Source organism: Roseococcus sp. GW821-FHT12F05 (assembly GCF_058806835.1).
This window is the reverse complement of the sequence record NZ_JBXAQB010000008.1, coordinates 1-111,447: the sequence shown is the minus strand read 5'-3', so window position 1 is coordinate 111,447 and position 111,447 is coordinate 1. Positions and strand designations below refer to the sequence as shown.

The window sequence follows — 111,447 nt, the reverse complement described above, 5'->3', positions numbered from 1 at the left end:
ACGCCGCCGGTGCCGCGCTCCTCCGCCTTGGTCTGCAGCTCCGCATGCACGGCGGAGAGGCGCAGCCGCACCTGCGCCAGCATCTCGGCCGCGGTCAGGCCGGGCGGGATGGCCGAGAGCGCCTCGGCGATGGCCGCGCTGGCCACGTCGCCCGAGCCGTGCCCGCCGGCGCCGTCGGCGACCGCCCAGAGCCCGAGGTCGGGCCGGTCCACGAGGTTGTCCTCGTTGCGGGTCCTGATGGCCCCGGGATGGGTGGCGGCGCTGGAGGCCAGGCTGGCGCTCATGTCTCGGGCTGCTCCACCGCGTGCTGCTCCAGCAGGAGCACGAAATCGACCGGCGCCGGCATGGCGCGCGACGGCTGGCCCGCCGACCAGAAGACGCTGCGGCCGTCGAGCGTCACGTCCGGATCCTCGTCGGGCGGCGGCTCGGGGAGGCTGGCGGCGAGGCCATCGGCGTCGATGCCGCCGGCGCGGGCGCTCAGCGCGGCCGCCTCCAGTGCGTCGTACCACGCCTCCGGCGGCGGCAGGCCTGCCATGGGCAGCACGGCGGCCAAGGTGAGGGGGAAGAGCCGGCCCACCGTGTCGGCCGAGGTGACGACGACGCCGAAGGCCGCATCCGGCCCGCAGGCGCCGGGCGAGAGGCGGAAGCGCCAGGCGGGGGCGGCCTCCCAGGCGGCTTCCCAGTCCTCGCCGAGCCGTTCGCGCGCGGCGGCGATGCCCTCGCTCAGCCAGGCGTCCCAGGGCGTCACGAAGCTGCGCGGCAGCACGCGGCGCACGAAGTCCCCATGGGCAGGGAGCTTGCCGAACAGGCCAGTGCGCGCCTCCTCCATGGCTAGGAGGCACGCCCGGACGGCTGCGTGGCCGCTCGCCGGGCCTCTTGCGCGCCGGCGTCGTCGACAGCCGGGCGCGATGGAGCGGAACCAGCGCGCCGCGGCAGTGCTGCGGCCCTGGCCGGCCTCGGAAGGAATCCCTCGGCGATCGATCCACGGTCCATCCGGGTGTGCCTCCTAGTTCTGCGTCTGCGGCGGCGTGAAGGTCGGGCAGCGGAAGTCCAGCATCTCGCGCAATCCGAAGGGGTTGATGCTGCTCGCCGCCTGGAGGGTGAACTCGGCGGTGCGGTCGCCCTGGATGACGCTCAGCCGGAAGCGGTCGGGCTGCGGCGTCGCCAGGACGCGGTGCAGGAAGATCAGCTTCAGTGTGGACCAGGCGCCGTCATAGGCGAGGTCGCCGCGGTTGGAGGCGGGGTCGAAGGTCAGGGTGATCGGGTGCAGCGACGGGAACTGCAGGTCGATCGGCCGGCCGCCGCCGCCCGCCGGCAGCGAGATGCGCGCGCCCGAGGCCTCCAGCGTCGCGCTCGACGTCCCGGCCGAGAGCCCGGCCGGGATGATCTGGAAGCGGAAGCCGTTGGCGACGCCCGCGGGGAAGAAGGCGTCGCGGATCGCCTGGGCCCGCTGGAACTGCATCAGGTCCGAAGCAGAGATGGGCGGCGGCAGCCCGTCCGTCGCCACCGGGCGCCAGGGGCGCTGCGTGACGTCGGCATAGGGGCGCAGGTACTGGGTGAAGAAGGTGTCGAAGGTGCCGCCCGGCGCGAAGAGGCGGATGAAGTCGTCCACCGGCATGTCCGGCGTGTTGGGCTGGCGCCGGAAGGGGAAGCGCGTCTCGATGCCGCGGCAGAGCCCGACGAGGCTGCCGCCTCCACCGCCTCCGCCGCCCCCACCACCGCCTCCTCCGCCACCGCCGGCCGCGGCCGCGATGGCCGCCTGGGCCCCGCCGGCACGGGCGCGGCCCGTCGCCTGGGCGAGCGCGGTCATCCAGGCGCGGAGCGGCTCGGGCTGGCGCTGCGCCTCGGAGAGCAGCCGCTGGCCGGGGTCGAGGCCCACGCTCGGCGGCATCACCGTGCCGGGCGGGGAATTGGCGAGGCGCGCGACCTGCACGTAGAGGTCGTTCAGGATCGCGAGCACGCCGTCGAGCGGCTGGCCCGACGCCTCGCGCAGCGCCTGGAAGCGGCGCTCCACCACCTCGGCGACCGGCGCGGCGCCGCTGCCGACCTGGACGCCGACGGCCGCGGCGACGCGGCTCGCGGCCCCGGCGGCGGCTCCCGCGGCGGCCTGCGCGGCCTGGCCCACGACCCCGCCCGCGGCGGCGCCCGGCACTTCGGGCGCCGTCCCCGGCGAGAGCTGCCGCGCGATGCTGCGCAGCAGGTCCTTCATGGGCGAGTTGGGCGCGCCCAGCAGGTTCAGCGCCTCGGCCGAGGCGTTCAGCCCGACCACCGGCGGCAGCACGAGGTCCTGCAGCATTCCTTCCCAGGCCCGCACGTAGTCGGCGGCGTAGAGGGCGAGCACGTCGGCCTCCAGCCGGCGCGGATCGCCGGCCGCCGTCGCGGCCTCGGGGCCGAGCACCCAGGATTCGCTGGCCGCCTCGAGCGCGGCCTGCGGCAGGCGCGGCAGCACGCCGCGATAGAGCCCGTCCACGGTGAAGAAGCCCGGCACGCCCTCGGTGAGGGGGCGGCCGCTGGGGCGGACGAAGTAGCGCTGGCCCGCGGCGCCGAGCGCCTGGGCCGGCGCCCAGCCCGGCGTGTTGTCGGCCAGCGTGCGCAGCCGCGCATAGACGCGCTGCGCCATGGGCAGCCGCGAGAAGACGCGCCGGGCCTGGTCCACCAGCGCGCCGTCCAGCGGATAGGTGGCGAGCTGACCGGCCAGCAGCGCGTCGAGGTGCCGGCCGAGGGCCTCGCGGCCCGGCTGGTTCACCGCGCCGGGGAAGGCGGCCTGCCAGTCGAGCGAGAACCACTCCTTCACCAGGCTGCGGTCCATCGGCCCCTGCTTGCCGAGCATGAGGTACACGCGCACGGCCTCGTAGAGGTAGTCGGGCCGCTGGATGCCCTCGCGGATCTGCTGCTCCAGCCGCGCCAGCAGGCGGGGCAGCAGCACGCGGTTGAGCGCGCGGCCATAGGCGCTCTCGGCGCCGGCCTGGAGCATCTCGCCCTGGCTCAGGCCGAAGGGCGGGCCTTCGCCGGCGGCGGCCGGCGGCAGGGCCTTCGTCGCCTCCAGATAGGCGAGGATGGGCGCGAGGTCGGGGCCGCGCACGCGGTCGAGCGGCGCGGCGGCGCCGCTCTGCTCGGCCGCGCCCACGGCGGCCGCCAGACGCTCGCTGCGGCCGCCCTCCGCGTTGAGCGCGGTCCAGCCCCAGACGCCGCCGCCGAGCACCAGCAGCAGCGCCGCCGCCCAGGAGCCGATCTGCACGATGCGCCGGCGCGATTCGAGGCCGCGGTCATTGGCGGCGAGCCGCGCCTCGTTGAACACCACGTCCTTGAGCAGCCGCGTCAGGAAGTAGGCGCGGCCCTTCTGGCCCATGATCGCGGCCGGCCGGCTCGGATCCAGCCCGAAGGAGCGCGAGAGCGCGCCGGCGAGGCGATCGAGCGGCGTGCCCTCCTGCGTGCCGGAGGTGAAGTAGACGCCGCGCAGCAGGGGCGCGGGGTCGAGCTTGGAACCGCCGAAGGCCGCCTGGGCGAAGTCCTTCAGCGCGGATTCCAGCGAGGCGAGCTGCGTCGGGAAGCCCGCGATCAGCGCGCGCTGCTGCGGTCCGCGCTCGGTCTGCAGCCGCTCGATCAGGCGGACCATCAGCCGGTCCGAGAGCGCCTTGAACTCCTGGCCGAACTGCGTGACCGCGCCCTCGGGCGCGTTGCCGACGGGGAAGGTGAAGCCCCAGACCTGCTCGCGCGCGGTCTTGTCGAGGTCGTCGAAGAACTCGAGGAAGCCGGGCAGCAGGTCCGCCTTGGTCACGACGAAATAGACCGGCAGCCGCTGGCCGAGCCGCTGCTCGAGCTCCTTGATGCGACGGCGCACCGTGCGCGCATGCGCCTCGCGCTGGGTCGCGTCGAGGCGCGAGAGCATGTCGACCCCGAAGGCGACCAGCACGCCGTTCAGCGGCTGGCGCGGGCGGTTCTTCTTCAGCAGGTCGAGGAAGCGCTCCCAGCCGGCCTTGTCGGCCGTCTCGTCGCTGTCCTGCGTGGTGTAGCGGCCGGCCGTGTCGATCATCACGGCGCGCTCGGTGAGCCACCAGTCGCAGAAGCGCGTGCCGCCGACGCCGGCCACGCGGCCCTCGGCCAGCGGGAACTCCAGGCCCGAATTGAGCAGCGCCGTGGTCTTGCCCGAGCCGGGCGGGCCGATGATCGCGTACCAGGGCAGGTCGTAGAGGTAGGTGCCCTTGCCGCCGGTGGCGGATTTCAGCTTGGCCAGGGCGTCGGTGAGCTTGGCGCGGAGCTCGGCCTCCTCCTCGGCGGCGGCCTCGTCCTTCTTGGCCTGCGGGTCGGGCGCGGCGGCGGCCTCGACCAGGCCCGCGTCGCGGCTCTCGCGCTTCCGGCCGATCAGGAAGAAGACCAGGAACCAGATGAGGACCGGGATCGCGACCAGGACGGCGCGCAGCCAGATCGCGTCGAACATCTCGCCGAGCAGCGGCGCGAAGAGCCAGATGACGACATCGAGCAGGATGACGCCGAGCAGCGCGCCGAGCGCCGGGATGGTGAACAGGCTGCGCATCTCAGCGGCCTCCCCGCAGCAGGATCACTTCGATGCGCCGGTTTTCCTCGCGGCCTTCGGGCGTGGTGTTGGGCGCGATCGGCTCGGCATCGGCCTTGCCCTCGATGGTGAAGCGGGCGGGCTCCCCGTTCGCGGCGATGATGAGGTTCGCCGCCTCCTGCGCGCGCGCCTGGGAGAGCGCGAAGTTCGAGGGGAAGCGGACGGAGCGGATGGGCTGGTTGTCCGAATGGCCCTGGATCAGCACGCGGCCGGGCTCGGTCTTCAGCGCCTCGCCGATGCGGCGCAGCAGATCGTGGAAGCCGCGGTCCACGGTCGAGGAGGCGGAGGGGAACATGCCGCGGCCGCGGATGCGGACCAGGACGCGCTGCGCGTCGCCTTCGACGGTGACGAGGCCCTGCGCGATCTCGGGCGCGAGGAACTGGCGCAGCGTGGGCAGCGCGTCGGGGCGCGGGGTCGCGGTCGGCGGCGGAGGTGGCGGCGGCGCGGGCGGCACCGGCGGCGCGGTGCGGTCGATGGAGGGCAGGGCGCCGGGCGGCAGCGCGGCCATGCGCTCGTAGAGATTGCCGGCCTGGGCGCCCAGCTTGTCGGAGACGTAGTACCAGCCGCCGCCGAGCAGGAAGATGGCCAGGGCGAAGGCCACCCAGGCGGGGACGCTGCGGCTCTGGCCGCGATGCGGCGCGTCCACGCCGCGCCAGTGCGGCGAGAGCTCGCGCTCGTAGTTGCCGCGCAGCTGCTGGAGGAGCTGGTAGAGCCCCTCGCGCACGCGGTCGAGCTCGGCCGCGCCGCGCGGCATCAGCCGGTACTTGCCCTGGAGGCCCAGCGAGAGCGCCAGGTAGGTGATCTCCAGCGCGCCCTTGTAGCGGCCGGGATCCTTCTGCATGCCGGTCAGCAGGTCGAAGACGCGCTCGCCGGAGCGGACCTCCTGGTGGAAGGTCGAGACCAGCGATTTTTGCGCCCAGGCGGATTGCGCGCCCCAGGGCGTGCTGAGCACCACGTCGTCCAGCGCGGCGGAGATCACGTAGTGGGCGGCGCGGATTTCCTCCGCCGTCGCGCCGGAATCGCGCGCATCGGCCTCGAAGGCGCGCAGCGCCCGAAGCGCACGCTCGCGCAGCTCCTCGACGGGCGGCTGGCCCGCGACGCCGGCATTGGCGAGGCGCGCGAGAATCTGGAGCAGCGGCGAGGCGGCAGCGGCGAGCGGCCCGGGGCCGACCTTGGGCAGCGCCTCGGCCTCGCCCGCCAGCCGCGGCGCGGCGGCGCCGGGCGCGGCCTGCGGCGGTGGAGGCGCCGCGCCCTGCGGCGCGCTCGCCACCGGCCGTTGCGCCCCGCGTCCTACGACGGTGCGGTCGTTGTCGTCGGGTTCACCGAACGGGTTGTCGCTCATGCCACCCTCGCGGAGGTCTCGTTATGGCTCATGCCCGGATCGCCCAGAGGCTGAGACGGAGGTTCGGGAAATCGCCGGAGACGTGGATCGCGAAGCCGCCGCTGGTCTGCATCTGCTGCCAGTGCGGCGAGCCGCGATCGAGCTCGAAATAGACGGCGCCCGCATGGAACGGGATCTGCCGCGGCGCGACCGGCAGCGGGCGCACGATGATGCCGGGCAGCGCCACGTTCACCAGCTCGCGGATGTGCTCGACGGCGCCGATCTTCACCTGGTTAGGGAATTGCCGGCGGATGGTCTCGCCGGGGATGTCGGACATGACCGTCATCACGAACTGGCCGGCGCGCAGCAGGTTCCGGTCGAGGATGGGGCCGACGCGCACGCCGTGGCTGCGCTCCTGCAGCGGGATCTCGACGGCGTTGGTCTCCAGCACCGCGGAGAGGCTGCGGCGGAGGTCGGCGATGACCGGCGCGAAGCTGCGCTGCAGGTCGTCGTGGCGATAGGCGGGGTAGGTGGTCGCCTTCTTGTCCGGCGCGGTGAAGGTCGCGAGCTCGCCCGCGATCTGGATCAGCGTTCCGTAGAGCGTCTCGGGATGCACGTTGCCGGCGTCGGCGTAATGCGCGAGCAGCGGCAGGCAGCGGTTCACCGTCTGGAGGAGAAGAAAGTCGGCGACCTCGGCCACGCCGCGCGCGCCGGGCTGCGAGAGCCGGGCGCCCAGCGCCTCGGCGCGCTGGCCGAGCATGCCCACCAGCTCGCCCAGCACGTTGGAGAGCGGCGGCACGGCGGAGACGCGCAGGCAGGGCGGGATGAAGCGGTCGTCCACCACCACGCGGCGGTCGGCCTGGACCTCGACGATGCGGGCCAGGCCGAGGCAGGTGAAGCCGGCGCGTTCCTCGCTTTCCAGCATGTAGCGCAGCCGCGGGCGGCCGACGGCGAGCTCGGCGGGCAGCGTGGCATCGGAATGCGTGTCGTAGGCCTCGAAGGCGCGCAGGCCGTAGCGCGCGGCCGCACCTTCGGGACCGTCCGTCGCGGTCACCTCGGGGCTGCCGGGCTGGCGCACGGGCAGGGCCAGATAGACGATCTGGTTGCGCGTCCCCTCCAGCAGGTCGAGCGGCGCGGGCTGGTCGGCCGTGCCGGGGATGGCGAAGGGCGTGCCGTCCTCCAGCACGCCGGCGATGTTGGACAGCGCGAACTTTCCCGCGCCCAGGAGGTCGCGGTCGAGCGCGATCTCGGTCACGCCCCAGGGATGCGGGCGCAGCGGCGCGCTGCGCGCCTGGAGCAGGTGCTCGAAGTACCGGTCCTGCTGCTGGTAGTGCTGGGCCCGGAGGAACATGCCCTCCTGCCAGACGACCTTGTCGTTCCAAGCCATGCCGCGAGACATTCCCCCGAAAGTGCCGGCCCCGGAGGGGCCAGATGTGGTCAGCGGCCGCCGCGCGCGGCCTCTTCATAGGCGCGGGCGAAAGCCTTGCCGAAAGCGCTGTCGAAATCGTCCTCGAACTGGTCGGTCACCTGCTGGTGCAGACGCTTGTAGGCCTCCCAGAGCTTCTTCTCGCGCGCGCCGGGCATCAGCCCGCCGCTGGTGATCTCGCCCTCCAGCGGCGCCGGCGCGAGGCGCGCGAGCAGCGCCTTGGCCGCCGCCTGCGTGGCCGCCAGCGTGGCGAGCTGGTGCGCCGTCAGGTCCTGCACCGTCTCGCGGATCGCGGCGGGGCCGCCGCGCGGCGCGGTGAGCAGGGCCTGGACGGCGGCATCGTCGTCGGCCGCGAACTTCACGGGGTTGTTGCCGGCGGCGCGGAGCATGGTCTGCTCGATGCGGAACTCGCGCTTCACGTCGGCGCGGGCGATGAGCAGGGCGCGCATCCCGGAGACGGCCGCGCGCAGCACCACGCCGGCGGAGTTCAGCGCGGCCGCGGGGTCGAGGCCCGGGGGAGGCGGCGGCAGGCCGGCCGCCTGGAAGACGATGGCCAGCGCGGCCTGCAGGTCGCCGCCGGCCGGGGCTGGGGACGGGGCGGCGGGCGTGACGTTGACTGCGACGGTCACCGCCGGCGCCGGTGGCGGAGGCGGCGGCACGTCGAGGAAGGGATCGGCGGATCGCACGGGAGCCGGCGCGGGAGGGGCCGGCGGCGGCTGGTGGGCGAAGGGATCCGGCGCCGAGGGGCGCGGCGCGTGCGTGGGCGGCGGCAGGTCCGCGAAGGGATCGCCCAGGGGAGGCGCAACGGGAGCCGCGGCCGGGGGCGGCGCGTCGGCGAAGGGATCGGGCAGCGGCGGTGGCGCGGCGGCCGGCGGTGCGGCCACGGGCGCGAGATCCGCGAAGGGATCCGACAGGGGGGCGGCTGGCCGCGCCGGAGGCGGGGAGGCCGGCGCTCCGAGATCGGCAAAGGGATCGCCCAGCGGCGCGGCGGGCCGCGCGGCCGGCGGATCGGCGAAGGGGTCGGCCAAGGGGGCGGGGATTGGCGCGGCCGGCCGGGGCGGCGGGGCGGCCGGCGCGGCGAAGGGATCGGCCTGCCGCGCGGCGGGCGCGCCGAAGCCGGGCGGGGCGTCGGCGAAGGGATCCGGCAGGTGGGCGAAAGGATCGCCCGCCGCCGCGGCGGGCTTCGGCGCCACCGGCGCGTCCCAGTTGGTCGGCAGCAGGTCGGGCATGGTGGCCCGCGGCGGGGTGAAGACGTCGTTCGTGCTGGGACGGTGGTCGGGCATGACCGGGCCGTGATCGTCCGGCGCGAAGGGATCGAAGTCCGACGGCAGCAGCGGCGCATGGCCCGAGGGCGCGCTGTCCCCCGGCGAAAGCCCCGGCAGCGGCGCGGAGAAGATGTCGGAGACCGGGGCGGCGGGCGGCGCCATGGGGTCGGGCACGGCGGCCGCGGACTGCCAGCGGCCCTCGCCGTAGCCGGCCTCCTCCTCGACGCGGCACTCGATCTCGTAGGAGCCGAGCCGCAGCCGGTCGCCGTCGCGCAGCACGCGCACCTGGTCGCGGCCCACCGGCTCGGCGCCGCTGTTCAGGAAGGTGCCGTTGGTCGAGAGGTCGCGCACCTGCCAGGCGCCCGAGAGGTACTCCACGGCGCAATGCCGCTTGGAGAGGACGCGGTCGGGGTCGCGCAGGGGCCAGTCGCATTCGGTGCCGCGGCCCATGACGTATTCGCCGCCGGGCACGCGCCGCTGCTCAGGGATGGCCTGCTCCGGACAGCGAAGGACGGACAGGACAAGCACCATGCGACGTTCTTTCTCACCCTTCGGCGGCGCCCTGACGGGCGCGTTTCAGGCACTTTTTACATCGGCTTGCGCCGTGACAGTAGGCGTTGCGCCGGACGATCGCGTCAAGCGCAGCCCCGTGACCGCTCGTCGCGACCGCCGAGGCCAGCACCCCTCGAACACGCGGCGCGGAGATGCCGCCCGGCGTTCGATGGGCAGGAAACCACTACCCGATCAGCACCGTCGGCGCGCCCAGGACGATCACGCCGCCATGCGCCGTCATGTCGCCCATGCGGGCGGCAGGCAGGCCCCCGATGAGGACGGTGAAGCTGCCCAGCACGATGACGTCGGGCGGGCCTACGCAGACGCACATGTCGGTGACCCGGGCCGCCGGCAACCCGCAGACCAGGACAGGGATGCCGCCCGGCGGCAGGATCGGTCCGCCGACATGCGGAACCGGGCCGGTGAACATCGGGCAGACATGCATGTCGCTCACGCGCGCGGCGGGCTGTCCCATCAGGGCTTCTCCGGTTCGAGGCGCCCGGCGCCGCCGCCGGCGATGTCGCGCGCGGATTGCAGGAAGCGCTGGAAGCGGTCCTCGGCCTTCTCCGGCGCGATGCGCGTCGCGGCGAGGATGATCGCCCCCGCCACCGCCACGCCCGTGAGGTGGTCGGCCGGCGGCACGACCGGCTGGCCCTCGGGCGCCATGCTGCCGCCCGACCAGAAGGCGGCGACGGCCGCCCAGGCCTCGGGGCTGCGGAAGCCGCCCTTCTGCGCGACCTCCATGGTGGCGCGGCGCGCGGCCTCGTCGGGCTTGCGCACCCAGGTCTCGGCGGCGGCCAGCGCCTCGGCGTCGCAGGCGGGCGATTCGGGCACCGGCACGGCGCGGGCGCACATGCAGGCCCACCACACCGCCTCGCGCTTGGGCAGGGCATGGGCGACGAGGCGCAGCGCGTCCGGCATGCGGCCGGCCTCGGCGAGGCGGGCGACGCCCGCGGCGGCGTCGGGCAGCCCCGCCACGAGGGAGGCGCCGGGCGCGTCGAGCTCCAGCCGCGGCAGCAGCGGCTCGAGGGCGGTGGTGAGCTTGTTGGGGGCGGAGGTGCTCATGTCAGTTGATCATCACCAGGCCGCCTTTGACGACCATCATCGCATCGGCCTTGTGATTGGCCATGAGCCCGTGCGTGTCGAGCTGCAGCGTGGCGTCCACCTTGATCATCATGCCGTTGATCGTGACGCCCATCTGGTCGATGACGATCTTGCTCTGCCCGACCTTGAGGGTGATGGACTGCATCGCCTCCATGGTGATGGCGCCGAGCGAGGCCTTGGTGTCGATGTTGCCCATCTTCACCAGCGTGCTCTGGTTGCCCATGTCCACCTTGGTGTCCATGTTGCCCATCTTCACCGTCAGCGCTTCGTTGCCCTGGGTGACGGTGGCCGTGCGGTCGAGCTTCACGGTCTCGGTGTGCTTGCCGTCCACCGTCTCGGTGCGGTTGTTCTTCACCGTCTCCGTGCGGTCGTTCTTGATGAGAAGGGTCATGTCCTTCTCGGCCTGGATGTTGATCTCCTCCGAGCCCTTCTTGTCCTCGAAGCGCAGCTCGTTGAAGTTCGACGCGCCGCCGCCCTTGCTCGACTTCGTCTTGATGCCCGACTGCGTCTTGTTGGCGGGCAGCGAATAGATCGGCTTCTGCTCGGCGTTGTAGACGCTGCCGATGGCGATCGGCCGGTCCGGGTCGCCCTCCTCGAAGGCGATCAGCACCTCGTCGCCGACGCGCGGCAGCGTCCAGGAGCCGCCCCATTTCCCGGAAAAGCTCTGCGCCACGCGCACCCAGCAGGAGGAGGTGTCGTCCTTCTTGCCGGCGCGGTCCCAGAGGAAATGCACCTTGATGCGGCCGTACTCGTCGCAATGGATCTCCTCGCCGGAGGGGCCGGTGACGATGGCGCTGTGCAGCCCGACCATGGGCGGGCGCGGGCGCGGATCGGCGGGGCGCCAGGGGCGGTCGGCCGGCATCAGCACGAGGCTGTTGCTGTAGCCGGAGGTGCCGCCGCCCGAGAGATGGGTCTCGTCGAAGGCCTCGTGCCGCGCCGAGGCGACGAGCCAGGTGACGGCCGCCGTCACGTCGATCCCGCCCTGCACCTTGAGCCGGCCGCCGGCGAAGACGGTGGGGTCGTTGCCGGTGGCCGTGATGCGGTCGGCGACGGTCTCGTAGGTCTCCATGCCGAGCTTGGAGAGGTCGCCCTCCGGCCGCACGGCCTGGCCGCCGGGCCAGCGGTAGATCTCGTACTTCGAGGCGTTGGGCGTGCCGAGGATGCTGCCCGTCTGCTTCTGCAGCAGCGTGTTGGGCTTCAGCCCGTCGAAATCCTCGGCGACCATCTTGCCCGGCTGCAGCGAGGAGACCGGCTTCCAGTCGGTCAGCGTGCCCACGCTGCCGGCATCGGAGCGGACCACCTGGGGAGAGCCCGGTATCATCGGGTAGTCGCTGTTGGCGCCGCAGATCACCAGCGTGTGCTCGCCGGCCTTGTGCTCGAAGAAGTAGCCGCAGCCGGCCTCGTCCAGCATGCGCTGGGCGAAGTCGAGGTCGGTCTCGTTGAACTGCACGCAGTAGGTGCGCGGGCTTGATGGCACCGACCCGCCCCAGCGCACCGGGGCGACGCCGCTGTCGCCGAGGACGGCGGTGACGATGTCCTTGGCCGACTTGTCCTGGAAGATCCGGCAATCCGCCGTGCGCGAGAGGTGCCAGAGGTTCGGCACCACCTCGAGCCGATAGGCCGCAAGCCCGCGGCCGAAGGCGCCGATGCGCGAGAAGGCGCGGACGATGCCGTGGAAGTGGCGCGGCTCCACATGGCCGACCTTGACCGAGCAGGTGACGGGCTTGCCGATGAGCGAGGAGGGCTGGAGGTCCATCTCCTGGCTGATCACCTCGGCGGTCAGCGTGAAGGGCCGGCCGATCGTCTCCTGCACCGACAGGCGCCGGAGAATCAGCTTGTCGGCTCCGAGCGGAGACGTGATCTCCAGCAGCCGATCGGCGTGCGACAGGTTCAACACGTCGCTCAAAGAAGGCGTTCCCCAGGAGTAGTGGCCGTGACCTTAGAGCGCCCGGCGCAGGACCCCGACAGAAAATTTGTCATGTCTATCGCGCCACGACGCCCATCGGGAACGAGCGCAGTTCGCGCTGCGCCGTGCGGAAGACCGCATCCTGCCGGTGCTGCTTCTCGGCCGCGAGCACGGGCACGCGCCGCGTGACCCATTCGCCGAGCGCCAGGGCGGAGACATGCCCCTCGCTGTCCGTCGCGGCACGGCCGCTCATCGCCTCGCGGATGGCGAAGGCGAAGACGCCGTTGCGGTCGTCGTAGCTGTCCAGCGCCTCCTGCACGGAGGTGCTGGCGGCGAGCAGGAAGCGGCCGGTCTCGTTGCCGAGCGCGGCGAGGCTGTCGATCGTCACCTGTCCCGCATGGCAGGTGTCGATGAAGAGGAAGCCGTCCCTGGCCCGGATTCGCGCGAGGGCGGAGACCAGCGTGCCCTCGTCCAGCGAGGTGCGGCGCAGCGCGTCCCAGTTGGCGGTGCTGGTGGTCTCGTGCGGCAGGAAGAGGAAGCGCCGGTCGGGCTCGGTCCGCACGCCGTGGCCGGCGAGGTAGAGCACGAAGGTGTCCTCCGGCCGCGCCACCTGGGCCGCCGACGCCAGCGCCGCGAGGATATTGGCGCGCGTCGCCTCGCGGTTGGTCAGCACCGTCGAGATGACCTCGCGGAAGACGCCCTGGGCGCGGCTGCGCAGGGTCTCGACCACGCTGCGGGCATCGGCGACGGCGAAGCGCAGGTTGAGCTCGGCCAGCTGGTACTGGTCCACGCCGACCGCGACCAGGATCAGGCGGCCCGCGCCCGGCGGGGGCGCGGCCTCGCCGGGGCGGCGGAGCTCCAGCGTGGGCCCCTCGGCGAAGAGGGTGCGGTCGTCGGCATAGAGGCGGGCCGCGACGCGGTTGGGCCCGGGGTCCAGCGGGACCTCGACGGAGTTCTGCCCGGGCACGGCCACGCTGCGCACGGCGATCCGGTCGTTCACCATGACGTCGAGCGGGCCGAGGCCGAGGCCGCGGTCGGCGGTGCTGAAGGTGAGGCGCAGCGCGCTGGCGCCGGCCGGCAGCTCGGCGCCGCCCCAGGCCACGGGGGCGCAGGCCTCGCCGATCACGGCGCAGGCCTGGCCGGCGGCCAGGGTCGGCAGGCGGCCGATGCGCGCGCGCACCTCGCCCAGCTCGTTCATGCGCGCCTGGGCCGGGCCGGTGTCGCCGAGCAGCCGGGCGCGCACGGCGGCCGGCGCGTAGAGCGCGCGGTAGGCCTGCTGGAAGCTCGCCCATTCCGGCGTCTGGCCGCGGCCGTTGTTGAGGTGGACGCCCACCAGCTCCTGCCCGCCCTGGGGCGCGTGGTCGAAGAGCCCCTCCGGCGTCCAGGCGACCCAGCGGCGGGCATCGGCATGGACGAAGAGGGCGCCGCGCTCGCGGATGTGATCGGTGACCTCGAACCACCGGATGGTGCCGTCGCCGAGCTCCGCCACGGCGAGGCCCTCCACCGCCACCACGCCCCAGACCGTGCCGGGCATGGGGAGCTGGTCGAGCAGCCGGCCCGAGCGGTCGAAGAGGCGCAGATGCGTGTCGGTGCCCAGGAGGAAGGAATCCTCCCTGGGCAGGATGGCGAGGCTGCGGCTGTACTCGCCCTCGGCGAGGCGCAGCGGCTGGCCGTTCAGGCGCGGCCGGTCGCGGTTCTGCCAGTCGGTGACGACGAGGCGCCCCCCTGGCGTCGAAGGCTGCTGGCGGGCCGGCAGCAGGTCGCGGCCCTCATCCGTCGAGAGCTGGCCCGACTGGCCGTCGAAGACCAGGGGAGGCGCGCCCGGCCGCAGCACGAAGCGCACGCGCTGCCCGTCGGGGCTGGCGGCGAGCCATTCGGAGGTGTTGCGGAAGTCGCCGCCGGGCGGGCTCGGCGCCTGCACCACCGAGCCGTCGGGCGCGATGCGCCCCCAGCCGGGATCGGCCGCGGCATAGGCGAGGCCGCCCTGCGGCAGCGGCAGGAGGTGCGAGATGGCGTCCCGGGCGGCGGGGATGTCGCGCGCCGGGCCCAGGCCGAAATCCGACCAGCGGCGGATGACGAAATTGGCCGCGCCCGGCGCGCCGCCCGACCGCCGCGCATAGCCGCCGGCATAGAGCTGCACGCCGCCGCGCGCGTCGGAGGCCCAGGTCACGGCCGGCAGGCCCTCGCCCTGGAGCCAGGTCGCGTCGGGCACCAGCACGGTGCGCAGGTCGGTGGCCTGGAGGACCTCGACGCGCAGCCGGTCCTCGAAGCCGATGGCCAGCAGCGCGCCGTCCGGCGACCAGGCGAGGCCGTAGGGCCGCCCGCCCTGCACCGGCGCCCGCTCGACCACCTTGCGGCCCGAGGCGTCGTAGACCCGCACCTTCCCGTCGGCCGAGGTGGCGGCGAGGCGGCCGGCGCTGTCGAAGGCGACCATGCGGGCGGGGCCCATCCAGCCCGCGCTGTCCTCGGCGAGCTGGCGGCCGTTGCGCGCGTCCCAGATGCGGATGCCGGAGCGTCCGCCCAGCGCGGCCGCGATCCGCGTGCCGTCCGGCGAGACGGCGAGGTGGAAGACCGGCGCCGGCTGGTTGGGCAGCCGCGCCAGCAGGCGGCCGCTCGAGGTCTCGAAGACGTAGATGGCGAAGGAGCCGTCCCAGGAACGGCCGGTGTAGCCGGCGGCGATGGCGCGGGTGCCGTCCGGCGTCAGCGCGACGGCGTAGAGCTCGCCCTCCTCGCGGTCGCCGATGGGCGGGCGCAGCACGCCGATCGGCGTGCCGTCGGGCAGCGCCCAGAGGCGCAGCGTCTTGTCGTCGGAGACGGAGGCGAGGATGCGCCCCGTCGCGTCGGTGGCGAGCCGGGCGACGGGCGCGATATGCGCCGCCGCTTCGACCCGCAGGATGGGCGCCTGCGGCGGCTCCTGGGCATGCGCCCCCGCTGCGAGGGCGAGTCCCGCCGCGACGACAGCCGCGAAGAGCCGGCGCAAGGCCGGTCTCAGCTCGTCAGTTCGAAGCCGCCGCCGGCCGCGGCCAGGCGCTCGGCATTCCCGACGCTCTCGGAGAAGTTGTCGCGGCGGGAGATGTTGGTCGCCGCCAGCGAGCGCACGTCGGTGCCGCCCTCGGGCGGCGTCGCCGAGGCCACGCGCTGACCGCGCGGCGCGGCGGGGAAGGCGTCGGCCGGGGCGTAGCCGCGCACGCCGGAGGCGGTCTCGACCTGAACGTAGCCGGCCGGGCCGGGGCGGGTCGCGACGACCTCGCGCGGGTTGATCTGCGCGATCTCGGCGCTGCCCGCATCGGGCCGGAACTTCACGGCGACGGCGCGGCGCGGCGCGATGCGGACCGGCTGCGGCCGGCTGTAGCTCGCCACCACCGCGGCCTTGCCGCCGGGCAGGGCGCTGTCGAAGGCGGCGTCGAACTGGGCGCCGCGGCCGGTGATGCTCTGGTTGATGCGCTGGGCCACCTGGATGTCGCCCTGGAAGCGGGCGCGGATCTCGGCGAGCTGCGCCTGGGCGACGTCGCGGCTGAGGCGGCCGGCCTTGTAGGCGTCGCGCACGGTCGCCGCCGTGCGGAGGCGGCAGTCGGACAGCTGGTCGAAGGCGATCTGGGTGCGGTCGAGCTGGGCGTTCTCGCGCGAGAGGTCGCTGCTCATCTGGGCGAAGATGCCGGCCTGGTCGCGCGCCTGGCGCTGCAGGGCCGAGTAGTAGCCGACGGCCGCGCCGGTCGCGCCGCCTACGGCCGCGCCGATCAGCGCGCCCTGCCAGTTGCCGGAGGCGAGGCCGCCGACCAGGGCACCGCCGAGGGCGCCGACGGCGGCACCCTGCAGGATGTCCTCGCCGTAGTAGTCGCCGGTGCTGTCGAGGGCGACGAGGTACTGGCGGCAGACGTCGCGCCCGTCATCCGCGCCGATGCGGCCGGCCTGCGTGGTCACGCAGCCCGCGAGCATGACGGTCGCAGTGAGGAGCGCGGTCGCGCGGAGGAGCGGACGGCTGGCCATGGCGGTTCATCCCTAACGCAAGAGAATTGCATGGTAATGCGGGCAATTGGAAGCGCCTAGCGGGGATTACGCGCCGTGCGACCAACGCGACAAAAGCCGATGCGACGAGGGTCAGTCCTCGGGGTCGGGGCGCGGCATGTCCCGGAAATAGGGAACGACCTTGCCCTGGACCTTCATGGTCAGCGGCAGGCCGTTGCGGCCGACCGCCTTGCCGACGACGAGGCGGACCCAGCCTTCGCTGACGCAGTATTCGTCGACATTGGTCTTCTCGACTCCCTTGAAGATGATGCCGACGCCGCGCTCCAGCGCGGCGGCATCATGGAAAGGGCTCTTCGGATCGCTGGCGAGGCGGTCGGGGGGCGTGGCGGGCCTGGTATCGTCGGACATGGTCGCCCTCCTAGCGCAGAAGGCGGGCGCTTGGGAATTCGCCCGGTTGGCGGCGGCCGCGGGGCTGTCATGATGGCCGGCACGTCATCGAAGAGATTCCCAGCATGTCGCAAAGCCACTCTCCAAGCCACTCTCCAAGCCACTCTCCCCTGGGCCGCTTCCGCAACGCCCCTGCCATCCGCGCGCCGCGCGGCCTCGAGATCACCTGCCGCCAGTGGACCACCGAGGCGGCGATGCGGATGCTGATGAACAACCTCGACGACGAGGTGGCGGAGAAGCCGGGCGAGCTGGTCGTCTATGGCGGCATCGGGCGCGCCGCGCGCGACTGGGACAGCTACGAGCGGATCGTCGGCGCACTGAAGAAGCTGGAGGGCGACCAGACGCTGCTGGTGCAGTCGGGCAAGCCGGTCGGCGTGTTCCGGACCCACAGCCATGCGCCGCGCGTGCTCATCGCCAATTCCAACCTCGTGCCGGCCTGGGCGAACTGGCAGCACTTCAACGAGCTCGATCGCAAGGGGCTCATGATGTACGGCCAGATGACGGCCGGCTCCTGGATCTACATCGGCAGCCAGGGGATTGTGCAGGGCACGTATGAAACCTTCGTGGAAGCGGGGCGCCAGCATTTCGGCGGATCGCTGGCGGGGCGCTGGATCCTCACCGGCGGGCTCGGCGGGATGGGCGGGGCGCAGCCGCTGGCGGGCGTCTTCGCCGGCGCCTGCGTGCTGGCGGTGGAGTGCCAGCCCTCGCGCATCGAGAAGCGGCTGGAGACGAGGTACCTCGATTATCGCGCCGACGATCTCGACCAGGCGCTGGAGATGATCCGCAAGGCGACCGCGGAGAAGAAGGCGATCAGCGTCGGCCTCCTCGGCAATGCGGCGGAGGTGTTTCCGGAGCTGGTGCGCCGCGGCGTGGTGCCGGACATCGTGACCGATCAGACCAGCGCGCACGATCCCGGCAACGGCTACCTCCCCGCGGGCTGGACGCTCGACGAATGGGCCACGAAACGCGAGAGCGACCCGGCGGCCGTCTCGGCGGCCGCCAAGCGCAGCATGGTCGCGCATGTGCAGGCCATGCTGGACTTCCAGAAGATGGGCTCGGCCGTGCTCGACTACGGCAACAACATCCGCCAGATGGCGAAGGACGAGGGTCTCAAGAACGCCTTCGACTTTCCGGGCTTCGTGCCCGCCTATATCCGCCCGCTCTTCTGCCGTGGCGTCGGACCCTTCCGCTGGGCCGCGCTCTCCGGCAACCCCAACGACATCGCGAAGACCGATGCGAAGGTGCGGGAGCTGATGCCGGAGGACACGCATCTCCACCGCTGGCTCGACATGGCGAAGGAGCGCATCGCCTTCCAGGGCCTGCCGGCGCGCATCTGCTGGGTGGGCCTGGGCGACCGCGACCGGATCGGGCTGGCCTTCAACGAGATGGTGGCGCGCGGCGAGATCGGGCCCATCGTCATCGGCCGCGACCACCTGGACAGCGGCAGCGTCGCCTCGCCGAACCGCGAGACGGAGGCGATGCGGGACGGCTCCGACGCCGTCTCCGACTGGCCGCTGCTGAACGCGCTGCTCAACACGGCGAGCGGCGCGACCTGGGTCTCGCTGCACCATGGCGGCGGCGTGGGCATGGGCTACAGCCAGCATGCGGGCATGGTGATCGTGGCCGACGGCACGCCGGAGGCGGCGGAGCGGCTGGCGCGCGTGCTGTGGAACGACCCGGCCACGGGCGTGATGCGTCACGCCGATGCGGGCTACGAGATCGCGCTGGACTGCGCGCGGGAGAAGGGGCTGGAGCTGCCCGGCATCCTGCGCTGACCTGCCGAAAGCTCTGCCCTTTCGGTCCTGGGAGCGGCTGCGGCTCTGGCGCGACCGTGAAACCGGGCCATCGCCGTGCCGTTTGTCGGACGGCGTGATCCCGGTCCAGGGTGGACCCTGGACATCGGCGCCAGCCGCGTCGAACGCGAAACGGATGACCAGGAGCCCCCGAGATGTCCGATTACGATCTCTACTATTGGTCCGTGCCGTTCCGCGGTCAGTTCGTGCGCGCTGTCCTGGCCTGTGCCGGCAAGAGCTGGACCGAAGGCGGGGACGCCGCGATCTCCGAATTGATGGGCGGGCCGGTGAAGGACATGCCGGTTCCGTTCACGGGGCCGCCCCTGCTGGTCGACAGGAAGGCGGATTTCGCCATCGCCGAGATGCCGGCCATCCTTCTCTATCTGGGCGAGACGCTGGACCTCATGCCCGCCACCCCCGCCCTGCGCGCCCTGACCATGAAGATCGTCAACGACGCGAACGACGTGATCGACGAGATCACCCTGGATGGCGGCCGGGAGATGTGGACGGAAAAGCGCTGGCACGACTTCGTCCCGCGCCTGAGGAAGTGGATGTCGCTCTGGGAAGAGACCGGGCGCCGCCATGGCCTCAAGAAGAGCTCCGGCTTCCTCCTGGGCGGCAAGGCGCCGGCTGTCGCCGACATCGTGACGGCCACCCTGTGGTCGACCATGGCCGACCGCTTCCGCAAGATCGCGGAGATCCTCGAGCAGACCGCGCCCATGACGGCGGCCCTGACGCGGCGGGTCGCCGCGCTGCCGCCGATGGCCGGGCTCGCTGCCCGGGCGCGGGAAGACTACGGCGACGCCTATTGCGGCGGCCGGATCGAGGCCTCGCTGCGCAAGGTTCTCGACGCCTGAGGCTATCGGGGAGCCAAGGCTCCCCCTTGGTCAGCGCGCCGGCGGCCGCGCCAGCCCCAGCGTCCGGGCCACCTCGCCGAGCGCCTCGTACTCGGCCCGCATCGCGCGGCCCATGTCGTCGCCGAAGAGCGGGGCCAGCGTGGCGCCCTGCGCGTCCATCGCCTCGCGGAAGCGCGGCGTGCGCATCGCGGCGCCGAAGGCCTCGTTGATCTTCGCCATGCGGTCGGCCGGGATACCGACGGGCGCGATCATGCCCCACCAGATGGTCACCGCCATGTCGCCCAGGCCGATGCTGTCGAGGCCGGCGCCGTCGGGGGCGGCCGGATGGCCCTCGCGCGTCGTCAGCAGCAGGCAGCGCGTGCTGGCGTTGCGGATGGCCGGCATCGCGCCGACGATCGAGCCGCCGTAGAAGGTGATGTGCCCGCCGAGGAAGGCCGGCAGCGTCTGGCCCGCGCCCTGGAAGGGCACCGTCGTCATCTCCAGGCCGAGGCGGCGCAGGATGCGCTCGACGCCCAGATGCATCACGCCGCCCAGCCCCTCATTGCCCCAGGTGTAGGTGTTGGGGTGCTCGCGGATCTGCGAGATCATCTCGGGCAGGCTGCGCGCGGGGAAGTCGGGCTTGGCGCAGAGCGCGAAGGGCGAGTAGCCCACGGTGAAGACCGGGGCCATCTGGTCGATCGTGTAGCGCGCCCCCAGCGTGTGCGGCGCGGCCGTGATCGGCGTGTTCCAGATGAAGCCGAGCGTGTGCCCGTCCGGCCGGGAGTCGATCACGTACTGCACGCCGATGGTGCCGCTGGCGCCGGGCCGGTTCTCGACGATGATCGGCTGGCCGAGCGAGCTGCCGACGATCTCCTGCAGCACGCGCGCGAAGATGTCGGTGCCGCCGCCGGGATTGATCGGCACGATGATGCGGATCGGACGGTCCGGGAAGGACTGCGCCGCGGCGGGGCGCGGCAGGAATGGCATCAGGGAGAGGGCGGCGAGTCCCAGAATGGCGAGCCTGCAACGCATGGACGTCTCCTTATAAGGACGGAATGACGCGCAGATTGCGCCCCGGCCACGGGTTTTGAAAGGGAAGCAGGGTTTCCGATGCTTGTCCGCGGCTCCATACTTGCTCAGCGAACATGCAGAGGCCGCCATGAAACTGATCGACCTGAGCCGCGAGATCCACCACAAGGCCCAGCGGCTGGTGAACCACCCGACCATCGAGGTCTATCCCTTCAGCACGCATGACGAGAAGCGCGTGGCCGACGGCTACGAGTTCTCCTCGGCGACCATGGTGCTGCACATGGGCGACCATGGCGGCACCCATGTCGACGCGCCCGTGCATTTCGACGAGAAGCCTGGCGCCATGACCATCGACCAGATGCCGCTCGAGACCTTCTTCACCGAGGCCGTCTGCCTCGACCTCACCCATGTGCCTGACAGGACCGACATCACGATCGCCCATCTGGAGGCGGCGGAGAAGGCGGCCGGCATCACCATCCAGCCGAAGGACACGGTGCTGCTCTACACGGGCTTCTACAAGCGCGCGACCGGGACGGAGGGCTACATCACCGACTTCCCCGGCCTCACCAAGGAGAGCGCGACCTGGCTGGGGAAGAAGGGCATCACGGCGTTCACGGTGGAATCCGTCAGCCCCGGCCGCCCGGGCCGGAACAATTTCGAGGTCCACCACGTCTGCCGCGACATGGGCTTCACGCATTACGAGGGCGTGATCAACCTCGACAAGGTCGCGGGCAAGGGCCGCTTCCGCTTCATCGCCTTCCCGCTGAAGATCCGGGGCGGCACGGGCAGCCCGGTGCGGCCCGTCGCCTGGCTGGACGAATAGGCGGGGCGCTCAGGCCGACGCCGACGTCAGGCCCCAGATCTCTTCCAGGAGCTCGAACCGGCCCAGCGCCGGCCCCTTCGGCGGCTTGCGCATGAAGAGGCCGGTGGCCTGCACCAGATCCTCGCCGAAATCCTGCATGACCTTGGCCGAGGGCGGGATGATCCGGCGCAGGCTGAGGCCGGAGCTGTCCAGGAGATCGAGGATGTCGCCGATCGGCTTCTGCTTCTTGTAGAGCGGATAGAAGTGGAAGAGGACCTCGACGCCGAGGACCTTGTCCAGCACGTCGCCGAAGCCACGGAGCGCGTTGTACTCGAAGCCGGGGGCCCGGATGCGGATCACATCCGGCGCCGTGGCCCCAGCGGTCCGGGCGAGGCTGTCGAACCGGCAGGTCTCGATCTTCTCTTCCGACAGGAGGGCGAAGCTGGCGGCCGCGGCATAGGGCTTGAGGCGCTGGAAATCGGGCTTGAAGATCGAGCTCTGGGCCTTGTCCTTCGTGACGTGGAAGGGGCTTGTCCCGTTCCGGTCGCTGAGGGCCTTGCCGATCACCTGATGGCCGTCCGCCGCCGGCAGCTTGGCCTGGAGGCCGGCCGCCGCGGCGGAATCGGGCACGAAAGCCGTGATCTGCAGGCCTTCGGCGAAATACTGCCAGGCGGGCTCGCCCAGGGTCGGCAGGCCCGTCTGCACGACGCGCAGCCGGTCGGCGGGAGAGGGCGTCCAGCGCGGCTGGACGACCTCGACCTGGAGGTCCTTCAGCTCGAACTGCGGGGCATTGGTCCCGGTGTAGTTGGCCGTCTTGTTGACGAGGCCGATGATGATCCTCGGCTCATGGTTGAAATACAGCACGTCCAGCTGCATCCACCCGGAGGCGTCCTTGTGGATGGAGCACTCCTTCAGGTCGGCGTCGTCGGACCGCTGGATCGCGCCGTCCTGCCCGACCTGGAGGGGGACAGTGCCCAGCCTGGTCTGCACGCAGAACGCGGCCGTTCCCTTCTCGACGGGGCGGAGGAGGACGCGGAGCCGGAGGGTGGAGCGGGCGACGTCACGATCAAGGAAGTCGATGACCTGCCAGCCGCGGGCAGAGGAATCCGAAAGAACATGGACGCCATCCGCGGCGGGCTTGAGGCGGGCACTGTTACGCTGGCGGGCAACACTGAGATCATAGGCTTGCATCAATGACAGCCTCCAGATGCATATCAACTCATGTGTACTATCCAGTATCAAGCCGGCGTCAATGCTTTAGGCGTGATATTTCAGTGATTTGGGGAGGTTATGCGGCGCTGCGGCACAGGCGTGCTCAAAGCGTGTTCAATCCTAGGTTGAATTGCCGTGGGGGCGGGCAGAACGTCCGGCCTCAGGTGCCGACGCTGCGCCTTGGCAGCCCGGACAGATCCTGCGCCGCCATCCAGCCGGGGCCACCCTGCGCCACCCACAGCGAGGCCGCAAGCGCCGCGAAGCCGCGATGCGCGATGAGGTCGGCCTCGCCGAAAGTGCTTCTCGCGGCGTTGGCGCAGATCAGCACGCCGAGGTAGTCGCCCTTCCACATCAGCGGCGCGAAGATCGAGGAGCCGGCCCGGAAGCTCTGCAGGATCTTCACGAAGCTGGCATGCAGCGCCGTGTCGCGCAGCAGCATGGGCTGGTGCGTGTGCGCGACCTCGCCCGGATGGCCCAGCTCGATGTCCACGAGCTCGTGATACTGCTCCGGCGCGAAGTTCACGGGTGCCACGATCATGTGGTGCCGCCCGTCGGCCGTGCGCATGAAGGCGGTGCAGGCGGCGCCGACCCTGGGCGGCGGATCCTCGCGGAAGGCGTTGGGACGCAGCGCGGCGGCGGGATCGCCGAGCAGCGCGGGCAGGGCGCGCGTGATGGCGTAGAGCGCCTCCTCCGGCCCCTTCGCCGCCGCGCCCTCGGCCGCGATCCGAGCAAAGCCCGCGAAGAGTTCCATGCCCATGCTCAACCCCCGAAACGCGCCAGACGTGCCGGGTCCGGCACCACGCCGATCCCCGGCCCCGCCGGAACCATGGCCCGGCCGTCCCGCAGCACGATGCCGGCCTCCGTGACATCCTCGGTCAGCATCCCATGCGTCACGCTGAGGCCCCATTCCACATCCGGCAGCAGCGCCGCGAGATGCACCGCGGCCGCCGCGCCCACCGAGCTTTCCGCGATCTTGCAGGCCAGCGTGCCGCGCATGCCGTTCTCGCGCAGCAGCGCGTCGGCGGCGAGGGTGGGCAGCAGCTCGCCGAGCTTGATGGCTTTCAGCCCGAAGCCGGCGGCCAGCCCGCGATGTCTGGGGATGTCGCGCAGGCCGTGCAGCCCCTCGTCGATGCAGATGGCGCAGCCCGGCTGCCGCGCCAGCACCGCGAGGCCGGCGAGGTCGTCGTCCGGCAGCGGCTGCTCCAGGTAGTCGAGCGTGCCCTCGGGCAGATCGGCGCGGAAGGCGCTCGCGGCCGCCACGATCCAGGCCATGTTGGCGTCGCCCGAGAGATGCGCCGCCGGTCCCAGCGCCGCGCGCAACGCGCGGACGAGCGCCGCATCCTCCAGCGGATCGGCGCGCAGGCCGAGCTTCACCTTGATGTGCCGGAACCCCTGCGCCTGGGCGGCGCGCGCGGCCTCCAGCACCGAGGCGTCGTCGGCGCCGCCGATCATCGCGATGGCCGGCACGGAATCCCGCAGCGGCGTGCCGAGGAAGCGCGACAGCGGCAGCCCTGCCCGGCGCGCGGCGAGGTCGAGCACCGCCATCTCGGCCGCGGCCTTGGCGCCGGTGTTGCCGCGGATGGCGCGGGCCAGGCGGGGGCCGATCGCGCCCGCATCCTGCAGCGCCTCGCGCAGCAGGGCTGGACCGAGGTAGCGCCTGGCAACCTCCGCCATGCCGGCGAGGACCTCGCCCGTCATGGTCGGCGCGACGCTGGCCTCGCCCCAGCCGGAGCGGCCCTCGGCGTCCCGCACCTCGATCAGCAGGGTCTCGGCGTCGGCGATCGTCTCGCTCGCCAGCAGCAGCGGCTTCCTCAGGGGGATGCGGAGCGGCCAGACCGCGAAGCCGGCGATGGCGAGAGGCCAGGCGAGGGCCGGTCCGGGGCGGTTCGACATTCGCGCGCAGCTTCGGGCGCGGGGCCATGAAGTCAAGCCGAGGGGGAGAGCGGAATTCCTGGACTGGCCTCATCAATGCCCTATCGTTCGTACACATGCGATGTAGTTCCCCCCGGCCGATCGCGGTCATCGGCGCCGGCTTCACCGGCGCTCTCGTCGCCATCCACCTCGCGCGGGCAGGCCGGGACGTCCTTCTGATCGAGCGCAGGGGCGAGCCGGGCCGCGGCGTCGCCTACGGCACCGGGGATCCGCTCCATCTGCTGAACGTCCCCGCGCGAGGGATGAGCGCCTTTGCCGACCAGCCCGGGCATTTCCTCGAATGGCTGGCGCGGCAGGAGCCCGCGGCGCTCGGCCCGCTCTGCCCGGCGGCGCTGCCGTCCGCCTTCGCGCCCCGCGGCCTCTACGGCCGCTACATCCAGGAGAATCTGGACGCCGCGCCGGCAAGGATCACGCGCGTCGCGGAGGATGCGCAGGAGGTGCTGCCCCTGGCCGATGGCGGCTACGAGATCCGCATGCGGGCCGGCGCGCCGCTGGAGGCCGCGGCGGTGGCGCTGTGCCTGGGCAATCCGCCGCCTTCGCAGCTCCACGCGCCGCCCTGCCTCTTCGGCGATCCCTGGGAATCCGGCGCGCTCGACGGGCTTTCCCCGGACGACGACCTGCTGATCGTCGGCACCGGCCTCACCATGGCCGACCTCACGACGACGCTGCTGAGGAGATGCGGCCATCGCGGCACGATCCACGCGATCTCGCGGCGGGGCTGGCTGCCCCTGCCGCACGCCACGCCGCTGCCCGCGCCGGAGCCGGCCCCGGCGCTGCCGGAAGGCGCCGGCCCGCGCCGGATCCTGCGCGCGATGCGCCGGGCCGCCGAGGAGGCCATGGCGCGCGGCCTCCCCTGGCAGGCGGCGCTCGACGGCTTTCGGCCGCAGCTCCAGGGCGCCTGGCGCGCCATGCCGGACCGCGAGCGCGCCCGGTTCCTCCGCCATGCGCGCACGCCGTGGAACCTGCACCGGCACCGCATCGCGCCCGAGGTCGCCCGGGTGCTCGCCGAGGCCGAGGCGGCGGGCCAGCTCCGGGTGAGGGCCGGCCGGCTCCAGGGCTGGCGGCCCGGGCGGCCCGGCGTCGAGGCGGTGATCCGCGAGCGGCGCGGCGGGGAGGCGCGGCTCGATGTGGCGCGGATCATCCTCTGCACGGGCGCCGACACCGGGCCGGACTGGCTTGCGACACGGCCGCTCTGCGGCCTCCGCGACCGCGGGCTGCTGCGGGGCGATGATTTCGGGCTCGGGCTGGATGTCGATCCCGACAGCCTGCAGGCGCTCGGCGCCGACGGCCGGCCGGTGGCGGGCCTCTACGTGGCGGGGCCGGCGACGCGTTCGGCGCTCTGGGAGGCCACGGCCGTGCCGGAGCTGCGCGTGCAGGCGCAGCGCGTCGCTGCGGAACTCTCGAAGGCCTGATCTCGATAGCGAAAAACCCGCCGCCAGAACTGGCGACGGGTTTCCAACTCTCCGGCCGCGAATGCGGCCGGCGCGCCCAGGACTACCGTTTGGCCCAGCACCACCGCGGCGGCGCGAAGCCAAGCGCGTTGTGCGAATGCACGCCTACGGCGTGACGCGCGCGCCCGGCGTCTGAGGGCGTATTAAACGCTATAATACATCTCGAACTCGACCGGGTGCGGGGTGTGCTCGAAGCGGTACACCTCGGACCACTTCAGCTCGATGTAGCTCTCGATCTGGTCCTTCGAGAACACGTCGCCGGCCAGCAGGTAGTCGTGGTCGGCCTCGAGCTCGCCCAGCGCCTGGCGGAGCGAGCCGCACACCGTCGGGATGTCCTTCAGCTCCTCGGGCGGCAGGTCGTAGAGATCCTTGTCCATAGGGTCGCCCGGATGGATCTTGTTCTTGATGCCGTCGAGGCCGGCCATCAGCATCGCCGCGAAGGCGAGGTAGGGGTTGGCGGTCGGGTCGGGGAAGCGGACCTCGACGCGCTTGGCCTTCGGGTTCGTCGCATAGGGAATGCGGCAGGAGGCCGAGCGGTTGCGGGCCGAATAGGCCAGCAGCACGGGCGCCTCGAAGCCCGGGATCAGGCGCTTGTAGGAGTTGGTCGAGGCGTTGGTGAAGGCGTTCAGCGACTTGGCGTGCTTGATGATGCCGCCGATGTAGTAGAGCGCCGTCTCCGACAGGTCCGCATAGCCGTTGCCGGCGAAGACGGGCTTGCCCTCGTTCCAGATCGACTGGTGCACGTGCATGCCCGAGCCGTTGTCGCCATAGATCGGCTTCGGCATGAAGGTCGCCGACTTGCCGTAGCTGTGGGCCACGTTGTGGATCACGTACTTGTAGATCTGCATGTGGTCGGCCTGGGTGACCAGCGTGCCGAACTTCGTGCCGAGCTCATGCTGCGACTGCGCCACCTCGTGGTGGTGCTTCTCGCCGATGACGCCCATCTCGATCATGGTGGACAGCATCTCGGCGCGCAGGTCGACCTCGCTGTCGACCGGGTTCACCGGGAAGTAGCCGCCCTTGACGCCCGGGCGATGGCCCATGTTGCCCTCGGGATAGTCCTTCATCGAGGCGCCGGGGCCCTCGATGCTCTCCAGCGAGTAGTGGGCGAAGTTGCCGCCCGTGCCGAACTTCACGTTGTCGAACACGAAGAACTCGGCCTCGGGGCCGAAGAAGGCCTTGTCGCCGAGGCCCGTGCTCTTCAGGTACTCTTCCGCCTTCTTGGCGGTGGAGCGCGGGTCGCGGTTGTAGCGCTGGCCGGTCGAGGGCTCGTAGATGTCGCAGAACAGGATGAGCTGCGGCTTGGCCGAGAACGGATCCATGCAGGCCGAAGTGGCGTCGGGCATGAGGATCATGTCGGACTCGTTGATCGCCTTCCAGCCGGCGATCGACGAGCCGTCGAACATGATGCCCTCCTCGAAGGTCTCTTCCTCGACCGTCGAGACGTGCTGGGCCGTGTGCTGCCACTTGCCGCGCGGATCCGTGAACCGGAAGTCCACGTACTCCACGCTGTTCTCCTTGATCATTTCCATGACCTTGGAGACGGCTTCGGGGGAATTCATCGCCATGTCTCTGTCCTGTTCACTGCGTCCCTAGGTGATGTCCCGCGCGGAAAAACCGCGCAGCCGCCGCACCGCCGGCCAGGGACGCCCCCAGGACCGGCGCTGGACGAAACCCTGTGGAGCCCCGGGAGGCTCCCCCAAACTCAGACCGCGTCCTCGCCGCGCTCGCCGGTGCGGATGCGGATCACCTCGGAGATGTCCGAGACGAAGATCTTGCCGTCGCCGATGCGGCCGGTGCGGGCGGCGGCCTGGATGGCCTCGACGGCGCGCTCCAGCATGTCGTCCGCGCAGATCACCTCGATCTTCACCTTCGGCAGGAAGTCCACGACGTATTCGGCGCCGCGATAGAGCTCGGTGTGGCCCTTCTGGCGGCCGAAGCCCTTGGCCTCGAGCACGGTGAGGCCCTGGAGGCCGATCTCGTGCAGCGCGTCCTTCACCTCGTCGAGCTTGAAGGGCTTGATGATGGCCTCGATCTTCTTCATCGCATCCGTCACGTATTGGCGCAGGCGGAAGGGCGGCCCGCGGCGTTTCCCCGATGGCTCCGGGCGCCGGTGCGCGCCGACGCCCGTCGAGCCGCATCTGTTTGGCACGCGCCGTGCCATGCGCGCAATCGGCCCGTGACTTCGATTGTCATGCTTTTCCCGGATGGTAGCGCCTGAAAGGCGGGCATGCTGCCCGCGTTCAAGGCATGTCTCGGGTCCGGTCCTTGCGCAGCGAGGGGAGGGCCCTCATGCTAGACCCTCGTTCCGCCAGCCATGCCCCAAAGCCATACTCAAGGTGCCCTGCCGATGAAGCCGATGAACGACCTCCTCTCCGCCACGGGGACGACGATCTTCACCGTCATGTCCGCGCTCGCGGTGCAGCATGGCGCCATCAACCTCGGCCAGGGCTTTCCCGATTATGACGGTCCGCCGGATGTCGTGAAGGCCGCGGCCGACGCGCTGATGGACGGCCGCAACCAGTACCCGCCGCTGACCGGCGTTCCGGAGCTGCGCCAGGCCGTGGCCGAGGTGAACAGGCGCTTCTACGGGCTGGAGGTGGACCCGAACGCCGAGGTCGTCGTCACCTCCGGCGCCACCGAGGCGATCACCGCCTGCCTGATGGCCGTGCTCAACCCCGGCGACGAGTGCGTGCTGATCGAGCCGCTCTACGACACCTACCTGCCCGTGGTGAAGCTGCTGGGCGCCATCCCCAAGCTGGTGCGCCTCAGCCCGCCCAGGTGGGAGCTGCCGCGCTCGGAGCTCGCCGCCGCCTTCTCCTCGAAAACCAAGGCGATCCTCTTTAACACGCCGATGAACCCGACCGGCAAGGTCTTCACCGCCGCCGAGCTCGCCTTCATCGCGGACCTGGTGCAGCGCCACGACTGCTACGCCGTCTGCGACGAGGTGTACGAGCACCTCACCTATGACGGCTGGCGCCACATCCCGCTGATGACGCTGCCGGGCATGCGCGAGCGCTGCCTGCGCATCGGCAGCGCGGGCAAGACCTTCAATCTGACGGGCTGGAAGGTCGGCTACGTCACCTGCGACCGCGCGCTGGCGCCGAACGTCGCCAAGGCGCACCAGAACCTCACCTTCACCACGCCCCCCAACCTGCAGCGGGCGGTGGCGGTGGGCCTGGCCAAGGACGAGGCCTATTTCGCCGAACTCTCCGGCCAGCTCGCCGCGAAGCGCGACTTCCTTGCGGAGGGGCTGTCGGCGCTGGGCTTCCAGGTGCTGCCGGCGATGGGCAGCTATTTCGTCACGGCCGACATCCGCTCGATCGGCTTCACCGGCGACGACGTGGCTTTCTGCCGCATGCTGACCGAGGAGGCGAAGGTGACGGCCATCCCGGTGACGGCCTTCTACGCCGGCGAGAATCCCCCGAACCACTACGCCCGCTTCGCCTTCTGCAAGAACGAGCCCGTGCTGCGCGAGGCGCTGGCCCGCATCGGCGCCTGGATGGAGCGCCGCGCCGGCGCCCGCCGCGAGGCGGGCTGAGCGCCGGCGGCATCCGCCGGCGCCCAGCACCCTGCCAGGAGAACCGGCCGCGAGACGGGCTGATCGCCGGCAGCATCGCTGGCATCCGGCACCCTCCCAAGAGAATATCCGGCCGCAAAGCGGCCGGCGCCGCCCACTCCACTTTTCGGCTCGGCGCTCCAGTGGCGCGGCGAAGGCAAGCCCGCGGAGCGGGCGCCCGCCGTTTGAGGGCACGAAAGGACTCCACTGTCACGGCCGCCGCAGGCGGCCGTGACAGTGGGTTGACGCATCCCGCGCGCCGGGCCTATCCAGCGCGCCGTGCGGCGGTCGTAGCTCAGATGGTAGAGCGCCAGGTTGTGGTCTTGGATGTCGCGGGTTCGAGTCCCGTCGATCGCCCCATCCATTCGCTATCCGCGGGACCTCATCCCGCTTAGCCTCCCGTTAACCAGAACGGGAGATAACGTCGGACATGCGCCGCTTCCTCATTCTCGGCCTGCTTGCGCTCCTCGGCGCGACGCCGGCCTATGCCTTTCCGGACCGCCCGATCCGCCTGATCGTGCCCTTCACGGCCGGCGGCGCCACCGATGTCGGCGCCCGGGTGCTGGCCGAGGCCATGGTCCCCCATCTGCCGCAGCCCATCGTGATCGAGAACCGGGTGGGCGGCGCCGGCATCGTCGCCTCCGAGCTGGTGGCCCGTGCGACGGCGGACGGGCATACGCTGCTCTTCAACAACACCTCCCACGTCGTGCTGCGCCTCGTGGTGCCCAACGCCCCCATCGACGTGACGACGGCGCTGACGCCGGTCTCGGTGCTCTCCGAGATGCCGATGATCATGCTGGTGGCGAATAATTTCCCGGCCCGCGACGCCCGCGAGTTCATCGCGCTCGCCCGGGCGAATCCCGGCCGCTACGACTACGGCAGCACGGGCGGCGGCGGCACGCTGCAGATGGCGGCCCTGCTCTTCCTGCACGCGGCGCAGCTCCAGCTGAACGAGATCCCCTATCGCGGCGGCGCGCCGGCCACGCTCGACCTCGCGGCCGGGCGGATCGCCCTGGTCTACGACGTGGCGCTGACGGGGGTGCAGACCGCGCGCAGCGGCCAGGCCCGCGCCTTCGCCGTCACCAGCGCCGGCCGCAGCCCCGCCCTGCCGGACGTGCCCAGCCTGCGCGAGCTCGGCCTCGATGCCGAGATGAACGTGTGGCAGGCCGTCTTCACCGCCAGCGCCACGCCCGGGCCGGCCAAGCTGATCCTCCAGCGCGCCATGGCCGCGGCCCTGGCGCAGGAGGGCGTGCGCCAGCGCATGCTCGGCCTCGGCGTGGACCGGATCGTCGCCAGCACGCCGGACGAGGCCGCCGGATACGTGTCCGGGGAGGTGTCCCGCTGGGAGGAGCTGCTGCGCGGCCGGATCAACCCGGGGGGGTAACATTCCCCTGCTTGGACGAACCCTGTCGCCTCTGTCATGCTTGCACCATTGAGGTGAGGCGGGCATTGGCGGTTACGGGACAGGGACGGAGGCGGCGCGCACGGAGCCTGCGCGGCCATCTGATGCTGCTCGGCGCGGTCCTGCTGCTGCCGGCCCTGCTGCTTGGCGGCGGGATGACCTACGACCTCGCGCTCCGGCTCCAGCACCAGGCCGAAGAGGATCTCATGACCAGCGCGCGCGCCGCCGCGCTCGCCGTGAACGAGGAGCTGGAGGGCTCGCTGCTCGTCCTCTCCACCCTCGCCACCTCGCCCTATCTCGATCCCGATGCCTGGCGGCTCGAGGCCTTCCACTGGCAGGCCCGCGAGGTCGCGGCCCAGCTCGAGACCTTCGTCATCCTGATCACGATGGCCAATCTCGGCCAGCAGGCGGTCAACACCGGCCAGCCCCTCGGTGGACCGCTGCCCAGCGTGCCCAACGGCGCGGCCTCGGTGATCGCCGCCCGCACCGGCCGCCCCACCTTCGTGCCGCCCGTCTACATGCCGGAGATCGACCGCGCGCTCGCCATCGTCGCCGTGCCGGTGATCCGCGGCGGCGAGGTCCGGGGCGCGCTGGCCATGCCGCTCGCGACGAGCCGGCTGGAGCAGCCGCTGCGCCCGCAGCCCGGCGGGCTCGGCTCCACCGTCTTCATCCTGGGGCCGAGGAATCGGCTGGTCGCGCGTCAGCCCGAGCCGGAGCGCACGATCACCGCCACCGTCCCCGCCTGGATCGCCGAGGCGGTCGGCGACCGGCAGCGGGGCGTGATCCGCGGCGAGGGGCTGGACGGCGTGCCGGCCGTCATGGCCTTCAACCGGCTGCCGATCAACGGCTGGGTCGTCCTGGCCAGCGCCACGCTGGCCGAGGAGCGGGCCACGTGGGAGCAGACCATCCTGTGGCGCGCCGCCACCGTGGCGGGGCTCCTGCTGCTGGGCCTGGCCGCCATGACCTGGCTGATCCGGCGGCTGATGCGGCCGCTCGAGAACCTGGTGGACGGCGCCGCCGCCCAGCCGCCGGGGGTCGTGCGCGTGGCCGAGTTCGAGGCGCTGGCCGCCGCCGTCATGGCCGCGCAGAACGCGCCCCGCCGCGAGGCCGAGGCCGCCCGCCGGGCGGCCGAGGAGAACCTGACGCTGGCGCGCGAGGCCGAGGACGAGCGCCGCCTGCTGAAATCCGTCGTGCAGTCCGTGCCCGAGGCCATCTTCGTGAAGGATACGGAACTGCGCTACGTGCTGGTCAACCGCGCCGCCGCCGGCGCCTTCGGCCGCAGCGAGGACGAGGTGATCGGCCGCACCGACGCGGAACTCACCCATCCGGACGTGGCCCGCGAGATGAGCCTCACCGACCGTGCCATGATGAACAGCGGCATCACCCAGGAGTACGAGAACCGGGTCGTCCTGCCCGGCCACGGGCATGAGCCGCGCACCTACCTCACCGTGAAGGGCCCCTGGCGGGATTCGACGGGCCGCATCGCGGGGCTGGTCAGCGTGGCGCGCGACGTCACGCTGCGCCGCGCCACCGAGGAGCGCCTGCGCGCGGCCGAGGAGGCGATGCGGCGCATCGCCCGCGCCGACAGCCTCACCGCCATGGGCGTGGGCGTCGCGCACGAGCTGAACCAGCCGCTGACCGCCGTCGCGAATTTTTTGCGCGCCGGCGCGCGCTGGCTGCAGGACGACACGCCCGATCCCGCGCGCATCGGCGCGGCGCGCGAGGCGATGCAGGAGGCGGCGGCCCAGGCGCAGCGCGCGGGCGAGATCGTCCGCCGCCTGCGCGACTTCATCGGCCGCGGCGAGACGGAGCAGAAGTTCGTCTCGCTCGGCCCGCTCATCGCCGACGGCGTGGCGCTCACCTGCGCGGCGCGGGGCGAGGAGAGCCTGCCCATCGCGCTCGACCTCGCGATCACCGGCTGCATCGTGATGGCCGACGAGGTGCAGCTCCAGCAGGTCTTCGTGAACCTGCTGCGCAACGCCATCGAGGCGACGGAGGGGCAGCGGGACCGCGGGCTGTCCGTCTCGCTCCGGCGCGAGGACGGGCGCGCCGTGCTGCGCTTCGCCGATGCCGGGCCCGGGCTGCCGCCGGAGGTGAAGGAGCGGCTCTTCGAGCCCTTCGTCTCGACCAAGGAGGGGGGGATGGGCATCGGTCTCGCCATCTGCCGCGCGATCGTGGAGGCGCATGCCGGCCGCATCGTGGCCCTGGCGCGCGAGGGGGGCGGCACCGTGATCCGCATCGACCTTCCGCTCGCCCGTGCGGAGGGCTCCGCATGATGAGCCGCGTCGTGCATGTGGTGGACGACGACACGGCGGTGCGCCGTTCGCTCGCGATGCTGCTGCGCTCGGTCGGCCATCAGGTCGAGACCTATGGCAGCGCGGAGGCGCTGCTCCAGGCGGCGGAGGCGGCCGGCGGGCTGGCCCAGGGCTGCATCGTGCTCGACGTCCGCATGCCCGGCATGGACGGGCTCTCGCTCATGGAGGTGCTGTCGCGGCGCGACATCCGCCTGCCCGTGGTGGTCGTGACGGGCCATGGCGACATCCCGCTGGCGGTGCGGGCCATGCGGGCGGGCGCGCTGGACTTCGTCGAGAAGCCCTATGCCGAGGAGCGCATCCTGGAGGCGGTCGGCAGCGCGCTGGCCTCCTCGCGCGAGGCCGACCGGCGGCGGCTGCTGGCGGTGCAGGCGCAGGCGAAGGTGGGCGCGCTCTCGCCGCGCGAGCGCGAGGTGCTGGCTGCCCTGGTGGAGGGCAAGGCCAACAAGGTGATCGGCTTCGAGCTCGGCATCAGCCCGCGCACGGTGGAGGTGCACCGCGCGAACCTGATGGAGAAGCTCGGCGTGCGCAGCCTGCCGGAGGCGGTGCGGATCGGCCTCGCGGGGGGCGTCGGCGGGCCGGGATAGCTTGCCGCTGCGTGTTCCGCGGGCCAGCATCCGCGCGTTCCTTCCGGAGAAGCCCCGCCGCATGTCCTCGACCCGCCTCGCCGCCGATCGCGGCTTCCGCTACGTGCCCGGCGTCTACCAGTATTCCGCGGGCGTGGCGGCCGAGCCCGGCTTCCGCATCGAGCGCGTGCGCTTCGCCGACCCCGTGCCGATGGCCGCCGGCTTCGCCGTCATCGCGGAGGTGCTGGCGGCGGCGGGACGGCCGAGGACGGCCTTCTGCGCCTGCGAGCTGCGTTCGCCCGCGCCCTTCACCGAGCAGGGGTTTTCGGACTTCAACAAGGTCTACGGCGCGGTGCTGACCGAATGGGGCATCTTCCTCGACGGCGACAATCCCGTGGCCCGCAGCAATGTCTGCCCGGAGATCGCGCCGCCGGCCGAGCCGTGCTTCCACGCCTTCAGCTTCACGGTGCCGGACGCGGAGGCCGCGCCGAGCTTCGTGGTCGCGGGCAGCGGCGAGTCCCAGGAGGGCAAGGGCAACTACCGCGACCACACCGTCGCGCTGGGCGATCTCTCGCCGGAGGGGTTGCTGAGCAAGGGAAAGTTCGTGCTCGGCGAGATGGAGCGGCGCATGGCGGCGCTGGGCTTCGGCTGGGCCGACACCACCGGCGTGCAGGTCTACACCGTGCATGACCTGTACCCTTTCCTCGCGAGCGAGATCGTCGGCCGCGGCGCCGCGCGGCACGGGCTCACCTGGCAGTTCTGCCGCCCGCCGGTGCAGGACCTGGAGTACGAGATGGACTGCCGCGGCGTGCTGGTGGAGCGCGTGCTCCCCGCGCCGTAGGGGCTGCGCGCTTCCTGGGCAAAGCTTGCGCGAAAAGCCAGTTTCGGATGGGTCAGGGGCCTTGACCAGTCGGCCCTCCCGGCAAGGATCGGATCTCCCGCCAGGAGGTCCGAGCCATGCCGTCCGTCCGCCTCACCCGCCGCGCCGCCGCGGCCGCGCTGCTCGCCACCCCCGCCTTCGCCCAGGCCCCCCCTGTTCAAGCCTCCTGGGCCCCGAGCCGGCCGGTCCGGATCATCATCCCCTTCCCGCCGGGCGGCACGATGGACCCGGTGGTGCGCCTCTCGCAGACCTTCCTGCAGCAGGAGCTCGGGCAGCCGGTCGTCATCGACTACCGCCCCGGCGCCGCCACCGTGGTCGGCACGCAGGAGGTCGCGCGCACGGCGCCGGACGGCCACACGATGATCATGGTGGCCAACAGCTTCGCCGCGAACATCACGCTGCGGCCGAGCATGCCCTACAACTCGCTGCGCGACTTCGCGCCGATCGTGATGTGCACGGTCGTGCCGCATGTGCTGGTGGTGCACCCCTCGGTGGCGAGCGATTTTGCCGGATTTCTGGAGGCGGGGCGCAAGCCTGGGGCAGGCCTCGCCTTTGGCTCCTACGGCATCGGCACCTCCAACCATCTGGGCGGCGAGCAGTTCCGCGAGCTCGCGGGGCTCAACGCCACGCATGTCCCCTATAGCGGCGGCTCGCAGGCCGGCACCGATCTCATCGGCGGGCGGCTGCAGTTCATGTTCACCAACCTCCCCGACGTGATCCAGCCGGCGCAGGCCGGCCAGATCCGCGCCATCGCCATCTCGGCCGAGGCGCGAACGCGCGAGCTGCCGGACGTGCCGACCATGGCGGAGCTGGGCTTCCCGCTGGTCCTCTCGGACAGCTGGTTCGGGCTGCTGATGCGCTCGGATGTGCCGGAGGCGGCGCGGGCGCGGCTGGAGGCGCTGTGGATCGCGGCGCTTGCCCGGCCCGAGGTGAAGGGGCGGCTGGAGGAGACGGGCTTCACCATCCTCGCCCGCCCGGCGGCGCAGTTCGGCACGGAGATCAGGCGCTACGCCGACACCTATGCGCAGGTGATCCGCGCGAACAACATCCGGGTGGAGTAGCGCGCCCGGCCATCAGGTCGATCGCCAGGGCCAGCGCGACCACGCTGCCGCCGGCCCAGCCCGCCGCCGAGGGCTGCTGCCCGAAGGCCAGCCACATCCACAGCGGCGCCAGCGGCAGCTCGATATTGCCCAGCAGCGCCGCCCGCGCGCCGGGCAGAAGACGGCTGCCCAGCGTGAGCAGCAGCAGGCCGAGCCCGAACTGCATCGCGCCGAAAAGGGCGAGCCAGAGGAGGTCGGCACTCGTGACCCCGAACGGCCGGGCGAAGGGCCAGGCCAGGATCACGCAGGCGAGGGCGGACAGGGAGCTCGCCGGCAGCATGGGGCGGTCCCGGTGCCGGCGGATGACCACCATCATGGTGGCGATGAGCGTGGTCATGGCCAGCGCCAGCAGGTTGCCGGCGAGGTGGGCGGCCGCGGGCGCGCCGCCGAACATGATCAGCACGCCGCCCAGCGCCAGCGCGCTCGCGGCGAGGGTGGCCGGGCTCTGGCGCTCGCGGAACCAGAGCCAGGACAGGGCCGCCGCAAGGAAGGGCGCGGTCGCGAAGATGACCGTCACCTCGGCGACCGAGGTGAGCCGAAGCGCGTGGATGAAGCAGAAGGTGCCGGCGGTGGAGCAGGCGCCCGCCACCAGCCCGGGCCGACCCATGGCGCGGATGGCGGACAGCGTCGCGCGCCCATATTGCCGCAGCACGAAGCCGCCGATGAACAGCCCGCCGAACAGCCCGCGCCAGACCAGGATGGTCCAGGCATCGGCGTGGATCAGCCCGGTGAAGAGCCCGGCCGTGCTGAAGGCCACGGCCGAGGCGATGACGAGCAGCGCGCCCGGCCAGATGGAATCCGTGTTCACGATGTCCCCGGAGGATGGTGAGGCCGCAGGCTAGCCGCCCCCTCCTGACAGGGTTATGTCAGGGGACACGCCTTCCCCCGGGAGACCCGGCGATGCGCCGTGCGGACCGCCTCTTCGACATCATCCAGGCCCTGCGCGCGGCCCCGGGCCCGATGACGGCGCAGGCGCTGGCGGAGCGGCTGGAGGTCAACATCCGCACGATCTACCGCGACATCGCCACGCTGCAGGCGCGGCGCGTGCCGATCGAGGGCGCGGCGGGGATCGGCTACGTGCTCCGGCGCGGCTTCGACCTGCCGCCGCTGATGTTCACCGCCGACGAGATCGACGCCATCACCGTCGGCGCGCGGATGGTGCGCCGGCTGCGCGACCCGGGGCTGCATCGCGCGGCGGAGAGCGTGCTGTCGAAGGTGGCCACCATCCTGCCGGAGGCGCTGCGCTCCGGCCTCGTGGCGCCGCCGCACCTGGTCTCGATCGGCAGCGCGAAGGAGGCGCAGGGCATCGACCTGGCGGAGCTGCGACGGGCGATCCGCGAGAACCGCAAGCTGCGAATCCGCTACGCCGATCAGGAGGGCCGGCGCACCCGGCGCATCATCTGGCCCATTGCCATGGCCTATTACGTGGATGCGGCGGTGCTGGGCGCCTGGTGCGAGAAGCGGGGCGACTACCGGCATTTCCGGGTGGAGCGCATCCTCGCCTCCACCGTCCTGGAGGAGACCTTTCCGACGGACAACGGCAGGCTCCTGGAGGGCTGGCTCGCCCTGCAGCGGGGCGAGGATTTCCCGACGCTCAATCCCCCGACGCTCAATCCACGGTGATCCGCGCCTCGCGCACGATGGCGACCCAGCGGTTGCGCTCGCGCTCGATGAAGGCCTGGAACTGCGCGGGCGAGCCGCCGCCGGGCGTCACGCTCATGCTGCGCAGGCGGGCCTCGACGTTGGGATCGCGCAGCGCCTCGTTGGCCGCCTCGTTCAGCGTCGCGACGATCTCGGACGGCGTGCCGCGCGGCGCCATCAGGCCGTACCAGGAGCTGATGTCGAAGTCCTGGTAGCCGAACTCGGCCATGGTGCGGATCTGCGGCAGCACCGCGAGCCGCGTCGCCGAGGTCACCGCCAGCGCGCGCAGCTGCCCGCCGTCGATCAGCGGCACCGAGGAGGGCGAGATGGCGAACATGAAGTCCACGCGCCCCGCGCCCACGTCGCGCTGCGCGTCGGTGATGGCGCGGTAGGGGACGTGCACCACGTCGATCCCCGCCGCGCGCTTGAAGACCTCGGCGATGAGCTGGGTGAGGTTGCCGTTGCCGGCGGAGCCGAAGGTCAGCACGCCCGGCCGCGCCCTGGCGGCCTCCACGATGTCCTGCGGCGTGCGGAAGGGGCTGTTGGGGCCGACCACCAGCACGCCCGGCGCGAGGCCCGCCAGCATGACCGGCACGAAGTCGTTCACGGGGTCGTAGGGCAGCCGGCTGTAGAGCGCGATGTTCGCGCCGAGCGCGCTGATCGTGCTCATGATGAGGTTGTAGCCGTCCGGCGCCGCGCGGGCCGCAGCCTCGTGGCCGACCAGCGAGCCCGCGCCGGGGCGGTTCTCCACCACGAAGGGCTGACCCAGCCGGTCCGACATGCGCTGGGTGAGCAGGCGTGTGACCATGTCGTTGTCGCCGCCGGCGGCGAGCGCGACGATCACGCGGACGGGCCGGTTCGGATAGCGGCCCTGCGCATGGCCGAGCGCCGGGAGCAGGAGCGGCGCGGCGAGCAGCGAGCGGCGCGGCGTCATGCCTTGGCGGCCTTCCGCGCGGCCAGCTCGGCCACGAACTTCTCCTGCGGCGGGGCCGAGGGCGGGTGCTCGGCGCGCATGCGGTAGAGGGGCAGGTAGTCGCTGTACTCCTCGTAGATGCGGCGCATCTCCTCGACCGCGTGCGGGTGGGAATCCACGCGCAGGTCGAGCTCCGGCTGCTCGTCGCGGTGCTGGATGAGCAGCGAGGATGAGCGCTCCGGCAGGTGCCCGTTGCCGCCGACCTGGCCGCCGGCATCGCGCCCGGCCTCGAGCACGCGCATCAGCCGCTCGGCCAGGGTCTCGCCCTTGGTCGCGAGGAAGGCGGCGGCCATGGCCTCCACCACCTTCTCGCCGGCCAGGACATTGCCGAAGACGGCATAGCCCGGGCCGGTCCGGTGGCCGTGCCAGGGCCGCGTGTGCGGACCGGTATGCGCGGCCGAGCCGCCGTTGCGGTCGACGATGCCGCATTGCCGGTAGTCCGCGAACTCGTCGGTCGCGAGCGTTGCCGCCAGCGCGGATTTCGCATCGTGGCCCTGCGCGAGAAAGCTCAGCGAAAGCCGCGCCAGCCGCGGGTTGGAGAAGGCCTGGCTGGCGACGGCGCCGAGGTTGGAGCGGGCCTGCGGGCACTTGGCGCCGACGCCGAGCGAATAGGTCGCGATGGCGACCCCCAGGCGGCCGGTCTCCTCGCAGAAGCCCAGAACCGTGAACGTCATCGCCGATGCTCCAATCCGTATAAGGAAAGCTAGCGCCTTCCTCCGGCGGAGCACAAATCGGTGCTGGAGCGCGATTCAGACCTGCGGCGCCTTCGCGCCTCCGGCCATCCGATCTATGCGTCCTCGGGCCGCAACCCGACCGCGCCTGCGACGGCGGCGAAGCGGGCGACGGTGTCGCGCAGCAGGACACCGAAGGCGTCCGGGCCGAGGCCTTCGACGTCGAAGCCCTGGCCGCTCAGCCGCTTGATGACGCCGGGATCGCGCAGGGCCGAGAGGCCGGCCGCCTGCAGCGCGGCCAGGGCCGGCGCGGGCGTGCCGGCCGGCGCCAGCAGGCCGATCCAGGTGCGGATCTCGAAGCCCGGAGCGACGGTCTCGGCGAAGGTCGGGACGTCGGGCGCGGCCGGGCTGCGCTCCCTGCCGGTGACGCCGAGAGCAACGAGGCGGCCCTCGCGGATGTGGTCGATGGCGGCGTTCAGCGTGACCACGCCGGCATCCAGCGTGCCGCCCAGCACGTCCACCAGCAGCGGTCCACCGCCGCGATAGGCGACGTGCTCGGGTCGGCCGCCGAGCGCCTGGCCCAGCAGCTCGCTGGCGAAATGGTGCGCGGTGCCGAGGCCGGGCACGCCGACGTTGACCGGCCGGCGCGACCGCAGGCGCTCGGCATAGGCCGCCGCATCCGGCAGGCCGGCGCGCGGATTGGCCACCACCGCGTGCGAGGCGGAGACGCCGAGCAGCACGGGCGCGAGCCCCGGCACGAAGGGGCCGCTGCCGGGGACGGGCAGGGCCTCGACGGCGGCGAGCGTGTCGTTGGTGATGAGGATGGTGTGCCCGTCGGCCGCGGCGCGCAGCACCGCCTGGTTGCCGACGCGCGAGGAGGCGCCGCCGATGTTCTCGATGACCACGTTCTGGCCGAGCGCGGCGGCGAAGGCCGGCACGAAGGCGCGGGCGAAGACGTCCACGCCGCCTGCGGGCGGAAAGGGGACGACGGCGCGGACGGGGCGGCTCGGGAAGCCCTGGGCATGGACCGCGGGGGCCGCGAGGAGGGAGGCCGCGAGCAGGGCGCGGCGGGGGATGCGGATCATGGGTTCAGCCTCGGGGTGAGCGCTCGGTGATGGCGCGGATGACGGGGGCGGCCTGCGCGCTCGAGGCCGCCGCGCGGGCGGAAAACTCGGCGGGCGGCAGGGCGGTGATGGTGAAGCCGAGGCCGCGCAGGCGGTCGGCGACGGCGGGATCGGCCAGGGTTGCGGCGAAGCCCTGGTGCAAGGCCGCGACGATGGCGGGCGGCGTGCGGGCGGGGGCGAGGATGCCCTGCCAGGAATCCACGTCGAAACCGGGCGCCACGGTCTCGGCGAAGGTCGGGACCTCCGGCAGGGCCGGGTCGCGCGCGCCGGTGCTGACGGCGAGCGGCACGATCACGCCTTGGCGGATGTGTTCGGTCACGGCCGGGAGGGTGATGACGAGGGCGTCGGTGTTGCGGGCGATCAGGTCGGTCGTGGCGGGGCCGCCGCCGCGGTAGGACACGAACTCCACGCGGAGGTCGCCGAGTTGGGCGCCCAGCAGCTCGTGCACCACCTGGGCGATGCCGGCCTGGGCCGGGATGCCGACATTGAGTCCGCCGGGCCGCGCGCGCACGGCCGCGACATAGCCCTGCACGTCGCCGATGCCAGTGCCGGGATGGGTGACCAGGATCTGCGCGGCGCGCACGGCCTGGATGATGGGGGAAAAGCTTTCGAAGGAGATGCCGGCGCGCGGCTCGGCCAGGGCGGCGAGGATGATGGCGTCGCCGGTGAGGAGCAGGGTGGTCCCGTCGGGCTCGGCGCGGGCGACCTGCTGGGCGGCGAGGAGGCCGTTGGCACCGCCCTGGTTCTCGACGACCACGGGCTGGCCGAAGCGGGCCGAGAGCGTGGGCGCGAGGATGCGGGCCAGGGCGTCGAGGCTGGCGCCGGGCGCGGAGGAGACGACGAGGCGCAACGGCCGTTGCGGGAAGGTCTGGGCCTGGGCAGGGCGCGCGGCGAGGAGCGCGCCGCCGGCCAGGACGTGGCGGCGGTGAAGCATGGCGAGGATGTCCGGATGCGAGGGAGGGAAGGGGGCGCGCGGCCGCGCCTCAGGCGGGCCGGGCGGCCTTCCGACATCGCGCCGGGCCGCGATGGCGGGCGGGGAAGGACGGTTCGGCGGACATGGCGGGGTGCGCTGGCTCCGGTCGCTCGGTGACGGACCGAGTATGGCACCGGATTTCGCGATGGAAACAGATTTCCACAATTTTTTCTGATAATTTTCTTCAGATCGACGTGATGCGTGTCGGGAATTTGGCCAATCTTATTAGTTTATTGTTTAAAAACAATAGTTTAAAATTCCAGTTCGATCCAGATAAATCACCTTATTGGATTGTATAAAGGCTTGACGGCCTGATTCGGTCCGCATAGCCTGCCGTCATGATCCTGCATCGGACGATCCTCGCTGGCTGGTGTTGTCGCGCCTGAACGCGCCCCGCCCTTCGCCTGACCCTGTCCCGGATCCGCCCCATGTCCCTCCTCGATCTCGCTGAAGCCGCCGGCTTCGCCACGCCCCTCCTGATCCTTCTCTGGACCGCCGCGCTGGGCGTGGTGCTGCACGCCGGCTATCCGCCGCCCTCCAGGGACATCGAGGACGCCGTCCTCGCCGCCTGTTTCGCGCCCTAGGCGCTCCCCTCTCCGCTTGTCGCCGGCGGAGCGGTCCCTCGGGGCCGTGTCAGGCGACGCCTTGCTAGCGTTTTCCTCCCATGACCTTGGCCGGGGCCTCCGGGCTCCGGCCACTTTTCCGGCAACGGTGAATTCACGGTGTCCCGCCTTGAATGGATGAGGACCCCGACAAGATGCCCCACCGGTTCAAGAACGAGGATGACGACGTGCCTCACATCGCCTCCGCAGCCCGCCGCGTTCCGCCCGATGGGATGTGTCGCCGTGGCTGATCCGCGGCCTCCTTCGCCCTCCGTTTCCCACATTCCGCGCGCCGTCCCGGCGCAGGAGATGCACATGCGCCTGTCCGTCCCTGTCACCGATCACGGTGCCCTCATCGCCGTCGCCGCGCAGGACGAGGAGGCCGGCTGGTTCCTCATCGCCATCGACTCCCGCCTGGAGGAGCTCGACCGCGCCAGCTTCGGCAGCGCCCGGGAGATCGAGGCCGCGGCGCGCGCCCATCTGCGCCGCAACCATCCCGGCCCGCCGCCCCGCTGGTCTTGACCCGATCCGGCCCGGGGCCGATGAGCCCCGGGACTTCTCCTGGAGTATCCCCATGCTGCGCCGTTCCATCCTGACCCTGCCCGCGCTCCTGCCCGGCCTCGCCGCCGCCCAGTCCGCGGAGCCCGGCACGCAGGCCCGCCCCGTGCGCGTCGGCGTGACGCAGGGCGTCCATGCCCAGACCTTCGAGAAGGTGCGCGACCTGCTGGCCGCCGACGGCTTCTTCACCCGCGCCGTCGAGTTCGGCGACTTCATCCAGCCCAACGCGGCGCTGGCGGCCGGCGACCTCGACGCCAACGCCTACCAGCACCTGCCCTTCCTGGAGGCGCAGCGGGCCCAGCGCGGCTACGACTTCGTCCCCGTCGGCAAGACGGTGCTGACCCTGATGGGCGTCTTCTCGAAGAAGCACCGCAGCATCGAGGCGCTGCCGAGCGGCGCGCGCGTCGCGATCCCGAACGATCCGACCAATGGCGGACGCGCGCTGCTGCTGCTCGCGCAGAACGGCGCCTTCACGCTGCGCCCCGGCGCGGACCACCGTGCGACCATCGCGGACATCGTGGCGAACCCGAAGCGCATCCGCATCGTGGAGTTGGAGGCCGCCACCATCGTGCGCGCGCTGGAGGATGTGGATGCCGGCGCCATCACCGGCAACTACGCCGTGCCGGCCGGCCTCAACCCGCTGCGCGACGCGCTGGCGCGCGAGACGGAGCAGAGCGTGTACACCTGCCTCGTCGTGGTGCGCCGCGCGAACGAGAACGCGCCCTGGGCGCGGCGGATCGCGCAGGCCTATGCGCGGCCGGAGGTGAAGGCCTTCGTCGAGACGACCTTCGGCGGCGCGGTGATCGTCGGCGCCTGACGGCTGCATGGCTGCGCCGTTGAGGGCGCCACCGAATTGATAGGGTCCAGGGACTTGTAGTCCTGGCGGGTGAGTGCGAGAGGGCGGAGCCCTTTCGCCTCGACAGTGCAGCCCGAGCCGCCCTTCCCAGCGGCTGCTACCGCGCGCCGGTGACCCGCCAGACGACGTTGCCCACGTCGTCCGCCACCAGCAGCCCGCCGCGCCCGTCCGGCGTCACGCCCACGGGCCGGCCCTGCGCGTTGCCCTGGGCGTCGAGGAAGCCGGTCAGCACGTCGATCGGCTCGCCCTGCGGGCGGCCGTTCGCGAAGGGCACGAAGATCACCTTGTAGCCGCTCGGCGGCCGCCGGTTCCACGAGCCGTGCTGCCCCACGAAGGCGCCGGCGATGAAGGGAGCCGACAACCCGCTCCGCGCCGTGATGGCGAGGCCGAGCGAGGCGGTGTGCGCCCCCAGCGCATAGTCCGGCACGAGGGCCCGGTCCACGAGGTCCGGCCGCGGCGGCTGCGCGCGCTCGTCCACATGCTGGCCGTAATAGCTGAAGGGCCAGCCGTAGAAGCCGCCGTCGCGCACCGAGGTCATGTAGTCGGGCACGAGGTCGCTGCCGATCTCGTCGCGCTCGTTCACGGCGGTCCAGAGCACGGGCGGGTTGCCGGGCGCCATCGCGAGGCCGTTCGGGTTGCGCAGCCCGGTCGCGAAGGCGCGGTGGTTGCCGGTGGCGATCTCCACCTCCCAGATCTGCGCGCGGTCCTGCTCCACTGCGAGCCCGTTCTCGCCGGCATTGCTGTTGGAGCCGATGCTCGCATAGAGGAAGCGCCCGTCCGGGCTGGCGACGATGTTCTTCGTCCAGTGGTGGTTGATCGGCCCGCCCGGCAGCGCGACGAGCCGGGTGCCTGGATCGGTGATGCGCAGCTGGCCTGGCTCGAAGGGGAAGCTGCGGATCTCGTCGGTGTTGGCGACGAAGAGCCGGCCGTTCACGAAGGCCATGCCGTAGGGCGAGTTCAGCCCCTCCAGCAGCGGCGCGCGCGTTTCCGCGACGCCGTCGCCGTCGGCGTCGCGCAGCAGGGTGATGCGGTTGGGCGTGGGCACGCCCGCCCCGGCGTGCGCCATGATGCGGCGCATGACGAAGCCGCGGATGCCGGTGCCGTCCTCCGGCTTGGGCGGCGCGTTGGTCTCGGCGACCAGCACATCGCCATTGGGCAGCACGAGCAGGTTGCGCGGGTGGTCGAGGTCCCGCGCGAAGGCCGCGACGGCGAGGCCCGGGGCCGGCACCGGCTTCGCCTCCCCCGCCCAGCCCACCGCGGGCGCGATGTTCACCGTCGGGATCAGCGTCGGGTTGGGCGGCGGGAGCTGCGGCCGGGGGCCGATCCCGGCGCTGACGGGCAGGGTGGCGCTCTCGCAGGCGAAGAGCGTGAGCGCTCCGCCGCCGAGCACCAGCACCGTGGCGGCGAGGGCCAGGAACTTCTTCATCGCGGCCATCCAGGACGTGCGGCTGGGGAACGCGGAAGGGGAGGGGCGGTTGCTCATTCGGCCGGCTCCCGCAGCCGCGCCGGCAGCGGCGTGGATTCCACCATGGCCTGGAAGCGGGCGAGCATGGCGTCGAGCGCAGCGCCCTCTTCCGTCAGCCGGTACTCGACCTTGCGCAGCGCGTCGTTGCCCTGGCTGCGCGCGACGAGGCCGAGCGCCTGCAGCTCCTTCAGCCGCGCCGCGAGCATACGGGCCGAGATGCGCTCCGGCAGGGCGCGGCGCAGCGCGCCGAAATGCAGCACGCCGGCTTGGCCGAGCGCGCGGACCACATGGGCGAGCCACTCGCGGCTCAGAAACTTCAGCACCCGGTCCATGGCGCAGCCGGCCGGGATGGGGCGCAGCCCGGTTCCCCCGGCGTCATGCGCGTCGTTCAGGTCACTCATGTGCAAGCTCCTCGCCGCAAAACGGATAGTGATTGCCGGGTAACTGGTTGTGGCGGGCCGCGGCGTGCCTCTAATGCGCTCGGCGGCCCCATCTCACGCCGCCGCGAGCCAAGGAGCAAGACCATGCCGACCGCATCTCCCACCCCCGGAAAGCTGCTGCTGACGCCCTCCGACCACACGCTCATCATGATCGATTTCCAGTCGCAGATGTCCTTCGCGACGAAGTCGATCGACGCCGTGATGCTGCGCAACAACGCCGCCCTCGTGGCCAACGCCGCCAAGGGCTTCGGCGTCTCGACCATCCTCACGACGGTCGCGGAGAAGAGCTTCTCCGGGCCCATGTTCGAGGAGATCGGCGCGGCCTTCCCGGGCCAGAAGATGCTCGACCGCACCAGCATGAACACCTGGGAGGATGCCGGCGTGATCGCCGAGGTGAACCGCATCGGCAAGGGACGCATCGTGCTGTCCGGCCTTTGGACCTCGGTCTGCATCGTGGGCCCCGCGCTGTCCGCGATCGACCAGGGCTTCGAGGTCTATGTCATCGCCGATGCCTGCGGCGACGTCTCCGACGAGGCGCATGAGCGCGCGATGGAGCGCATGGTGCAGGCCGGCGCGCGGCCGATGACCGCGCTGCAGTACATGCTGGAGCTGCAGCGCGACTGGGCGCGCGGCGAGACCTACGAGCTCACCACCGGCATCGCGAAGAAGTACGGCGGCGCCTACGGCCTCGGCATCATCTACGCCAAGACCATGTTCGGCGGCAGCGAAGGCCACTGAGGCCATGAACTACCTGCTCTCCCTCGGCGTCGGCCTGCTGGTCGGCATCCTCTACGGCTCGCTGGGGGTCCGCTCGCCGGCGCCGCCGGTGATCGCGCTGCTCGGCCTGCTCGGCATGCTGGCGGGAGAGCAGGTGGCCCCCATCGCGAAGCGGCTCTGGAGCGGAGAGCGGCTGACCCTCGGCGTGCTCCGGCAGGACTGCGCCGCACACATCTTCGGAACGCTGCCTGGCCGCGCCCAGGACAGTCAGGAAACGCCAGCATGCTCACCCGCCGACACACCGCGCAGCTAGGACTCTCCACCCTCATCGGAGGCCCCGCCATGGCCCAGACCGCCGCACCCGAGATCATCCTCACCAACGGCCGCTTCACCACGCTGGACCGGGGCAATCCGAATCCGGAGGCCGTGGCCATTGCGGGCGGGCGGTTCTCCGCCGTGGGCGACAACAGGGAGATCCTGCCGACGGCGGGGCCGGACACGAAGGTCATCGACCTGCGCGGCCGCCGCGCGATCCCGGGGCTGATCGACAGCCATCTGCACATCATCCGCGGCGGACTGAACTACAACATGGAGCTGCGCTGGGACGGCGTGCGCTCGCTCTCCGACGCGATGGCCATGCTGCGCCGCCAGGTGGAGGTCACGCCGCCGCCGCAATGGGTGCGCGTGGTGGGCGGCTTCACCGAGCATCAGTTCGCCGAGAAGCGGCTGCCGACGCTGGACGAGCTGAACGCCGCAGCGCCGGATACCCCCGTCTTCATCCTGCATCTCTACGACCGCGCGCTGCTGAACCGCGCCGCGCTGCGCGCCGTGGGCTATACCAAGGACACGCCGAACCCGCCGGGCGGCGAGATCCAGCGCGATCCCTCCGGCGAGCCCACCGGCCTGCTGCTGGCGCGGCCCAATGCCGGCATCCTCTACGCCACGCTGGCGCGCGGCCCGAAGCTGCCGCCGGAGCAGCAGCTCAACTCCACGCGCCACTTCATGCGCGAGCTGAACCGCCTCGGCGTCACCGGCGCCATCGATGCGGGCGGCGGTTTCCAGAACTATCCCGAGGACTACCAGATCATCGACAAGCTGCATGCGGACGGCGAGCTGACGCTGCGCATCGCCTACAACCTCTTCACCCAGAAGCCCGGCGCGGAGCTCTCGGACTTCACCAGCTGGGGCTCGATGGTGCGTCCCGGCCAGGGCGACGACAGCTACCGCCACAACGGCGCCGGCGAGATGCTCGTCTACACCGCCGCCGACTTCGAGGATTTCCGGGAGCCGCGCCCCGACATGCCGCCGGAGATGGAGCCGCAGCTCGAGGCCGTGGTGCGCAAGCTGGTCGAGAACCGCTGGCCCTGGCGGCTGCACGCCACCTACGACGAGACGATCGGCCGCGCGCTCGACGTCTACGAGAAGGTGGCCCGCGACATGCCCTTCGACGGGCTGCACTGGTTCTTCGACCACGCCGAGACCATCAGCGACCGCAACATCGACCGCATCGCGGCGCTGGGCGGCGGCATCGCCGTGCAGCACCGCATGACCTTTCAGGGCGAGTATTTCGTCGAGCGCTACGGCGCCCAGGCGGCCGAGCGCACGCCGCCCATCCAGCGCATGCTCGCGGCCGGCGTGAAGGTGGGCGGCGGCACGGACGCGACGCGCGTGGCCTCCTACAACCCCTGGGTCTCGCTGGCCTGGATGGTGTCGGGCATGACGCTGGGCGGGCTGCGGCTCTATCCGCCGCAGAACCGGCTGGACCGCGAGCAGGCGCTGCGGCTCTGGACGGAGAACAACACCTGGTTCTCCACCGAGGAGGGCAAGAAGGGGCAGATCGTCGTCGGCCAGCTCGCCGACCTCGCCGTGCTCTCCGAGGACTATTTCTCCGTGCCGGAGGACCGGATTCAGGACATCGAAGCCGTGCTGACCCTGCTGGGCGGCAAGCCGGTCTTCGGCGTCGGCGACTTTTCCGATCTCGCCCCTCCGGCGCTGCCCGTGCTGCCCGAGTGGTCGCCCGTGAAGAGCTTCGGCGGCTACCAGCGCCGCGCCGAGGCGGGCGGCTCGCGTTTCACGGCCGAGGCCGTCACTGCAGCGAGCCGCACGGCCTGCGGCTGCGCCGCCAATTGCGGCGTGCACGGGCACGACCACGCCAGCGCCTGGGGCGCCTCGCTGCCGGTCTCGGACATGGCGCGCTTCTGGGGCGGCCTCGGCTGCTCCTGCTGGGCGGTGTGACCATGGAAGCCTTCACCAAGGCCCGCTGGCCGCTCCTCCTCGGGCTGCTCGGGCTCTGCGCCGCCTATATCCAGGGCGGGCTGAACAAGCTGCTCGACTTCTCCGGCGCGGTCGCCGAGGCCGAGCATTTCGGCCTGCCGCTGCCCATCCTCGTCGCGACCAGCACGATCGCGCTGGAGCTCGGCGCCTCGCTGTTCATCCTGCTGGGGCGGCTGCGCTGGCTGGGCGCGCTGGCGCTCGGCGCCTTCACCCTGGCGGCGACCTTCATCGCCAACCGCTTCTGGGAGCTGCCGGCGGGCCATGAGCGCTTCATGATGGCCAACGGCTTCTTCGAGCATCTCGGGCTGGTGGGCGCTTTCCTGCTCGTGGCATGGTGGGACCTCCGCGGGAACACCCGACCTTGAGCTCCGCCGCCCCGACGCTGAACCCCTTCCACACGGCCCTGCTGGCCGGCATCGCGGGCTTCGTGGACACCGCCACCTTCGTATCGCTGCACGGCGTCTTCGCCGCCCATGTCACGGGGAATTTCGTGCTGATCGGCGCGGCGCTGGTGCTGGGCACGGGCGGCCTGCTGGCCAAGCTCGCGACCTTTCCCGTCTTCATGCTCTCGGTGATCCTGGCCCGCCAGATGGCGCGCCGATGGGAACGGCCCGAGCGGAAGCTGATCCTGGCCAAGACGCTGCTGCTGGCGGGTTTCTGGCTCGGGGCGGTGTATTTCGGCCCCTTCGAGCACGCCGACAGCCCCGAGCTGATCCTGGTCGCGAGCCTCGCCGTGGCGGCGATGGGCATCCAGAACGCCCTGATGCGCATCTCCTTTCCCACGGCGATGCCGACCACCATCATGACCGGCAACACCACGGCCGCGATGATGGACCTCTCCGACTGGATGACCGGGCGGCTGCCGCCGGACGGGCTGGGACGGCTGCGGCGGGTCGCGGTGGTGCTGCTGGGTTTTGCGGCAGGCTGCCTGCTGGGCGGCGTGGCGATGGTCTGGATCGGCCCGATGGGCCTGCTGCTGCCGGTCATAGCCAGCATCATCGTGCTGATCGGGATCGCATAAGCTTCTGACGGAATGGGATATGATGCGGAGACGCCGCGCGGCCCGGTCGCGCGGTGGGCTTCTTGCATGTTCCGCTTGCAAGCCGGCCCGATTTACTGGACTATAAGTCCAGTAAATCGGGCCGCACGAGGGAGCTGCCGAGACCGCCATGACGGACCACCAGATCTTCGAGGCCGGCGACGTCACGCTGCAATCCGGCGTGGTCTTTCCGTCGATGCGGCTGGCCTACCAGACCTACGGGACGCTGAACGCGGCGAAGGACAACGTCATCCTCTACCCGACCTCCTTCGGCGCGCAGCACCAGGAGATCGACTGGCTGAACCAGCCCGGCGGCGCGCTGGATCCGGAGCGCCACTTCATCGTCGTCGCCGACCTCTTCGGCAACGGGCTGTCCTCCTCGCCCTCCAACGCGCCGGGCTACGTGCCTGTCACCTATCACGACGCGGTCGCGGTCCAGCGCCGGCTGCTGGTCGAGCGCTTCGGCATCTCCCGCCTGGCGCTGGTCTATGGCTGGTCGATGGGCGGCATGCAGGCCTATCACTGGGCCGCCTGCCATGCCGACATGGTGGAGCGCGCGGCGATCGTCTGCGGCAGCGCGCGCTGCTCGCCCTACAACCACGTCTTCCTCGAGGGCGCGAAGGCCGCGCTGACCGCCGATCCCGCCTTCCAGAAGGGCCGCTTCGTCTCTCAGCCGATGGCGGGGCTGCGCGCCATGGGCCGCGTCTATGCCGGCTGGGCGCTGTCGCACGGCTTCTACCGCGACGAACTCTGGCGCGAGGGCGGCTTCGCCTCGCTGGAGGATTTCCTGGTCCGCGCCTGGGACACGAATTTCGCGCGGCGCGACGCCAACGACCTGCTGGCGCAGATCGCCATCTGGCAGGCCGGCGACATCAGCGCCTGCGCGGCATTCGGCGGCGACATGGACCAGGCCCTGGCCGCCGTGACGGCGCATGTCCTGCTCATGCCCGGCAGCACCGACCGCTACTTCGACTGGCGCGACAACGAGGCCGACCTGCCGAAGCTGGTGAACGCTGCCACCGTCACCTTCCGGCCCATCCCGTCCGACTACGGGCATCGCGCCGGCAATCCCGTCGCGATCCCCGCGGATCGTGCCTTCCTCAACGCCGAGGTCTCGGCCCTGCTCGCGAGATGAATGCTTTGCCGCGGGATGCAGACCTCCGGCGCCTTCGCGCCTTCGGTCACCCCGCTTGAGGAGACGGATCATGGAGAGCTTCACCGCCGCGAAACGCCCCGTCGACCACGCGACCCTGCGTGCGCTCTCGGCGAAGACGGACCTGCCCGGGCTGGTCCGGGCGGGCAGCCATTTCGGCATGATCCTGCTGCTGGGCTGGCTGATCTGGCTCGTCTCGTCCCGCTACGGCGTGCTCTGGGCGCTGCCGCTGATGGTCGCGCAGGGCTTCTTCGTGGCCTTCCTTTTCGTGATGATGCACGAGACGGCGCACAAGACGGCCTTCCGCAGCCCGTTCCTCAACACGTTCTTCGGCTACCTCTCGGCGGTGCTGATCGCCCAGCCCTACGAGTACTACATCCTCTTCCACTGGGAGCATCACCGCCACACCCAGGATCCGCAGCGCGACCCCGAGCTGATCGTGGCCGTGCCGACGCATTCCGACACCTGGCTCGCCATCGCCTATACCGGGCTGATGCAGGCCGCCGGGCGGCTGCGGCTGATGGCGCGGCACGCGCGAGGCGACGTGTTCTTCCCCTGGGTGCCGGCCGGCAGGAAGGCGCTGGTCGTCCGCGAGGCGCGCATCTACCTCGCGATCTACGCGGCGGCGCTGATCGGCTCGGTCTGGGCCGGCAGCGCGCTGCTGCTCTGGACCTGGCTGCTGCCCTGGCTCATGGGCCAGTTCATGCTCCGCCCCTACCTCTATGCCGAGCATGTCGGCTGCGACGAGACGCGCAGCGCCTTCGACAACACGCGCACCACCTTCACCAACGGCTTCCTGCGCTGGTTCGCCTGGAACATGCCCTACCATGCCGAGCACCACGCCTATCCCTCGGTGCCCTTCCACGCGCTGCCGGAGCTGCACCGCGCCGTGGCGCAGGAGATCACCTACAAGGGGCAGGGCTACCGGCGCGTGACGCGCGAGACCTGGTCCTGGTTCCGCGCGCGCTACCGCGGCGCGAGGACGAACTCCGCCAGCTCGCGCGCATAGGCGGGCGTCAGCGGCTCGATCCGGAAGACGTAGCGGTAGAAGAGGCTGCCGTAGATCGCGTCGAAGAGCATCCCCGGCGTGGCGGCGCCGGTGATGCTGCCGTCCTCCTGGCCCTCGGCGATGATCGCGGCGATCGCGCTGCGGCGGAAGCCGATGTAGCGCTCGTGGAACAGCTCGGCGGAGCCGGCGCTCGCGATGCATTCGGAGATCACCGCGAGCTGCACGCGGCCGAATTCCTCCTGCAGCGCCGCCGCGTAGCGCTCGGCATGGCCGATGACGCGCGGCAGGGCCGGGCCTTCGCCCGCCAGCGGCAGCATGGCGGAGGCGTGGTCGAGGAAGGCGTCGATGAGCAGTGCCTCGCGCGACGGCCACCATTTGTAGATGGTCATCTTCGAGACGCCGGAGTGCCGCGCGATGGCCTCGATGGTCGTGGCGGCCGCGCTCGCCGTCGCCATCAGGTGGTAGGCGCTCTCGAGGATGGCCCGCGTCGTGGCAACCGAGCGCGGGCGGCCGCGGCGCGCCGGCGCGTCCTCCTCCCGTGTCGTGGCCTGCTGCGTCATCCCGGTGTCATTCTGCCGGGTCCGCGGCTGGCATGCCAGTCCGGCGTTCAGGCCAGCGTGCGGTCCAGCCAGTCGCGGAACTTGTACCAGTTGCCCACCATCGGCAGGAACCAGGGGTTGCCGGTGTAGAAGGGCTTGGTGGGAAAATCCTGGCCGTCGAAGGAGATCACGCGGTTCGCCTGGCCCAGGATCTTCTTGCCGATCTCGGCGCCGAGATAGGACAGGATCGCGACGCCCGAGCCGTTGCAGCCCAGCGCGTAGTGCAGGCCCTTCTCGGTCTGGCCCATGTGGGGCAGGTAGTCGAAGGCGAAGGCCACGTTGCCCGTCCAGGCATGGGTGATGCGGACGCCCTTCAGCTGCGGCCAGCGCATCAGCATCATGTCGCGCAGGATCGGCGCCGAGACCTCGGGCGAGACCTGCGTGAACTTCGCGCGCCCGCCGAAGAGCACGCGCGTGCCGTCCGGCGACATCCGGTAGTAGCAGAGGATGCGCTTGCTGTCGGCCAGCGTGCGCTTCTTGGGGATGAGGCTCGCGGCCAGCTCCGGGTCCAGCACCTCGGTTGCGATGATGTGCGAGGCGATGGGCATCAGCCGCCGCTTCAGGTCGGGCGTGATGCCGCCGGTGTAGCCGTTGGTGGCGATCACCACCTCGCGCGCCTCGATCGGGCCGCGGTCGGTCTCCACGCGCCAGCCGTCGGCGAGCTTGGTCAGCTTGCCCGCGCGGGTGTGGCCGACCAGCGTGGCGCCGTAGCGCCGCGCCGCCTCCATCAGGCCCCAATGGTACAGCGCCGGATGGATCTTGCCGGTGCGGTTGATGACCATGCCGCCGTAATAGTAGTCCGACGCCATCTCCTCGCGCTGCCGCTCGCGCGGGACCATGTGGGCGTCGGCCATGGCGAGATCGTTGAGCTGGGCCATCTTGCCCTCCATGCCGGCGTAGTGCCTGGGCGTGAAGGCGCCGATGAAGCGGCCGGTGCGCTCGTAGAAGCAGTCGATCTTCTCTCTGTTCACGATGCTCTCGATGTGGTTCAGCCCTTCGACGGCATCGCCGATCATGGACTTCACCAGCTCGTCGGCGCTCTCGCCGGAGCGGCCCTTGGAGCCCGACAGCCCCTTGCCGATGGAGTTGCCGCCGGAGACCCCGCCGCCGTTGCGCGTGGAGGCGCCGTAGCCGAGCTTTTCCGCCTCCAGCACCACGGCCCTGGCGCCGCCGCGGCCCAGCTCGATCGCGCAATTGAGCCCGGTGAGGCCGCCGCCGATGATCACGACGTCGGCCCGCGCGGGCAGGTCCTCCTGGGGCGGCTCCTCAGGGGGCAGGTCGTCCCACCAATAGGGCGTCGATTTGAAGTCGGGATGGAAGATGGCGTCCATGGGGTTCTTTCAGCGCGACAGGGTGGTGGCCAGCGCGCCCTTGCCGAACAGGGTGGTGAGGCCGAGGCAGACCGCGACCAGCAGGATCTGCGTGACGGAGACGGCCGCGATGGTCGGGTCGATCTCCATCATGATATTGTCGAACATCTTCTTGGGCAGCGTCTTCTCGGCGCCCGACAGGAACATCGCCACCACGAGCTCGTCGAAGGAGGAGATGAAGGCGAGGAATCCCGCCGAGATCAGGCTCGGCCGGAGCTGCGGCAGGGTGATGCGCCAGATCGCCGTCGCCCAGGAGGCGCCGAGGCCGATGGCCGCCTGCTCCTGCGATTCGTCGAAGCCGCGCAGCCCCGCGCCGACCAGGATCACGATGAAGGGCAGGGCCAGCACGGTGTGCGCGACGGCGATGCCGTACCATTCGCCGATGAGCTGAAGGCGGGAGAAGATGCTGTAGATCGAGATGGAGAGGATGATGGTCGGCACGATGATGGGCGCGGCCGCCAGACGGTCCAGCAGCCAGATCCCGCGCCGGCGCGAGCGCACCAGCAGGAAGGAGAGCGGCACGCCGAGCGCCATGGAGAGCGCCGTGCAGAGCGTCGCGATCTGGAGGCTGCGGATCGTGGAATCGATCCAGTCCGGATCGCCGAAATAGCGCTCGTACCATTGCCAGGAGAAGCCGGGCGGCGGGAACTGCAGGTAGGAGGCCGAGGAGAAGGAGATCGGGAAGACCACCAGCAGCGGCAGCATCAGGAAGACGAAGACCAGCGTCGCGAAACCCGCGAGCAGCCAGTTTCCTACCCCGCCGTGGCGATCACGAGGCAAGGCGCGCCCCCTTCGTCAGCCGGTTGATGGCGGCGTAGACGGCCAGCGTCACCACCAGCAGCACCAGCGAGAGTGCGGCGGCGAAGGGCCAGTCCAGCAGCTCGCGCACCTGCTGCTCGATGAGCATCGCGATCATGATCACGCGCCCGCCGCCCAGCAGCGCCGGCGTGATGAAGAAGCCGAGCGAGAGCACGAAGACCAGCGCGCAGCCCGCGGCCACGCCGGGCAGCGAGAGCGGCAGGATCACGCGGCGGAAGATGGCCGAGCGCGGCGCGCCAAGGCCTTCGGCCGCGCGCGGCAGGTCGGGGTCGATGCGCAGCAGGGCCGCGTAGATCGGGAAGACCATGTAGGGCAGCAGCACATGGACCATGCCGATCAGCACGCCGCCGAGATTGTACATCAGCGGAATCGGATATTCGATCAGCCCCCAGTCGCGCAGCATGCGGTTGATCACGCCGCTCCGGCCAAGCAGCACCATCCAGGCATAGGTGCGCACCAGCACGCTCGTCCAGAAGGGCAGCAGCAGCGCGAACAGGCCGAGCGCGAGGCCGAGCCGGCTCGCGCGGGTGAGCCAGAAGGCGAGGGGATAGGCGACCACCAGGCAGATGATCGTGACGAGGCCCGCGATCTTCAGGCTGTCGAGCAGGACGGAGAGGTAGAGCTCGTCCAGCACCGCGCGCTGGAGATATTCGAGCGAGCCGCCCTCCACGGACATGGAGAGCAGCCGCAGCACCGGCCAGGCGAAGAGGACGCCGAGCAGCAGCAGGGCCGGCAGGCCCATCAGCAGCAGCGCGCGCTCGCGCCTAGTCCCGGGGGACGACATGCACGTCCTCCGGGCGGAAGCCGATGGCGATGGTGGTGCCCTCCGCGGCCGGCGGCGGGTCGGAGGGGCGCAGCGGCAGGCGGGCCAGCATCTCCGGCGCGCCCTCGGGCTTGAGGCGCAGCTTCACGGAGAGGCCGAGGAAGACCGTCTCGATGACCGTTGCCGTGGCGCGGCAGGGCGCCGCCTCGGCCTCGGCGCCGAGGCGCAGCGCTTCCGGGCGCAGCAGCAGCGTGACGGGGCCCGGAGGCGGTGCTTTCGGCAGGACCATCGCGCCGAAGCCGGGCACGCTCACCTCGCCGCCCTGTGCCGTCCCCTCGATCAGGTTCGACTCGCCGATGAAGTTGGCGACGAAGCGCGTCACCGGGAAATCGTAGATCTCGCCCGGCGTGCCGAGCTGCTGGATGCGGCCCTGGTCCATCACCGCGATGCGGTCGGACATGACCAGCGCCTCCTCCTGGTCATGCGTGATGAAGAGGGTGGTGAGCTTCAGCCGCCGCTGCAGCCGCCGCACCTCCAGCTGCAGCGATTCCCTGAGCTTGCGGTCCAGCGCGCCGAAGGGCTCGTCCAGCAGCAGCAGGGAAGGGTTGAAGATGATCGCGCGGGCCAGGGCCACGCGCTGCTGCTGCCCGCCCGAGAGCTGCCGCGGCAGCCGCTCCGCGTAGCCGCCGAGCTCCACCAGCGCCAGCACCTCTGCCACGCGCCTGATAATCTCCGCCTTGCCCACGCGGCGCATCTCCAGCGGGAAGGCCAGGTTCTCCGCCACCGTCATGTGCGGGAAGAGCGCGTAGTTCTGGAACACCATGCCGACATTGCGGTGGCGCGCCGGCGCCGTCGTGACGTCCTTGTCGCCGAGGCGGACCGTGCCCTCGTCCGGCACCTCGAAGCCCGCCACCGACTTCAGCAGCGTCGTCTTGCCCGAGCCGGAGGGGCCGAGGATGGTGAGGAACTCGCCCTCCTCGACGGCGAGGTCCACCCCGTTCAGCGCCGCGACGGCGCCGAACCGCTTGACGATGCCCTGGACTTCCAGCCTCACGCGATCAGCGCCGCAGCATCCAGCGGTTCCAGCGTTCCTGCGCCGCGGCGGCATTGGCGGTCCACCACTCGACGCTGAGCCAGAACTGCTTCCCGATGTTCTCCGGCGCCGTGCACATCAGCGGATGCAGCTCCCGCGGCACATGGTCCATCGTGTGGCGGTTGAGGCCGGGATAGCCCATCTCGGTCGTGTAGACCGCCTGCAGCTCCGGCCGGGTCATCACCGAGAAGAAGCGCTGGCCCCAATAGGCCTGCCGCGTGCCGCGGGGGATGCCGAAGGCGCCGCTCTTCAGGCTGCCCTGGGTGAAGTCGGTGGCGACCGGCGCGCCGCGCCGCGTGAGCTCGTAGAAGCGCCCGTTCCAGCCGGAGGCCAGCACCACCTCGCGGTCCACCAGCAGCTGCGCCGGCTGCGCGCCGGTGCTCCACCACACCGTGATGTGCGGACGGATCCTGTCGAGGCTGCGGAAGGCGCGGTCCATGTCGATCGGGTAGATCTGGTCCATCGGCACGCCGTCGGCGAGCAGCGCGAATTCGAGGTTGTCCGTGGGGTGGTTGCGCAGCGAGCGCGGGCCCGGGAAGCGCCGGACATCCCAGAACTCCGCCCAGCCCTTGGGCTGGCTGTCGTTCCGGAAGACGTCGGTGCGATAGCCGAGCGCGGTGGAATAGGCCGAGGCGGTGAGGATGTGCGAATCCCTGGCAACCTCGGGATAGTCGGAGCGGTCGACGACGCTGGGGTCGATCGGCTCCAGCAGGTTCATCTCCTTGGCGCGCACCGCGTCCTGGCCGCCGATCTCAGTGCAGGTCCATTCCGGATTGCCGCTCTCGACCATGGCGCGGAGCTTGCCGAAATCCACCGGGGAGGTGTCGACCACGCGGATGCCGTACTCGCGCTCGAAGGCCGCGAAGTAGCTGCGGCGGAAGATGGAGTTCATCGCCCCGCCCGAGGCGTTGACGACGATGCGGTCGGGCTTCGGCGGCGTGGTCTGCGCGCTGACGATGGCGGGCAGCGCGAGGCCGCCGCCGGCGAGCAGGAACGGGCGTCGCCCGATGAGAAGGCTCATGTGGAACTTCCTTCCTTTCGCATCCGCTGCGCGGCGGATGCATTCAATCTGCCGGACAGAACCGATTCCACCGAAATCATTCCTCCTGCGGCACCTGCAGGATGGTGGCCTGCCCGGCCCGCGCATGCGCGATGGCCTCCACCTGCGCCAGCGCCATCGGATGCGCCATCTGCCCGAGCACGGTCGTCCGCGGCGGGTAGGGCCATTCGACGCGCGGCCCATAAGCGCGATTGAAGCCAGGGAAGAGGTGCCAGTGCGCCAGCAGGTTGTTGGTGCGCAGGATATGCCCCCGTGCGATGCCGGCTTCCGCCATCGTCGCCTCGACCTTGTCCCAGGCGACTTCGGACTGGGCCTGCACGTCGCGGAAGCTTCCGTCCGGCGCGAGCCCGGTCCGCGCGCTGGTGTAGAGCGTCCCGCCCACCAGCACCGCGGGCGAGGCGGGGCCGAGCGCGGGGTCCTCGTCGCCGATCGCGCGAAAGCCGTCCATCGCCGCCACCGCCTCGACCTGCACGAGGAAGTCGGCATCCTCCAGCGCCGCGGCGACGACGGTGCGCGCCGGAAAGGGCGGCGTCGCCACCGCGCGGAACGCCGCGTCGAAGTCCGGGAGGAGGCGCGGATCGGCCAGCGTCACATGCAGGCGGCAGAGCGATTCCAGGCCGAGACCGTGGGAGCGCAGGGCCTGCGCCAGATTGGCCAGCACCTGCGCCGATTGCTGCGCGATGTCGCCCCTGATGATCGTGCCGTTCGCGGCCAGCGGCACCGCCGTGGCGAAGACCTGGCGCGCCGCCGCCATTCCGCCATTGGGCCCGCCCGAGGGCAGGGGCGCCAGGTCGGGCAGGGCCTCGACGCGCGAGGCGCCGCCGATCACGGCGATCGCGTCCAGCTCGACCGTCGCCTGCGGCAAAGGGAAGTGCCAGGAGCCGACGACGGCATGGCTCGGCGCCGCCGTGCCGAAGCGTTCCGCGAAGATGGCCCGATAAGTGCCGATGTCGCGCAGGTCGACCAGGTAGGTCTTGATCTGCACCACATCCGCCATGTCGGCGCCGAGCAGGCGCAGCGCGGTCTCGAGGTTGTCGAACATCTGCCGTGTCTGCGCCGCCGCATCCTGCCGGCCCGGGGCCTCGCCGGCCAGCTCGCGCGCGGCGTTGGTCCCGGCCGTGGCGCCGACATGGATCACGTCGTCGAGCCGCGCGGCATGCGAGAAATGGGCGATGGGCCGCATCAGTTCCGTCGTCTCGACGAGCTTCACCATTCGCGTCCCCCCGCGGCAGACCTTGGAGGCTCGGCCAAAAAAACTTGTCCGACAAGCCGTACAAAGCGGCTTGCCGGCCGGCTTCCCGCGGCCCTAGCCTTCTGCCGCCCACAGGGTCGGAACGGCTCGGGCCGGGGAAATGCGCGTCATCGATCGGGGCCGCGAGGCCTCGGCGGAGCGCGGCTGACCCTGGCTTCGGAGTGGCTGATGGCTCGCAGCAACAGCATCGGACGGCGCCGGCTCGGCCAGGCCGCCGCGGGAATTGCGGCGGCGGCGGCGCCGCGGGCGACCGGGGCCCAGCCGGCCGAGAAGGTCATCCGCGTCGCCATGACCGCCGGCGACATCCCGCGCACCCATGGCCAGCCCGACCAGGCCTTCGAGGGCGTGCGCGTCGCGGGCCTCACCATGTACGACGCGCTGACCGCCTGGGACTACCAGACCGGCACGCGCATCGAGCCCATGCTGGCCACGGAATGGGCGGTCGACGAGGCGGACAGGACGAAGTGGGTCTTCCGGCTGCGCGCCGGCGTGAAGTTCCACGACGGCACGCCCTTCAATGCCGATGCCGTGGTCTGGAACGTCCGCAAGCTGCTGGACCGGGGCGCGCCGCAATTCGATCCCGCGCAGGCCGGCTTCACCGTGGGCCGCATGCCCACGCTGCGCACGGCGGAGAAGATCGACGAACTCGCCGTGCGCCTCACGACCTCGGAGCCGGATTCCTTCCTGCCGCTGAACCTCGTGAACCTCTTCTTCGCCTCGCCGACGCATTGGGAGGCCAAGCTGGCCGCCGTGCCCGCGAGCGTGACCGATCCGGCGCAGCGCGCCGTGCAGGCCTGGGACGCCTTCGCGCGCGATCCCGCCGGCACGGGCATGTTCAAATTCGCCGCCTTCGTGCCGCGCGTGCGGCTCGAGATGGTGAGGAACCCCGACTACTGGTACGAGAGCCGCCGCGCGAAGTTCGACCGCCTCGTCGTCGTCCCCGCCGCCGATGTGAACACGCGCTCCGCCGCGCTGCTCTCGGGACAGGTGGACTGGATCGAGGCGCCGGCGCCCGACGTCATCCCCCAGATGCGCCAGCGCGGCTTCCAGATCGTCAGCAGCGAGATGGTGCATGTCTGGCCCTGGCAGCCTTCGCTGCTGGAGGGCTCGCCCTGGCGCGACAAGCGCGTGCGGATGGCGGCCAACCTGGGCGTGAACCGCGAGGACTTGGTCACCCTCAATGGCGGCCTCGCGGAGCTCGCCCATGGCCAGATGCGCCGCAACCATCCGTGGTTCGGCAACCCCTCCTTCCGGCTCCGCTTCGATCCGAACGAGGCGCGGCGCCTGATGGGCGAGGCCGGCTATTCCGCGAGCCGCCGCGCGGCGGTGAAGGTCCTCGTCACCACGGCGGGCTCCGGCCAGATGCAGTCGCTGCCGATGAACGAATACATCCAATCCGCGCTGCGCGAATGCTTCTTCGACGTGACGCTGGAGACGCTGGAATGGGGCACGCTCTTCGGCAACTGGCGCGAGGGCCCGCGGGCGCCGGTGGCGCGCGGCGCGAACGCCACCAATGTCAGCGTCGCCACCATCGATCCCTTCTTCGCGCTGGTGCGCTTCGCGGATTCCCGGATGGCGCCGCCGGTCTCCAACAACTGGGGCTTCATCAACGACCCCGAGCTCGACCGCCTGAGCCAGGCCGCCCGCGTCACCTTCGACGCGGCGGAGCGCGACAAGGCCCTGGCGCGCATCCACGAGCGCATGGTGGACGAGGCGCTGTTCATCTGGTTCGTGCATGATGTCGCGCCGCGCGCCATCAGCCCGCGCATCACCGGCTACTCCGCGCCCAACGGCTTCTACGTGAACTGGTCGTCGCTCGACATCGCGCCCGCCCGTTAGAAAGGCAGTATCACCATGTCCACCATGCTTCGCTTCTCCTTCGCGCGCGGCGGCTTCTTCACCGCGCGCATCCTGCTCGACAAGGCGCCGAAGACCTGGGAGGCGATCCGCCCCCACCTGCCGCTCACCATCAAGGCCTACAACGCCCGCTGGACTGGCCGCGAGACGCACACCAAGCTCGACCTGCCGGTGAAGCCGCCGCGCGAGAACCAGATCCTCAACGCCGCCACGGGCGACGTGATCTATGCATGCGAATGGTCCGACCGCGACGTCACGGGCTTCGAGGCGATCGGCTGGTTCTACGGCACCGAGACCGTGCGCGACTGGCGCGGCGAATCCCGCGTGAACCTCTTCGCCCGCGTCAGCGAGGATCAATGGCCTTTCATGGAAGAGGTCGGCCTGCGCACCTGGCGCGAGGGCGGCGAGGACTGCACCATCTCGCTGGAGACCTGACCTCCGTCCATCGAGTCGGGTCTCCTCGACCCGAGGCGTGAATCGGCCGGACTTTCGTGCTTCTTGCGGCGCCGGGAAGCGCTGCTACTCTCGCTCCCAACACCGCCTTCGCGTCGCGAAAGCGTATAAGGACAAGGGAACGGGACCATGGAAGCTTCGCGACGCCGCCTCCTCGGCGCAGGGATCGGGACCGCGCTCGCGGCGCCCGGAATCGCCTCCGCGCAACCGGCCTGGCCGACCGACCGCCCCATCCAGCTGATCGTGCCGTTCCCGCCGGGCGGCGGCACGGACATCAACGTCCGCGCCATGCCGCCGCACTTCCAGCGGCATCTTCCCGGCTCGCGCTTCGTCATCGTGAACCGCCCCGGCGCCGGGGCGGAGATCGGCTACACCGCGATGGCCCAGGCCGCGCCCGACGGCTACACCATCGGCACCGTCATCACGCCGAGCCTGCAGACCATCACCATCGAGCGCCAGCCGCAGTACAAGCTGGAGGACTTCGCCTTCATCGGCACGGTCGTCGAGGATCCCGGCGGCTTCTTCGTCGCGCCCAACAGCCCCTGGCGCAGCGTCGCCGACCTCGTCGCCTATGCGAAGGCCAATCCGGGCCGTGTCGCCGTCGGCACCGCCGGCATCGGCTCCGACGATCACCTGCTGATGATCGGGCTGGAGCGCGCGGCGGGCATCCAGCTCAACCACATCCCCTTCGCCGGCCAAGCGCCCGCCGTCACCGCCCTCATCGCCGGCCAGATCGAGATCTCCTCGATGAACATGGGCGAGAGCATCGCCCTGCTGCGCGAATCCCGCGTGCGGGCCCTCGCCACCGCCGGCCGCGAGCGCTTCCACATGGCGCCGGACGTGCCGACCTTCCGCGAATCCGGCTACCCGCTGGACACCGGCGTTGTCAGAAGCTTCGTCGTGCCGGCGGCCACGCCGCGCGCCATCCAGGACCGGCTGGCCGAGATGTTCGCCAACACCATGCGCGACCCGCTCTGGATCGCGGAAGCCGAACGGCTCTTCATCCCGCTGAAGTACCGCAACCCCGACGAGACCAGGGAGATCGTGTTCCGGGAGCAGGAGGCGCTGCGCCAACTCTGGCGGGAGCGGCCCTGGAAGGACGGTTGAAACGAAGGGCCTCCGTCCCGCTGTCTCCGCTTCGCGGCCAGCCCCCCGCCAGGGCTTTTTGCCCTGGACCCTCATCAGAAAGACCGCGATGCCACGCCTGATTGACCTCTCCACGCCCATCAAGACCAACCACTTCCGCTGGGAGGTCGATCGCCGCTTCGCCAAGACGCACGACACCGGCGGCGGCCAGGCCACCTGGGCGGGATGGAACGTCCACGCCTTCACCCATATGGACAGCCCGCGCCACGTCGACCCCGACGGCTTCACCACCGACGCCATCAGCCTCGACATGACCACCGGCCCCGGCGCCGTCGTGGACATTTCCGACGTGCCCGCCAACACTGCCATATCCGCCGAAGCCCTCTCGAAAGCCGGTGCCCATCTCCAGCCCGGCGACTTCGCCCTCATCCGCGCCCGCTGGGACGAGCGCGCCAGCATCGACACGCCGGACTTCTGGCTCAACGCCCCCTGGATGACCGCCGAGGCCTCCATCTGGCTGCGCGAGCAGGGCATCAAGGCCGTCGGCTTCGACTTCCCGCAGGACCACTGCATCCGCTTCTTCCTGACCGGCGAGAAGCGCCCGCCGCTGCCCGAGCACGTCACGCACTACCACCTGCTCGCGCGTGGCATCATCATGTTCGAATACCTCTGCAACATGGGCGCGCTGACCCAGCCGAGGAACACGGTGATCGGCCTCCCCCTGAAGCTGCCGGACAGCGACGGCGCGCCCGCCCGCGTCATCGTCATGGAGGACGCGCCATGAGGTTTGCCGGACAGGCGGCCCTCGTCACCGGCGGCGGCGCCGGCATCGGCGCGGGCATCGCGGCACGGCTCGCGGCCGAAGGCGCCGGCGTGCTGGTCGCCGACCTCAACCTCGACGCCGCGATGAAGACCGCTGACGACATCACGCAATCCGGGGGCAAGGCGCTCGCCTTCAAGATGGATGCGGCATCGCCCGAAGATGCCGCCGCCGCCGTCGCGGCCACGGAAGAAGAATTCGGCCGCTTGCGCATCGCCGTCTGCAATGCCGGCATCACCGACCGCATCCCCGTGCTGGAGATGTCGCTGGCCGCCTTCGAGCGCATCATCCGCACCAACCTCGTCGGCTGCTTCGTCTCGGCCCAGGCCGCGGCGCGCGCCATGTCGCGCGGCGGGGAAGGGGAGCAGGGCGGCCGCATCGTCACCATCTCCTCCGTCTCCGGCCAGTTCGGCGGCACCGGCCGGGCGGCCTATGGCGCCAGCAAGGGCGGCATCGAGACGCTGACCAAGGTGCTGGCCGTGGAACTCGCGCCCTTCGGCATCCGCGTGAACGGCGTGGCGCCGGGCCCGACGCAGATCGCCCGCACCGCGCACGGCCCGCGTCAGCGCGCGGCCTTCCTCGATCGCATGGCGGTGAAGCGCTACGGCTCGCCGGCCGACATCGCCGGCGCCGTCGCCTTCCTGTGCGGCGACGACTGCGACTTCATTGCCGGCCAGATCCTCAACGTGGATGGCGGCTTCGCCGCGGCCGGCGTGATGTACGATCCGGCGGAAGGGGCCTAGGAGGCCTTCCGCCGCACCCAGCGCAACGCCGAATCCCACTTCCGCCGGACCAGCCCGCGCCCGCCGGAGGTGAGGCGCAGCTTCACGCGATGCACCCATTCCTGCGTCGCATGCCAGGCGGGGATGCCGTCCAGCGTGCGATAGCCGAGGTCGAGCAGCCAGGCGACGCCGCCGTAGAACCGCGCGAACCACCGCACCTGCATCATCTTCGGCTTGGCGATGGCGAAGACCCGCGTGGAGAAGGCGGCGCCGACCACCTTGGTCCCGACGATGAGCACCACCGCCGAGACATAGTGCTTGTTGGCCAGCAGCCAGAGCTCGGTCAGCTTCAGGATCGGCACCAGCGGCACGAAGGGGATCACGAAGACCGCGATCACCCAGCCCGGGCTCAGCCGCTCCACCAGCCGCTCCAGCCAGGCGAAGAGCGGGATGCGCGCCAGCACCCGTCCCAGTGCCGAGAGCCAGCGCCAGACCGTGACGTCGAGCAGCGCCCAGAGCACGGCGAGCACGATCACGACAGGCGCGAAGATCCGCCGCGCGATGCGCCGCAGCTTCAGGGTGGTTTCCGGCGACATCACGTGGGTCTGGCTGCCTCTGTCCTGGGCGACGTGCACCGGCCCTTCGGCCGGTTTCATGGCATGTCCGGCCCGGAATGGGCCGATTTCATGGCCCATATATTGCCTGGCCGGAAGAATGCACGAGGTCTCGATTCACCCGGCCCTCCGAGCCGCGCAATTCGCGCCCTTTCGATTTTCCTCCTTGCCGTCAGGGCTCGCTCATCTTCGCCCAGCTGCTGGCCCATATGATTCAGCCGCGATTCGTCCACGCTCCACCCCTGGCGCCCGGGAGCGCCGGGGAGCGACAACTGCCTTAGCCTGCATCGCGCATCCGAGTGGGACGAGGGCAGGCGCAGCCGTCGGCCGCACCGGATCATCCTGCTGGATGAGGTGCGGCCGGTCGCTTGGAGCATGATCGCCGCAGGTGGATCCGCCGGAGGCGCGAATCATGCCCTCAAAACAGGAGGCTGGAGCTTTTGCCGTGAGCGGCTGCGAACGGAAGATGCTTTAGCGCGCGGGAGCCGAAAGGATCTCCATGCGTGTGGCGCGAACGCCTCCCTCGGCCAGCTCCGGCAATCTCCGGAACCAGGCCTGCACCTCGGGTGACGCGTTATGCGCCTCGAAATCGTCGAGGGAGGCGAAGACTTCGTAGAAGAGGAAGCGGCCTCGCGCCTCGCGGTCCTCCTGGAGGAAGTACACCAGGTTGCCGCGCTGCCGCCGGACGACATCAATCAGGGGCAGGGTGACGGCACGGAGCTCCGCTTCCCTTCCCGGTTTCGCGCGCACCTCCGCGAAGACGGAATAGGCACCTGCGGGGACGTGCGCATAGCCGGCGCCCGGGCCTTCCTGCGCGATCGCCGCGGGCGCGGCCATGCAAGCCAGGGCGGCACTCAGGACGAGGTGCCGGCATCTTCTCGGAATCATGGGACTCTTCCTTCGGACCTGCCTCAGCGGCCGGCGATCTGCCTGTGCTTCGCCTCGGATGCGGCCATGAACCTTTGCCGGACCGGCCCGAGGACCTTGACGAATTCGAGCTGCTCGCCCTCGGGGCCCTTGCAGTAGATCAGCTCCCAGCCGTCGGACGGCGCTTCGGTGACGCGGTTGGAACGGGACTCCAGCGGCGCCGCGAGACGCGCGGCCTCGCTGCGGACGGTCACGGTCCGGTTCGCCCTGACCTGGGTCATGCCGCGCCGGGCGCTTTCGGCTTCGAGATCGCGGATGAAGACGTTGAAGTCCACATCGTCGCGAATATAGAAGCAGATGTGCATGGAGCGCGGGTAGGCGGGGCTCATGTGGTCCCGCGGCTCGGCGAAGCTGTTCGGCCCGCCCATCGGCTGGTCGGCATTCCGGTATTGCAGAAGCTCGATCACGACATTGTCGAACTGGATGAAGCGCACATCGAGGCGCTGGGCGCCGCCGGCGAGGTCCGGCACGCCGATCGTCCTGGGATTCACGCGGAGCTCGGCGGCGGCGATCTCCTGGTCCGTCATCAGCACGTTGTGGACCGTCTGCCCCTGGAAATCGCCGTGGCGGAAGACCTCGGTTCCGCCCAGGACTTCCGTATAGAACTCGTAGGCCCGCTCCATGTTCTGCACGGTCAGGCCGAAATGCTGCACGCCCTGCAGCCGGCTGCCGAGCGGGGCGGCGTTGGGATCCGAGCCGCTGCCGCTGCGGCCCTGAGCGGCGGCCGGAGCGCCGACCGATGCCGCCGGCACCACGAGCCCCGCGAGGGTCGCGACGCCGGCGCCGCGGATGATGCCGCGGCGATCGGCGGACTGGGAGGGATCGTCGGAGTTTTCGAAGCTGGGCATCGACGGGCCTTTCACAGCTTGGGAGACGGCTGAGTGTCGGTTCGAGAGGATCTCGGGACTGACGCAGGCTATCGCCCCGGCCTCTGGATCGGAGGTAAATCTAGGTAAAATCAGGTAGAGCCGCTCGATCGCTCGGCGGGGAAGGGTGGCGCCCGGCGGCCCTGGGCGAAGGCGTCGAAGGTCAGTTGCCACCCACCCAGGAGGCGTTGTGCGGCAGGCGCCCGATCTGCGCGCGCTGCCGGGGCAGGGCCGCCGGGTATTCGGCGTGCAGCCAGGCGATCATCTTCTCGCGGACCTCGCAGCGCAGGTCGAAGGTGCGCGGGCCGCTGCTGGCCGACATCAGCATGCGCACCTCCATCACCTCCGCGCGGAAGTCGGTGACCTGCATGTTCACCACCTGCCGGTCCCAGAGCTTCGACGCCCGCACGACCTCCTCGAACTGCGCGCGCATCTCGGCGACCGGCGCGGAGTAGTCGACATAGAGCATCACCGTGCCGATCAGCGAGGCGTTCTCCCGCGTCCAGTTCTGGAAGGGCTTCTCGATGAAGTAGGTGAGCGGCAGCACCATCCGTCGCCAGTCCCACAGGCGCACCACGACATAGGTGGAGGTGATCTCCTCGACATTGCCCCACTCGCCCTCGACGATGACGGCGTCCTCCAGCCGGATGGGCTGGGTCACCGCGAGTTGCACGCCCGAGATCAGGTTCTTCAGCACCGGCTGCAGCGCGAGGCCCAGCACGATCCCCGCGGCGCCCGCCGAGGCCAGCAGCGACACGCCGTATTGCCGCACGCCGTCGAAGGTCATGAGCGTGGCGGAGGCGGTGACCAGCACGATCATGATGCCGGCCACGCGCTTCAGGATGCGCGACTGGGTCGTGTGCTTCCGGGCGAGGAGGTTGTCCTCGGAATCGAGCTTGAACTTGCGCAGATAGACCGTGGTCCAGATGTGCAGGGCCGTCAGCGCCACCCAGCCGCAGAGCCAGATGAAGCAGATGGCCAGGATGTGCCGCATCCAGCCGGCCTGCTCCATGGTGAAGGGCGCCAGGCTGGCGCCGACGCTGAGCGCCACCACGATCAGGGCCAGGCGCGTCGGCCCCTCGGTCCGCTGCACCAGGGAGCGCCAGAACAGGTCCCGGTGCTCGACCACCCGGCTGACGATCCGGAAGATGATGCGGTGCGCGACCAGCGCCGGCACCAGCGACACGCCGAGGACGATGAGGCTGATGACCCAGGTCGGCGCCCAGGTCGCCTTGGCGATGATGTCGCGCGCCGCGTCGTCGATATCCTCGAGCATCGGCCCTCCGGGTCGGGTTGTCGGATTCCGGCCAGGCAGGCGCCGGCCGAGGATGCTGCACTGCACGCGCCACCCTGGGGCGGTTAACCGGTGCCGCGCCGCGAGGTTTCAGGCGCGGCACGGATCCGCCTCGGGCGAAGGGAAGATTTGGAATTGAAATTCCATTTCCATTAATGCTAAGCCAATGCCGAACCCAAGGGACCGACGATGCCGGATGGCGGACAGGTGACGATGGCAATGGCGCGGGGCCTCGATGTCCTGCGCGCCTTCGCCGCGGACGACGAGTGGCTCGGCAACCAGGAGCTGGCGGCCCGGACCGGCCTCCCGCGTCCCACCGTGACGCGCGCCACGAACACGCTGGTCGAGGCGGGGTTCCTCCAGCCGGATCCGCTGTCCCAGAAGTTCCGCCTCGGGCCCGCCGTGCTGGTCCTGGCCGGGCGCGTGACGCGCTTCGCGGCGCTCCGCAGCCTGATACGTCCGATCATGGCGGAGCTGGCGCGGGAGACGGGCGCCAGCATGGGCGCCGCGCATGTCGAGGGCGGCGAGCTGGTCTATTTCGAATATTGCCGGTCGCAGGGCCTCGTGGCGCTTTCGCTCGCCGTGGGGTCGCGCGTCGCCGTGCTGCATTCCGCGGCGGGCTCGGCCCTGCTGGGCGCGGCGACGCCGGGCGAGCGGAAGCAGATCATCGAGGAGGCGGGCCAGGGCAGGGGCATCGGTGCGCAACTCCGCGAGCAGGCGCGCCGCGGCGCCGCCGAGCTCGACGAAGGCGGCTATTGCCGTTCCTTCGGCCTCTGGCATTCCGAGGTGAACAGCATCGCCGTTCCGTGGCGGCTGCCCGTCACCGGCATGCTCGTCGCCTTCACCGCGGCGGGGCCGGCCTATGTCATGTCGCCGGAACGATTGGAAACCGAGGTGGCGCCGCGCCTTCGCGCCGCCGTCGACACCATGCGCGGGAGCTTCGAGCCATGATCACCTCCCGCCGCGCGGCCCTTGCCGCAGGTCTCGCGCTGCCATGGGTCGCGCATGGGCAGACGGCGGCGCCCGGGCCCATCCGCTTCGTGGTGCCCTATGCCACCGGCGGCACGGCCGACCTCGTGGCGCGCATGGTCGGCGAACGGGTCGGCGCTTCGCTCGGGGTCACCATCGTGCCGGACTACAAGCCCGGCGCGAACCTGATCATCGGCGCGCAGGTCGCGGCCGAATCGGCGCCGGACGGGCGGACCGTCTTCATGGGCACCGGCACCAGCCAGAGCCTCAACCCCCTGCTGCGCAGCGACCTGCCCTATCGCCCCGAGCAGTTCGCGCCGGTCTCGCTGCTGACCGAGAACGCCTATCTCCTGGTCGTGCCGCCGGGCAGCCCGGCGCGGAACCTGGCCGAATTCGTGGCGCTCGCGAAGGCGCGGCCCGGCCATCTCAACTACGGCACCTTCGGCGCGGGGAACATCACCCATCTCGGCGTGGAGCTGCTGAGCCAGATGGCCGGGATCTCCATGCAGAACGTGCCCTATCGCGCGGGCACCCAGGCGGATCTGGACCTGCTGGCCGGCCGGCTCGACTTCCAGATGACGACGCTCGCCATGCTGCCGCATGTCCAGGCCGGCGCCGCGCGCGCCCTGGCGGTGACCACGCCGCGGCGCTTCTCGCTGCTGCCGGATGTGCCGACGGTGGCCGAGCAGGGGTTTCCTGAGTTCGACGTGCGCGGCTGGTTCGCCATGTTCGCGCCCGCGGGCACGCCGGCGCCGATCGTGCGGCGGCTCAACGGCGCGGTGAATGCGGCGCTGGCCGATCCGGCCGTGGTCGCGGCCTTCGCGCCGCAGGGCCTGACCGCGCTCGGCAGCACGCCCGAGGAGCTCGGGCAGCTGATCGCGGCGGAGAATGCGCGCTGGGCGCCGATCATCCAGCGCCTCGGCCTGCGCGACCGTCTTTGAATCCACCCCAGGAGAGCAGCATGAGCACCACCATGATCCCCGTCACCGAGATCCTCGCCGAGATCGGCAAGGCTTTTCGGGCCCATGATGCCGCCGGCATCGCCGCGATGTTCGCTGATGACGGCGTCTTCATCAACGCCGTCGGCGATCTGAAGGGCGACACCTACACCGGCCCCGACGAGGTGCGCGGCTACTTCGAGAAGGTCTTCGCGGAGACGCCGGATGCCGCCTGGAAGCCGCGCGCCCCGGCGCTCCTCATCGGCGACGACCAGGCGGTGACGCAGTGGCACCGCATGGCGACCGGCAAGGACGGCAAGGTCAACGAGTGGTACGGCGTCGACCTCTATGCCTTCCGCGATGGCAAGGTCACGAAGAAGGACACCTACATCAAGAACGTGACGGTCTGAGCCGCCCCGCTTGGCACGGCGCGCTGCCTTGGGGCAGTTTGCGCCTTTGCCAACGGAGTTTATGATGACTGTGCCTCGCCGGAGCCTTCTTGCGGCTCCCCTCGTTCTGCCGGCGGTGGCGCGGGCGCAGTCCTGGCCGACGCGGCCCATCCGTTTCGTCGTGCCCTATGCGGCCGGTGGGCCCTCCGACGTGCTGGCGCGGGCGGTGCAGAACGTCATCTCCGCCGAGCTCGGCCAGGCTGTCGTGGTGGAGAACCGCGCGGGCGGCGGCTCCATGGTCGGCGCGGAATACGTGGCGCGGGCGGATGACGGGCACACCTTCTTCGTCGCCGACAGCCCGCACACCATCATCCCCGCCGTGCAGCCGCGCGTGCCCTACGACGCCGTGAACGATTTCGTGCCGGTCGGCCTCATCGGCGCCGTGACCATGATCCTGATGGTGAACGGCCGGCATCCGGCGCGCGACCTCCAGGGATTCCTCGCGATGGCGCGGGCGCAGCCCGACGTGGTCACCTTCGGCAGCTCCGGCCCCGGCAGCCTCACGCATCTCCTGCCGGAATGGCTGGCGCAGCTCGGCGGCGTGAAGTTCACCATCGTGCCCTATCGCGGCTCCGGCCCGGCGCTGCTGGACGTGGCGGCGGGGCAGCTGGCCGCGATCTTCTCCAGCACGCTCGCGGCCGCGGGGCCGCTCAGCGACGGCTCGGTCCGGCCGATCGCCGTCGCGGCGACGGAGCGGCTGGCCGCGCTGCCGAACGTGCCGACCTTCCGCGAGCAGGGCGTCGACATGGTCTCGGCCAACTGGTGGGGCCTGCTGGGGCCGCGCAGCACGCCGCCCGCCGTGATCGCGCGGCTGAGCGCGGCGCTGGACCTGGCCCTGAGCGACGCCACCGTGACCGCGCGCTTCGCCACGCTCGGCGTCGAGCCGCGGCCGCGCGGGCCGGGGCCCTTCGGCGAGCTCCTCGCGGCGGAGTTCCGCAACTGGGCCCGGGTGGCCCAGGCCGCCGGGGCGACCGTCCGATGAGCCGCCAAGCCTTTCTCGCCGGCCTGAACGCGGATGCCGGGCTCTGGTCGGATTTCGACGCGATCTGCGGCTTCGGCGGCCGTCTCCAGGGCACGCCGAGCTGCGCCGCCGCCTTCGATTTCGTGGCGGAGCGGCTGGGCGCGCTCGGCCCCGTCCAGGAGGCGCCGACGCGCTATCACGGCTGGTCGCTCGACAGTCTTCGCGTCGCGACGCCGGATGGCGCCGAGATCCCGGCGCTTCCCCTCATCGGTTCCGTCTCAACCCCGAAGGATGGGATCGAGCTGGAGGTGCTGGACCTCGGCCGCGGCGCGCCGGCGGATGTGGCGGCCGCGGGCGGGGCCATCAGGGGCAAGGCGGTGCTGCTCGCCCATGAATACGCCTTCGCGAGCGGGACCATCCATCGCCGCGTGAAGCTGCACGCGGCCGTCGCCGCGGGCGCGGCCGCCGTGGTGATGGTGCATCCCGACAACCCCGTCTCCGGCGGCGCCAACCTCTGTCCCGTCCCCGGCTTCGGCGTGAGCGCCGAGGGCGCGCGCCGCATGCTCGCGGCCGGCCGCGCGCGCTTCTTCCTGCAGGGAAGCAGCGCAGTGGCGACCACGCGCAACCTGATCGTCACCCTGCCCGGGCGCGGGCCTGGGCATGTCGTGCTCTCGGCGCATCTCGACGGGCACCTGCCGGGCGAGAGCGCCATCGACAACGGCTCCGGCGTGGCCGGCGTGCTGGCCCTCGCGCGGGCCGCGAAGCCGCTGCTGGGCCGGGCGGAGCGCGGGCTGAAGGTCTGCGTCTTCGGCGCGGAGGAGTGGTCGCTCTCGGGCTCGCGCGCCTGGCTGGGCGCGCTGCCGCCGGCGGAGATCGCGGCCATGGCGGCCAATGTGAATCTGGACAGCATCGTCGGCAGCCCCAACCTGACGGCGCTGACCTCGGGCTATCCGGGCCTCGCCGCGGAGGTGGTGCGCTCCGGTGCCGAGGTCGCGGTGAGCGACCTCATGTCGGTCAGCTCGGACCACGCGAACTTCGCCGCCAGGGGCGTGCCGGCGCTGCGGACCATCGCCGGCTTCAACGAGCCGGATTGCCGGGTCTCGCAGATCCTCACCGGCGCCGACACGCGGGCGCTGACGGATGCGGCCGAGCTGCGCACCGCCACCGGCAAGGTCGGGGCCATCCTCTGGCACCTCCTCACGCTCGGCGCCGGGGCGACGGCCGCCATGCGCGAAAACGCGGCAGATGCGGGCCCGGCGGTGAGCGTCCTCTCGCCTTTGCCTGCTTGACAGACAAATGCCCCATGGCGAGGCTCCTCGCCATGGATCAGGCCGATCTGGCGAGCCCCGCCATCCTCCCCTCCGATGACGAGATTCCCGTCATCGATGTCTCCGGCGTGCTGGCCGGAACGCCCGGCGCGGTGGAGGCGGCGGCCGCGCAGCTGCGCCATGCCTATGAGGATGTGGGCTTCTGGTTCCTCGCCGGCCACGACGTCCCGCCATCGCTGATCGACGCCACCTTCGGCGAGGCCGAACGCTTTCATGCGCTGCCGCTCGACGTGAAGATGGCGCTGAAGGCCAACAAGCATAACGTCGGCTATCTGCCGATGCGCGGCTCCACCACGCGCCATTCCGACCTCAACGCGAACAACAAGCCCAACCTGCTCCAGGGCTTTCTCATGAAGCGGGACCTCCCGGCGGATCACCCGGACGTGATCGCGGGAAAGCTGTACCGCAGCCAGAATCAATGGCCCGAGAATCTGCCCGGATTCCGCGAGACCTGCGTCGGCTATTGTGACGCCGTCGAGGGCCTGGCGCTGCGCATGCTGCCCATCTATGCGACCGCGCTCGACCTGCCGCCCGACTGGTTCGCGCAGGCCTTCACCGAGCCGCAATACACGCTGCGCCTCGCCTACTACCCGCGCCAGGACGTGGTGGAGGAGAACGAGTTCGGCATCGCGCCGCATGTCGACAGCACCTTCATGACGGTGCTGGCGCAGAACAAGGTCTCGGGCCTCTCGATCCGCACCCGCTCCGGCCGCTGGATCGACGCGCCGACCATCCCCGGCACCTTCCTGATCAATTCCGGCGAGCTGCTGCGCCGCTGGACCAACGATCGCTTCATCGCCACGCCGCATCGCGTGATCAACCGCTCGGGCCGGGAGCGCTACTCGATCCCGTTCTTCTTCGACGCTGATATCGACTACAGGATGACCTGCCTGCCGACCTGCACGAGCGCGGACAACCCGCCGCGCTACGAGCCGATCAGCTACATGGACTATCAGATGTGGTTCCAGCGCCAGAACTACGACCACATCCGCGAGGCCGGCGGCGTGAAGGTGCAGTCGGACTGAACGCGACCGGCCCGCAAGCGGCCGGCGACAAGGGATACCGCCGGGCTGCACGGCTTCGTTCCACGACGAAGCAGGAATGCCTCCATGACGAATCTGCCCCGCCGTGCGCTGCTCGGCACCGGCCTCGCGACCCTTGCCGCGCCCGCGCTGCATGCGGCCGAGTATCCGACGCGCCCCGTCCGCGTCATCGTGCCCAACCCGCCCGGCGGCTCGGCCGACGTGCTGACGCGCATCATGGCCGCGGAGCTCTCCGCGAAGTTCGGTCAGCCCTTCGTCATCGAGAACCGCGCGGGCGCGGGCGGGAATATCGGCCTCGACGTTGCGGCCAAGAGCCCGGCCGACGGCTACACGCTGGCCGCGGCGACCGTCAGCCAATGGGTCATCAACCCCTTCCTCTACCCCTCCATGAGCTACAACCCGCGCGAGGATTTCTCCTACATCTCGCTGTGCTGGGAGATGGCGAACATCCTGCTCGTGCCGGCGAGCGTCGTGCCGGCGCGCAACGTCGAGGAGTTCATCGCCTGGGGCCGCGCGCAGCCCAACGGCCTCGTCTTCAGCAGCCCCGGCATCGGCACCAGCGCGCATCTGCTCGGCGAGCTCTTCGGCCTGCGCAACGGCATCAAGGTCACGCACCTGCCTTTCCGCGGCATGGGCGAGTCCGGCCCGGCCATGCTGCGCGGCGACGTGCATTTCGCCATCGACAACCTCGCGAGCTGGCTGCCCATGGTGCGCGGCGGGCAGATGCGCGCGCTGGCCATCGCGGCCGAGGACCGCTCGCCCCTGCTGCCGAACCTGCCGACCATGCCGGAGGTGGGCCAGCGGGAATTCGTGGTCACCGTCTGGGCCGGCTTCGTCGCGCCGAAGGGGACGCCGCAGCCGATCGCCGAGGCGATCTCGGCGACCCTCCAGGAAGCCGGCCGCAAGCCCGAGGTGGGCCGGCGCTTCACCGAGGCCGGCGCCACGCTGCGCGGCACGACGGGCCCCGAGATGCTGGCCCGCGCCGATCGCGAGCGGCCCTTCTGGCAGGAGCTCGTGCGCATCTCCGGCGCCCGCGCGGCCTGAAGGGCCTCAGTAGCTCGGCGGCGTGATCACCCAGACCACCTGGGTGCGCTCGCTCCCCGGATTCCGGCAGCGATGCACCTCGGTGCTGCGGAAGGAAAAGCTGTCGCCCGTCTCCAGCCGGAAGCACGCCCCGCCCACCCAGAGCTCCAGCTCGCCCTGGATCACGAGGCCGGCCTCCGCGCCCTCGTGGCTGTAGTCGCCGCTGTCGGCGCCGGGCTCCAGCGTGCTCAGCAGCAGCTCCAGCGGTCCCGCGAGGTTGGGCGAGAGCAGCTCCTCCTCGATGCCGAGATTGGTGAAGGAGAGCTTCCGCCGGCGGTTCTTCCGGACGACCACGCCCAGCTCCTCCGGCGGCGGCTCCGGCGCGGGGAGGAAGAACCAGTTCATGTGCACGCCGAGCTGGTCGGCCAGCAGCTTGAGATTGCCGATGGTCAGCGTCGAGCGGCCGCGCTCCAGCTGGCTCAGATAGCCGATGGACAGGCCCGAGCCATCGGACAGCGCCTGGAGGGTCATGCCCTTGGCTTTCCGCAGCTCGCGGATCTGGCCGCCGATCTGCATGCCGTCGGGCTGCGGATCCCCGGCCTTCCGGCGCTTCGGCAGTTCATGAAATTCGTCGTTCATTTTTTCACTTGCGTGAAGTGTTGACCCATCTCTAGGCTCCCTCGTTGCCGCATAAGCCCGCCCCGATGCAAGGGCCGGATGGGAGTCCCAGGAATGGATGTTTCGGTCGCGACCGAGCCCAAGGTCGCCCACACCGCCCATGTCTGGGTGCCGATGTCCGACGGCATCAGGCTCTCCGCCTCGCTCTGGCAGCCGGAAGGGGCGGCGAAGCCGGTCCCGGCGGTGCTGGAGATCATCCCCTACCGCAAGCGCGACCACACCGCGACGCGCGACTGGGGCATCCACGGCTTCCTCGCCCAGGCCGGCTTCGCGGGCGTGCGCGTGGACATGCGCGGCACGGGCGACTCCGAGGGCATCGACGATCCGCACCAGACCTACGCCGATACGGTCGAGGTCCTGGCCTGGATGAAGGCGCAGCCCTGGTGCGACGGGCATCTGGGGATGATCGGCCTCTCCTGGGGCGGCATCAACGCGCTGCTGGCCGCGGAGCAGCGGCCGCCGGGGCTGGAGGCCGTGGTCGCCACCGCCTTCAGCCATGACCGCTACAATGTCGGCATGGCGCGCAAGAACGGCGTCATCCTGAACGAGAACATGGCCTGGGCCGCCGCCTGCACCGGCTTCACCTCGCGCCCGCCCGATCCGGACGTCGTGGGCGAGACGTGGCGGGAGATGTGGCTGGAGCGGCTGGAGACCATGGCGCCGCACGCGCTCACCACCATCGGCCGCCAGCGCCGCGACGCGCACTGGGACAAGCACCAGCTCAAGGACCCGAAGGCGATCACGGCGGCCTTCTGCATGTTCTCCGGCCAGGCCGACAGCAACTACGCGCAGACCGTGCCCTATCTGATGGGCGCGCTGGACGCGCCGCGACGCGGCACGCTGGGCCCCTGGTGCCACAAGTATCCGCACCAGGCGCAGCCGGGCCCGGCGATCGATTTTCTGGGCGATGCGGTGGCCTGGTTCGGCGAGCACCTGCGCGGCGAAGCGCCGCAGGCGGACCGTCCGCCCTTCACGGCCTTCCTCATCGAGGACGTGCCGACGACGGAGTTCTATCCGCAGACGCCGGGCCGCTGGGTCGGTGTCTCGTCCTGGCCGCCGGCGGCGCCGAATTACGAAAACTTCTTCCTGGCACAGGGGCGTCTGACCGACACGGCGCCGGCCGAGGCCACGCTGACGCATCTCTCGCCGCAATCCCTGGGCCTCGCTTCCGGCGAGATCATGCCCTGGTTCGCCTATGCGCCCGGCGCCGAGCTTCCCGGCGATCAGCGCGAGGACGACGGCAAGTCGCTCTGCTTCGATTCCGCGCCGCTGGAATTCGACCTCGACTGCCTCGGTGCGCCGGAGCTCGAGATCGAGATGGCGGTGGACCGCCCCGCTGCGATGCTCGTCGCCCGCATCTGCGACGTGAAGCCGGACGGCAGCTCGGGCCGCGCCTGGCTCAGCCTGCACAACCTCACGCAGCTGGAGGACGAGCGGAACCCGAAGCCGCTGGAGCCGGGGAAGCGCTACAGGTTCAAGCTGAAGATGGACGTGCGCGGCTACCGCTTCCTCAAGGGGCACAGGATCCGGCTGGCGCTCTCCACCAGCTACTGGCCGATCGCCTGGCCCTCGCCGGAGCCCGTCACGCTCACCGTCTTCACGGGTGCCACGCAGCTGAGCCTGCCGAAGCTGGTGGATCAGGTGACGCCGGAAGGCTGGAATCCCTTCGGCCCGCCGCGCGCCTTCCCGCCGCCGGCGCGCAGCGAGGTCGCGCCGGTGAAGCGCGCACGGCGCATCGTGAAGGATGTCGCCACCAACGAGACGCGGCTGATCATCGAGGAGGAGAACGGCGCCTATCGCCTCGACGGCATCGACTGGACCGTCGCCTCCTCCGCGCGCGAGGAATACCGCATCACCGATGCCGACCCGACCACGGCCGGCGTCGAGATCGCGCTGCGCTGGAAGTTCAGCCGCGGCGCCTGGAACGTCGCGACGGACATCGACACCGAGCTGACTTCGGACGCGAAGAACTTCCACTGCCGCATGTCGCTGAAGGCGCGCGAGGGCGGGGCGGAAGTCTTCTCCCGCGACTGGAGCTGGACCATGCCGAGGGACCATCTGTAACCGATATGAGTGATCTTCCGGAACGTGCGCGCGTCGTCATCGTGGGCGGCGGCGTGGTGGGGTGCAGCCTCGCCTATCATCTCACGCGGCGCGGCTGGGGCGACGTGCTCCTGCTGGAGCAGAAGCAGCTCACCAGCGGCACCACCTGGCATGCGGCCGGGCTCGTGGGCCAGCTGCGCGCGACGCAGAACCTGACGCGGCTCGCGCAGTATACGAGCGGTCTCTACCAGGGGCTGGAGGCCGAGACCGGGCAGGCGACGGGCTATCGCCAGGCCGGCTCGCTGGCGCTGGCGACCAGCGAGGCGCGCTTCGAGGAGCTGAAGCGCGGCGCCTCCATGGCGAGCTGCTTCGGGCTGGAGGTGCGGGTGCTCGGCCCGTCCGAGGCCGCCGCGCTGTGGCCGCTGATGGATGCCAAGGATCTGGTCGGCGCCGTGCACCTGCCGGGCGACGGCTATGTGAATCCGATCGACACGACGCAGGCCCTCGCCCGCGGCGCGCGGCAGAAGGGCGCGCGGATCGAGGAGGGCGTCCACGTCACGGAGATCCTGCAGAAGAACGGGCGCGCCACGGGCGTGATGACCGATCGCGGGCCGGTCCAGGCCGAGATCGTCGTGAACTGCGCGGGCATGTGGGCGCATGGCCTCGCGGCGAAGGCGGGCGTCACGGTGCCGCTGCATGCGGCCGAGCACTTCTATGTCGTCACCGAGAACATGCCGGACCTGCCCAGCAACCTCCCGGTGCTGCGCGACCCCGACAACTTCACCTATGTGAAGCCCGAGACCGGCAAGCTGCTCGTCGGCTGGTTCGAGGAGGTCGCGAAGCCCTGGGGCATGGGCGGCATCCCCAGGGACTTCGCCTTCGGCCATCTCCCCGACGACATGGATCATGTGGAGCCGTTGCTGGAGCGTGCCGTGGCGCGCATCCCCAGGCTCGGCGAGGCCGGCATCCGCCTCTTCTTCAACGGCCCCGAGAGCTTCACGCCGGACGACCGCTATCTGCTGGGCGAGGCGCCGGAGCTGCCGGGCCTCTTCGTCGCGGCGGGCTTCAACTCCATCGGCATCCAGTCGGCCGGCGGGGCGGGGCGCGTGCTGGCGGACTGGATCGTGGATGGCCATCCGCCCATGGACCTCTGGGACGTGGACATCCGCCGCGCCATGCCTTTCCAGCGCAACGCCCGCTACCTGCGGGACCGCACGGTCGAATCGCTGGGCCTGCTCTACGCGATGCACTGGCCCTTCCGGCAGCCGGAGACGGCGCGCGGCGTGCGGCGCTCGCCGATCCATGACGCGCTGAAGGCCAGGGGCGCCGTCTTCGGCGAGGTCGCGGGCTGGGAGCGCGCGAACTGGTTCGCCCCTGATGGCATGAAGGCGGAGTACGAATACTCCTACGGCCGCCAGAACTGGTTCGAGGCCTCGGCGCAGGAGCATTGCGCGGTGCGCGAGGCGGTGGGCCTCTTCGACCAGACCTCCTTCGCGCAGTTCCTCGTGGAAGGGGAGGGCGCCGAGGCGGCGCTGAACCGCATCTGCGCCAATGATGTCGCCGTTGCGCCGGGCCGCGTGGTCTACACCCAATGGCTCAATGAGCGCGGCGGCATCGAGGCCGACCTGACCGTCACGCGCGAGAGCGCCACGCGCTACCGCATCGTCACCGCGGCCGCGACGCAGGTGCGCGATTTTTGCTGGCTGAAGAAGCACCTGCCCGACGGCGTGGCCGCCTGGGATGCCAGTTCGGCTTACGCGACGCTCTCGCTGATGGGACCGGACTCGCGAAAAGTTCTGGCCGCGCTGACCGATGCCGACCTCTCCAGCGCCGCCTTTCCCTTCGCGACGGCGCAGGAGATCGACCTCGCCTATGCCCGCGTCTGGGCCACGCGCATCACCTATGTCGGCGAGCTCGGCTGGGAGCTGCACATGCCCGTGGAGTTCGCCGCCGGGGTCTTCGAGGCGCTGATGGAACAGGGGCCGCGCCTCTGCGGCTACCACGCGCTGAACTCGCTGCGCATCGAGAAGGCCTATCGCCACTGGGGCCACGACATCACCGACGAGGACACCCCGCCGCAAGCCGGCCTCGGCTTCGCCGTGGCCTGGGACAAGCCCGGCGGCTTCCTCGGCCGCGACGCGCTGCTCGCCCTGCGCGGCCAGCCGCACGCGCGGCGCCTCGTGACCTTCCTGCTGGACGATCCGGAGCCGCTGCTGCTGCACAACGAGCCGATCTGGCGCGACGGCGTGCGCGTCGGCCACATCACCTCGGCGATGTATGGCCACACGCTCGGCTGCTCCATCGGCCTTGGCTACGTCTCGAACCCCGAGGGCGTGACGGAGCCCTGGATTCGCGAGGGGCGCTTCGAGCTGGAGATCGCCGGCGTCAGGCACGCCGCGCGCGCCACGCTCAAGCCGCCCTATGACCCCACCAGCGCGAGAGTGCGCCAATAATCAGGAGACCGCCCGCATGAACCGCCGTGACGTCCTGGCCGCCGGGGCCGCCCTCGCCACCGCGGTGCATGCGCCCGGGATCAACGCGCAATCCGCGCGGATCCTGAAGTTCCGGCCGAACAACGACCTGAGCGTGCTGGATCCCATATGGTCCTCGGTCTTCGTCACGCGGCACCATGGCAATGCCGTCTTCGACACGCTTTACGGCATGGACAACGCGTTGAATCCCCAGCCGCAGATGGTGGAGGGGCATGTCGTCGAGAATGACGGGCTGCAATGGCGCCTGACCCTGCGCGAGGGCCTGAAGTTCCACGACGGCGAGCCCGTCCGCGCGCGCGACTGCGTGCAGAGCATCCGGCGCTGGGCCGTGGTGGACGCCTTCGGCCAGACGCTCATGGCCGCGACGGACGAGCTGTCCGCGCCGTCGGACCGCGAGATCCGCTTCCGCCTCAAGCGGCCCTTCCCGCTGCTGCCCAATGCGCTCGGCAAGGCGAACACCTTCATGCCCTGCATCATGCCCGAGCGTCTCGCGCAGACGCCCGCCAACCGCCAGGTCACGGAATCCATCGGCAGCGGTCCCTTCCGCTTCGTCCATGCGGAGCGCGTGCAGGGCGCCCGCGCGGTCTACGAGCGCTTCGCCGACTACGTGCCGCGCCCTGGCCGGCCGGAATTCACCTCCGGCCCGAAGGTCGCGCATTTCGACCGGCTGGAGTGGATCATCCTGCCCGACCACGCCACCGCCGCGAATGCGCTGCGCGCCGGCGAGATCGACTGGTACGAGGACCCGCTGCTCGACCTGCTGCCCACCCTGCGGCGCGACCGCCGCGTGGTGGTGGACGACTTCAACCCCGCGGGCAACATGGGCATCGTCCGCTTCAACCACCTGCATCCGCCCTTCGACAGGCCGGCGGTCCGCCGGGCCGCCATGGCCGCGCTTGACCAGGCCGGCATGATGCAGGCCATCGCCGGATCGAACCGCGACCTCTGGAAGGACGGCGTCGGCGTCTTCGTCCCGGAATCGCCCATGGCCAGCGACGCCGGCATCCGACCGCCGCTGGCCTCGGACGCAGCGAAGCAAGCGCTGGAGGAAGCGGGCTATGCCGGGGAAAAAATCGTCTTCATCACGGCGGTCACCAGCTTCGGCATCAACACCCTGGCCGAGGTGGCCTCGGACCAGCTCCGCCGCGCCGGCATGAACGTGGAATTCGTCGCACTCGACTTCGGCAACTGGCTGCAGCGCCGCAACCGCAAGGAGCCGCCGGAGCAGGGCGGCTGGAACGTGCTCACCACCTTCCTGCCCGGGCTGGAGCTGTGGGATCCGGCCGGGCATCTCGCGCTGCGCGGCAATGGCGGCGCGGCCTGGTCCGGCTGGCCGGCGAGCCAGCGGCTGGAATCGCTGCGCGACACCTGGTTCGGGACGGCCGAGGCCTCGGCGCGTGCCGCGATGGGCCGCGACTTCCAGCTCGCCAATGCGGAGGACGTGGCTTTCGTCCCCGCCGGCCGGTGGAAGCAGCCGACGGCCTATCGCGCGGGCCTGAAGGACCTGCCGCGCCACATGCCGCTCTTCTACACGCTCAAGCGCGAGTGAGCGTCACCCCAAGGTGAACGCCTCGTGGATGGCCGACTGCACCATCCCGCCCAGCACCGCGCCGCCGCCGGCGACGTAGACCCAGTCGCCGATCGCCGTCGCCGCCACCGCATGGCGCGGCGTCAGCATGGGCGCGTGCTTCTGCCAGCTGTCGGTGGCGGGGTCGTAGCTCTCCATCTGGCCGAAGATCTTCGCATCGCGCGGCACGCCGCGCTCGAGGATGCCGCCCTCGCCGCCCATGCAGAAGAAGCGGTCGCGGTAGATCACCATCCCATGGCCCGAGCGCTCGGTCGGCATGGGCGCGCGAACCTCCCAGGTGTCGCGCTGCGGCAGGTACACGTGGTGCAGGGCCGTGTTGTACTGGAAGGTGTTGAAGCGCCCCCCGACGACGTGGATCACGCCGTTATGCGCCACGCAGCCGACATGGTCGCGCGCGGCGGGGAGGGGGCGGCGGCGCTCCCACCGGTCGGTCGCGGGATCATAGACCTCGTGCCAGCCGATGCTGGCGCGCTCGTCGGCCGGATCGGTCGCGCCGCCGATGAGATGGACCTTGCCGCCCAGCACCACCGCCGCAGAGGCGGCGCGCGGCCGCGGCAGGCGCGCGATCTCGCTCCAGCGGTCGCCGGCGACGTCGTAGACGAAGGCCAGGTCGTCGCAGAGCCGGTTCTGCTGGATGAAGCCGCCCAGCGCATAGACCTTCCCGGCATCGGCCACGACGGCCACGTGGTTCGCCCCGCGCGGCAGCGGCGCGGCGTCGTACCAGCGGTCGGCGCCGGGGTCGTAGACCGTGTGGTAGGCTTGGTTGAAGCGGCCCTCGCCATAGCCGCCGACGACATGCATGCGTCCGGCCCAGGCGGTGGCCCAGGCCATCTCGCTGCGCGGGATGGGCATGTCGGCTCGCGCGATCCAGCGGCCCTCTGGCCCGGCCGGCGCATTGCTCTCGGTGAAGCGCTGCGCCTCCTGCTGCGGCGTCATGTGATGCGGCGCGCCGCCTTCGAAGACGTTCGCATAGGGCTGCGGCGAGGAGGGCAGCGGCCGCAGGGCCGGGCCGTGATGCTGGTGCTGCGCAGAACCCTGCGTCTGGGCGATCGCCGGGGCGGCGAGCATGGCGGCGCTGGCGCCGAGGATGTGGCGTCGGTTCATGAGGTCGGGGTTCCCTGTCGCGTGGACCGAGCCTAACGCGAAGATGGCCATCTCTCCATGGCCTTCGCGGCGCCGGCCTGGAGCTCCCTGGCGAAGGCGTCGCTGAGCCGGTCGCGCATGCCGCCGGCGGGGCGCAGCATCAGGTATCGGAAGGGGACGATCGGCCGGAACGGCAGGACGGTGATGGCAAGCCCCCTGGAATCGTCGGCCGCGACCAGCGGGTTCACCAGCGCCACCCCCAGCCCCTCCGCGACGAGGCGGCAGAGGGTCGCGCTGTAGGGCGTCTCGATCCGCAGCCGCGGCGTGATGCCGGCGTTCCGGAAGATCTCCTCGGCCATGTGCCGCATGCCGTCCTCGAGCGCGAGGGCGAGGAAGGGGTCGTCGGCGATGTCGCGCGGCTCCACGGGCCGCCGCAGCCGGGACAGACGATGGCCGCGGGGCACGATCAGCACGCCCGGAACGGATAAAAATTCCTCCTGCTCGACGGCGGGATAGCCCGTGCGCGGCGCCACCAGGGCCAGGTCCGCCTGGCGCGTGGCCATCCATTCGTAGATCGTCATGGAGGGCCGGACCTGGAAGGAGACGGTGGCCTCCGGCCGGTCGCGGAGGAAGCGCGACAGCGCTCCCGCCATCAGGCCGCCGGAGAGGGATTGCAGGCAGGCCACGCGCAATCGCCCGGTGCCGAAGTTGCGGATGTCCTGCGCCGCCACGCGGAGCCGGTCGAGCCCGGTGAAGGCGCGATCCACCTCGCGGAGGAAGGCCTCGCCCTCGGGGGTGAGGCGCGCGGCGCCCTGGCCGCGCAGGAAGAGCGGGAAGCCGACCGTGTCCTCCAGCCGCGCGACGGAGCGGGTGAGGGAGGGCTGGCCCACATCCAGCGCGCGGGCGGCGCGGGAGAAGCCGCCATGCTGCGCCACCGCCCGGAATGCCTCGATCTGACGCAGATCCATGGTCGTTCCCTGCTTTTCCATGCCTCTGTCGCATGGAAACTGCGATACGGGGCATTTGACGGCATGGTGTCAATTGCGGGTCAATGCGGAACATCGCGAAGCGCTCGTTCTGGAGATAGCCGCATGGCCAGCCCGGCCTTTCACCCCGATTTCAAGGACGAGCCCTATTGGTGGGACGCGGCCCCGCCCGAGGAGGCGCGCGACCCGCTCCCTGAAAGCGCGGACCTCGTCATCATCGGCAGCGGCTATGCCGGGCTCTCGGCCGCGCTGGAGGCTGCGCGCGGCGGCGCCGATACGGTGGTGCTGGACGGCGGGCCGCTGGGCGGCGGCGCCTCCTCGCGCTCCGGCGGCATGATCAGCTCCGGCCAGAAGCTGGTGCTGTCGCAGGCGCTGTCGGGCCTGCCGGTGGCCAAGCAGGTCGCGGCACTGGAGGACAGCCAGGCCACCTTCGAGTTCCTGAAGGACCTGGTGACGCGGGAGAAGCTCGACGCCGACATGCAGCTCTGCGGCCGCTTCTTCGGCGCCTTCACGCCGGCGCACCTGGCCACGCTGCACAAGAACGCGAAGACGCTGCATGAGCGGACCGGCGTGAGGATCCGCATCCTCTCGCGCGAGGAGCAGCAGTCCGAGGTCGGCTCCAACTACTTCCATGGCGGCTTCGTCGTGGAGGATTACGGCGGCGTGCATCCGGCCAAGCTCGCCAAGGCCCTGCGCGGCGCGGCGCGCGGTGCCGGCGCGAAGCTATTCAGCCATGCGCGCGTGCTCGGCACGGAGAAGGACGGCGCCGGCCACGTCGTGAAGACCGAGCGCGGCCATATCCGCGCGAAGCACGTGCTCTACGCCACCAACGGCTACACCGACGGTGCCGACCCCTGGCTGCGCAAGCGTATCATCCCCGTCCGCAGCTACCAGATCGCGACCGAGCCGCTGCCGCCGGAGCTCATGAAGAAGCTCATTCCCAACGGCCGCATGGTGACGGACAGCCGCAAGGAGCTGACCTACCTGCGTCCCTCGCCGGACGGCACGCGCATCCTGCTGGGCTGCCGCTCGCGCGCCCTGCCGGCGGAGCCGATCGACCGCGCGCTGAGCATGCGCGACCGCATGCTGCGCATTTTTCCCGAACTTGCACCCTACCGGCTCACCCATGTCTGGGGCGGTTATGTCGGCATGACGGCGGATCGCATCGCCCATGTCGGCGAGCGCGACGGCGTGCATCACGCGATCGGCTGCAACGGCAACGGCGTGGCGCTGATGACCTTTCTCGGCTGGCATGCCGCGCAGCTCATCCTCGGCCGCACCAACCGCCGCGCCTTCTTCGCCGACATCCCCTTCCCGGCCGTGCCCGAGCCGGCGGGGCGGAGCTGGTTCGTGCCCCTGGCCAGCGCCGCCTATCACCTGCGAGACTTCGCCGCGAACCCTTCCGAAGTCGTCGCCGAGCGCATGGGCAAGCCCGGCATCCCCGTCACCACCAAGGAGACCTCACGATGAAGAAGCTTTTCGCGACTTTCACCGCCTGCGCCGGCCTTTGGATGGGTGCCGCCCAGGCGCAGCAGATGCCGCCGCTGCCGGCTGCCATACAGTCGCAGGGCACGCTGCGCGCGGGCGTGCGCTGCGACCAGCCGCCCTACGGCTTCCGCAGCCCCGATGGCGGCTATGCCGGCGTCGAGGTGGAGATGGCGCGGCAGATGGCCGTCTATGCCTTCGGCAGCCGCGACAAGGTCGAGCTGCAGTGCGTGACGGCGGAGAACCGCATCCCGCAGCTCAATGCCCGCCGCGTGGACTTCCTCATCGCCACCCTCGGCGTCACGCCCGAGCGCCAGCGCGTCATCGACTTCTCCGAGCCCTATCGCTGGGGCGGCTCCGACCTGCTGGTCCGCCGCGACAGCCCGATCCGCGTGCTGGACGACGCGCGCAGCCGCAACGTGATCATGCTGCGCGGCACGACCCAGGCGCTGTGGTTCGACGCGAATTGGCCGGGCATGAACACGCTGCGCCTCAACACCATCTCGGACGGGCTGCAGGCGCTGCTCCAGGGCCGCGGCGACGCCCTGGCCGGTGACGCCGCGACGCTGATCGTCATCGCCGCGCGCGACCAGAACCTGCGCATGGTGGGCGAGATCTACGCGCTCTCCGACGCCGCCATCGGCCTGCGCAAGAACGAGCCGGAGTGGATGGCCTGGGTCAACGCCGCCGTGGCCCGCATGAAGGCGGAAGACCTCTACCGCGGGTGGATCGAGGCCGTGGTGGCCCCGGATATCCGCCAGTACTACATCGACGCCCACTACGCGCCGCGGGCCCCCTCGCGCTGAGGACGGGGCGCTGATGGAGTTCGACCTCGACTATCTGCGGCAGCAGCTCCCGCTGCTGCGCGCCGGCCTCGTCGTGACGGTCCAGGTGAGCGCCATCGCGGTCGTGCTCTCCATCCTCATCGGCATGGTCGGCGCCGCCGTCCGGGTGCTGAACGTGCCGGTGCTGCGGCAGATCTTCGTGGGCTATGTCGAGGTCATCCGGAACACCCCGCTGCTGGTGCAGATCTTCTTCGTCTTCTTCGGCCTGCCGACGATCGGCCTGGTGCTGCCGATCTTCTGGTGCGGCGTGCTGTCGCTCACCCTCTGGGCCGGTGCATTCCAGACGGAGAACCTGCGCGGCGGGCTTTCCGCCGTGCATCGCGGGCTGGGCGAGGCGGCCCGGGCGCTGGGCCTCTCGCGCTTCCAGTATCTGCGGCTGGTCGGGCTGCCGCTGGCCGTGCGCATCAGCCTGCCCTCCATCCTCAACACCTGCGTCTCGCTGGTGAAGAACAGCGCCTATGTGTCGGCGATCGGGCTGCAGGACCTCTCCGCCGTCGCCTTCGAGCGCATCGCCAACGACTTCCGGGCCTTCGAGATGCTCTCCGTGCTGCTGGTCGGCTATCTCGCCCTCGTGCTCTCGCTCAGCGCCTCGGTGCGCGTGCTGGAGCACCGGCTGCAGGCGCCGTTCCGCCGATGATGGACACGCTCGACCTCCTCAAGGCCAACGCGCCCCTGCTGCTGATCGGGCTACGCTCGACGCTCTATCTGGCGGCGGTGACGCTGGTCGCCTCCACCGCGATCGGCGTGCTGCTCGGCACGCTGGCCACGCTGAAGCCCCGGTGGATTCGCACGCTCTCGGCCCTCTATGTCGAGGTCTTCCGCGACATCCCGCTGATCGTCACCATCTTCGCGATCTTCTTCGGCGCGCCCGCCCTCGGCATCCCCCTGGAGCCCTTCCCGGCCGTGGCGCTCGGCCTCTCGCTCTGGGGCGGGGCCAACGGCGCGGAGATCGTGCGCGGCGGCCTCCAGTCCATCCCGCACGGCCAGCGCGAGGCCGCCACCGCCCTCGGCCTGCGCCTGTGGAAAATCTACCTGCTGATCCTCTGGCCGCAGGCGCTGCGGGCCATGCTGCCGGCCTTCACCGGGCTGCTGGCGCTCATCATCCAGTCCACCTCGCTCGGCGCGCTGGTCGGCGTCACCGAGTTCCTGAAGGCCGGCGGCCTCATCATCGAGACCAGCACGGTGATGCGCGGCGTGAACCCCGCCTTCGGCGTCTACGCCTTCGTGCTGCTCGTCTACTTCGCCATCTGCTCCGTGCTCACCTGGCTCTCGCGCCGGCTGGAGCGGCGGCTGGGCGCGCATGCGGTGCGCGCGCCCGACGCCGCTGGCGTCTGAGGAAACCTGGCGCGGCGCAGGCCTGAACCAACAAACCACTCGAGGAACACCATGTCGGTCGCATCCAAGGTCAGCCGCCGGCTGTCCGAAACCATCGCCCCGGAGGTGCTGGAGCATATCTACCGTCCGCGCCTGGCGGGCGAGATGCTCATCACCTTTCCCTGGTTCGGCGCGCTGAACGCCGCGCATTTCGTCATGCTGGCCAAGCAGGGGATCCTCACGCCGGAACAGGCCAAGGCGATCGCCGGCGGGTTGCTGCGCATCGCCGAGGAGGGCGTCGAGGCCATCACGCCCGACCCTGCCCTGGAGGATTCTTACTTCAACATCGAGGCGCGGCTGGTCGAGCTGATCGGCGCCGATGCGGGCGGCCGCCTGCACATCGCCCGCAGCCGCAACGACCTCTCCGCCGCGCTGGACCGGCTGCGCGCGCGGGAGATCCTGCTGGACCTGCTGGACGCCTCGGCGAAGCTGCGCCGCACGCTCATCACGCGCGGCGAGGAGTTCTCCGAAGTCGTGATGCCCGGCTACACGCATCTCCAGCCCGCGCAGCCCATCACCTTCGGCTTCTACCTGACCGGCCTCGCCTCCGCGCTGGAGCGCGACGCGGAGCGCCTGCTGGACCTGTGGAGGCGCCTCAACCTCTCGCCCATGGGCGCGGCCGCGCTGGCCACCACGACCTTCCCGATCGACCGCGCGATGGTGGCGGAGCTGCTGGGCTTCGACGGCGTGCTGGAGCACGGGCTCGACGCCGTGGCGAGCCGCGACTTCTCCGTCGAGCTGATCGCCGGCGCCGCGCAGATGAGCCTCACCCTCAGCCGCTTCGCCGAGGACATGCATGTCTTCGTGACGCATGAATTCTCGTCGGTGGAATTCCCGGATTCCGTCTGCGGCACCTCCTCCATCATGCCGCAGAAGAAGAACCCGGTGGTGCTGGAGCACCTGAAGGCCAAGGCCGCGCATGTGGTGGCGGGCTTCTCCTCCGCCGGCGCCATCATCCGCGGCAGCCACTTCACCAACACGATCGACGGCAACCGCGAGGCCCAGGCGCTGATCTGGCCGGGGCTGGCCGAGGCGCAGCGTGCCCTTGCGCTCGCCGGCATCGCCGCCGCGACGGTGCAGCCGAAGCGCGAGCTGCTGCTGGAGCGCGCGCGCGCCAACTTCTCGACGGCGACCGACCTCGCCGACGCGCTGGTGCGCTTCGCGAACATGGACTTCCGCACGGCGCACCACGTCGCCGGCGCCGTCGTCCGCAAGCTGATGGATGCCGGGCTGCGGGCGCATGAGGCGGATCTCGCCTTCGTCGAATCGGCCTCGCTGCAGGTCGCGCGCCGGCCCTCGGGCCTGACCGCGGCGCAGGTCGCCGAGGCGCTCGATCCCGTGCGCTCCGTCGCCGCGCGCACCATCCCCGGCGGCACCGCGCCATCGGAGGTCCGGCGCATGGCCGCCCGGATGGCGCTGCGGCTCGAGGGCGACGAGGCGCTGGTCGCCTCCTGGCATCGGCAGATCGCCGAGGCGGAAGCGCGGCGGACGGAGGCGCTGCGCAGCTTCGCTTAAATGGCGTAAGCGTCCCAGATTACGAATTTGGGACTGGCGCTCCATATCGCCTCGCCTAAACTCGCGGCAAAAGCCGAGGGAGAAGACGGGGTGCAATTATCCGACCGGATAACCGGCGGCGCGCTGGTGGTGTTGGGCGCCGCGGCCGCATGGGGTGGATCCAGGCTGCCGGCCGTGCCGGGCCAGGATGTGGGCCCGGCCGCCTTTCCCATGCTCATCGGCTTCGGCCTCATCGCCTGCGGCGTGCTGATCGTGCTCGGCATCGGCCGCAGCTTCGAGGTCGAGGAGGCGCCGGAGGAGAACTCCGGCAGCATCATGGCCCGCTTCGGCCTGCGCGTGCTGACGCCGCCGGCGCTGCTGCTCTTCTACATGCTGGCCGTCGACCGGCTGGGCTTCCTGCTGACCGGCGCGGTCATGGTCTTCCTCGGCGCGCTGGCGCTGCGGGCGAGCCTGAAGCTGGCCATTCCACTGGCGATCATCGCGCCCCTCTTCGTGCACCTGGCCTTCTACAAGCTGCTGCGCGTGCCCCTGCCCGACGGCCTGCTGGGAGCGCCCTGGTAGATGATGGATTCAGTCCTCGAAGGCTTCCGGCTCGTCGCCGCGCCGGACGTGCTCATCGCGATCTTCGCTTCCGCCATCTATGGGCTGGTCGTGGGATCGCTGCCCGGGCTGTCCGCCACCATGGCGACGGCGCTGCTGGTGCCCGTCACCTTCTGGCTCTCGCCCATCGCGGCGATCGCCACGATCATCACCGCCTCGGCGATGGCGATTTTTTCGGGCGATATCCCGGGTGCCCTGCTGCGCATCCCCGGCACGCCGGCGAGCGCCGCCTATACCGACGAGGCCTATGCCTGCACGCGGAAGGGCCAGCCCGAGCTGGCGCTCGGCGCCGGGCTCTGGTTCTCCGCCATCGGCGGCATCGTGGGCACGCTCTCGCTCATGCTGCTGGCGCCCGCATTGGCGGAGGTCGCGCTTTCCTTCTCCACCTATGAGTATTTCTGGCTCGCTTTGCTGGGCCTGATGTGCGCGACGCTGGTCGCGCGCTCCTCGCCGATCAAGGCCATCGCCTCGATGCTGCTCGGCCTGCTCATCTCCTGCATCGGGATGGAGAATCCGGCGGGTACGCCGCGCTTCACCTTCGGCGTCGCGGACCTGCTCGGCGGCATCGAGCCCATCCCCGCGCTGGTCGGCGTCTTCGCCGTGAGCGAAGTGATGCGCGCCATGGGCACATCCGAGCCGCCCAAGCTGCCCTACCGGAAGTTCGGCTCCATCCTGGCGAACCAGTGGCAGCTCACCAAGAAGTACCAGTGGCCGATGTGGCGCGGGAACTTCGTCGGCATCATCATCGGCGTGCTGCCGGGCGCCGGCGCCGACATGGCCGCCTGGGTCAGCTACGCCATGTCGAAGAAGTTCTCCAAGACGCCGGAGCTCTTCGGCACGGGCCACCCTGAGGGGCTGGTGGAGGCGGGCGCCTCCAACAACGCCTCGCTGGCCTCGGGCTGGGTGCCGAGCCTGCTCTTCGGCATCCCGGGCGACACCATCACCGCCATCGCCATCGGCGTGCTCTACATGAAGGGGCTGAACCCGGGCCCGACGCTCTTCACCGAGCGCGCGGGCAGCATGTACGCGCTCTACATCATCTTCATCCTGGCCAATATCATCATGATCCCGCTGGGCATCGTGATGATCCGCCTCGCCTCGCGCGTGCTGCGGGCACCGCGCGCCTCGGTGATGCCGGTGATCCTGCTGCTCTGCGCGGTGGGCTCCTTCGCCACGGGAAACAACCTCTTCTCCGTGCTGCTGGTCGGCGCCTTCGGCTGTCTCGGCTACGTGATGGAGAAGAACGGCTATCCGGTGGCGGCGCTCGTGCTCGGCATCGTGATGGGCAGCATGGTGGAGCAGAGCTTCATCACGAGCCTCATCAAATCCGACGGCGATATCCTGCCCTTCTTCGAGCGTCCGGTGTCCTCGGTCCTGGCCGCGCTGACGCTGGGCGCGCTGTTCTGGCCGGTGGTCGCCTGGATCTGGACGCGTGTCTCGCCGCAGCGGCGCGCGCGCGCCGCTGCGGGTTGAAGGGGCTTTGCCCGCTCATTCGTCAAGTGAAAGGGTCCAGGGCCAAAAGCCCTGGCGGGGTTGGCAGCGAAGCGGAGACACGGCTGAGCCCCTCGTTCCCACAAAAAACTGGACTGCGATCCGCCAAAATGGATCACAGTTCACCGTCCAATAAGACTCGCAGGGAGAAATCATCCATGAACGACACGTCCCGCCGCACGCTGCTCGGCGCCTCGACGGCGCTGCTCGCCGCGCCCGCCTTCGGCCAGGCCCGCTGGCCCGTACGCCCGGTGCAGATGCTCTGCCCCTGGGCCGCCGGCGGCGGCACCGACGCCGTGGTGCGCATCATCGCCACCCTGCTCGAGAAGGAGCTCGGCCAGCCCTTCAACGTGGTGAACCGTACCGGCGGCTCGGGCGTGGTGGGCCATGCCGCCATCGCGAGCGCCAATCCCGACGGCTACACGCTCGGCATGATCACCTCCGAGATCTGCATGCTGCACTGGCAGGGGCTGACGGAGGTGACCTATCGCAACTTCACGCCGCTCGGCCTGATGAACAACGACCCGCCGGGCATCCAGGTGGCGAGCAACTCGCGCTACCAGGACGTCCGCGCGCTCGCCGAGGCGGTGAAGGCGGCGCGGCCGGGCCAGATGAAGGCGAGCGGCACCGGGCAGGGCGGCATCTGGCACCTCGCGCTGGCGGGCTGGCTGATGGCGATCGGCATGCCGGCGGCGCATGTGCGCTGGGTGCCGTCCAACGGCGCGGCGCCGGCCATGCAGGATCTGGTCGCCGGCGGGCTCGATTTCACCACCAACTCGGTGGTCGAGGCGCGCGCCATGCTGGATGCCAACCGTGCGCGGAGCCTGGCGGTGATGTCCAACGAGCGCCTCGGCGCCTTCCCGAACATCCCGACGCTGAAGGAGGCCATGGGGATCGAGTACTCGACGGGCGCCTGGCGCGGCATCGTGGGGCCGACCGGCCTTCCCGCCGAGGTGCGGACGGTGATGAACGCGACGCTCGATCGCGTGTTCAAGTCCGAGGAGTATATCGGCTTCATGAACAACCGCGGCTTCGGCCTGACCTATGCCGATGCGGAGGGCTTCGCCCGCCACCTCGCGGCGGCGGACACCTCGCTGGGCGATGCGATGAAGGCGGCGGGCCTGGCCCGCACCTGAGGGTTACGCCCGGCGTTCGATCGCGGTAGAGGCCGGCCATGCCGGTCGAGATCGAACGCAAATTCCTGGTGACATCAGAGGGCTGGCGCGACGCCGCCCTCGGCCCGCCCCTGCCGATCCGGCAGGGCTATGTGGTGGACGGCGCCGGCGCGGGGATGACGGTGCGCGTGCGCCAATCCGGCGAGCGGGCCTGGATCACGCTGAAATCGCCGGGACTGCTGTCCCGCGCGGAGTTCGAATACCCGATCCCCGCCGCGGATGCGGAGGCGCTGCTGGCCGCGCATTGCGTCTCCCCGCCCATCGCCAAGCATCGGACGCGCGTGCGCCATGACGGGCTGGTCTGGGAGGTGGACGAGTTCGAGGGGCGCCTCGCCGGGCTGGTCCTGGCCGAGGTGGAGCTTGCTGCGGCCGGGCAGGTCGTCGCCCTGCCGCCCTGGATCGGCGCCGAGGTCACCCAGGATCCGCGCTTCCAGAACGCCGCGCTGGCCCGCGCCGAGTCCATTCCGGTGCCCCGCGCGACCTGACGGGTCGCCGCAGGTTTCATCGAAGCGTCACGCAGGGGCGGGTTGCCCCCGGGGAGCCTCCGGCTACCAGGGGCGTGCATGCCAGGGAGAGCATTGGATGGAATACGCCCGCCGCTTCAAGGTCCTGGTCTGCGCGCCGAACTTTGACGAGACGGATCTCGAGGGCGCCCGCCTGCGCGAGATCCTCACGGAGGTCGAGGGCATGGGCTATGCCGTCGTCCGCGCCCGCCGCGACGACGATGCGGAGCTGGTGATCCGCACCGACAGCGCCATCGGCACGGTGCTGGTCGACTGGGGCAAGAAGGGCCTGCAGGGCAAGGCGGCCACGCTGATCGCGCAGATCCGCAAGCGCGGGCTGGAGATGCCGATCATCCTGCTGGTGCGCCGCCGCCGGCTGGAGGACATCCCCGTCGACGTGCTGGACGACGTGGACGGCTTCGTCTTCCTCGCGGAGGAGACGCCGGACTTCATCGCCAAGAACCTCGTCTCCCGCCTGCGCCAATATGCGGAGACGCTGAAGACGCCCTTCTTCGGCGCGCTGGTCGACTATGCCGAGGCGGGCAACATGCTCTGGACCTGCCCGGGCCATAATGGCGGCATGTTCTACAGCCGCAGCCCGGTGGGCCGCATCTTCGTGGAGCATCTGGGCGAGGCCATCTTCCGCGACGACCTCGACAATTCCGTCCTCGACCTCGGCGACCTGCTGACCCATGAGGGGCCGGCGCTGAAGGCGCAGATGGAAGCCGCGAAGATCTTCGGGGCCGAGCGCACCTACTTCGTGCTGAACGGCACCTCCACCTCCAACAAGGTCGTGCTCCAGTCGATGCTGGCCGAGGACGACCTCGTGCTGTTCGACCGGAACAACCACAAGGCCGCGCATCACGGCGCGCTCTTCCTGGGCGAGGCGACGCCGATCTTCATCGAGACGGCGCGCAACCCGCATGGCCTCATCGGCCCCATGGACCTCGCGGCGCTGGACGAGGACCGGCTGCGCCAGGCCATCCGCGACAATCCGCTGGTGAAGGACCCCGAGGCCTGGAAGCGCCCGCGCCCCTTCCGCGCGGCGGTCGTCGAGCAATGCACCTATGACGGCACGATCTACTCGGCCGAGGAGGTGCTGAAGCGGCTCGGCCATCTCTGCGACTACATCCTCTTCGACGAGGCCTGGGCGGGCTTCATGAAGTTCCACCCGCTGTACCGCGGCCGCTTCGGCATGGGGCTGAAGCCGCTGGGCCCGGATTCGCCCGGCATCCTGGTGACGCAGAGCACGCACAAGCAGCTCGCGAGCTTCTCGCAGGCCTCGCAGATCCACGTGCGGGACAACCACATCAAGGGCCAGGAGCGCCGCGTCGAGCACCGGCGCTTCAACGAGATTTTTTTGCTCCATGCTTCCACGAGCCCGTTCTATCCGCTCTTCGCCTCGCTGGACGTGGGCGCGCAGATGATGAAGGGGCGCTCGGGCGAGGTGCTGTGGGACGACACCATCCGCCTCGGCATCGAGATGCGGAAGAAGCTCCGCCTCATGGCCCGGGAATTCGCGGAGCAGGAGGTCGACCCCGCGAACAAGTGGTTCTTCGAGCCCTTCGTGCCCAAGACGACGGAGGTGGAGGGCGAGACCCTGCGTTGGGAGGACGTGCCCACCGACCTGCTGGCCTCCGATCCGCGCCACTGGGAGCTGGCGCCCGGCGCGGATTGGCACGGCTTCGGCGACGTCCCCTCCGGCTGGGCGATGACGGACCCGAACAAGCTCACCGTGCTGACGCCGGGCTTCCGCGACGGCGCCTATGACGAGCACGGCGTGCCGGCGCCGATCGTGGCCGAGTACCTGCGGCAGAACCGCATCGTGCCCGAGAAGAACGACCTCAACAGCCTGCTCTTCCTACTGACGCCGGGCAGCGAGAGCAGCAAGGCCGGCACGCTGCTCTCCCATCTCGTCACCTTCAAGAAGCTGCACGACCGCAACGCGCCGCTGGAAGAGGTGATCCCGAACTTCGTCGCGCGCCGCCCGAAGCGCTACGTGGGCGTCCGGCTGCGCGACCTCTGCGCCGAGATGCAGTCCTTCTATCGCGGCGAGAACGTCAGCGCCCTCCAGGCCGCGCAGTTCCGCGCCGAGCATTTCCCGGAGATGGTGATGCCGCCGCACGCCGCGGTGCGCGAGATGGTGCGCAACAAGGTGGATTTCGTGCCGCTGGAGGAAGCGGATGGCCGCATCGCGGCGACGCTCTGGTTGGTCTATCCCCCGGGGATCGCGACAGTGATCCCCGGCGAGCGGCTGGGCCAGCGCTCGCGTCCGATGATCGCCTATCTCAAGGCCTTCGAGCGCGCGGCCAACCTCTTCCCCGGCTTCGACAACGAGATCCAGGGCGTCTATCGCCAGAAGCAGGAGGACGGCTCCGTCCGCTTCTTCACCTACGTCGTGCGCGAGTAGACGGCCCGCTCAATTCACGGTGATGCGGGCGACGCGCACCACCTCGGCCCATTTCTCGACGTCGCGGCGGAAGAATTCCTTGAACTCCGCCGCGCTCATCCGCATCGGCAGATGGACCAGGTCGCGCAGCTTCTGCTGCACCTCCGCATCGTCCAGCGCCGTCGCGACGGATCGCGACAGGACCTCCTCCGCCTCGGCCGGGATGCGCGCCGGCGCGAGCAGGCCGAACCAGGATTCCGCCGTGAAGTCCGGCACGCCGCTCTCGTCCAGCGTCGGCACGTCGGGCACGAAGGGCGAGCGGGCCTTGGACGCCACGGCGAGGATGCGGAGCTGTCCCGTCTGCAGGAAGGGCAGGGAGGCGCTGAGGCTGGTGAAGTAGACCCCCACGCGCCCCGCGACCATGTCGGTGATGGCGGGCGCGGTGCCGCGATAGGGCACGTGCTCCATCTCGATGCCCGTGCGCATCTTCAGCAGCTCGCTGGCCAGGTGCGGCCCGCTGCCGATGCCGGAGGAGGCGAAGCTCACGCGGCCGGGATTGGCGCGGCAATAGGCCAGGAACTCCGGAAAGCTGCGCGCCGGCAGGTTGGCCGAGGCCGTCAGGAAATAGGGCGTGATGGCCAGCGACGCGACCGCGCTGATGTCGCGCAGCGTGTCGTAGGGCAGGTTGGGATTCAGCGCCGCGCTGCCCGAGGTGCCGTTGGTGCCGATGAGCAGCGTGTGTCCGTCGGGCGCGGAGCGCACGACATAGGTCGTGCCGATCACGCTGTTGGCGCCGCTGCGGTTCTCGATCAGGAATTGCTGGCCGAGAAGCCCGCCGAGCTTGTTGGCGATCAGCCGCGCGATCGCATCGGTGGGACCGCCGGTCTCGAAGGGGACCACGACGCGCACGGGCTGGGTGGGGTAGGTCGCCGCGGCCGCGCCGCGCGGCCCGGCGAATGCGCCCGCTGCTGCCGCGCCGATCAGGATCCGACGACGATGGGCGGAGAATGGCATGGTTCCGATCCTTCTGTCCGGACGGCCCGAGGCGATGCGGGAAGGCTAGCGGGGCATCGGTGAAGGCGGAAGCCAGAATTTCACGAATATGAAGATGGCTCGATAAGGGGGCTTTGCCTGCCGCTCGGCGCCGCTAGCATGGTCGCGCGAACCGCGATCCTGGGGATGGGCATGGCGTATGACGTGATCGTGGTGGGGCTCGGCGGCATGGGCAGCGCCGCGGCCTGGCAGCTGGCAAGGCGAGGGCAGCGCGTCCTCGGTCTGGAGCGCTTCGACATCCCGCACGCGATGGGCTCCTCGCACGGCGTCACGCGGATCATCCGGCTGCCCTATTACGAGGACCCCGCCTATGTCCCGCTCCTGCGCCGCGCCTACGAGCTCTGGCGCGAGGCGGAGGAAGCGACCGGCGAGCGCCTGCTGATCCTGACCGGCTCGATCGATGCCGGCCCGGAGGATGGCGAGCTCTTCCAGGGCGCGCTCAACTCCGCCCGCCTGCACGATCTGGCGCACGAGGTGCTGACGGGCGACGAGGTCAACGCCCGCTTCCCCGGCTACCGGCTGCCCGCGGCCACGCGGGCGGTCTTCCAGCCCGAGGGCGGCTTCGTCATGAGCGAGCGCGCCATCGTCGCCCATTGCCGCGCGGCGCAGGAGGCGGGCGCCGAGCTCCGCGCCCGTGAGCGCGTGCTTGGCTGGGAGGCGCATCCGGGCGGCGAGGGCGTCGTCGTGACGACCGACAAGGGCCGCTACGAGGCCGCGCGCCTCGTGCTGACGGCCGGCGCCTGGATGGCCGATCTCGCGCCCCTGCTCGCCGGGCGCGCGGTGCCGGAGCGGCAGGTGCTGGCCTGGCTGCAGCCGACGCGGCCCGAGCTCTTCACGCCGGAACGCTTCCCCGTCTTCAACCTGGCCGTGGAGGAGGGGCGGTACTACGGCTTCCCCGTCTACGAGGTGCCCGGCTTCAAGTTCGGCCGTTACCACCACCGCGACGAGCATTGCGCTGCGGAAGAAATGCGGCGCGAGGTCGACGCCGAGGACGAGCGCCTGCTGCGCGATTTTTCCGCACGCTACTTTCCGGAGGGGAATGGCGCGACCCAGGCGCTGCGGGCCTGCATGTTCACCAACACGCCGGACGAACACTTCATCCTGGACCATCATCCCGAGCATCCGCAGGTCGTGCTGGCCTCGCCCTGCTCGGGCCATGGCTACAAGTTCTGCTCGGTGGTGGGCGAGATCCTGGCCGACCTCGCCACGGGCGACGGCACGCCGTCCCACGAGATCGGCTTCCTGCGGCTGGCCCGTCCCGGCCTGACGTCATCTTCACTGACATGAAATCGGAGGCCGCCCGCATGTTCCCCCCGCGCCCCGAGCCTGTCTCCCTGCGGCAGCGGCTGCGCGACGGCGAGAGCCTGATCGGCATCTTCTCCCGCCTCGTCGCGCCCGAGGCGATCGAGATGCTGGCGCGCTCCGCGCTGGACCTGATCGTGCTGGACGCCGAGCACGGCTCCTACGACCGGGCCTCGCTCTCCGCCTGCATCCAGGCCGCGCGGGCCTCCAACCTGCCGGTGCTGGTGCGGCCGGCCGACGCCTCGCGCCCCGCCATCCAGCACGCCATCGCCTCGGGCGCGGACGGGCTGCAGGTGGCGCACCTCTCCTCGGCAGAGGAGGCGGCGGAGCTCGTGCAATTCGCGCGCGGCCTGGCGGTCGAGCGCGCCTGGGGCGGCGGCGCCCGCGCCACCGGCCACCGCACCATCCCCTGGCCGGAGTTTCGCGACCGGATGGCGCGCGACCTCGTGGTGATCGCGCAGATCGACGAGCCGCCGGGCCTCGCGGCCGCCTCCGCCATTGCGCGCGTGCCGGGGCTGGACGCGGTCTTCGTCGGCCGCATCGGCCTGTCGCTCGCCATGGGCGCGCCGTCGCCGGCGGATCCCGGCGTGGCCCGGATCATCGAGGGCGCGTGCCAGGCCTGCCGCGAGGCCGGCGTCCCCATGGGGATGCAGCTCTCCGAGGCGGAGCAGGCGAAGGATTGGGCCGCTCAGGGCGTCCGGCTCTTCCTGATGGACAGCGACTACAGCCTGCTGCTGCGCGAGGCGAACCGCCGGACGGCGGAGTTCCGCGCCGCGCTGGGATAGAAGCTCAGCCGCCGCGCGGCCGCTGCGTCGAGCCGCGCAGCACCAGCGCGGCCGGCAGGCGCAGGCGCTGGCGGGGAAACTCCTCGCCGGCCATGCGCAGGCGCAGCAGCCGCACGGCCTCGCGCACCATCTCCTCGATGGGCTGGCGGACGGTGGTGAGGTCGAAGGCCGTCCAGCCGGCCATGGCGATGTCGTCGTAGCCCACCAGCCAGAGCTCGTCCGGCACGTCGATGTTGGCCTTGCGCGCGGCGTCGCGCGCGCCGAGCGCCAGCACGTCGTTGGCGCAGAAGACGGCGTCGGGCCGGTCGGCGAGGGCGAGCAGCCGCTCCATCCCCTCGACGCCGGCCTTGTAGGTGAAGGCATCAGCGCGGACGACGGCTGGCGGCTCCATGCAGCCTTCCAGGAAGCCGGCCTCGCGGGCGCGGATGGTGCTCGGCAGCAGGGGCCCGCTGAGCAGGCCGATCCGCCGCCTCCCGGCCTCGCGGAAATGCGCCGCCACCGCGCCGCCACCCGCGAAATTGTCGCTTTCGACCTGGTCGCAGGGCCAGCCCTCGACGGTGCGGTTGACCAGCACCACCGGCAGGCGCTGCGCGATCTCCTCGTAGAGCGTGGTCGAGGCCGGCGTCGCCGAGGTGAAGATGATCCCGTCCACCATGCCCTGCCGCGCCGCGTCGGCCGCCGCGCGCTCGTCCGTCTCGTCCGAGTTCCAGACGATCATGCGCAGCCCCGCCAGCCGCAGCTCGCGCGCCAGGAGCTGGAGCATCTCCGGATAGATCGGGTTGTGCAGCCGCGCCGTCACCACGCCGATATTGCCGCTGCTGCGCGTGCGCATGGCCCGCGCGGCGGCATTGGGCACATAGGTCAGCTCCCGCACCGCGGCCTGCACGCGGCGGCGCACCTCCGCCGTCACGCCGGGATGGCCGGAGAGGGCGCGGGAGACGGTGGACTGCGAAACCCCGGCGCGCCGGGCGACGTCACGACTGGTGGCCATGGTGCCGATACGTATCCAGGAACGCCACAGACCTCAAGGAATTGACGGATGCTGCCAAGAATACGTATTCATGCCGAAAGCAGGAGGAGCCGTCGCCTTGAAGATCGTCGCCATCGAAGCCTTCCCCATCAGCGTGCCCGTGAAGCAGGACCGCCAGGTCACGCTCGGCATCGGCCGCCAGGTGAAGCGGGACGCCGTCGTCGTGAAGGTCACCACCGAGGACGGCATCGTCGGCTGGGGCGAATCGCATCACGGCCGGGCGCATCTCGCCATCGGCCAGCTCATCAGCACCACGCTCAGCGACCTCATCCTCGGCATGGACGCGACGGATGTCGTGGGCATCTGGGCCAAGGTCTACAAGTTCCAGCTCGGCAGCCACGGCATGGGCGCCGCCTGCGCCATGGCCATGAGCGGCATCGACACCGCGCTCTGGGACATCCGGGGCAAGGCCGTGGGCTGGCCGCTCTACAAGCTTCTGGGCGGCGCCTCGCGCGGCATCCCCGCCTATGTCGGCGGCATCTGCCTCGGCTACCAGGAGCCGGCCTCGCTGGTGGAGGAGGTCCGCGCCTTCCTCGCCGAGGGCTACAAGGCCGTGAAGCTGCGCATGGGCGACAGCCCCGAGCGCGACATCGCCCGCGTCGAGGCCGTCCGCGCCGCCTTCCCGAACCTCACCATCCTGACCGACGCCAACACCGGCTACTCCGTGCGCGACGTGCGCCAGATCCTGCCCGCCTTCGCCGCCGCACGCGTCGGCTGGCTGGAGGAGCCCTTCCCGGCGCACGACCACCGCAGCTACCGGGAGGCGCGGCTGCTGGCGCCCTCCGTGCCGCTGGCCGCCGGCGAGAACCACTACACGCGCTTCGAGTTCCACCGCCTCATCGAGGACGGCAGCATCACCATCCTGCAGCCCGACATCTCCAAGACCGGCGGCGTGACGGAGACGATGCGCATCGCCGCCATGGCCTCGGCCTGGAAGCTGCCGATCCACTGCCATTCCAGCGCCGGCATCTGCATGGCCGCCACGCTGCACGTGATGTGCGCGATCGAGAACGCCGGCTACTTCGAGGCCGATTGCGCGCCGGACAACCCGCTGCGCGAGGAGCTCGTGATCCCGCCCTACAAGCTGGAAGCCGATGGCACCGTCCGCCCCAGCGACGGTCCCGGCCTCGGCATCGAGGTCAACGAGGAGCTGCTGCGGAAGTACCCCGGCGTTCCCGGCCCCGGCTACGTCTGACTTCGCTGCGGGCACGGTCCGCCCTGTGGGCCGTGCGCCGGAACCAGGAGGAAAAATCATGTTCCAGACCACGCGCCGCGGCATCCTCGCGGCTCCCGCCCTCCTCGCCGCGGGGGGCGCGCTCGCGCAGTCCTTCCCGTCGCGCGAGATCCGCATGATCATCCCCTGGGCGCCGGGCGGCGGCACCGACATCATCGGCCGGCGCCTGCAGGCGATCATGGCGAACCAGGGCCACACCGTCGTGGTGGACAACGCGCCGGGCGGCAGCAGCGTCGTCGGCATGCAGCGCGTGGCCGCGGCGCGGCCGGACGGCTACACCGTCGGCCTGGCGTCGACGAGCATCCTCGCCCTCATCGCCTCGGGCACCATCTCGCTGCGCAACGAGAACTTCGACAACCTCGTCCGCGTCTCCGAGGATCCGATGCTGCTGCTGGTCTCGGCCAACTCGCCCTGGCGGGACATCGGCTCCTACATCTCCGCCTTCCGCGAGAAGGCCGGAGGCATGAGCGTCGGCGTCTCCGGCACGCGCGGCACGGTGAGCCACATCTTCTCCGTCGTCATGGCCCGCGGGATCGGCTCGGACTACATCTTCTCCGGCTATCCCGGCGGTTCGCGCGCCATCGCGGACCTGCTGGGCGGGCACATCGATTCCGTGATCCTGAAGCCCAACGAGACCATGCCGCAGATCCAGGACGGCAGCCTGCGGCCGCTGGCCACCTTCGCGCCGCAGCGCCTGCCGCTGCTGCCGAACCTGCCCACCTTCGCCGAGGCGGGCATCGACATGTACCCCTACGGCCCGATCACGCAGATGACCTATTTCTCCGGGCCTTCGGGCATGGCGGCGCCGGTCAAGGCACGGCTGAACGAGCTCTTCCGGGCCGCGGTGCTGACGCCGGAGTTCCAGACCTTCGCGGCCGAGAACGGCTTCCCGGCCGATGGCCTCTCCGGCGCCGATTTCGCGAAGCTGTGCGACGAGGTGCAGCGGACGATGTCGGCGGTCGGCAGCAACCTCGGCGTGTTCAACGCCGGTTAGGCTGACGTCGCTGGCCTGACCTCCGCGATCGCGGAGGTCAGGCCGGCTGCGTGACGGGGAGACGGTGGCGCAGCTCCTCCACGAGGACGCGCTGGTTCTCCGAATAGTCGATCGGCACGGCGACGAGATGCACGCCGCCCTCGACAAAGGTCCTTTCCAGCGTCGGCCGAAGGTCCTCGATCGCGCCGACCCGGGTGCCCTTCGCGCCGTAGGCTTCCGCGTATCTCACGAAGTCCGGATTGTTGAAGGTCATGCCGAAATCCGGGAACCGGTCGACGGCCTGCTTCCAGCGGATCATGCCGTAGGCCTTGTCCTCGATGACCAGCACGACGAGGTTCAGCCCCAGCCGGACGGCCGTCTCCATCTCCTGGCTGTTCATCATGAAGCCGCCGTCGCCGCAGACCGCCATGACGCGGCGCTCGGGGTACAGCATCGCCGCCATCATCGCGGAGGGCAGGCCGGCGCCCATGGTGGCGAGCGCGTTGTCCAGCAGCAGCGTGTTCGCGACCCGGGTGCGGTAGTTCCGCGCGAACCAGATCTTGTACATGCCGTTGTCGAGCGCCAGGATTCCGTCGGCCGGCATCACCTCGCGGATGTCGTGCACCAGGCGCTGCGGCGTGAAGCGCTCCTCCGTGGCGCGCGCGGCGATGCGGGCGAGGATGCCCTCGCGCAGCGGCAGCAGGGCCTGCGCATGCGGGATCTTCCCCTCGACCCGGTCGGCCAGCAGCCGCAGGGAGGGGCCGATGTCGCCGATCACCTCGGCCTGCGGGAAATAGACCTGCTCCACGCTGGCCGGCTGGTAGCCGACATGGATGACCTTCGGCCCGGACGCGCCCATGATGAAGGGCGGCTTCTCCACGGTGTCGTGGCCGATGGTGATGATGAGGTCGGCGCGCTCGATGGCCTCGTGCACGTAGTCGCGCTCCGAGAGCGCGGCCGTGCCCATGTAGAGCTCGGTGCCGCCGGGCACGGTGCCCTTGCCCATCTGCGTCGTGAAGAAGGGGATGCGCGTCCGCACGACGAACTGCGCGAGGTCCGAGGTGGAGCGCGGGCGCGAGGCGGCGGCGCCCAGCATGACCAGCGGGCGCTTCGCCTGCAGGATCATCTCCGCCGCGCGGTCCAGCGCCTCGGCGCTCGCCAGCGGCAGCTCCACCGGATGCGGCGGGATCAGCGCGACGTCCTCGCATTCCTCCGCCGCGATGTCCTCGGGCAGCTCCAGGTGGACCGGCCCCGGGCGCTCCTCCTGGGCCACCCGGAAGGCCTCGCGGACCAGGGTCGGGATCATCTGGGGCGAGACGATCTGGCGCGACAGCTTGGTCAGCGGCTTCATCGCGGCCACGATGTCGACGATCTGGAAGCGCGCCTGGCGCGAGGAGAGGATCCCCTTCTGCCCGGTGATCATGATCATCGGCATGGCGCCCAGCAGCGCATAGCCGGCGCCGGTCGAGAGGTTCAGCGCCCCCGGGCCCAGGGTGGTGATGCAGACGCCGGGCTTGCCGGTGAGCCGTCCGTAGGTGGCCGCCATGAAGGCCGCGGCCTGCTCGTGGCGCGTCAGCACGAGCTCGATCGACGATTTCCGGATGGATTCGACGACGTCCAGGTTCTCCTCGCCCGGAATGCCGAAGATGCGGTCGACACCCTCGTTCTCCAGGGCCGCGACGAGCAGGTCCGAGCCTTTGGTCAACGCATTCTCCTCGCGCTTCAGGAACGCCTTGCCGGATATGGGCCGGCATCCACCCCGGCCAAGGCTCGGGGTCAGTGCTTCGGCGCCAGCTCCGCCGCCTGCCGCAGCGCCTCCACCAGCGACCCCTCGTCGGCGATGCCCTTGCCGGCGATGTCGAAGGCCGTCCCGTGGTCCACCGAGGTCCGCACCACCGGCAGCCCGATGGTGATGTTCACCCCGGCCTCCAGCCCCATCACCTTCACCGGCCCGTGGCCCTGGTCGTGGTACATCGCCACCACCAGGTCGAAATCGCTGCGGGCGGCGCGGAAGAACAACGTGTCCGCCGGCAGCGGCCCGTCCACGAGCCAGCCCTTCGCGCGGCAGGCCTGCACGGCGGGGATGATCTTCTCCTCCTCCTCGCCCTGGCCGAAGAGCCCGTTCTCGCCCGCATGCGGGTTGATGCCGCAGACGCCGATCCGCGGCTCCGCGATGCCCGACTTCACCAGGGTCGCGCGGCCTCGCGCGATGACCCGCTCGACCAGCGCCGGCTCGATCCTCCGGATGGCATCGATCAGCCCGATATGCGTGGTGACGTGGATGACGCGCAGCTTCGGCGCCACCAGCATCATCGAGACCTCGGGCGTGCCGGTGAGATGCGCCAGCAGCTCCGTGTGTCCCGGATACTTGTGCCCCGCGGAATGCAGCGCCTCCTTGGAGAGCGGCGCCGTGCAGATGGCATCCGCCGCGCCGGCCTCGACCAGCCGCGTCGCGCGCTCGATGTAGCGGTAGGCCGCCTCGCCCGAGACGGGCGAGAGCGTGCCGAAGGGATGCCCCGGCGGGATGAGCCCGAGGTCGATGACCTCCGCCGTGCCGGGTGCGTAGGTGGCCTCCCCGGGCGTGGCGCGCGCCTCGACGCGCAGCCTGCTGCCGACGATCGCGCCGGCCTCGCGCAGCCGCCCCGCATCGCCCACCACGAGCGGCCGGCACATCGCCAGCACGTCCTTGCGGGCCAGCGCCTTCATGATGATCTCGGGGCCGATGCCGGAGGCATCGCCCATGGTGATCGCGACGACGGGCAGGCTCATGCGGGAATCTCCAGCGCGCGCAACCGGCGCATATAGGCGAGGCAACGTCCGAGCGTCCCGGCATCGCCGAAGGCGCCGGCCTTGGTGATGACGGGCAGCGTTCCGGCGAGGCCGAGCGGCACCCCCGGCTCGACCTCGGCGATCATCCCCAGCGAGGTGGCGCCGAGCGCCTCGAGCAGCGCCAGCGCCGTCTCGCCGCCCGTGGCGATGAGGCCGCCCGGGCTCGCATCCTGAAGCAGCGCCGCGAGATGGCGGGGCAGGGTGGGGTCCATCCCGCCCAGGCCCGAGATCGTGATCATGACGTCCTGGCCCCGCGCCAGAGAGGCCCGCACGGATTGGCGCGTGCCCTGCCAGGCGTCGAGCCCGGCCCGCAGCATGGCCGAGGTGATCACCACGCCGCGCAGCTCCGGATCGGCGGTGAGCTTCACGATTCCGGCCTGCGAGACCTCGGCCATGCTGCCCACCACCATCAGGATCCCGCCGGCGATGCGCGGCAGGGCAGGGGGCGCGCCGTGCCGCGGCTCGGCCCCGGCGATCGCATGCGCGAGCCCCGCCGACCCCACCCAGAGCAGCCGCTCCGCATAGGGGCGCGCCGCATGGGTGATGAGCGCCAGGTCGCGCTCCTCCACGGCGTCGCAGACGACGGAGCAGAGGCCCTCGGCCAGGGCCGCCTCGATGAGCGCCGGCAGGGCGCCGTCATGCAGGGTCTCGAGCGTCGCGTGGCGCGCCGGAGTGCCGCCCCGCCCGAAGACCTCGCGCAGGTCCGCGTTCGGATAGCTGTGCTCGCGCGCCCAGAGCGGGGTGGCCTCCAGCGGCAGGCCATGCAGGTGCACGCGGCCGTCGAGCGTCGTGCGCCCCTGCATCGGGAAGGCCGGGGCCACGAGCGCCACGGCGCCGAGCTCCTGCAGGCTGGCCTGGAGCTCGGCCGCCGGCTGGCCGCGCAGCGTGGAGTCGATCTTCTTGAACAGCCCGGTGCGGCCGCCGCCATGCGCGCGGAGCAGCGCGAGGTGCCGCGCCGCGGCCGGCTCCGGCTCGGCGGCGCGGGTCTCGGCGTCGATCGCCAGCACCTCGTCTTCCGGTACGGCGCCGCCCCAGCTGACGGAGGCCTTCCAGCCGCGCCGCGCGAAGGCGATCGCCGTGTCCGCCGCGCCTGTGAGGTCGTCGGCGAGGATGAGCCAGCGGTCCGGCGGCATGGGTCTCCCCCCTTTTCAGGAACCCATCATGCCCGTCCGCGGGTCAGTCGCGCCAGGGGTGGCGGGACCAGAGCCCGCGGTATTCGGCGTCCATGGCGGTCAGCTCGGCGGCGAAGGCGTCCGGACCGAGGAAGCGCAGCGGCAGGTTCTGCTGGTTCGCCTGCTCCTGGAACTCGGGATTCTCCACCGTGCGCTGCACCGAGATCGCCAGCCGCTCCAGCGCCGCCCGCGGCACGCGCGCGGGGGCGGCGATGCCGCGCATCGAGCCCATCACCACGTCGTAGCCGAGCTCGCGCAGGGTCGGCAGCTCGGCCGCGCGCTCCCAGCGCGTGGCGCCCATCTGCGCGAGCGGCCTGAGCGTGCCCTGCCGCCAGTCGTTGATGCAGTCGCCGAGATTGGTGCAGGCCAGCGGCAGCAGGCCGGAGGCGAGATCGATCTTGATCTGCACCGCGCCCGGATAGGGCACGTGCACGAACTTCACCCCCGCCACGCGCTCCAGCGCGAGCATGGCGAGGTGGTCGTCCGAGCCGACGCCGGTGGTGCCGTAGCCGATGGTCTCGGGCCGCCGGCGCGCGTCCGCGATGAGGTCGGCCACGCTGCGGTAGGGGCTGTTCGGCATGACCCAGAGCCCGTCGGGATCGTCGACGATGTTGGCGATCATCGCGAAGTCGCTGAACTGGAAGCTGGAGCGGCGCTCGATCGGGATGGTCACGATGGGCGGCGTGTTGATGAAGCCGATCGTGTAGCCGTCGGGCCGGGACCGCGCGAGCTCCGCGAAGCCGATCTCGCCCGCCGCGCCCGGCCGGTTCAGCACCACCACGGATTGCCCGAGGTCGCGCTCCATGAAGCGCGCGATGAGCCGCGCCGCGATGTCGGTGCCGCCGCCGGCCGTGAAGGCCACGACCATGGTGATGGACTTTTCCGGACGCCAGGCCGGCTGGGCCAGGGCGGGTGCTGCGAGCGGCGAAAGCGCGCCGAGGGCGAGAAGCTGGCGACGATGGGTCATGGACATATCCTCCTGCGCTCGTTGGCGCCGCGCCCGATATTATCGATAATTTTCTTCGCCGCCAGAGGCGCCGCATCGCCTTGACCCAGGCCACATTATCGATAACCCTGCCGTGAAGCACGGAGGAAATCCCATGAAGGTCAAGGCGTTCGAAATCCTGCACTGCGATGCGGGCTGGAGGACCTTCTCCTTTCTCAAGCTCGACACCGATGCCGGCATCACCGGCTGGTCCGAGTTCAACGAGAGCTTCGGCAGCCCGGGCCTCAGCGGCGCCATCACCAGCCTGATGCCGGCGGTGATCGGGCAGGATCCGCACCGCATCGAGTTCATCAACGCCGTGCTCGGCTCGCGCTCGGTGCAGTCGCGCGGCGGCATCGCGCGCCAGGCGATCGGCGCCATCGAGAACGCGCTGCTGGACATCAAGGGCAAGGACCTGGGCGTGCCGGTCTACCAGCTCTTCGGCGGCAAGGTGCGGGACCGGCTGCCGGTCTACTGGTCGCATTGCGGCTCCTACCGCATGCGCAACCCGGAGATCCTCGGCTGCAAGCCGGTGCGCACCTATGACGACATGGCCCGCGTCGGCGAGGAGGTGAAGGCCAGGGGCTTCCGGGGCCTCAAGACCAACACGGCGCTCTCCGTCGGCGATCATATCGAGCAGTACCGGCCTGGTTTCCTCGTCGGCCGCGGCTTTCCGGAGCGCAACTGGAACCGCCACATCGCGGAATCGGCGGTCCGGACGGTCCAGGCCTTCCGTGAGGGCGCCGGGCCGGACATGGAGATCATGCTCGACCTGAACTTCCACTTTCGCACCGAGGGCTTCCGGTGGATGGCCGACGCGCTCGCCGAAGCGGGCCTGACCTGGCTCGAGCTCGACATCCACGACGCGAGCGCGCTCGCGCTGCTGCGGCGCGACGCGAAGATGCCCATCGCCTCCGGCGAGACGCTGCTGGAGCGGCGCGACTTCAAGCCCTATTTCGAGCAGAACTCGATGGACGTCGCGATCGTCGACGTGATCTGGAACGGCTTCAACGAATCCCTGAAGATCGCCGCCATGGCCGATGCCTATGACGTGAACGTCGCGCCGCACAATTTCTATGGCCATCTCGCCAGCGCGATCAGCGCGCATTTCTCCGCGACGGTGCCGAACTTCCGCGTCATGGAGATCGACATCGACAGCGTGCCCTGGCGCGACGAATACGTGATGTCGCTACCGGTCTTCGAGGATGGCGACTACATCCTGCCGACCGGCCCGGGCTGGGGCGTCGAGGTGAACGAGGCGGCCATCCGCGCGCGGCCGCCGAAGGAGCTGAAGACCTCCGTCTGAGGGGGCTCGCCTCCGGATATGGCGGCGGCTGCGCCATGCGCAGCCGCAAGCTTCCGCGGGCATGAATGTATACACATGAGCGCAAGATAGTGCTTGGAGATACCTTTCCGATGCGATAGGCCTTGGGATAACCAAGCCGCAGGGAGAGAAGTCCATGACCAACAAGGTCACCAAGCGGGGCCTGCTGGCCTCGGGCCTGGCGCTCGGCGCGATCAGCGCCGGGGCGCAAGGCGCGCCGACCATCCGGATCGGCGTCATGAACGACCAGTCCAGCACCTATCGCGACAATGGCGGCCTCGGCACCGTGGCCTGCGTCAAGCTGGCCGTCTCGGAGATGGCGGGGCCACTCGGCCTGAACGTCGAGGTCGTCTCCGCCGACCATCAGAACCGGCCGGATGTTGCCGTGGCCCTCGCCCGGCAATGGATGGACCAGGGCGTGGATGCGATCTGCGACCTGCAGAATTCCGCCGTCGCGCTCGCCATCAACAACCTCGTCCGCGAGCGCGACAAGGTGATCCTGGCCTTCAACGTCGGCACGGCCGAGCTGACCGGCGGCGCCTGCACGCCGAATATCGTGCATTGGTCCTACGATTCGAACATGCTGGCACGCGTCTCCACCACGGCGCTGGTGGCCCAGGGCGGCGACACCTGGTTCTTCATCCGTGCCGACTACAGCTTCGGCCGCGCGCTGCAGGACGACGCGACCACCTTCATCAACCGTGCCGGCGGGCGGGTCCTCGGCAGTGTCGCGATGCCCTTCCCGAGCACGGATTTCGCCGCCGCCCTGCTCCAGGCGCAGGCCTCGCGGGCCAAGGTGATCGGCCTCGCCAATGGCGGCGACGACCTGGTCAACTCCGTGAAGCAGGCCGGCGAGTTCGGCATCACGCGGCGCGGGCAGCGTCTCGCGGCGATGCTGACCTTCATCAACAATATCGGCGCGATGGGGCTGAATTCCGCTCAGGGGCTGGTCCTGACCGAGACCTTCTACTGGGACATGAACGACCGCACGCGTGCCTTCACCCAGCGCGCCTTCGGCGCCGGCTTCGACCGGAACAAGCGGCCCAACATGACCCAGGCGGCCGCCTATGCGGGCACGCAGCACTACCTCAAGGCGGCGGCCTCGCTCGGGGCCGCCGAGGCGAAGCGCAGCGGCTCGGCGGTCGTCGCGCGCATGAAGCAGATGCCGGTGGAAAGCGAAGTCTATGACGGCGCCGCCTCGGTCCGCGCGGATGGGCGCGCGATCACGCCGGCCTACCTCTTCGAGGTGAAGCGGCCGGAGGACAGCCGGGGCGATTGGGACTTTTATAAATTGCTCGCGACCGTGCCGGCGGAGCAGGCGTGGCGCACCCTCGCGGAGAGCGGGTGCCCCCTGGTTCGGTAGGATTGAGGGGGCTTTGCCCCCTCAAACTCCCCCAGCAGGGCTTTATGCCCTGCACCCCAAATCGTTCAGTATTGGGGTGCAGGGGCAGAGCCCCTCGCTACCCCTCGCTCCGCATGCGCTCGATCAGCGCGTCGCTCGCATCCCGCATGTGCCGTCCCGCGATCTCGCCCGCCGCCTCCACGTCATGCGCGGCGATGGCGGCGATCAGCGCGCGGTGCTGCTCGGCGATCTGCCGCGCGCGTTCGGGCGAGTGGTTGTGCTTCTGCGTCAGCAGCCGCGTCACCACCGCGTGCTTGTCGATGATCTCCAGCGCGTCCTCGTTGCCCGCCAGCCGGTAGATGCTGTTGTGGAAGCGCAGGTTGAGCCGGATGCGCTGCGCGATGCCGCGCGGCTCCAGATGGCGTTCGTAGGCGTCCTCGATCGCCGTCAGCTCCGCCACGTCGCGCGGCGTCGCCGCCGAGGCCGCGCGCCGGGCGAAGAAGACCTCGAGGATCTCGCGGATGTCGTAGATGTTGCGCACGAAGCGCTCGTCCACCGCGCGCACCTCCGCGCCCTTGTGCGGGGAGATGCGCACCAGCCCCTCGCCCTGAAGCTGCAGCAGCGCCTCGCGCACCGGCATCTGGCTGCTCTCGTACTGCCGGGCGAGCTCGACGATCTTGAGCCGCGCGCCCATGGGCAGACGGCCCTTGAGGATGTCCGCGCGCAGTCGGTCGCGGATGCGCTGGGCATGCGTTCCCCGTTCCGATTCGGCCATGCCGACTCCTTGCTGAAGAGCCGACATGAGCGGAAATCAGCCTTTCGGGTCAATCGCCTCGGCGACGGCCTCCTTCTTCTCCGCCGGAAGCAGCTTCATCACCAGGATGAAGGCCGAGAGGGCGCAGCAGATGGCGTTGGTCGCGATCAGCGGCCATTGCCCCAGCAGCGCGCCATAGACGAGCCAGAGGGCGAAGCCGGCGACGGTCAGCGCATAGGTGCCGGCCGAGATGCTCCGCGTGTCGCGCGTGCGGATGATCTTCCAGGCCTGGGGCGTGAAGCTCGCGACCGAGGCCGCCGTGGCCGCGGCGCCCACCAGCGTCGGCGCGTCGGGCGTCATGACCGGAAGCCGAAGAGCGCCGCATCCGGGTCCGGCAGCCCCAGCAGCATCCGTTGCAGCAGCTGGGCGGCGATGGCGCTGAAGGCGATGCCGTTGCCCCCGAAGCCGACCACGGCGAAGCAGCGCTCCGCGCCCGGCACGGGCCCGATCGCGGGCAGGCCGTAGGGGCTCTCGCCGAAGCAGCCGGCCCAGGCGAATTCCGGCGTGGTGTCGAGCTGCGGCAGCAGCGCGCCCAGCTTCTTCCGCAGCTTCTCGATCTTGCGGGGCAGCAGCCGGTCCCGATGCTTGTCGTCGGAGAATTCCTCGTCCTCGCCGCCCACCACCACGCGGCCGTCAGTCGTGGTGCGAAGGTACAGATACGGGTCGGCCGCCTCCCAGATCAGGCAGCGGCTGGGCCAGAGCCGGTCCGGCTGCGGTGCCGTCGCGAAGGCCCAGGTCGAGGTGATCCTGTAGCCCCGCAGCTTCACCAGCTTCGACAGCTCGTAGCCGGTGGCCAGCACCACATGCTTCGCGCGGACCCGGTAGCCGGCCTGGGTCGTCAGCAGCACCTCGTCCCGGCCGGGCTCGATCTGCGCGATGTCGCAGGGCGCGTGGATCGCCGCCCCCCGTCGCAGCGCCGAGCGCCAGAGCCCGCGCACCAGCGCCACCGGATCCACCTCCGCCGCCCCGCCCGACCAGATGGCGCCCTTGCGCGCGATCCCGGTCAGCCGGAGCAGCTCGTCGGCCTCGATGAAGCGCGACCGCAGCCCGACCTTCGCGCGCGCCGCCGCCTCGCGCCGCAGCCCGTCCAGGTCGAGCACGTTGCCGGGCAGGTACACCGCATGCCGCTCCCGGAAGCCGCAGCGCAGGCCGAGGTCGGAGACGCGCGCGGCGAGATGGTCCACCGCCGTCGCCGAGCGCCACCAGGCCCGCACGGCCTTCTCGCGCCCCATGCGCCGGATGAGCGTGGTCAGCGGCTGGTCGATCTCGAACTGCAGCAGCGCGGTGCTCGCCGCCGTCGAGCCCAGCGCCACGCCGCGCCGGTCGAAGGCCACGACGCTCTTGCCGGCCTGGAGCGCGGCGTCCGCCGCCAGGGCGCCGCTCACGCCGCAGCCGATCACGGCCACGTCCACCTCGATGTTCCGCTCCAGCGGCGGAAACCGCGCCGGTGGGGGCACGCCATCCACCCAGACGGGCTCGCCGGTGCGGAGGTCACGCTGGGGGGTGGGTTGTGCCATGGCGCCCCAGCAACGCCCCCCGTTGCGACAAGTTACGGAAACCGCGCCGATCCCCGCGGCGTTCAGCGGTCCGCCATGACATTCGGGACTCCCGCGCTGTGACCGACGCCGAGCTTGCCGGGCTGCGCTATGTCTCGGACCAGGATCCGGGCCTCCGCCGCCTCAGCACGGCGCCGCGCTTCCGCTACGTCGGGCCCGACGACAAGCCGGTCCGCGACGAGGCCACCCTGGAGCGCATCCGCAAGCTGGCCATTCCACCGGCCTATACCGAGGTCTGGATCTGCACCCGCCCCGACGGCCACATCCAGGCCGTGGGCCGCGACGCCCGCGGCCGCAAGCAGTACCGCTACCACGCCCGCTGGCGCGAGATCCGCGATGGCAACAAGTTCGAGCGGCTGATCGGCTTCGCCCGCGGCCTGCCGGCCCTGCGCGAGCGCGTGGAGGCCGACATCGCCCGCCCGGGCCTGCCGCGCGAGAAGGTGCTGGCCACCGTGGTCTGGCTGCTCGAATCCACGCTGGCCCGCGTCGGCAACGAGGAATACGCGCGGATCAACAAGAGCTTCGGCCTGACCACCCTGCGCAACCGGCACGTGGACGTGAAGGGCGCCGAGATGCGCTTCCACTTCCGCGGCAAGGGCGGCAAGGACTGGCGGCTGCGCATCCAGGACCGCCGCATCGCGCGCATCCTCAAGGGCTGCCAGGACCTGCCGGGCCAGTCGCTCTTCCAGTACCGCGACGAAGAGGGCGCGCTGCAGCCCATCGGCTCGGCCGACGTGAACGCCTATCTGCGCGAGATCACCGGCGAGGAGATCACCGCCAAGGATTTTCGCACCTGGGCCGGCACCGTGCTCTGCGCGCTGGAGCTGGCGGGGATGCCGCCGGCGACCGGCGTGGGCATGGCCAAGGCGCAGATCCGCGAGGCGATCCTGCGCACCTCCACGCGGCTCGGCAACACGCCGACCATCTGCCGGAAGTGCTACGTCCACCCCGCCGTCTTCGACGGCCATGCCGGCGGCTCGCTGGAGATCCGCCTGCGAAAGCCCACGGGGAAGGGGCCCAGCCTGCGCATCGAGGAGGCGGCCGTGCTCTCCTTCCTGCGGAAGGTCGCCGCCTGAGCCCTGATCAGGCGGAGGTCGGCGTCTCCGGCGTCGCGATCAGCACGAAGAGCCGGTGCGTCGCGATGTCCACCTTGCGGCGGGTCTCGTCGCGCCAGGCGCGCAGCGCCGTCGCCTCGTCATGGTAGGGGCCGTGGAGCTCCTCGGTGCCGGGCTCCAGCACCTCGAAGGTGAAGTCCGTGAAGATACCGCCCCAGACGACCCAGATCTTGCGTTCCGACATCCATCACCTCTTCGCTGGCGCCCATATCCCACGGGAGCCGGCCGCAATCCAGGGCCTGGGGCTTTCGAGCGTGTTACCGTCGGATCACGCGGCCCGATCGCTCTTCCCGACGAAATCTTCGAGCTGGTAGGAGCCTGTGACGCGCTTTGCCATGTCTGTGGCGCGCGCCCAGTCGTAGGTGCGGTAGCTGTGTCCTCGCGTGACATACTGCCCGCCGGCATAGAACATCTCATACTGCAGGTGCCTGGACGCGAATTCCGTCCCCAC

At 70.8% G+C, this 111,447-nt stretch carries 103 protein-coding genes and 1 tRNA gene (1 of these 104 only partly in view); 54 read left to right on the top strand and 50 right to left on the bottom strand.

Features of this window, described 5'->3' with window-relative positions; translation table 11 throughout:
• From AC1ROY_RS19865 to AC1ROY_RS19810, 12 genes are all read right to left on the bottom strand, one after another.
• Positions 1-284: the 5' end (the start) of a PP2C family protein-serine/threonine phosphatase gene (locus tag AC1ROY_RS19865; protein WP_493150605.1), read on the bottom strand. It extends 424 nt beyond the left edge of the window; the window shows 284 of its 708 coding nt (coding positions 1-284); it begins with the start codon at positions 282-284; its stop codon lies off the left edge, out of view.
• Positions 281-829: a type VI secretion system-associated protein TagF gene (gene tagF / locus AC1ROY_RS19860; protein WP_493150604.1), complete on the bottom strand. Its 549-nt coding sequence runs from the start codon at positions 827-829 to the stop codon at positions 281-283. The genes AC1ROY_RS19865 and tagF overlap by 4 nt, the downstream gene beginning before the upstream one ends.
• A gap of 177 nt (positions 830-1,006) precedes the next feature.
• Positions 1,007-4,534 (bottom strand): type VI secretion system membrane subunit TssM, encoded by a 3,528-nt coding sequence (gene tssM, locus AC1ROY_RS19855; protein ID WP_493150603.1) that lies wholly within the window; start codon positions 4,532-4,534, stop codon positions 1,007-1,009.
• Between the two features lies 1 nt (position 4,535).
• Complete coding sequence (gene tssL, locus AC1ROY_RS19850) at positions 4,536-5,915, bottom strand: type VI secretion system protein TssL, long form (RefSeq protein ID WP_493150602.1); 1,380 nt, start codon at positions 5,913-5,915, stop codon at positions 4,536-4,538.
• A gap of 28 nt (positions 5,916-5,943) precedes the next feature.
• Positions 5,944-7,281, bottom strand: a complete 1,338-nt coding sequence (tssK, locus tag AC1ROY_RS19845) for a type VI secretion system baseplate subunit TssK (RefSeq protein ID WP_493150601.1) — start codon at positions 7,279-7,281, stop codon at positions 5,944-5,946.
• Between the two features lie 50 nt (positions 7,282-7,331).
• A complete protein-coding gene (tagH, locus tag AC1ROY_RS19840; protein ID WP_493150600.1) occupies positions 7,332-9,116 on the bottom strand; it encodes a type VI secretion system-associated FHA domain protein TagH in 1,785 nt (594 codons plus the stop codon).
• Between the two features lie 205 nt (positions 9,117-9,321).
• Complete coding sequence (locus AC1ROY_RS19835; RefSeq protein ID WP_493150599.1) at positions 9,322-9,612, bottom strand: PAAR domain-containing protein; 291 nt, start codon at positions 9,610-9,612, stop codon at positions 9,322-9,324.
• The gene (locus AC1ROY_RS19830) at positions 9,612-10,202 is read right to left on the bottom strand and encodes a DUF6931 family protein (protein WP_493150598.1); all 591 of its coding nucleotides are present in this window, start codon (positions 10,200-10,202) and stop codon (positions 9,612-9,614) included. Before AC1ROY_RS19830 ends, AC1ROY_RS19835 begins: the two co-directional genes overlap by 1 nt.
• A gap of 1 nt (position 10,203) precedes the next feature.
• Positions 10,204-12,138, bottom strand: coding sequence for a type VI secretion system Vgr family protein (locus AC1ROY_RS19825; RefSeq protein WP_493150752.1), 1,935 nt, complete (start codon positions 12,136-12,138; stop codon positions 10,204-10,206).
• Between the two features lie 85 nt (positions 12,139-12,223).
• Positions 12,224-15,127, bottom strand: coding sequence for a caspase family protein (locus tag AC1ROY_RS19820; protein ID WP_493150597.1), 2,904 nt, complete (start codon positions 15,125-15,127; stop codon positions 12,224-12,226).
• 8 nt (positions 15,128-15,135) lie between these two features.
• Entirely contained in the window at positions 15,136-16,134 is a 999-nt protein-coding gene (locus AC1ROY_RS19815) for a YMGG-like glycine zipper-containing protein (RefSeq protein WP_493150596.1), read from the bottom strand.
• A 111-nt stretch (positions 16,135-16,245) separates the two neighbouring features.
• Positions 16,246-16,521: a DUF3297 family protein gene (locus AC1ROY_RS19810; RefSeq protein ID WP_493150595.1), complete on the bottom strand. Its 276-nt coding sequence runs from the start codon at positions 16,519-16,521 to the stop codon at positions 16,246-16,248.
• Positions 16,522-16,625: 104 nt separating this feature from the next.
• Here AC1ROY_RS19810 and hutU point away from each other — a divergent pair, with 104 nt between their 5' ends.
• Positions 16,626-18,335 (top strand): urocanate hydratase, encoded by a 1,710-nt coding sequence (hutU, locus tag AC1ROY_RS19805; protein ID WP_493150594.1) that lies wholly within the window; start codon positions 16,626-16,628, stop codon positions 18,333-18,335.
• 173 nt (positions 18,336-18,508) lie between these two features.
• Positions 18,509-19,210, top strand: coding sequence for a glutathione transferase, Atu5508 family (gst, locus tag AC1ROY_RS19800; protein ID WP_493150593.1), 702 nt, complete (start codon positions 18,509-18,511; stop codon positions 19,208-19,210).
• A gap of 30 nt (positions 19,211-19,240) precedes the next feature.
• On the opposite strand, the gene AC1ROY_RS19795 is transcribed toward gst, so the two are convergent.
• A complete protein-coding gene (locus AC1ROY_RS19795) occupies positions 19,241-20,221 on the bottom strand; it encodes a Bug family tripartite tricarboxylate transporter substrate binding protein (RefSeq protein WP_493150592.1) in 981 nt (326 codons plus the stop codon).
• A 127-nt stretch (positions 20,222-20,348) separates the two neighbouring features.
• Between AC1ROY_RS19795 and AC1ROY_RS19790 the strand changes: the two genes are divergently transcribed.
• Complete coding sequence (locus tag AC1ROY_RS19790; RefSeq protein ID WP_493150591.1) at positions 20,349-21,041, top strand: cyclase family protein; 693 nt, start codon at positions 20,349-20,351, stop codon at positions 21,039-21,041.
• 9 nt (positions 21,042-21,050) lie between these two features.
• On the opposite strand, the gene AC1ROY_RS19785 is transcribed toward AC1ROY_RS19790, so the two are convergent.
• The 3 genes from AC1ROY_RS19785 to AC1ROY_RS19775 all read right to left on the bottom strand — a co-directional run bounded on the left by AC1ROY_RS19785 (position 21,051) and on the right by AC1ROY_RS19775 (position 24,125).
• The gene (locus AC1ROY_RS19785) at positions 21,051-22,211 is read right to left on the bottom strand and encodes an FkbM family methyltransferase (RefSeq protein WP_493150590.1); all 1,161 of its coding nucleotides are present in this window, start codon (positions 22,209-22,211) and stop codon (positions 21,051-21,053) included.
• Between the two features lie 181 nt (positions 22,212-22,392).
• A complete protein-coding gene (locus AC1ROY_RS19780) occupies positions 22,393-22,983 on the bottom strand; it encodes a GAF domain-containing protein (protein ID WP_493150589.1) in 591 nt (196 codons plus the stop codon).
• A gap of 8 nt (positions 22,984-22,991) precedes the next feature.
• Positions 22,992-24,125, bottom strand: coding sequence for a mandelate racemase/muconate lactonizing enzyme family protein (locus AC1ROY_RS19775; RefSeq protein ID WP_493150588.1), 1,134 nt, complete (start codon positions 24,123-24,125; stop codon positions 22,992-22,994).
• A gap of 95 nt (positions 24,126-24,220) precedes the next feature.
• Here AC1ROY_RS19775 and AC1ROY_RS19770 point away from each other — a divergent pair, with 95 nt between their 5' ends.
• On the top strand, positions 24,221-25,576 hold the full coding sequence (locus AC1ROY_RS19770; RefSeq protein WP_493150587.1) for an FAD/NAD(P)-binding protein: 1,356 nt from the start codon (positions 24,221-24,223) through the stop codon (positions 25,574-25,576).
• A gap of 182 nt (positions 25,577-25,758) precedes the next feature.
• On the opposite strand, the gene glnA is transcribed toward AC1ROY_RS19770, so the two are convergent.
• Positions 25,759-27,183: a type I glutamate--ammonia ligase gene (gene glnA / locus AC1ROY_RS19765; RefSeq protein WP_493150586.1), complete on the bottom strand. Its 1,425-nt coding sequence runs from the start codon at positions 27,181-27,183 to the stop codon at positions 25,759-25,761.
• Positions 27,184-27,320: 137 nt separating this feature from the next.
• On the bottom strand, positions 27,321-27,659 hold the full coding sequence (locus tag AC1ROY_RS19760) for a P-II family nitrogen regulator (protein WP_131546936.1): 339 nt from the start codon (positions 27,657-27,659) through the stop codon (positions 27,321-27,323).
• A 306-nt stretch (positions 27,660-27,965) separates the two neighbouring features.
• Between AC1ROY_RS19760 and AC1ROY_RS19755 the strand changes: the two genes are divergently transcribed.
• The 7 genes from AC1ROY_RS19755 to AC1ROY_RS19725 all read left to right on the top strand — a co-directional run bounded on the left by AC1ROY_RS19755 (position 27,966) and on the right by AC1ROY_RS19725 (position 35,395).
• Positions 27,966-29,156: an aminotransferase gene (locus AC1ROY_RS19755; RefSeq protein WP_493150585.1), complete on the top strand. Its 1,191-nt coding sequence runs from the start codon at positions 27,966-27,968 to the stop codon at positions 29,154-29,156.
• A gap of 302 nt (positions 29,157-29,458) precedes the next feature.
• Positions 29,459-29,534, top strand: a tRNA-His gene (locus tag AC1ROY_RS19750).
• A gap of 70 nt (positions 29,535-29,604) precedes the next feature.
• Positions 29,605-30,558, top strand: coding sequence for a Bug family tripartite tricarboxylate transporter substrate binding protein (locus AC1ROY_RS19745; RefSeq protein WP_493150584.1), 954 nt, complete (start codon positions 29,605-29,607; stop codon positions 30,556-30,558).
• Between the two features lie 122 nt (positions 30,559-30,680).
• Positions 30,681-32,852, top strand: coding sequence for a sensor histidine kinase (locus AC1ROY_RS19740; RefSeq protein ID WP_493150583.1), 2,172 nt, complete (start codon positions 30,681-30,683; stop codon positions 32,850-32,852).
• Positions 32,849-33,475 (top strand): response regulator transcription factor, encoded by a 627-nt coding sequence (locus tag AC1ROY_RS19735; protein WP_493150582.1) that lies wholly within the window; start codon positions 32,849-32,851, stop codon positions 33,473-33,475. The genes AC1ROY_RS19740 and AC1ROY_RS19735 overlap by 4 nt, the downstream gene beginning before the upstream one ends.
• Positions 33,476-33,536: 61 nt before the next feature.
• Positions 33,537-34,295, top strand: coding sequence for a 2-amino-5-chloromuconate deaminase CnbZ (gene cnbZ, locus AC1ROY_RS19730; RefSeq protein ID WP_493150581.1), 759 nt, complete (start codon positions 33,537-33,539; stop codon positions 34,293-34,295).
• 116 nt (positions 34,296-34,411) lie between these two features.
• Complete coding sequence (locus tag AC1ROY_RS19725) at positions 34,412-35,395, top strand: Bug family tripartite tricarboxylate transporter substrate binding protein (protein ID WP_493150580.1); 984 nt, start codon at positions 34,412-34,414, stop codon at positions 35,393-35,395.
• Here the strand turns inward: AC1ROY_RS19725 and AC1ROY_RS19720 are convergent.
• Positions 35,334-36,242, bottom strand: coding sequence for a DMT family transporter (locus tag AC1ROY_RS19720; protein ID WP_493150579.1), 909 nt, complete (start codon positions 36,240-36,242; stop codon positions 35,334-35,336). The two genes, AC1ROY_RS19725 and AC1ROY_RS19720, sit on opposite strands and share 62 nt — an antisense overlap.
• A gap of 92 nt (positions 36,243-36,334) precedes the next feature.
• Here AC1ROY_RS19720 and AC1ROY_RS19715 point away from each other — a divergent pair, with 92 nt between their 5' ends.
• Positions 36,335-37,057, top strand: a complete 723-nt coding sequence (locus AC1ROY_RS19715; protein WP_493150578.1) for a helix-turn-helix transcriptional regulator — start codon at positions 36,335-36,337, stop codon at positions 37,055-37,057.
• Here AC1ROY_RS19715 and AC1ROY_RS19710 read toward each other — a convergent pair.
• The 4 genes from AC1ROY_RS19710 to AC1ROY_RS19695 all read right to left on the bottom strand — a co-directional run bounded on the left by AC1ROY_RS19710 (position 37,044) and on the right by AC1ROY_RS19695 (position 40,777).
• A complete protein-coding gene (locus tag AC1ROY_RS19710) occupies positions 37,044-38,009 on the bottom strand; it encodes a Bug family tripartite tricarboxylate transporter substrate binding protein (protein WP_493150577.1) in 966 nt (321 codons plus the stop codon). The two genes, AC1ROY_RS19715 and AC1ROY_RS19710, sit on opposite strands and share 14 nt — an antisense overlap.
• On the bottom strand, positions 38,006-38,722 hold the full coding sequence (locus AC1ROY_RS19705) for a DUF1028 domain-containing protein (protein ID WP_493150576.1): 717 nt from the start codon (positions 38,720-38,722) through the stop codon (positions 38,006-38,008). The genes AC1ROY_RS19710 and AC1ROY_RS19705 overlap by 4 nt, the downstream gene beginning before the upstream one ends.
• A gap of 113 nt (positions 38,723-38,835) precedes the next feature.
• Positions 38,836-39,804 (bottom strand): Bug family tripartite tricarboxylate transporter substrate binding protein, encoded by a 969-nt coding sequence (locus AC1ROY_RS19700; protein WP_493150575.1) that lies wholly within the window; start codon positions 39,802-39,804, stop codon positions 38,836-38,838.
• 4 nt (positions 39,805-39,808) lie between these two features.
• Positions 39,809-40,777 carry a Bug family tripartite tricarboxylate transporter substrate binding protein gene (locus AC1ROY_RS19695; protein ID WP_493150574.1) on the bottom strand — a complete coding sequence of 323 codons (969 nt, stop codon included), beginning with the start codon at positions 40,775-40,777 and terminating at the stop codon, positions 39,809-39,811.
• A gap of 467 nt (positions 40,778-41,244) precedes the next feature.
• Between AC1ROY_RS19695 and AC1ROY_RS19690 the strand changes: the two genes are divergently transcribed.
• The 3 genes from AC1ROY_RS19690 (at position 41,245) to AC1ROY_RS19680 (ending at position 42,793) form a co-directional block, all read left to right on the top strand.
• Entirely contained in the window at positions 41,245-41,400 is a 156-nt protein-coding gene (locus AC1ROY_RS19690; protein WP_493150573.1) for a hypothetical protein, read from the top strand.
• A 333-nt stretch (positions 41,401-41,733) separates the two neighbouring features.
• Positions 41,734-41,940 carry a hypothetical protein gene (locus AC1ROY_RS19685; RefSeq protein WP_493150572.1) on the top strand — a complete coding sequence of 69 codons (207 nt, stop codon included), beginning with the start codon at positions 41,734-41,736 and terminating at the stop codon, positions 41,938-41,940.
• A gap of 52 nt (positions 41,941-41,992) precedes the next feature.
• On the top strand, positions 41,993-42,793 hold the full coding sequence (locus AC1ROY_RS19680; protein WP_493150571.1) for a MetQ/NlpA family ABC transporter substrate-binding protein: 801 nt from the start codon (positions 41,993-41,995) through the stop codon (positions 42,791-42,793).
• A 136-nt stretch (positions 42,794-42,929) separates the two neighbouring features.
• Here the strand turns inward: AC1ROY_RS19680 and AC1ROY_RS19675 are convergent, their stop codons facing one another.
• The gene (locus tag AC1ROY_RS19675) at positions 42,930-44,258 is read right to left on the bottom strand and encodes a PQQ-dependent sugar dehydrogenase (protein WP_493150570.1); all 1,329 of its coding nucleotides are present in this window, start codon (positions 44,256-44,258) and stop codon (positions 42,930-42,932) included.
• A 53-nt stretch (positions 44,259-44,311) separates the two neighbouring features.
• Complete coding sequence (locus AC1ROY_RS19670) at positions 44,312-44,698, bottom strand: winged helix-turn-helix transcriptional regulator (protein ID WP_493150569.1); 387 nt, start codon at positions 44,696-44,698, stop codon at positions 44,312-44,314.
• Between the two features lie 123 nt (positions 44,699-44,821).
• Here AC1ROY_RS19670 and AC1ROY_RS19665 point away from each other — a divergent pair, with 123 nt between their 5' ends.
• The 7 genes from AC1ROY_RS19665 to AC1ROY_RS19635 all read left to right on the top strand — a co-directional run bounded on the left by AC1ROY_RS19665 (position 44,822) and on the right by AC1ROY_RS19635 (position 50,929).
• The gene (locus AC1ROY_RS19665) at positions 44,822-45,475 is read left to right on the top strand and encodes a hydrolase (protein WP_493150568.1); all 654 of its coding nucleotides are present in this window, start codon (positions 44,822-44,824) and stop codon (positions 45,473-45,475) included.
• Between the two features lie 4 nt (positions 45,476-45,479).
• Positions 45,480-45,767 carry a DUF1427 family protein gene (locus tag AC1ROY_RS19660; RefSeq protein ID WP_493150567.1) on the top strand — a complete coding sequence of 96 codons (288 nt, stop codon included), beginning with the start codon at positions 45,480-45,482 and terminating at the stop codon, positions 45,765-45,767.
• Entirely contained in the window at positions 45,737-47,689 is a 1,953-nt protein-coding gene (locus tag AC1ROY_RS19655) for an amidohydrolase (protein ID WP_493150566.1), read from the top strand. The genes AC1ROY_RS19660 and AC1ROY_RS19655 overlap by 31 nt, the downstream gene beginning before the upstream one ends.
• 2 nt (positions 47,690-47,691) lie before the next feature.
• Positions 47,692-48,093, top strand: a complete 402-nt coding sequence (locus AC1ROY_RS19650; protein WP_493150565.1) for a DoxX family protein — start codon at positions 47,692-47,694, stop codon at positions 48,091-48,093.
• A complete protein-coding gene (locus tag AC1ROY_RS19645; protein WP_493150564.1) occupies positions 48,090-48,749 on the top strand; it encodes a YoaK family protein in 660 nt (219 codons plus the stop codon). The genes AC1ROY_RS19650 and AC1ROY_RS19645 overlap by 4 nt, the downstream gene beginning before the upstream one ends.
• A gap of 148 nt (positions 48,750-48,897) precedes the next feature.
• A complete protein-coding gene (locus AC1ROY_RS19640; RefSeq protein WP_493150563.1) occupies positions 48,898-49,902 on the top strand; it encodes an alpha/beta fold hydrolase in 1,005 nt (334 codons plus the stop codon).
• A gap of 70 nt (positions 49,903-49,972) precedes the next feature.
• Positions 49,973-50,929, top strand: coding sequence for a fatty acid desaturase (locus tag AC1ROY_RS19635; RefSeq protein ID WP_493150562.1), 957 nt, complete (start codon positions 49,973-49,975; stop codon positions 50,927-50,929).
• Here the strand turns inward: AC1ROY_RS19635 and AC1ROY_RS19630 are convergent.
• The 7 genes from AC1ROY_RS19630 to AC1ROY_RS19600 all read right to left on the bottom strand — a co-directional run bounded on the left by AC1ROY_RS19630 (position 50,887) and on the right by AC1ROY_RS19600 (position 57,846).
• Complete coding sequence (locus AC1ROY_RS19630; protein WP_493150561.1) at positions 50,887-51,489, bottom strand: TetR/AcrR family transcriptional regulator; 603 nt, start codon at positions 51,487-51,489, stop codon at positions 50,887-50,889. The two genes, AC1ROY_RS19635 and AC1ROY_RS19630, sit on opposite strands and share 43 nt — an antisense overlap.
• A 47-nt stretch (positions 51,490-51,536) precedes the next feature.
• Positions 51,537-52,859 (bottom strand): NAD(P)/FAD-dependent oxidoreductase, encoded by a 1,323-nt coding sequence (locus AC1ROY_RS19625; RefSeq protein ID WP_493150560.1) that lies wholly within the window; start codon positions 52,857-52,859, stop codon positions 51,537-51,539.
• A gap of 9 nt (positions 52,860-52,868) precedes the next feature.
• The gene (locus tag AC1ROY_RS19620; protein ID WP_493150559.1) at positions 52,869-53,678 is read right to left on the bottom strand and encodes an ABC transporter permease; all 810 of its coding nucleotides are present in this window, start codon (positions 53,676-53,678) and stop codon (positions 52,869-52,871) included.
• A complete protein-coding gene (locus AC1ROY_RS19615; protein WP_493150558.1) occupies positions 53,668-54,501 on the bottom strand; it encodes an ABC transporter permease in 834 nt (277 codons plus the stop codon). The genes AC1ROY_RS19620 and AC1ROY_RS19615 overlap by 11 nt, the downstream gene beginning before the upstream one ends.
• Positions 54,482-55,534: an ABC transporter ATP-binding protein gene (locus AC1ROY_RS19610; RefSeq protein ID WP_493150557.1), complete on the bottom strand. Its 1,053-nt coding sequence runs from the start codon at positions 55,532-55,534 to the stop codon at positions 54,482-54,484. The genes AC1ROY_RS19615 and AC1ROY_RS19610 overlap by 20 nt, the downstream gene beginning before the upstream one ends.
• Positions 55,535-55,538: 4 nt before the next feature.
• Positions 55,539-56,594, bottom strand: a complete 1,056-nt coding sequence (locus AC1ROY_RS19605; protein WP_493150556.1) for an ABC transporter substrate-binding protein — start codon at positions 56,592-56,594, stop codon at positions 55,539-55,541.
• A 76-nt stretch (positions 56,595-56,670) separates the two neighbouring features.
• The gene (locus AC1ROY_RS19600) at positions 56,671-57,846 is read right to left on the bottom strand and encodes a RidA family protein (protein WP_493150555.1); all 1,176 of its coding nucleotides are present in this window, start codon (positions 57,844-57,846) and stop codon (positions 56,671-56,673) included.
• A 207-nt stretch (positions 57,847-58,053) separates the two neighbouring features.
• Here AC1ROY_RS19600 and AC1ROY_RS19595 point away from each other — a divergent pair, with 207 nt between their 5' ends.
• From AC1ROY_RS19595 to AC1ROY_RS19575, 5 genes are all read left to right on the top strand, one after another.
• Positions 58,054-59,724, top strand: coding sequence for an ABC transporter substrate-binding protein (locus tag AC1ROY_RS19595; RefSeq protein ID WP_493150554.1), 1,671 nt, complete (start codon positions 58,054-58,056; stop codon positions 59,722-59,724).
• A gap of 15 nt (positions 59,725-59,739) precedes the next feature.
• On the top strand, positions 59,740-60,177 hold the full coding sequence (locus AC1ROY_RS19590; protein ID WP_493150553.1) for a DUF3830 family protein: 438 nt from the start codon (positions 59,740-59,742) through the stop codon (positions 60,175-60,177).
• 147 nt (positions 60,178-60,324) lie between these two features.
• Complete coding sequence (locus AC1ROY_RS19585) at positions 60,325-61,302, top strand: Bug family tripartite tricarboxylate transporter substrate binding protein (RefSeq protein ID WP_493150552.1); 978 nt, start codon at positions 60,325-60,327, stop codon at positions 61,300-61,302.
• A gap of 88 nt (positions 61,303-61,390) precedes the next feature.
• Positions 61,391-62,065: a cyclase family protein gene (locus AC1ROY_RS19580; RefSeq protein ID WP_493150551.1), complete on the top strand. Its 675-nt coding sequence runs from the start codon at positions 61,391-61,393 to the stop codon at positions 62,063-62,065.
• Positions 62,062-62,844: an SDR family NAD(P)-dependent oxidoreductase gene (locus tag AC1ROY_RS19575; protein ID WP_493150550.1), complete on the top strand. Its 783-nt coding sequence runs from the start codon at positions 62,062-62,064 to the stop codon at positions 62,842-62,844. The genes AC1ROY_RS19580 and AC1ROY_RS19575 overlap by 4 nt, the downstream gene beginning before the upstream one ends.
• On the opposite strand, the gene AC1ROY_RS19570 is transcribed toward AC1ROY_RS19575, so the two are convergent.
• From AC1ROY_RS19570 to AC1ROY_RS19555, 4 genes are all read right to left on the bottom strand, one after another.
• Positions 62,841-63,479, bottom strand: coding sequence for a hypothetical protein (locus tag AC1ROY_RS19570; RefSeq protein WP_493150549.1), 639 nt, complete (start codon positions 63,477-63,479; stop codon positions 62,841-62,843). The two genes, AC1ROY_RS19575 and AC1ROY_RS19570, sit on opposite strands and share 4 nt — an antisense overlap.
• 429 nt (positions 63,480-63,908) lie before the next feature.
• On the bottom strand, positions 63,909-64,325 hold the full coding sequence (locus tag AC1ROY_RS19565; RefSeq protein WP_493150548.1) for a putative quinol monooxygenase: 417 nt from the start codon (positions 64,323-64,325) through the stop codon (positions 63,909-63,911).
• Positions 64,326-64,348: 23 nt separating this feature from the next.
• Complete coding sequence (locus AC1ROY_RS19560; protein ID WP_493150547.1) at positions 64,349-65,212, bottom strand: VOC family protein; 864 nt, start codon at positions 65,210-65,212, stop codon at positions 64,349-64,351.
• A 181-nt stretch (positions 65,213-65,393) separates the two neighbouring features.
• Positions 65,394-66,506 (bottom strand): mechanosensitive ion channel family protein, encoded by a 1,113-nt coding sequence (locus AC1ROY_RS19555; RefSeq protein ID WP_493150546.1) that lies wholly within the window; start codon positions 66,504-66,506, stop codon positions 65,394-65,396.
• Positions 66,507-66,737: 231 nt separating this feature from the next.
• Between AC1ROY_RS19555 and AC1ROY_RS19550 the strand changes: the two genes are divergently transcribed.
• The 7 genes from AC1ROY_RS19550 (at position 66,738) to AC1ROY_RS19520 (ending at position 73,256) form a co-directional block, all read left to right on the top strand.
• Positions 66,738-67,475 carry an IclR family transcriptional regulator gene (locus AC1ROY_RS19550; RefSeq protein WP_493150751.1) on the top strand — a complete coding sequence of 246 codons (738 nt, stop codon included), beginning with the start codon at positions 66,738-66,740 and terminating at the stop codon, positions 67,473-67,475.
• Positions 67,472-68,434 carry a Bug family tripartite tricarboxylate transporter substrate binding protein gene (locus AC1ROY_RS19545; protein WP_493150545.1) on the top strand — a complete coding sequence of 321 codons (963 nt, stop codon included), beginning with the start codon at positions 67,472-67,474 and terminating at the stop codon, positions 68,432-68,434. Before AC1ROY_RS19550 ends, AC1ROY_RS19545 begins: the two co-directional genes overlap by 4 nt.
• 20 nt (positions 68,435-68,454) lie before the next feature.
• The gene (locus tag AC1ROY_RS19540) at positions 68,455-68,841 is read left to right on the top strand and encodes a nuclear transport factor 2 family protein (RefSeq protein ID WP_493150544.1); all 387 of its coding nucleotides are present in this window, start codon (positions 68,455-68,457) and stop codon (positions 68,839-68,841) included.
• Positions 68,842-68,905: 64 nt separating this feature from the next.
• Positions 68,906-69,862, top strand: a complete 957-nt coding sequence (locus AC1ROY_RS19535) for a Bug family tripartite tricarboxylate transporter substrate binding protein (protein WP_493150543.1) — start codon at positions 68,906-68,908, stop codon at positions 69,860-69,862.
• On the top strand, positions 69,859-71,130 hold the full coding sequence (locus tag AC1ROY_RS19530) for a M28 family peptidase (protein WP_493150542.1): 1,272 nt from the start codon (positions 69,859-69,861) through the stop codon (positions 71,128-71,130). Before AC1ROY_RS19535 ends, AC1ROY_RS19530 begins: the two co-directional genes overlap by 4 nt.
• Positions 71,131-71,162: 32 nt before the next feature.
• Positions 71,163-72,194 (top strand): isopenicillin N synthase family dioxygenase, encoded by a 1,032-nt coding sequence (locus AC1ROY_RS19525; RefSeq protein ID WP_493150541.1) that lies wholly within the window; start codon positions 71,163-71,165, stop codon positions 72,192-72,194.
• A gap of 84 nt (positions 72,195-72,278) precedes the next feature.
• Complete coding sequence (locus AC1ROY_RS19520; protein WP_493150540.1) at positions 72,279-73,256, top strand: Bug family tripartite tricarboxylate transporter substrate binding protein; 978 nt, start codon at positions 72,279-72,281, stop codon at positions 73,254-73,256.
• 6 nt (positions 73,257-73,262) lie between these two features.
• Here AC1ROY_RS19520 and AC1ROY_RS19515 read toward each other — a convergent pair whose 3' ends face one another.
• A complete protein-coding gene (locus AC1ROY_RS19515; RefSeq protein WP_493150539.1) occupies positions 73,263-73,874 on the bottom strand; it encodes a helix-turn-helix domain-containing protein in 612 nt (203 codons plus the stop codon).
• Positions 73,875-73,967: 93 nt separating this feature from the next.
• Here AC1ROY_RS19515 and AC1ROY_RS19510 point away from each other — a divergent pair, with 93 nt between their 5' ends.
• From AC1ROY_RS19510 to AC1ROY_RS19500, 3 genes are read left to right on the top strand one after another with little or no spacing between them, the layout of a single operon-like run.
• Positions 73,968-75,977, top strand: coding sequence for a CocE/NonD family hydrolase (locus tag AC1ROY_RS19510; protein WP_493150538.1), 2,010 nt, complete (start codon positions 73,968-73,970; stop codon positions 75,975-75,977).
• Between the two features lie 5 nt (positions 75,978-75,982).
• The gene (locus AC1ROY_RS19505; RefSeq protein WP_493150537.1) at positions 75,983-78,409 is read left to right on the top strand and encodes a GcvT family protein; all 2,427 of its coding nucleotides are present in this window, start codon (positions 75,983-75,985) and stop codon (positions 78,407-78,409) included.
• Positions 78,410-78,425: 16 nt separating this feature from the next.
• Positions 78,426-79,997: an ABC transporter substrate-binding protein gene (locus AC1ROY_RS19500; RefSeq protein ID WP_493150536.1), complete on the top strand. Its 1,572-nt coding sequence runs from the start codon at positions 78,426-78,428 to the stop codon at positions 79,995-79,997.
• A gap of 3 nt (positions 79,998-80,000) precedes the next feature.
• Here AC1ROY_RS19500 and AC1ROY_RS19495 read toward each other — a convergent pair whose 3' ends face one another.
• A complete protein-coding gene (locus AC1ROY_RS19495; RefSeq protein ID WP_493150535.1) occupies positions 80,001-81,140 on the bottom strand; it encodes a Kelch repeat-containing protein in 1,140 nt (379 codons plus the stop codon).
• Positions 81,141-81,172: 32 nt separating this feature from the next.
• A complete protein-coding gene (locus AC1ROY_RS19490) occupies positions 81,173-82,087 on the bottom strand; it encodes a LysR substrate-binding domain-containing protein (RefSeq protein WP_493150534.1) in 915 nt (304 codons plus the stop codon).
• A gap of 123 nt (positions 82,088-82,210) precedes the next feature.
• On the opposite strand from AC1ROY_RS19490, the gene AC1ROY_RS19485 reads away from it, so the two are divergent.
• The 10 genes from AC1ROY_RS19485 (at position 82,211) to AC1ROY_RS19440 (ending at position 93,503) form a co-directional block, all read left to right on the top strand.
• Entirely contained in the window at positions 82,211-83,575 is a 1,365-nt protein-coding gene (locus AC1ROY_RS19485) for an NAD(P)/FAD-dependent oxidoreductase (RefSeq protein ID WP_493150533.1), read from the top strand.
• Positions 83,572-84,396, top strand: coding sequence for a transporter substrate-binding domain-containing protein (locus AC1ROY_RS19480; protein ID WP_493150532.1), 825 nt, complete (start codon positions 83,572-83,574; stop codon positions 84,394-84,396). Before AC1ROY_RS19485 ends, AC1ROY_RS19480 begins: the two co-directional genes overlap by 4 nt.
• Positions 84,397-84,409: 13 nt before the next feature.
• Positions 84,410-85,072: an amino acid ABC transporter permease gene (locus AC1ROY_RS19475; protein WP_493150531.1), complete on the top strand. Its 663-nt coding sequence runs from the start codon at positions 84,410-84,412 to the stop codon at positions 85,070-85,072.
• Entirely contained in the window at positions 85,069-85,770 is a 702-nt protein-coding gene (locus AC1ROY_RS19470) for an amino acid ABC transporter permease (RefSeq protein ID WP_493150530.1), read from the top strand. The genes AC1ROY_RS19475 and AC1ROY_RS19470 overlap by 4 nt, the downstream gene beginning before the upstream one ends.
• Positions 85,771-85,821: 51 nt before the next feature.
• Entirely contained in the window at positions 85,822-87,324 is a 1,503-nt protein-coding gene (argH, locus tag AC1ROY_RS19465; RefSeq protein ID WP_493150529.1) for an argininosuccinate lyase, read from the top strand.
• 90 nt (positions 87,325-87,414) lie between these two features.
• Positions 87,415-87,885, top strand: a complete 471-nt coding sequence (locus AC1ROY_RS19460; protein WP_493150528.1) for a tripartite tricarboxylate transporter TctB family protein — start codon at positions 87,415-87,417, stop codon at positions 87,883-87,885.
• Positions 87,886-89,397 (top strand): tripartite tricarboxylate transporter permease, encoded by a 1,512-nt coding sequence (locus tag AC1ROY_RS19455; protein WP_493150527.1) that lies wholly within the window; start codon positions 87,886-87,888, stop codon positions 89,395-89,397.
• Between the two features lie 176 nt (positions 89,398-89,573).
• A complete protein-coding gene (locus tag AC1ROY_RS19450) occupies positions 89,574-90,551 on the top strand; it encodes a Bug family tripartite tricarboxylate transporter substrate binding protein (protein WP_493150526.1) in 978 nt (325 codons plus the stop codon).
• Between the two features lie 38 nt (positions 90,552-90,589).
• Entirely contained in the window at positions 90,590-91,075 is a 486-nt protein-coding gene (locus AC1ROY_RS19445) for a CYTH domain-containing protein (RefSeq protein ID WP_493150525.1), read from the top strand.
• A 97-nt stretch (positions 91,076-91,172) separates the two neighbouring features.
• Complete coding sequence (locus tag AC1ROY_RS19440) at positions 91,173-93,503, top strand: Orn/Lys/Arg family decarboxylase (RefSeq protein WP_493150524.1); 2,331 nt, start codon at positions 91,173-91,175, stop codon at positions 93,501-93,503.
• A 9-nt stretch (positions 93,504-93,512) separates the two neighbouring features.
• Here the strand turns inward: AC1ROY_RS19440 and AC1ROY_RS19435 are convergent, their stop codons facing one another.
• Entirely contained in the window at positions 93,513-94,496 is a 984-nt protein-coding gene (locus tag AC1ROY_RS19435; RefSeq protein ID WP_493150523.1) for a Bug family tripartite tricarboxylate transporter substrate binding protein, read from the bottom strand.
• A gap of 138 nt (positions 94,497-94,634) precedes the next feature.
• On the opposite strand from AC1ROY_RS19435, the gene solA reads away from it, so the two are divergent.
• Positions 94,635-95,822: an N-methyl-L-tryptophan oxidase gene (gene solA / locus AC1ROY_RS19430; protein WP_493150522.1), complete on the top strand. Its 1,188-nt coding sequence runs from the start codon at positions 94,635-94,637 to the stop codon at positions 95,820-95,822.
• A 17-nt stretch (positions 95,823-95,839) separates the two neighbouring features.
• A complete protein-coding gene (locus AC1ROY_RS19425) occupies positions 95,840-96,622 on the top strand; it encodes an HpcH/HpaI aldolase family protein (RefSeq protein WP_493150521.1) in 783 nt (260 codons plus the stop codon).
• Positions 96,623-96,626: 4 nt separating this feature from the next.
• Here the strand turns inward: AC1ROY_RS19425 and AC1ROY_RS19420 are convergent, their stop codons facing one another.
• Entirely contained in the window at positions 96,627-97,613 is a 987-nt protein-coding gene (locus AC1ROY_RS19420; protein WP_493150520.1) for a LacI family DNA-binding transcriptional regulator, read from the bottom strand.
• Positions 97,614-97,710: 97 nt separating this feature from the next.
• Here AC1ROY_RS19420 and AC1ROY_RS19415 point away from each other — a divergent pair, with 97 nt between their 5' ends.
• Both AC1ROY_RS19415 and AC1ROY_RS19410 read left to right on the top strand, forming a co-directional pair.
• Positions 97,711-98,847 carry a mandelate racemase/muconate lactonizing enzyme family protein gene (locus AC1ROY_RS19415; protein WP_493150519.1) on the top strand — a complete coding sequence of 379 codons (1,137 nt, stop codon included), beginning with the start codon at positions 97,711-97,713 and terminating at the stop codon, positions 98,845-98,847.
• A 58-nt stretch (positions 98,848-98,905) separates the two neighbouring features.
• A complete protein-coding gene (locus tag AC1ROY_RS19410) occupies positions 98,906-99,880 on the top strand; it encodes a tripartite tricarboxylate transporter substrate binding protein (RefSeq protein WP_493150518.1) in 975 nt (324 codons plus the stop codon).
• 37 nt (positions 99,881-99,917) lie between these two features.
• Here the strand turns inward: AC1ROY_RS19410 and AC1ROY_RS19405 are convergent, their stop codons facing one another.
• The 4 genes from AC1ROY_RS19405 to AC1ROY_RS19390 form a co-directional block, all read right to left on the bottom strand.
• Complete coding sequence (locus AC1ROY_RS19405; RefSeq protein WP_493150517.1) at positions 99,918-101,564, bottom strand: acetolactate synthase large subunit; 1,647 nt, start codon at positions 101,562-101,564, stop codon at positions 99,918-99,920.
• 71 nt (positions 101,565-101,635) lie between these two features.
• Entirely contained in the window at positions 101,636-102,628 is a 993-nt protein-coding gene (gene pdxA, locus AC1ROY_RS19400; RefSeq protein ID WP_493150516.1) for a 4-hydroxythreonine-4-phosphate dehydrogenase PdxA, read from the bottom strand.
• On the bottom strand, positions 102,625-103,821 hold the full coding sequence (locus tag AC1ROY_RS19395; protein ID WP_493150515.1) for a four-carbon acid sugar kinase family protein: 1,197 nt from the start codon (positions 103,819-103,821) through the stop codon (positions 102,625-102,627). The genes pdxA and AC1ROY_RS19395 overlap by 4 nt, the downstream gene beginning before the upstream one ends.
• 43 nt (positions 103,822-103,864) lie before the next feature.
• Positions 103,865-104,827 (bottom strand): tripartite tricarboxylate transporter substrate binding protein, encoded by a 963-nt coding sequence (locus tag AC1ROY_RS19390; protein WP_493150514.1) that lies wholly within the window; start codon positions 104,825-104,827, stop codon positions 103,865-103,867.
• 133 nt (positions 104,828-104,960) lie between these two features.
• Here AC1ROY_RS19390 and AC1ROY_RS19385 point away from each other — a divergent pair, with 133 nt between their 5' ends.
• The gene (locus AC1ROY_RS19385) at positions 104,961-106,151 is read left to right on the top strand and encodes a mandelate racemase/muconate lactonizing enzyme family protein (RefSeq protein WP_493150513.1); all 1,191 of its coding nucleotides are present in this window, start codon (positions 104,961-104,963) and stop codon (positions 106,149-106,151) included.
• 154 nt (positions 106,152-106,305) lie between these two features.
• Entirely contained in the window at positions 106,306-107,532 is a 1,227-nt protein-coding gene (locus tag AC1ROY_RS19380; RefSeq protein ID WP_493150512.1) for an ABC transporter substrate-binding protein, read from the top strand.
• Between the two features lie 97 nt (positions 107,533-107,629).
• Here AC1ROY_RS19380 and AC1ROY_RS19375 read toward each other — a convergent pair whose 3' ends face one another.
• From AC1ROY_RS19375 to AC1ROY_RS19365, 3 genes are read right to left on the bottom strand one after another with little or no spacing between them, the layout of a single operon-like run.
• Positions 107,630-108,286 carry a GntR family transcriptional regulator gene (locus AC1ROY_RS19375; protein ID WP_493150511.1) on the bottom strand — a complete coding sequence of 219 codons (657 nt, stop codon included), beginning with the start codon at positions 108,284-108,286 and terminating at the stop codon, positions 107,630-107,632.
• A 36-nt stretch (positions 108,287-108,322) separates the two neighbouring features.
• Positions 108,323-108,625 carry a SemiSWEET family sugar transporter gene (locus AC1ROY_RS19370; protein ID WP_493150510.1) on the bottom strand — a complete coding sequence of 101 codons (303 nt, stop codon included), beginning with the start codon at positions 108,623-108,625 and terminating at the stop codon, positions 108,323-108,325.
• Positions 108,622-109,842, bottom strand: a complete 1,221-nt coding sequence (locus AC1ROY_RS19365; protein ID WP_493150509.1) for an NAD(P)/FAD-dependent oxidoreductase — start codon at positions 109,840-109,842, stop codon at positions 108,622-108,624. Before AC1ROY_RS19365 ends, AC1ROY_RS19370 begins: the two co-directional genes overlap by 4 nt.
• 98 nt (positions 109,843-109,940) lie before the next feature.
• On the opposite strand from AC1ROY_RS19365, the gene AC1ROY_RS19360 reads away from it, so the two are divergent.
• On the top strand, positions 109,941-110,957 hold the full coding sequence (locus tag AC1ROY_RS19360) for a DNA topoisomerase IB (protein ID WP_493150508.1): 1,017 nt from the start codon (positions 109,941-109,943) through the stop codon (positions 110,955-110,957).
• 7 nt (positions 110,958-110,964) lie between these two features.
• On the opposite strand, the gene AC1ROY_RS19355 is transcribed toward AC1ROY_RS19360, so the two are convergent.
• Together AC1ROY_RS19355 and AC1ROY_RS19350 are read right to left on the bottom strand one after the other, a co-directional pair.
• On the bottom strand, positions 110,965-111,180 hold the full coding sequence (locus AC1ROY_RS19355; RefSeq protein WP_493150507.1) for a DUF4170 domain-containing protein: 216 nt from the start codon (positions 111,178-111,180) through the stop codon (positions 110,965-110,967).
• 84 nt (positions 111,181-111,264) lie between these two features.
• On the bottom strand, positions 111,265-111,447 hold a 183-nt coding region (locus tag AC1ROY_RS19350), incomplete at its 5' end, for a 4-hydroxyphenylacetate 3-hydroxylase C-terminal domain-containing protein (protein ID WP_493150506.1).

Excerpts from the sequence above, each read along its gene's own strand:
- tagF (WP_493150604.1), bottom strand. The coding sequence starts at position 829 with ATGGAGGAGGCGCGCACTGGCCTGTTCGGCAAGCTCCCTGCCCATGGG.
- tssM (WP_493150603.1), bottom strand. The coding sequence starts at position 4,534 with ATGCGCAGCCTGTTCACCATCCCGGCGCTCGGCGCGCTGCTCGGCGTC.
- tssL (WP_493150602.1), bottom strand. The coding sequence starts at position 5,915 with ATGAGCGACAACCCGTTCGGTGAACCCGACGACAACGACCGCACCGTC.
- tssK (WP_493150601.1), bottom strand. The coding sequence starts at position 7,281 with ATGGCTTGGAACGACAAGGTCGTCTGGCAGGAGGGCATGTTCCTCCGG.
- tagH (WP_493150600.1), bottom strand. The coding sequence starts at position 9,116 with ATGGTGCTTGTCCTGTCCGTCCTTCGCTGTCCGGAGCAGGCCATCCCT.
- AC1ROY_RS19835 (WP_493150599.1), bottom strand. The coding sequence starts at position 9,612 with ATGGGACAGCCCGCCGCGCGCGTGAGCGACATGCATGTCTGCCCGATG.
- AC1ROY_RS19830 (WP_493150598.1), bottom strand. The coding sequence starts at position 10,202 with ATGAGCACCTCCGCCCCCAACAAGCTCACCACCGCCCTCGAGCCGCTG.
- AC1ROY_RS19815 (WP_493150596.1), bottom strand. The coding sequence starts at position 16,134 with ATGGCCAGCCGTCCGCTCCTCCGCGCGACCGCGCTCCTCACTGCGACC.
- AC1ROY_RS19810 (WP_493150595.1), bottom strand. The coding sequence starts at position 16,521 with ATGTCCGACGATACCAGGCCCGCCACGCCCCCCGACCGCCTCGCCAGC.
- hutU (WP_493150594.1), top strand. The coding sequence starts at position 16,626 with ATGTCGCAAAGCCACTCTCCAAGCCACTCTCCAAGCCACTCTCCCCTG.
- gst (WP_493150593.1), top strand. The coding sequence starts at position 18,509 with ATGTCCGATTACGATCTCTACTATTGGTCCGTGCCGTTCCGCGGTCAG.
- AC1ROY_RS19795 (WP_493150592.1), bottom strand. The coding sequence starts at position 20,221 with ATGCGTTGCAGGCTCGCCATTCTGGGACTCGCCGCCCTCTCCCTGATG.
- AC1ROY_RS19790 (WP_493150591.1), top strand. The coding sequence starts at position 20,349 with ATGAAACTGATCGACCTGAGCCGCGAGATCCACCACAAGGCCCAGCGG.
- AC1ROY_RS19785 (WP_493150590.1), bottom strand. The coding sequence starts at position 22,211 with ATGCAAGCCTATGATCTCAGTGTTGCCCGCCAGCGTAACAGTGCCCGC.
- AC1ROY_RS19780 (WP_493150589.1), bottom strand. The coding sequence starts at position 22,983 with ATGGAACTCTTCGCGGGCTTTGCTCGGATCGCGGCCGAGGGCGCGGCG.
- AC1ROY_RS19775 (WP_493150588.1), bottom strand. The coding sequence starts at position 24,125 with ATGTCGAACCGCCCCGGACCGGCCCTCGCCTGGCCTCTCGCCATCGCC.
- AC1ROY_RS19770 (WP_493150587.1), top strand. The coding sequence starts at position 24,221 with ATGCGATGTAGTTCCCCCCGGCCGATCGCGGTCATCGGCGCCGGCTTC.
- glnA (WP_493150586.1), bottom strand. The coding sequence starts at position 27,183 with ATGGCGATGAATTCCCCCGAAGCCGTCTCCAAGGTCATGGAAATGATC.
- AC1ROY_RS19760 (WP_131546936.1), bottom strand. The coding sequence starts at position 27,659 with ATGAAGAAGATCGAGGCCATCATCAAGCCCTTCAAGCTCGACGAGGTG.
- AC1ROY_RS19755 (WP_493150585.1), top strand. The coding sequence starts at position 27,966 with ATGAAGCCGATGAACGACCTCCTCTCCGCCACGGGGACGACGATCTTC.
- AC1ROY_RS19745 (WP_493150584.1), top strand. The coding sequence starts at position 29,605 with ATGCGCCGCTTCCTCATTCTCGGCCTGCTTGCGCTCCTCGGCGCGACG.
- AC1ROY_RS19740 (WP_493150583.1), top strand. The coding sequence starts at position 30,681 with ATGCTGCTCGGCGCGGTCCTGCTGCTGCCGGCCCTGCTGCTTGGCGGC.
- AC1ROY_RS19735 (WP_493150582.1), top strand. The coding sequence starts at position 32,849 with ATGATGAGCCGCGTCGTGCATGTGGTGGACGACGACACGGCGGTGCGC.
- cnbZ (WP_493150581.1), top strand. The coding sequence starts at position 33,537 with ATGTCCTCGACCCGCCTCGCCGCCGATCGCGGCTTCCGCTACGTGCCC.
- AC1ROY_RS19725 (WP_493150580.1), top strand. The coding sequence starts at position 34,412 with ATGCCGTCCGTCCGCCTCACCCGCCGCGCCGCCGCGGCCGCGCTGCTC.
- AC1ROY_RS19715 (WP_493150578.1), top strand. The coding sequence starts at position 36,335 with ATGCGCCGTGCGGACCGCCTCTTCGACATCATCCAGGCCCTGCGCGCG.
- AC1ROY_RS19710 (WP_493150577.1), bottom strand. The coding sequence starts at position 38,009 with ATGACGCCGCGCCGCTCGCTGCTCGCCGCGCCGCTCCTGCTCCCGGCG.
- AC1ROY_RS19705 (WP_493150576.1), bottom strand. The coding sequence starts at position 38,722 with ATGACGTTCACGGTTCTGGGCTTCTGCGAGGAGACCGGCCGCCTGGGG.
- AC1ROY_RS19700 (WP_493150575.1), bottom strand. The coding sequence starts at position 39,804 with ATGATCCGCATCCCCCGCCGCGCCCTGCTCGCGGCCTCCCTCCTCGCG.
- AC1ROY_RS19695 (WP_493150574.1), bottom strand. The coding sequence starts at position 40,777 with ATGCTTCACCGCCGCCACGTCCTGGCCGGCGGCGCGCTCCTCGCCGCG.
- AC1ROY_RS19690 (WP_493150573.1), top strand. The coding sequence starts at position 41,245 with ATGTCCCTCCTCGATCTCGCTGAAGCCGCCGGCTTCGCCACGCCCCTC.
- AC1ROY_RS19685 (WP_493150572.1), top strand. The coding sequence starts at position 41,734 with ATGCGCCTGTCCGTCCCTGTCACCGATCACGGTGCCCTCATCGCCGTC.
- AC1ROY_RS19680 (WP_493150571.1), top strand. The coding sequence starts at position 41,993 with ATGCTGCGCCGTTCCATCCTGACCCTGCCCGCGCTCCTGCCCGGCCTC.
- AC1ROY_RS19675 (WP_493150570.1), bottom strand. The coding sequence starts at position 44,258 with ATGAAGAAGTTCCTGGCCCTCGCCGCCACGGTGCTGGTGCTCGGCGGC.
- AC1ROY_RS19670 (WP_493150569.1), bottom strand. The coding sequence starts at position 44,698 with ATGAGTGACCTGAACGACGCGCATGACGCCGGGGGAACCGGGCTGCGC.
- AC1ROY_RS19665 (WP_493150568.1), top strand. The coding sequence starts at position 44,822 with ATGCCGACCGCATCTCCCACCCCCGGAAAGCTGCTGCTGACGCCCTCC.
- AC1ROY_RS19660 (WP_493150567.1), top strand. The coding sequence starts at position 45,480 with ATGAACTACCTGCTCTCCCTCGGCGTCGGCCTGCTGGTCGGCATCCTC.
- AC1ROY_RS19655 (WP_493150566.1), top strand. The coding sequence starts at position 45,737 with ATGCTCACCCGCCGACACACCGCGCAGCTAGGACTCTCCACCCTCATC.
- AC1ROY_RS19650 (WP_493150565.1), top strand. The coding sequence starts at position 47,692 with ATGGAAGCCTTCACCAAGGCCCGCTGGCCGCTCCTCCTCGGGCTGCTC.
- AC1ROY_RS19640 (WP_493150563.1), top strand. The coding sequence starts at position 48,898 with ATGACGGACCACCAGATCTTCGAGGCCGGCGACGTCACGCTGCAATCC.
- AC1ROY_RS19635 (WP_493150562.1), top strand. The coding sequence starts at position 49,973 with ATGGAGAGCTTCACCGCCGCGAAACGCCCCGTCGACCACGCGACCCTG.
- AC1ROY_RS19630 (WP_493150561.1), bottom strand. The coding sequence starts at position 51,489 with ATGACGCAGCAGGCCACGACACGGGAGGAGGACGCGCCGGCGCGCCGC.
- AC1ROY_RS19625 (WP_493150560.1), bottom strand. The coding sequence starts at position 52,859 with ATGGACGCCATCTTCCATCCCGACTTCAAATCGACGCCCTATTGGTGG.
- AC1ROY_RS19615 (WP_493150558.1), bottom strand. The coding sequence starts at position 54,501 with ATGTCGTCCCCCGGGACTAGGCGCGAGCGCGCGCTGCTGCTGATGGGC.
- AC1ROY_RS19605 (WP_493150556.1), bottom strand. The coding sequence starts at position 56,594 with ATGAGCCTTCTCATCGGGCGACGCCCGTTCCTGCTCGCCGGCGGCGGC.
- AC1ROY_RS19600 (WP_493150555.1), bottom strand. The coding sequence starts at position 57,846 with ATGGTGAAGCTCGTCGAGACGACGGAACTGATGCGGCCCATCGCCCAT.
- AC1ROY_RS19595 (WP_493150554.1), top strand. The coding sequence starts at position 58,054 with ATGGCTCGCAGCAACAGCATCGGACGGCGCCGGCTCGGCCAGGCCGCC.
- AC1ROY_RS19590 (WP_493150553.1), top strand. The coding sequence starts at position 59,740 with ATGTCCACCATGCTTCGCTTCTCCTTCGCGCGCGGCGGCTTCTTCACC.
- AC1ROY_RS19585 (WP_493150552.1), top strand. The coding sequence starts at position 60,325 with ATGGAAGCTTCGCGACGCCGCCTCCTCGGCGCAGGGATCGGGACCGCG.
- AC1ROY_RS19580 (WP_493150551.1), top strand. The coding sequence starts at position 61,391 with ATGCCACGCCTGATTGACCTCTCCACGCCCATCAAGACCAACCACTTC.
- AC1ROY_RS19575 (WP_493150550.1), top strand. The coding sequence starts at position 62,062 with ATGAGGTTTGCCGGACAGGCGGCCCTCGTCACCGGCGGCGGCGCCGGC.
- AC1ROY_RS19570 (WP_493150549.1), bottom strand. The coding sequence starts at position 63,479 with ATGAAACCGGCCGAAGGGCCGGTGCACGTCGCCCAGGACAGAGGCAGC.
- AC1ROY_RS19565 (WP_493150548.1), bottom strand. The coding sequence starts at position 64,325 with ATGATTCCGAGAAGATGCCGGCACCTCGTCCTGAGTGCCGCCCTGGCT.
- AC1ROY_RS19560 (WP_493150547.1), bottom strand. The coding sequence starts at position 65,212 with ATGCCCAGCTTCGAAAACTCCGACGATCCCTCCCAGTCCGCCGATCGC.
- AC1ROY_RS19555 (WP_493150546.1), bottom strand. The coding sequence starts at position 66,506 with ATGCTCGAGGATATCGACGACGCGGCGCGCGACATCATCGCCAAGGCG.
- AC1ROY_RS19550 (WP_493150751.1), top strand. The coding sequence starts at position 66,738 with ATGGCAATGGCGCGGGGCCTCGATGTCCTGCGCGCCTTCGCCGCGGAC.
- AC1ROY_RS19545 (WP_493150545.1), top strand. The coding sequence starts at position 67,472 with ATGATCACCTCCCGCCGCGCGGCCCTTGCCGCAGGTCTCGCGCTGCCA.
- AC1ROY_RS19540 (WP_493150544.1), top strand. The coding sequence starts at position 68,455 with ATGAGCACCACCATGATCCCCGTCACCGAGATCCTCGCCGAGATCGGC.
- AC1ROY_RS19535 (WP_493150543.1), top strand. The coding sequence starts at position 68,906 with ATGACTGTGCCTCGCCGGAGCCTTCTTGCGGCTCCCCTCGTTCTGCCG.
- AC1ROY_RS19530 (WP_493150542.1), top strand. The coding sequence starts at position 69,859 with ATGAGCCGCCAAGCCTTTCTCGCCGGCCTGAACGCGGATGCCGGGCTC.
- AC1ROY_RS19525 (WP_493150541.1), top strand. The coding sequence starts at position 71,163 with ATGGATCAGGCCGATCTGGCGAGCCCCGCCATCCTCCCCTCCGATGAC.
- AC1ROY_RS19520 (WP_493150540.1), top strand. The coding sequence starts at position 72,279 with ATGACGAATCTGCCCCGCCGTGCGCTGCTCGGCACCGGCCTCGCGACC.
- AC1ROY_RS19515 (WP_493150539.1), bottom strand. The coding sequence starts at position 73,874 with ATGAACGACGAATTTCATGAACTGCCGAAGCGCCGGAAGGCCGGGGAT.
- AC1ROY_RS19510 (WP_493150538.1), top strand. The coding sequence starts at position 73,968 with ATGGATGTTTCGGTCGCGACCGAGCCCAAGGTCGCCCACACCGCCCAT.
- AC1ROY_RS19505 (WP_493150537.1), top strand. The coding sequence starts at position 75,983 with ATGAGTGATCTTCCGGAACGTGCGCGCGTCGTCATCGTGGGCGGCGGC.
- AC1ROY_RS19500 (WP_493150536.1), top strand. The coding sequence starts at position 78,426 with ATGAACCGCCGTGACGTCCTGGCCGCCGGGGCCGCCCTCGCCACCGCG.
- AC1ROY_RS19495 (WP_493150535.1), bottom strand. The coding sequence starts at position 81,140 with ATGAACCGACGCCACATCCTCGGCGCCAGCGCCGCCATGCTCGCCGCC.
- AC1ROY_RS19490 (WP_493150534.1), bottom strand. The coding sequence starts at position 82,087 with ATGGATCTGCGTCAGATCGAGGCATTCCGGGCGGTGGCGCAGCATGGC.
- AC1ROY_RS19485 (WP_493150533.1), top strand. The coding sequence starts at position 82,211 with ATGGCCAGCCCGGCCTTTCACCCCGATTTCAAGGACGAGCCCTATTGG.
- AC1ROY_RS19480 (WP_493150532.1), top strand. The coding sequence starts at position 83,572 with ATGAAGAAGCTTTTCGCGACTTTCACCGCCTGCGCCGGCCTTTGGATG.
- AC1ROY_RS19475 (WP_493150531.1), top strand. The coding sequence starts at position 84,410 with ATGGAGTTCGACCTCGACTATCTGCGGCAGCAGCTCCCGCTGCTGCGC.
- AC1ROY_RS19470 (WP_493150530.1), top strand. The coding sequence starts at position 85,069 with ATGATGGACACGCTCGACCTCCTCAAGGCCAACGCGCCCCTGCTGCTG.
- argH (WP_493150529.1), top strand. The coding sequence starts at position 85,822 with ATGTCGGTCGCATCCAAGGTCAGCCGCCGGCTGTCCGAAACCATCGCC.
- AC1ROY_RS19455 (WP_493150527.1), top strand. The coding sequence starts at position 87,886 with ATGATGGATTCAGTCCTCGAAGGCTTCCGGCTCGTCGCCGCGCCGGAC.
- AC1ROY_RS19450 (WP_493150526.1), top strand. The coding sequence starts at position 89,574 with ATGAACGACACGTCCCGCCGCACGCTGCTCGGCGCCTCGACGGCGCTG.
- AC1ROY_RS19445 (WP_493150525.1), top strand. The coding sequence starts at position 90,590 with ATGCCGGTCGAGATCGAACGCAAATTCCTGGTGACATCAGAGGGCTGG.
- AC1ROY_RS19440 (WP_493150524.1), top strand. The coding sequence starts at position 91,173 with ATGGAATACGCCCGCCGCTTCAAGGTCCTGGTCTGCGCGCCGAACTTT.
- AC1ROY_RS19435 (WP_493150523.1), bottom strand. The coding sequence starts at position 94,496 with ATGCCATTCTCCGCCCATCGTCGTCGGATCCTGATCGGCGCGGCAGCA.
- solA (WP_493150522.1), top strand. The coding sequence starts at position 94,635 with ATGGTCGCGCGAACCGCGATCCTGGGGATGGGCATGGCGTATGACGTG.
- AC1ROY_RS19425 (WP_493150521.1), top strand. The coding sequence starts at position 95,840 with ATGTTCCCCCCGCGCCCCGAGCCTGTCTCCCTGCGGCAGCGGCTGCGC.
- AC1ROY_RS19420 (WP_493150520.1), bottom strand. The coding sequence starts at position 97,613 with ATGGCCACCAGTCGTGACGTCGCCCGGCGCGCCGGGGTTTCGCAGTCC.
- AC1ROY_RS19410 (WP_493150518.1), top strand. The coding sequence starts at position 98,906 with ATGTTCCAGACCACGCGCCGCGGCATCCTCGCGGCTCCCGCCCTCCTC.
- pdxA (WP_493150516.1), bottom strand. The coding sequence starts at position 102,628 with ATGAGCCTGCCCGTCGTCGCGATCACCATGGGCGATGCCTCCGGCATC.
- AC1ROY_RS19395 (WP_493150515.1), bottom strand. The coding sequence starts at position 103,821 with ATGCCGCCGGACCGCTGGCTCATCCTCGCCGACGACCTCACAGGCGCG.
- AC1ROY_RS19390 (WP_493150514.1), bottom strand. The coding sequence starts at position 104,827 with ATGACCCATCGTCGCCAGCTTCTCGCCCTCGGCGCGCTTTCGCCGCTC.
- AC1ROY_RS19385 (WP_493150513.1), top strand. The coding sequence starts at position 104,961 with ATGAAGGTCAAGGCGTTCGAAATCCTGCACTGCGATGCGGGCTGGAGG.
- AC1ROY_RS19380 (WP_493150512.1), top strand. The coding sequence starts at position 106,306 with ATGACCAACAAGGTCACCAAGCGGGGCCTGCTGGCCTCGGGCCTGGCG.
- AC1ROY_RS19375 (WP_493150511.1), bottom strand. The coding sequence starts at position 108,286 with ATGGCCGAATCGGAACGGGGAACGCATGCCCAGCGCATCCGCGACCGA.
- AC1ROY_RS19370 (WP_493150510.1), bottom strand. The coding sequence starts at position 108,625 with ATGACGCCCGACGCGCCGACGCTGGTGGGCGCCGCGGCCACGGCGGCC.
- AC1ROY_RS19365 (WP_493150509.1), bottom strand. The coding sequence starts at position 109,842 with ATGGCACAACCCACCCCCCAGCGTGACCTCCGCACCGGCGAGCCCGTC.
- AC1ROY_RS19355 (WP_493150507.1), bottom strand. The coding sequence starts at position 111,180 with ATGTCGGAACGCAAGATCTGGGTCGTCTGGGGCGGTATCTTCACGGAC.